Genomic DNA, 102358 nt, shown 5'->3' with positions numbered 1-102358 from the left:
ACCTGACAGATGAAGGGCATCAAGTTATTCGGTATGCCGCTCGGATCTTCGCCGATCAATCCGCTCGCATGGGCGCCAACCGGATTAAAATAACGGAGTGTAGCAGCGTGAAAAGCCGCATCCGCCGCCGTGAGATCGGCAATCAACTGTTCCATAACCAGCTTGGTTCGCCCGTAAGGGTTGGTGACCTGGAGTGGCGCACTCTCTGGAATCGGACAATGCTCCGGCTGGCCATAAACTGTTGCCGAGGAACTAAAGACCAAACGGCCGACATTATGCCGCCGCATCGCTTGCAACAAAGAAATCGTTCCGCTGATATTGTTATCGAAATAATGCAGAGGATTTGTGCAGGATTCTCCAACCGCCTTGAGCGCGGCAAAGTGAATCACCGCATCGATCTGGTGAGAAACAAAGACCTCATCGATCGCCGCCGCATCGCGAACATCAGCGCGGATACAGGGGATTTTTTGGCCAGTGATCGCGAACAGACGGTCGAGGACTTGGGGAGAACTATTGCAGAAATTGTCGAGCAGCAGGACGTTGTAGCCACGGGCCATGAGCTCGACGGCCGTATGGGAGCCGATATAACCAGCACCACCGGTTAAAAGAATCATATCGTCCACCTATTTTTGAAAGACTTGAATAGCAAGTTGTAAACTTTAACTACTGTGTCAGCAACCACTTTTCAAAGACAGGATCTACCACCCGCCAGACCTTGTCATGAAATTCCACCAGATCCAGTTTCATAAGCTTTGCAAGACTTGTCTGCACGCCCCCCTGCGAACCAAGTCGCCAGGATGTCAGGTATGACTGGCTGTAAATATTGGCCGGATGCTGTTTGGCAATGGCTCTGAGTAAACGTTTTTGATGATTTGTTAAGCCGAGAAATAACCCCTCAAAATCGGCCGCTTCCATTTTCACCAGCAAGCTCTTCACCTCAGTAAAGGAGTCGCGATCCCCACCCATTTCAAAATGGAGCATCGCCAATTTTTGCACATAATAGGGATAAGCATCAACGAACTCCACCAGCTCCTTTGCCACCTCCACATCGAGAACTTTTCCGCCCGCATGGTAACGACTCATGAGAAACGCGACAAATTCGTCGGTCGGGATGCGCGGCAATGGAAAAACGTAGGCACTCTTATAAAAGGGACGTTTCCGATCTTCAAACATATCGCGCAGAATGGTTCTTCGACTCCCCATGATCAAAAAAGAGACATGTTCGGCAGACTGCATCCCACCACGCAACAGGGCCTCGATTTTTTTGCTTTCCTTGAGATCACAAATTTCCTGAAACTCATCCAATACAAGACAAACTTTGATTCCTTGCGCTGCACAATAATCATCAAGTGAGGCAATAATGTGCTCTAAGTGAATTTCCGCCGCATCATCCCCAAGGGCAACAGAAAATTCAGGAAATGCGGTCGTCGAACTGATCTCCAGACGCAGTCGTAGCCGTTTAAAAGACCTAAGTATACGTTCTCCCAAAGAAGTTTTATCCGCTGCATTGCAACCCAGCGAAGCAACAATGCCACGGTACATTTTTTCAGCGACGTCCTCGGGCGATGTCACCGAAAACAAATCAATAGAGATACAGGTCATGTCCGTCAGCATTTCACTCACCACAATCGCCAGGCTCGACTTGCCATAACGCCTTGGGGCGTAGATGAGGGTGTGGATGCCGGAGCGCATATTCTGACAAACAAGTTCTTTTTCTGCTGTCCGGTTACAGAAGTCTTCTCCTTTGGCAAGAACGAGTTTAAAGGGATTCTGCACGGTTATGGCCTTTCAATTATCCAAAGTAAATTATCTGAAAGGAGGATACAAAACCTTCAGCAAATATTCAACGTACTTTACGTTCCGACAACGACAACAATGCCACGCCAACTGATCTGGGCCAACTGATCTGGGGACAGTATATAGAACTATCCGTTTACTCGCTTTGGTCCCGGCTTTTGTGGCCGCAGAGATCTTGCCAGCAAGGTCTCGATGTTATCGACAAACGACTCATCCCCAAGGGGTCTGCCTGAGCGCTCATATTTGCGGAAGGTGGTCATTTCGTCTTCCGATGACAACGATAGAAAATCTCTCCAATTCCCAACCATTGAAAGTAACGGCTCAACCTTCGACAGTTTGTCGTCTTGAACCATGAGATGGGCCCGGGCACTGCTCCAAGGATAGTCCTCCGGGGAAGCAACAATGCCGGCTGCAACAGGGTTCATTTCAACATATCGAGCCGCAGCGACCAGATAAACTTCATCCATCGGAAACGATGCAAAGCGTTCCTGCCACAAGTGTCCACGCCACTTCTCACGAAAGTTGATCCTGCGGGTATAGCGACGATGGGCTTCGCCAATGGCGCGAGCTAGACTTCCCTCCGATTCAGGGACGGCAATCAGGTGAACATGATTGGGCATCAGGCACCATGCCCAAATTGCGACACGATACTTGCCACACCATTCAGCCATCAGGTCGATATAGGCCGAATAGTCGTCGTCACAGAAAAAGGTCTGCTGGCGGCGATTGCCACGTTGGGTGATGTGGTGGGGGATTCCGGGGGCGATAACTCGTGCGATACGTGCCATGAATGAAGAATAGCAGATGCAAAATTCTTGTCAATTAAATATACTGTCCCCAGATTTCCGCCCGGGGGCGATAACTCGTGCGATACGTGCCATGAATGGAGAATAGCAGATGCAAAATTCTTGTCAATTAAATATACTGTCCCCAGATTTGCCCAGTTGAGTCAGCCACAATTCGATTCGCCAGTCTGGTTGCTAGCCATTCGGAGAGTTTGTAATACTTCCGAGCCAGTGCCCCCCATTTTCAAACCAAATAATGAGTTTATAAATTTTTCCAATATCCTTTATTCATGCTCAATTGACGTTTTAACCACAATGGCAGTCTTGGCGCCATCTGCCCTAGTTTATAACCAACGAACTTAAATCCAGTACGCAGCACGGCAATCGGTATCAGCCAGGGAGCACGCTTACTTAAATATCGCATTTCCGACATGACAAATTTTTTCCCTTCTCCTTCCGCCTTGCCAAGCAGTTCTAAATACCAAGACTCACGACCATGAAACACACCAATATCAAAATAACGGCGAAACTCCTCTAGCATGCTGTAATTATGAGAATGGTAGCAGATAGCATCAGCGGCATAAGCCACATTCCACCCTGCTTGCAGCATCTTGGTTGCAACGTAGGTATCTTCGCTAAGAATTACGTCGGATGGAAATCCACCGACAGCTATCAAAGCTGTGCGTCGATAAGCAGCAAAAGAGTTTGATATAAATGCCGCTTTGATGCCGAGTCTTGCAATGTCATCTTTGGATTTAATTGAAGATTCTGCGGAGTAGTTAAACAAACGTGCATGGGCAGCAATTGGCGAAGCTTCGACATGGGGTAATTGACGACCGCACACCGCACCAACTTTTTCATCTTCAAAAGGCGCTAATAAATTTTTTATGGCCTCTGTTGAAGCTAAAATAGAATCCTGAGTCATGAAGATAATTATGTCCGATTCAGACCAAAGGTCGAGAGCAAGTTGGCGGGTGGAACCATGGTTAAAAGATGAACGTGGTATAATATAAGCAGAAAATCCAAATTTATTGAAAATTAAGGATGAACCATCAGTTGAATCGGAATCAATTATTTTTACATCGAAATCGCAGTAAACCTGTTTGGTAATAGATTCAAACAAAGAGGACACAGAATTAGCAGCATTCAGAGTTGGAATACATAATATCGTTTTCATGCGGTCGCTCTATTACTTAATGACAAAATATCTTCGTAACATTTAATTAGTTCCGATGCATGCCTATCGAGTGTACAAGGACATGTCCAATATTGACTATAAGCCTTTATGCCCAAATTCCGCGAAAGAGCCTTATCAGAAGATAGTAATAATAATTTTGACGCAAGATCTTCGACATCACCTGAGCGAAATAATAGCCCAGTTTCTCCGTCAAGAATATTCTCCTTAGCAGCACAATTGTCAGAAACTAAAGCTGGTACCCCAAGAGCTGCTGACTCTGAAACAACCAAGCCTTGTGTTTCATGCAAAAGAGATGGAAACACAATTGCCCTGCTGGAACGGATCGCACTAATGACACCGTCGCGATCTTGCCATCCCCGCAGTTCTGCGAAAGGATTAATATCTCGTATTGAAACATCTTCTGAACCAGACCCAACAAAAATCGCCTTAATATTAGCTCTTAACGCAGCAGCAGCAAATAATACAGCTCCTTTTTCAGGGGATAAACGACCTATAAAGGTAAAAACGTTATTTAATGATACATCTGTCGGAAAAGTTTTCTCTATATCAATCGGGTTATAAACTCGGTAAAATTTTTTATTTTTTGGAAGCCACTTTCGCAATATTGATTCTGAATAATCGGATATGGTAATGAAGTTTTCTATTCCACAAGGTATACAACCAAATTTGCGCTGAACAATCTGCCGAGCAACTCTCCACAATTTTTGACTATAATTACGAGAATCGCAGTTTGATGAAATACATAACAATGACAAGGGAAATAGATCGCATTGTTTTCCCTTCTTATAATTATAGAACCCACCATTTGGACAGACCGTAAAATAATCATGAAGGGTACAAACAACTTTAAATTTTTTTTTCACCGCCTCATTCACAATACTCGATGTCAATGATTTTACCCAAGTATGCAAATGAATTACGGTGTTTCTTGGGTCATATTCCTCAAGAATAGCTGCTAATTTCTTCGAACATCGGTGATCCCAAATTCCATGATAAGCTGCGGATAGCTTAGATGGGTTAGTCAGTAAATCAAAATGATCGAAATTATAAAATTTAAAAGGAAAACAATTCTCGATATTTTTTGGAAGAGATATCCCCGAAATGAAAGTTACATCAAAACCTCTGTTTGCAAGAACAGTTGCACTTGACAACGCAATTTGAGATGCACCTCCATTAACTACCCCATAATCATTAATTACTATAATTCTCAACATTATCTCCAAATGTATTTAAGCTAAAAATAGAGCCAACACTAATTCTGTTAACAATTAATATTTAATACTTGAAAAAATTAAGTTTATAATTTGCCCCTAAAACAGAGAGTACAAGAAATAACCCAGGGGAAAAATAACCGTACCCCCTGAAAAAAAACTCAACAATAAATCCAAAAAGAATTGCAGATAAAAGAAGCGTTTTTTTTGATTTGTTTAAGCCATAGCAATATCTATTATTTTTTAAATCTTTCCAATAAAAATAATTTTCAATTATAAATTTTATAATAAATTTCATGTACATAAGTAAAATTAAAATACCTACTATTCCAAATTCAGCAATTATTTTAGAAGCGAGAAACCCTCCGTCAGACAAGTTTGTCTCACTGCCAACATCAATTTTTTCAATTATCTCTGTAAATGGAGTTAGTTGAGTACCAGGAAACCCAAGCATTTGAAAACCTAAACCAAACCCATTGGTCTTTATAAAGTTTTGGTAAGCCAAAGACCACCCCTGTAAAAAGACAAGAGTGGTGAGATTTCTTGTCTCAGAAAAGCTAAGCCTACTTGTAAAATAATCGGAATCAAGAAAAAATTTACTTGTAATTGGCATAGCAAGTAAAGATAATATCATAATAAGTAATATAATTTTTAAAATATTCATTCTTAGGCTTAACAAAATTATACTTAATACTGAGAATAAAAGCATAGTTAGACTTGGGAAAATTATAGAGAAAAAAATTAAATTAAGAATCACGAAAAATGAAGAACTACGTTCCCCTGTAGCGACATATCCGACGCCAAGCAGTCCAACAGATAGAGCATAATGACTCTCTTCTGAAAATGGAAAAACTGATTTACTCACAAAAGCATAAGGACCAATCTTTATGGGCAATAGAATACTTAACCAACCTAAACTAAATAAAAAAATCAAAACAATAAATAATGATTTTGATAAAACATTGAACGTCATTTTCTCAATTTTATGTGAAAATATATATGATGAAATAATTATTAAGATAAATGAAAAAGAACCAAGCGGTTTAATAATATTGAACATATAGTATTGATAAAATGATGGAATTAATAACAATAAAAATATTGCTAAACATAAAATACTTTTTTTAAGTGATAAATCTATAGATAAAATAATTTTAAAATTTATAATTAAAACAAAAATCGCAGAAACAAGCAAACCAACAGATAACGAGGAAAGGTTAAAAACTACAAACATAAAACTTGGAATTAAGAAAATAATCAAGACTAATAAAATAAATAAAACGTCGAAAGATTTTTCTTTTCCGTTATCAATAATCATCAATATGTTATCCATAAATAAATACTATAAAATGAATTAATATAATTTGTTTTAATTAATTAGTAATTTTTTTAGGAAATTAAGAGATTCATCTCTTGAACGAAATAATTTCTCATGTACAGCATCATAGTCAATATTTATATCAAAATCATATAAAGAAGACTTTTCTAAAATTAGTTTATTTTCTAGCCCAACAACATTTAATAAACTTTCAATTCTATTAATATGTTTACCGCTTGATACTGCAACAAAAGGCTTACAAAAATTAATCGCAAAACATGTCCCATGAAATGAATCTGTAATAACAAATTCTGCCTCAGCAAAAAGCTTTAAAAATTCTTCTGGCCCTGCATCTCTAATATGTAAATCGACTTTTGCTCCTGGAGTTAAACCTTGCTCAATTGAAATTACATTTAACCCAAGTTTTTTTGAAAAAAATTCAACTACCTGCTTAATAAGGGGCAATTTAGGGACTGTAAACAAAAGGATATATTTTTGGTTTGGCTTGCTTCCCTCATGTAAATTACCAACACATAACCATTCTTCTTTGCTTAACAACAAAGTTGGGTCAAGCACATGTACGATGTGTTTACCCATCAATTTGTGCAATAGAGTTTGAGTGCTTTTCTCACGGACAGAGATTGCTTCATATTTTTGCAGAAAATTTTTAACTTGTTTTTTTTCCGATTCTGAGTAGTTATAACCTCCTATGCTAGAAGAATATGATATTTTTCTCGAATTTTCAGGAACAAAATCGAGGAAATAAACCGGATCAAGTGTGCAGTTCTTGCTAATGCAGGCAGGATTCCAAATTTGATCACTGCCAGCAATATAGACATCATACTTGGGAAGAAGATTATTTAAAATATCTTTTTGACTATAAACTTTTGTTAGTTTAAAATTTCTATCGATAAATTTTTTAAATTTATTAATAACCCTTTTTCTCGGCAAAATCCTCATAACATCTCTGCCTGCCCACAATAATCCGCGAAAAGACAGATTAAACCTAATCAAATCAAAACTTCTGGATATATGGCGGTTTTTATAGTTTACAATTTCAACGTCACCAAACATTGATAAGACAATCTGTGTTGCGTAAGTTTGAAATATAGCACCGTAATTATTAGCTTCGTGAATTGTTACCAAAGCAATTTTCATTATTAATTACCTCCAATATTATGTAATAATTTTATTTTCTCTATTACAGATAGTAATTCTTTATCAATAAAGATGTTTGGTTCGACAATAAATTCGTTTTCTAAGTAAATTTTATTGTTTAATCTATTTCTTAAAAGAATGGCATAATCAATGATAGTTGATATATCGCTGCCATTATTAATCATAATATTCATACTTTTATTTGACGGTTTATAATTATTAATTTTAATGTGCTTACTAACAAACCAGTTGAAAATTGAATTATTAGGCTTTTTTCTATTTATAAATTTTGCGATAGAATTTTTAAAAATTAATTTCAAAAAATAAAATTTAATAATATTAATTTTGTCGTGAGTTATAAGATTATAATAAAAATCACCCTTACAAGAAAACATACTTCCTAAATTTGGATATACAAATTCTTGATATGAATGGCGAGCTATATGAAATTTTTCTATTTTTTTTTCAATTTCTTTTTTATTGCCAGATTTAAAATTGAAACACGCAGAGAGAATAATAATTTTTTCATTTTTAAATATTGAAGTTCGGTATGAAAATAACCCATCTTTTTTTTCTAATACAAAATAATCACCATTGATATTCAGACAATCTACAGAGATAAGATTGTCTGAAATTGTATAACCATACGCGCCAGCATTCATAAATAAAGCGCCACCGATAGTACCAGGAATACCCTCTAGACCCTCAAACCCTTCAGACCCATGTGTTACAGCCACGCGGACAAAATCCTGTAATGAATATCCACAATCAACATAAACACTTGAATCAGCAACTCTAATAGTTTTTAAGTTTTTTGTAGAAATAACAACTGAATAATTAATTTTATCCAGAAAAACAATATTACTTGTACCGCCAATAATCTTATACTCAATTTTATTCTCTATTAGGTATGAAATTACTAACTTTAAAGTAATTAAATTTTGAGGGCAAACATAAACATATACATATCCACCCATTTGAAAATACGTATCATATTTTAATAAATAATTTGGCCTGTACCAAATATCTTCTGAATCAAGATAATATTTAAAGTTATCAAGCTTATTTAGTAAATTTAAATTTATCATATTGATTAATTTCTATCAGATAAAAAAACTACTTTTTCTGCAAAATAATAATAAATTGACAATAAAATACAATTACTAAATATAGTAGCAATGGCGGCACCTAGCGCCCCATAGATTGGTATTAATAAGATATTGAGAAATATATTAACTCCAGCAACTACTCCCATACATTTAACTTTAATCATCATATGTTCTTGCGTAACCAATGTCGCTCCTACACTGCTTGCAACAAAAATAATAGGCGCAGATACAGACAGTACCATCAATAAATTAGTAGCTTCCTGATAAGTCTCTGAAAACAGGAAAACAACTCCCCAAGGTGCTAACAACCAAATAGAAACCATTGCTATTACTCCCAAAAATAGCATAGCTAAATTTCCTTGTCGGTATACTCTGTAAAAAAATTTTCTATCCTGGTGTGCCCAACGGTGCATTTTTGGCAATAAAAATTTTTGATAAATTACACTCGGGAGCATATAAACAGCAAGCATTACTGTAAACGCAACATTATAAATTCCTGCAATTTCTGCATTTTTCATATACTTCAACAAAATAATATCACTTTGAAAATATATAAGATGAAACAATGCTGCGACACCGAATGGCCAAGATTGCTTAACAACGTTAAATATATTTGGAATAATATATTTAATCTGTTCATCATGAAAAGAATGTATTGAATGCCCTTTTAGTAAAAAAATTCCTTTATACATTCTAAACAATAAAAAACTACTAAAAATAAAAAATAATAATGATACAAATACATAAGAATAAGCAGATAATTTAATAAAATTAAAACTCGTTGAAAAATAGGAAAGCGAAACTATAAAAATTAAACGAATTGCGTGTGGAAGAACCTGAAAAAATGATAAATTCATATAATTTTCTTCAAGTTGAAATTTTACACTTACTAATTCAATTGAAACTTGTCCTAATACATGCATACTTAACATTATTAAAATAATTGCTGTTAATTTATCGTGTGGACCTATCATTGACCATATTATTATAATTAATATAACACTTATTGTACTTAAGAAAATAAATTTAAATGAACCCTGAAGCCAGCGCATTGCACGCCAACCTTCTTGTCCAAAAATCTTTAGCCAATATTGAGCGATACCAAATCCAGCTAATGGAGAAATCAGCATGATCATGCTGAGTGAAGATGCAAAAATCCCATATTTTTCCGGGCCAAGTTTACGTGCAAGAACAATTTGTGTCAGAAATGCGCAACCGGCACCCAAGATAGAGCCCAACCATAAATATGAAACAGCTCTAAATGCAGCCCCACTTCTTTTAACCATCATAAAACCCGTCTCATACAATATAAAAAGGTCACCCTCGGGGTCAGGCTTCAGGTTGAGAAGTTGCTAAGTTAAAACCCAATAAACATCGGCCAGAGTCAGGCAACGCATGACATGGCTGCTATCTATTTGGAGTGAGACGTCAACGCGAAAAACGATCTTCATTTCACCTCACCATGGTCACTCAATTCAGCCTCAATCTGCTCAATGGAAGGCAAGCTCCCTTGCAAATCTTCGGGAATCGATTCTATACGACCTGACGATATGAAACCATGGCAACTGGTCAGCAGCTTGCTGACCAATTTGATGGGCATTCTTCTGCGAATCTGGGGGCAAGAGTGGGTTCGGGCTCCCAGGTTACCAAGTTGGCCAGAGAAACACCCTTCTGTTCTCCTTGACCAGATACACCCCGCCATGATGCGCCTCGGTATCGGTCCGGTGTGACTTAAGATCGACAGCGACGTCATCGAGCCGTGCCGACAAGTTCTTCTCGACGGTGTTGATCTTCAAGACCAGGCTCGATTCAACTCGATCCAACTTCTCCGAAAGCATTTGATGCCCTTCGGCAACCAAAGCTAATTTATGATCAATATTTTCAGCCATTATGCCGATATACTGCTGAAATTGTTCTGTTTGCTTAACAAATAAATCTTCAATAAACTTCTTATCTTTCTCGTCCATTTCGGTCTCCGAATTTACGTCCTACTAACGCCTGAGCCAGGGAAATCCAGGGGGACATTCTAAAAAGTTAACTAACTTTTTCTTGATTCGGACGAAAACCGCTTGAACCCCTTCCACCCTTCAACTCTCTTTCACCAGCCCCCCCATCATCATGCGCCTCAGTATCAGCCGGATGCGCTGTCACTTCAGTGATGATTTTGTCAATCTTTAAGACAAAATGTAACTATTCAGCTCTTTCTTGGTCGAGGGACCTTTACAGTCAAAAAAGCTTGCTCGCGCCGCAAAGAAGGGCAAACCCTTTTTAGAGTAAAGTGGCACAAAGAACCGATTAAGCTGGAGCAAAATAAAAGCTATAGTCTGGAAACCTTCGAGGGGGACAGGCACCTTTTAATAAATCAACAACGCTCTAACTCGACAGTTACTTTTTCATAAATTGTTCCGGCTCAATTCCAGCCTGCTTCAAGATTGCCTTCAGAGTCCCCTCGGGCATATCGCCAGTGTGATTCGGAATAGTTGTGTAACGGTTTGTGGTTGCATTAAACCACACCTCATGGCTGCCTGCGGCCTGACGATCGAATTCGAAACCAAATTGCTTGAGGCGTTTGATGATCTCACGATACCTGAACCCTGCCAGCCGACCCATGTTAATTGCCGATAACAAGTTGAAGATCAAAACGTTTCTTTAGCGGTGGTAACTTCAGAGATTTTTTACGTTCATCCTGTGCTTCCAGAAGTCTACGCGCAACATCCCTTGCTATTTCCATTACTTCTGCAACGGTTCTGCCTTGGGCCACCAACCCCTGGACGTCATCAGAAGTCGCAAGATATAAACCTTCAGGTAGTTTTTCAATGTGGATATTAATGATTCTTTCCATGATGACACCTCTCAAATTCACATACAGGAGAACCATGTCCGGTGGGGACGCTGTTAGCTTCACCGATGATTTCACAGTTTCGAATAACGGCATCGATCGTTTTACGATCCTTTTCCCAAGCGGCAAAGTCCATCCCGGATGGTATAGTCCTCAATGGCATTGATGGCCTCAAGAATGTCCTCAATGCGCACGTACCAGAATCTAGTGGACACGGATGGCCTGCCGAAGGATTTCTTCTTTCAACTGCTTTTTAAGCGCCTTTTCCGTCACAAGATCGACGGGGCAAGACATAAGCTGTTCAAGATAATGTTTCAATTCCAGAAATCCGAACAACCCTGGCGCTTGTTTAAAGGTCACCAGAACGTCCAGATCGCTGTCTGGTCGTGCCCCGCCTCTGGCGACAGAACCAAAGAAGGCCAGAGATTCGACACCAAATCTGTGGCGAATCTCTTCGAAGTGTCGGGAAAGAACTTTCAATGTCTGTTCTTTTTCCATATCGAAACCTCTTCGTGGCACATTTGGCCGCTGCTCAAATCTGATAACGGCTGATTGATCTGAACCATAAGATTGTTGTTTAAAATCAAGCACTTTCAGATCTTATCTGCGTCCTGTTGCTCTTCGGTGGAAAACCTGAGAAAAAAACGGACAGATTTATTTTCCGTATTTTTCCCACGTCACCTCATGCATGATTTTTTTATTGGTCAATTCTGTGCGTGTTTCGCGGATCTCATCGCGAAGGCCGGCATGCCCTTCGAGCAGCAGATCGAATTTGCTGTTCATATCTGCGAGGATGATTTCCAAATGGTCTTTTTGCATGTGACCACTCCTTCGCCAAAGCCATCAGCCATAACATTGCTTTCTAACAAATTTCTAAAATTAACGCTGTATCTGCAAAAAAAAAATCTAAGAAAAGAAATTAGACGCAGATAAATGTGCTAAATATGGATAATGGACATCGCAAGGGGAGCCTCCCTTAAAAGAAAATTGCACCGCCAACAGTCACCAGCCAATCGGTCCGACCGGCACCGTCAACAAAACCTGAATTGTTGATTTTATTTATTCTCCCATCTAAAGACAAGCTCAAAAACCGCCCTACTGTTTTTCCTATTTCAACCACGCCCTGATGATGCTTTTCCTGGATGGGACGATCACTGCCGCGGCGTTCATAATTGTAGCTTAAAACCACTTTAGACTCGCCGGGCAAAAAGCAAACCAATTCGGCAAAATAATCGTTCGTCCCCCCTCCGGCATGGTGGCCGAGTAATTTGCCCTCGTAAGTGTATCCCGACCGGTAGATTCCGTGGCGGTACCACATCGGCGAATTGTCATCGATATGCGACAGGTCCGCATATTCCAGCCGAAGCGACAACCGGCCACTCGGTTCGATGCGCGGAAAATAAAAGCCCGCCAACCTGGCGGAGTTCGCCAACCAACCGCCGGCTTCATCTTCTCCACCGGCTTCACCGTAGAATTCAACCCCCCACATAAACGGGAATTTAAGCCGAAAATCAACCGCTGCGACGGAATTGCTGGTATCTTCACCACCAGAAAGGTTCTTTCCGCTGATAATCGTTAAAAAATCGGCCCCGCCGACACCGGGGCGCCCTTCCCCGCCGAACATAATTCCGCGTGACGCGCCCAACGTGAACCAGTCCACAGGTTGCAACGCCATTCTGACCCCGGAAAAATACGGTTTCGGGACGACCCGCTCCGCCTCCAGCCGACTCCAGAACAGATCCAGTTTGAATCGACCGAGATATTTCAGGAACCAGGGTAAACGGATGGGACTGGGGTTGGTGATCCGCAACATGTCAAGCGGCTGGGCATTATTGCTCAGCACCAGAGCACCGTGCCGCCCCGGCCCCCACCAGAGTGACTGGCGTCCGAGTGAGATTTCAAAAGCGCCCAGTTGAGTGGCAACACGACCGTTACGTAAGGACACGTCAGTTGAAGCTTTTTTGCGACCGTTGTCAACGATGAGCAACTGCGGACGCAGAGACAAAAGGCCGAACGAGCCGAGACGGGTATCCGCTGAGAACGTCAGTTGGGCATTATTGTGTTCACTGTAGGATATCCCGTCGTTATTGACATTCAAAGGGAACTGTGCCGCCACGACACCGGCACCAACAATCGCGACATCACGCCCTTCCTGATAGCGATATTGTGCGCTGAACTCGCGAAGCGGCACGAAATAACTGCTGGCGGGGCGTTCAGGATGCTCCAGTGCACGTAGTTCGGTGCAATAATCCCGTTCGAGTCGGAAGAGCAGCTCCCGACCGATCTGGGGTGAGTCAATGAGGGTCAGGCGAGTCAGCCCTTCGTTGATCTGACGGGCGACTTCATTTCGCGTATAGGGACGAGTTCCCTGGAATGTTGTTTGAATCAGTCCAAGACCGGACAGCTTGTCCAGCGCTGGATAAACCCAGCTGTCAAGGGGGGTTATTGTGGACGGGGGCGCCGCTGACGCACTCTCTACGACGGACAACGGCAAGGCTACAACGAAGAACAACAGCAACAATCGCAACAGAAGCACGCAGACTCTCCTCCAACCCATCAGACATTTCTTAAAGGGGGAAACCTACCAGAAAGAACGCGTGATGACAATCTCTTTTCGCGGTTCCGCCACGTCCGGTTTACTGCTCGAAGGATCAAGATATCAATCTTTTCTCCTTGCACCTAAAAACCCTGGAATTGCCGGGCAGAGGTCTCGGGGTCTCAACAACCGACAAATTTTTTTTTGCCGCTGATAGAGGCGGATAAGGGCGGATAAGGACGGATGACGGCAAAACCTTAAAACCAGCATCAAGACTCGGGGGTTAACCTAAAAAAAGCTGTTCGTTTGCTTTTGTGGCCTTGAGAATCTGCTTTGCTTTGCCGATGGCATTTTTAACAAGAATCTGCAACGCATGCAGCACTCCGTTCTGCTCCAGTCGCGTCAGTTTTTTACCTGCAAGCAGGGAGTCGCGAACTTCATCCAACATCGACGCCTGGGCCTGCGCAATCAGGGAGGTTTCAAAAAATTACTTGTCATCATCGGTCACTATGCACTCTGGAAAAGAGAGAAACCATGTTTCCCCGGCTGACGACCTGGGAGAATATCCCGGCAAGCTACAGCCCCCAATACGCCAGCCCCTCTTTTTCTACCGCTCCCCTGGAAAGCACGCCCTTGACATCCACCACTACGCCGCAGCCATCATTACAGCAAATCTGTTTGAGCGCTGCAGGAGTAAAGCGTTCCCGAAACTGTTCATGGGCCACTGCCCACACGACCGCATCGACCCTGCCGACAGCTTCCACATCGATTAGTTGCAGATCATATTCGTGGCGTGCCTCTGCGGCATCTGCACAAGGATCCGTAACGAGTACCTCGACGCCATAATCCTGCAATTCGCGGATAATGTCGATCACCTTGGAGTTGCGTATGTCCGGGACGTTTTCCTTGAAGGTCAAGCCCAACACCAGCACGCGGGAACCCCGGACAGCTTTCCCGCAATGAATGAGCTTCTTGACGGTATGCTCCGCGACATACTTGCCCATGCTGTCGTTAATGCGCCGACCGGCGAGAATAACCTGCGGGTGATAACCAATCTCTTCGGCTTTAAAGGTGAGGTAGTAGGGATCAACACCGATACAGTGCCCACCGACCAAACCTGGCGTGAAGTTGAGGAAATTCCATTTGGTGCCTGCTGCCGCAAGAACGTCCCGGGTCGAAATACCAAGCTTGCCGAAAATAATCGCCAGTTCGTTCATGAGGGCGATATTGAGATCGCGCTGGGTGTTCTCGATAACCTTGGCGGCCTCGGCCACTTTGATCGACGTTGCACGGTGCACCCCGGCGGTTACCACCAACGCGTAGACACTGGCAATCGTCTCAAGAGCTTCTTCATCTTGCCCGGAAACAACCTTGACGATTTTGTCGACGGTGTGCACTTTATCCCCCGGGTTAATCCGCTCGGGGGAATAGCCAACCTTGAAGTCGACCCCGCATTGCAGACCCGATTCGGTCTCCAGAATTGGCACACAGATCTCCTCGGTCACGCCGGGGTAGACGGTCGACTCAAAGACAACGATAGATCCCGGCATCAGATTGCGGCCAATCGTGCGTGCCGCCGATTCGACGGGACGCAGGTCGGGGCGACGATGCTCATCAATCGGCGTGGGTACGGTGACAATGAAAAAACGGGCTTCCTTTAAACGTGCCGGGTCAAGGGTATAATCGATGCGCGTCGCCGCCAGTTGTTGCGCCGAAAGTTCGCCGGTGGCATCATAACCACGTCTGAGTTCAGCAATTTTCTTGTCATTAATATCGAAGCCCAGCACCTCGACAACCTTGCCGAAGGCCGCTGCCAGCGGCAGACCGACGTAGCCCAGACCGACGAGTGCAATTTTTGCCTGCTTCTTTTTTATTGTTTCGACAGTGACCATTCCTTCTCCGTCTCACTTAATCCCTTGACATCACGATGATAAAAACATTCAACAGCTTTGCGTCGACACAACGATTCAGGATGGATATCCTCCCGGAACTTCCGTACCCCGAAAATTAACCATCAGCTCTCTTTGACCCGATAAACCCCATGATGCGCTTCAGTATCGTCCCGATGGGCCTTGAGATCAGTTGCGACTCCATCGATTTTATCTGACAACCGTATGTCAGTCGCCTTAAGATCGGCAGCAACGGCATCGATCTTCTGATTCAGGGTGTCGATCTTGAAATCAACCAGATCAAAGCGTTCATCGGTCTTGCGGGAAAGGTCGCGAATTTCACTGCGCAGTAATTCATGCCCTTCGAGAACCAGATCGAATTTACTGTTGATATCTTCCAGAACAACCTCAAGATATGCTTTTTTCATTCGATCTCCTTCGTGTCTTTCAGGCTGCCAGGTTAACGCAAAATCAAAAAACACAAAAACTCTTTTTTAGCCGCTGATAAAAGCGGATAAGGGCGGATGACGGCAAAAGCTTAAAACCAGAATCAAGACTCGGGTTAACCTAAAAAAGCTGTTAGTTTGCTTTTGACTTATCAGCGGCTAAAAGGAATAACTCTCCACCCGCTTCAGTTGCACAGTGTTGTAGGTTGACTCCTCCATGAGAAATTCGTAGACCTTGAGGTACTTCCCTGAACGAAGGATTCCGAGCAGCACCGTCTCATCGAAATTCATGTAGTCGTGAATCATGGCATTTCGAAAACCGACTGCCGCCATCAGGCTCTGGTACAGGGCATCGTCCAGCAGTCCGGTTTCAAACATGATGACCAGGGCATCTCGAGCCCGGGACGGTACCAGGGGGCAATTGTAGTGCTTCAGGATGCGGCGCGCTTTGCCAATGGCGTTTTCGATCAGGATCTGCATGGAGGCCCTGGCGGCGCGAATCTCGATTTTGTCGAGCGCACCGCTCTGGATAACCTTTTCCTGCAGTTGGTCGAGCACCTCTTTTTCGGCCTCGGCAGTCTGTCTGGAACTAGCCAAGTAGTCTGCAAAGCTCATCTTCAGTCCCTTTTATGAGAATGTAGCGCTGTTTGATACTCTTTTTAATGGCCTGCGACGCGACCTCCAGATCGACCAGGTCAAAATCGCAGTCGGCCAATCGTAGTGCCTGCCCCAGTTCGACGCGGGCTTTGGCCAGATGTCCCCAATCGGCGGGCGCGCTTTTGTCCAGCAGCACGGCAAAGTCGTAATCGCTTTTGGCACCAGCGGGCACCCTGCCCTGGGCCCGTGATCCAAAAAGGACCGCCAGCTGAATCAAGGGGATGGCGGCGAAGGTTTCCCGCAGTTCACTTGGCGTAAAGTCACGAACCTGGCCGTAAATTCTCTTGTATTCGTTCATCATGCGACGCACGCCCTGTCAGCCGCGAAAATACCCATTTCCCCCTTGTCTGTTGCCAGGAGGCCTGAAGATCTTTTTCTGCCGCGGATTCAATCTGATTCAATCTGATAGTTAAAGCCTCAAACCAAACCCAGATCTTGGGTTTTATCCGCTTTTATCAGACCTTATCTGCGGCTAAAACAAGTCCCGGCCTATTGCTTCTTCCCGGCCCTGCGTAAAGACAATCGACCTTTAATCTCATCCCAGAGCATGCGATCATCAGCTGACATCCGTCCCCCATACTCGCGGATAAAAGCAAAGAGTACCGCCATGAAACCAGCGACAAAGGTCACTGCTAACACCATCAATGCACGTTTCGGCTTGCTCTTGCGATCCGGGGGGACGGCCTGGTCGAGAACCTGTATTGTCGAGGTGTTCTTTGACTCCTCAATCTTGGCCATTTCATACTGCCTGGTCAGCAGCTCGAAAAGGGTTTCCTGAATTTTGAAATCACGCAGCAGACGGGCATACTGCAAGCCGATTTCCGGCACATCGGCGGTGGCAATAAAGACATCACCGGAAACTTTCTTGCCATCCGGCGACTGTTCCAGCCGCCGCAGCTGCTCTTTAAGTGCGGCTATCGATTCACGCAGCGCCTTGACCTCGAAATTCTGCTCGGTCTGAAACGACTGGGCGACCCCCAGCTCAACTTCCTTGCTGGCAATCTCCCCCTTGATCCTGCCGAACGCTTCAATCGTCGCTGTCGCCTGGGCATCGATCTTGATCGCCTTGTTCGCGATCTGGAAATCGCGTAGCGCCTCTTCCGCCTTGACCAGTTCCGCCTTGACCAGCTTCAACCGTTGTTCAAGAAAAACGCGCTGCCGTCCGGCGCTGTTCAGGTTGAGCTGCAAGTTGAGTTTCTGCAGTTCCTCAACAAAGGCATTGGCGATATCTGCGGCGCGCTCGGGCTTTTCGTCCTCGACACTGACAGCGATCATCCCGTCCTTCTTGCCAAGGGAGACATCGACCAATTTGCTCAGTTTCACATACATCTTCACCCGGTAATCCTGCTCATAGACGTTCATCAAGTCAAAGCGGTCGATGATAGCGTCGGAAACCGAGCGGCTCTTGAGCATCGCGACATAGAGATCGCCCGAACCCCCGCCTGCTGAAACGCCGGCCAATGCAGCCAGGTCACTCATCCCGCCGAGCATCGACGCCAGCCCCCCCTTACTCTCACTGGGCGGCATGATACGGGTGGTGGCGGTGTAGATATTCGGCATCAGGAGGGTGACACCGCACGCCAGCACAAAGGTCACCCCACAAACCGCAACAATCGTGCGCCAGTTTTTAGCCAGCACCAGCAGATATTCGAGCAGGTTGATCTCGTCATCTGCGACGTACGAATCCTGAACGGTTGTCTCTTTTTGCTGATTATTATCCATATTATCCATCATGCCTCATCAACCTGCGACTGGAGAACAGACTGCGCAAACTCACGAAAATCACCTAACCGCGTTTCAACAATACTGCGCACCACCGCAAGGTTCAGCTTGCGATAATCATGCACTGCAATATTGCGAAAACCGACCATCGCCTTGAGTCGGTCTTTCAACGACGCATCAACCATGCCTGCCTCGAAAAGAAAATCAAAGGCATCACGGGACTCCTGTGGAATCCCCAGTTTACGCACGCGTACCAGATGCATCGCGAGGTCGATCGAAGCTTCACAGGCACGTTGCAGATTGAGGATGATCGAGTCCTGACGGGTAAAATTACTTTCAAGTTCAGCCTCATGGCCACGGTACTCGGTTTCGACACGGGCCAGACAACGTTCGATGATCGTGACCTTGTTCAACAGAACATCATTATTTGCCATAGACGCTTCCTCGCTGTCGCGCGTCATCAATAATCAGCTGCCGCTCTTCGTTCAGACGGGCATAACTGGAAAAAACATGATCTTCGAAGCGCCCGGCAGCGTCACGATTGGCACAATAAAGACGTTCACCTGTCGCCACCACCTGCATGCGCAAAACGGTTGATGCCTGCCACAGGTCGACCAGATCAACATTTTTTCGCGCCAGATTCGCCAGCTGTTGAGCGATTTCCCAACGCCGCAACGAGTCAAGGGGCGACTCCGGCAACAACGCCAGGTCAATATCACTGTCCAGGCGCTGATCATCCGTTCCAAAGGAACCAAAACGATAAATCGCGATACAGTCGGGAACAGCCAGGCGGAGCGTCTCAACCATGCTGTTTATTAATTGCGCGGGTAGCGGGTCCATAAATGTTCAGGAATCCATTCGATCGTATCAAGATCATTCCATGGTCACGCGGCGTAAATCAGAACGAGGCAATGGCCGCCGCGCCGAGGGCCATTTGATAGAAAATTGTCGAGATATCCTTGACATTGCGCATGACCGCCATTTTTTCGATTTCCTCGGGGACAAAAATGGTGTCACCGGGGTAGAGCACTGTCGTGTAAAACCCGCCAAATTCCCAGCGGAACCGATCGCCATTCCAGCGGACCCCGAGCCCTGCCTGTTTATTGCTTAAAACCGTTCCATCCGCTCGGACGATGAACATCGCCTCTTCGTTGGCCGTTTCTTTTATCCCCCCGACCCGATCAAGATAATAGGCAACGGTCTGCCCTGGTCGACAGATCAGCGAAACCGGGTTGTAAACCTCACCCAAAACCGCGACCGATGCCGGATTTTTCGGGATAACAACCTCATCTCCCGTCATCAGGGGAATATCCATAGTGCTCCCGGCCAGTTCTTCCAGCGGCAGAAAGTTTGCCACGATGCGCCCGGAAACCGGCATATTGCGCAACTTATCGATCATCGTTTTCCGGTTTTCAAGCAGGGCTTTTGCCGAGGCGAGTTCTTCGGCACTGACCGCTCCCGCGGCGATCTCATACGACATCTGGGCCATCACTTTTTCCTGTTCGGCAATCAGTTTTTCGACATTGGCTTTTTGCAAAGCTTTCACTGATTCTCTGGACAGGGTGGCGCCACGCAGATAGGCCTCACCGGTGTACCCTCCGGCCCGCTGCAAGAGATCGCTCAATGTTTCCTGTCTGTTGATCGCGTAAGTTCCGGGAAAGAGGACTTCTCCACCAACAGTGACCGTGAGTCGTTCGTTATAACCGGGGACTGAACGAACGAAAAGATGATCTTCAGCCTGCAACGCAAGATTGTTGTCGGCATCCCCTTGTAACGCCCGGTCCAGATCGATCAGAACACGTTCGGTGCGTGTTTCTTTGCCGACCGGGGTGAAACGGCACAGTTCCGCCTGAGGTAAATAGGCAAAGTTCCTGACATTCCCCGCCTGCATGATCAGATCGCGAACGGTCATGCTCGCGTAGAGCTGATATTCCCCCGGATTATTCACCGCGCCCAAAATATTAACCGTGGCTAACTCCTCCATTTGTTTGCGGGAGAAAATGTGGACTTCATCAAATTCATGCAAACGATGGTTGTTCTCGAGATTCCCGCCTGCCGCCATCTCCGGATTGAAGGTGATTTTTTCAGGGCGATAATAGGGCGGCTGAATGCGCAGGATTTCGGCCATTTCGGTAAAATAACCGGGGAGCAGATTGTCTTTCGTCAGCAGGTCGGCAACCCGCATGCCGGGAACCCATTCAAATCGCCCCGGACGATTGACATATCCGCTGAGCCGGACGTAACGGGTCGCAAAGGCGGGAAGGGCCGCAACCCTGACAAGATCACGATCTGCCAATGGCACGTTGAGACTGTCGGTCGTTGTTTTTGCCTTGAGATCCAGGTTGTAATCGAGGATGACTTTGCCCTGCGCACCATCGACGCGTTCAATCTGGACATGATCGGTGACCGCCATGGCGGTCACTCCGCCCGCCATTTCCAGCAACGTTGTCAGGTTTTCTCCAGCGATCAGTTCATAGATAGCCGGGCGACGAACCTCGCCACTGATCCCCACCTGAGACACCGCAACCGGAACAAAAACCGTATCCCCGGATTGCAGTCTGACATCGTGACTGCGGTCGCCGGTCAGGAAAAAATCATAAAGGTCGACAGCGGAAACGGTTTCACCGGTGCGCATCAGGCGAAGGTTGCGCAAGGTCCCTTTTTTGGTTGGCCCGCCCGCCGCGTGAAGCACATTCAGTACGGTCGACAGGGCATTTACGGTATAGGTTCCGGGCTGATTGACCTCGCCGACAACATAGACCTGAATCGACCGCAGGGCACCGAGACTGACATTCAATTCAAAGCCGGAATAATATTTGGCGATCTGCTTGCGGATCGTTTCACGGATTTGTGCAAAAGACTGCCCCCAAAGCTGAATCGCGCCGATCTTCGGCAAAACGATTTCCCCGTTGCGGGCCACCTCGACACGAAAATTCCCGTTCAAACTCCCCCAGATGTCGATATTCAAACCATCGCCAGGACCAACGATGTAATCAGGGCCAACCAGCCCCGATGCTTCAGAGAGGACTTGTCCGGACCTGGTAAAAAAATCGTAGCCAAATTGCACAAGAGGTTGTTTAGATTTGGTATTACTTAAATCCGCGTCAAACCAGACACCTTTGTCTCCCAGCGATTCAAGGAATGTCTGGCGCTCACGTAGGGGAAGAGTCAGCAAATAACGTCGCTGATCTTCTTTATCAAGTTTTTTGAACAAACGCATTTTCTGTGCGGCAATCACGCCCCCCTCAAGGGATAGCAGTTGGGTCAATGGGTCTTCAATGTCAGAACGATTGATCTCCTTTGTGCGAGATTCACCACCTATAAATTCCCCCAGCGGCAGATGCGGAGTCGAAAAAAATCGCTCGGCGCTAGATTCAGGCACACGTTCAGGTGCCAAAGCAGGTGATTGCTGTTTAATCTCACCCTGTTTTTCAGGGGTGGCCATAACGCCCGATTGCCCTGTCGTCTGGTCACGGTTGAACCCTGTCGTCTGGTCACGGTTGAACCCTGTCATCTGGTCGTCTGACAAAAGTTCAGCACACAATGGCAGACGCGTAAAGGCCATAAAGAGCACTATTAATACTAGAATTTTACGTCGCATTACAAACGGTTCCCCTGTCCGGCAAAGTTATATAAAGCAGTATTGCGATTTTCCACCAAGAGCCTGTCCGAGAATAAGGGCCGCAGCGAAAATCCAAAAGTTTGAGAGCAGATTTTAGCTCATTTGCAGCCTCATAGCCGTAGCTATGGGGCAAAAAGGAGCTGAAATATGAGCCAAGCTGGGTTTGCAGCCGATCATTCATTCTCGGACAGGCTCCTAGTACCCTGTAACCCATAATCTTTCGCATCTTGCTTGTTCTTTGCCGCGTCAGCTACGTTCCGATTTCAGCTGTTTAGCTACGGCTAGGCAACAGAAATCGCGCCTTGCTGACACGTCAAAGCCCTGCGCAATCCCTCGAAATCCTATGGGTTACAGGGTACTAGTCACCAGATACGCGTTATAGTGAAGCTCGCGGCATGATCTGTTCGTTCGACACCTGCAACATAGCCCACATTCTCGATAGAATCGTTTGCGTAGCGGGCGTTAAGTTGCCAGTCAGGCGCGACCATCCAGTCGACAGCCACAAACGGCTGCCGGTGCTTTTCGAAAACAGCTTGATCAAAACCACGTTTTTCCCAATCACACCCCAAAATCATTTGTACACTGTCAGCCAGCCACCAATCAAGTGCAATATACCAGTCTTTGGCCCCGCCACCGACGTGATGGCCAAGGATCTTTCCATTATAGGTATATCCCGACCGGTAAAGGGAGTGGCGATACCAGACCGGGCTTGAAAGGTCAGCATACTCCAGTCGCAATGAAACAGCTTCACTCGGTTCAATCACCGGCAGGTAAAGCCCGCCAATATAGGCATTTTTGGCGATCCAGTGCCCCGCTTCATCTTCACCGCCGACTTCACCGTACAACACCGTGTTCCAGAGAAAGGGCAGATAAAGACTAAAATCAACAGCGGCCAGCGAGTTGCTGGTGTCTTCACCACCGTGCAGATTTTTCCCCCCTAAAATGGTGACAAACTCACTGGTATCAACATCCGGTCGCCCTTTGCCGCCAAAGATGACACAGCGCGACAAACCCAGCTCGAACCAGGGAAACGGCTTGACATCGATGCGCATTCCGGCAAAGTAGGGCTCGGCAACCGTGCGCGCTTCTTCCAGACGACTCCAGAAAAGGTCCAAACGCAGCGGCCCTAAAAAACGCAAAAACCCCGGCAATATGAGCGGTGACGGATTGGTTATCCGCAGCAGGTCCAGCGGCTTTGCATTGTTGCTCAGAACCAGCGAACCGTGCCTGCCACGTCCCCACCAGAGTGATTGTCGACCAACTGAGAGTTCAAATGCAAAAAGTTGCAGCGCCAGTTTACTGTGACGCGTCTCGAAGTGACTCTCCGCCTGGGTGTAATTATTTTCCAGATAGCTCAGCGACGGCTGCCAACTGACCAGCAGCCAGTCAGAAAAACGCAGCTTTGATGTCCAGCCCAGCTCAACGTTATGGCTTTCTGAATAATCCCTGCCCTGATTGTTATAATCGAGTGCAAACTGTCGCGCATTGGTTCGCGGAATTGTCGTCGGTTGTCCGTCACGATAATCATAACCCAGGGTAACGCGGGTGATGGGCTGAATATAGCTCTTTGCGGCAGAGGAAGAAGTGGCCGGAATATCACTGGCAAACTCATTTTTCAAGCGCCTGAGAAGTTTCCGGTTGAGGGGTGAAGCACCCCGCTCGGAGAGCAGGTTCTGCTCTGCCTCGACAACCAGACGCGCCGCCTCGGAGCGGGTGTACGGCGTATTTCCGGACAATGCTGATTGCACCACTCCGGACGCAGCCAACCGGTCGAGGGCGGAATAAACCCAGCTGCCCAAGGGCAGCGACGAAGAAACTTCTGCTGCATGCGCGCTCACGCAAAACACACACCAAAAGACTGAGGCGAACAGAAACTGACGCAAAAAATCGGACCTCCCAAGAATGGTATTGAACAAGGGGCGAAAAATAACAGAAAAACACTTTTAATTCAAAATAAAAATATGCACTCCGACGATGAGCTATGGCTGTCGTTTTAAGTATCGTCGCAACAAGAGAAGAGAAATCGCGCAACAAAGGTAAGGCAAAGCAAACCCGAACTGCCGGTAAAGTGTCGACCCGGCGCCGGGGGAAATCCCGGCGGTCAGCGTTGCCTCCATGAACAACCCGCTTTGCGCAATAATTTCCCCGGACGGCGCAATAAACGCGCTCACCCCGGTATTGGCCGCGCGAGCCACCCAGACGCGGTTTTCAATCGCGCGCATCCGCGTCATCGCCAGATGCTGCCAGGGCGCGGAGGTGTTGCCGAACCAGGCGTCATTGGTGATATTGACCAGCAGATCGGCCCCGCGCCGCACATACTCCGCCGCCAGTTCGGGGAAGATTCCCTCAAAACAGACCAACACGCCGGCCTTTTTTCCGTCAAAGTCGAGAGGAGTCATTTCACCGGGGGAAAACTCGCCGATTCCGACGACCAGTTTATCAACAAACGTAAGTATATTTTTCAGCGGAACATATTCACCGAAGGGCACCAGATGGATCTTGTCGCTGCGCCCCGATATTTCACCGCTCGGGGTCAGCATGAAGGCACTGTTAAAATAACGTAAATCCTCTCCGTTCGCTTCGTAGGCCGGACTGCCGAAAAGCAAATAAACCGACTGGTCGCGGGCGACGTCACGCACCTGGCGGGACAACGGATTGCTCTCCTGAAAATAGAAGGGCGTCGCGCTTTCCGGCCAGATAATCAACTCCGGTTTGACCATCGCCGGGCGGAGCGAAAGGTGCCGGTAGGTATCGAGGGTAACTTGCTGGTAGGCGGGGTCCCACTTCAGTGACTGAGCAATATTGCCCTGCACCAGGGTCACCCGGGTACGCTCATCCGTCGTGCCAGTGTGTGGATTATCGAGCCGAAACCAGCCATAACCGATAATACAGAGGATGAGCAACACGGTCCCCGCCAGCACCGGTCTCAGTTCAATCCGGCGCACACGCTCAGCCAGAAGCCACTCGGCAATCACGGCATTGACCAGCATGATGATAAAACCGATGCCGTAAACCCCGAACATGTCGGCGAACTGGGCAACGATCAGGTTGTCGCTCTGCGAATATCCGAGCAACCCCCAGGGGAATCCGCTGAACAGCTTCGCCCGTACAAACTCCAGAGCAATCCATAACGCCGGCAATGACAGGTAATAGGGGAGATGAATTTTTTGACGCAGGGCAACCGCAAAAAAGACGGCAAAAGCAAAATAAAGGGCAAGATAACCGCTCAATAACAGATAGGCCATCAGGGAGAAAAACCAGTTCAATCCCCCGAAGGTGGTCATAACGACGTTCACCCAGTAAAGAACAAGGGCAAAGAAGATCACACCGACGATGAAACCGTTTCGCCACGGGCGCTGTCGTGCGGCAATCAGCACCGGGACAAAGGCGAACCAGGCACAAAGATAGAGGCCGGGACGGGGATAGGCGAGCGCCAGCAAGATCCCGCTGGCAAGACTGGCCATCAATGCTGAATCAATCGGCAGACGACGCATGATCAGGCAACGGGAAGAGTATCGGAAGGATCAAGCGGGGTGACACGCACTTTACGAATTGAACGCGCATCACTCTCGACAACACTCATGCGCAGCCCCTGATCAACAACTTCCTCTCCCGATTTGGGAAGGTAACCAAAAATCTGGCACAGATACCCGCCGACTGAATCGATCTTGTCCCGCAATATTTCCACCTTGAAATAGTTTTCAAACTCCTCCAGACTCATGCGGGCATCGACCAGCACGTTACCATCCGACTCGACAATCAGCAGATCTTCTTCCCGATCAAACTCGTCCTGAATATCCCCGACGATCTCTTCCAGCAGGTCTTCAATCGTAATCAGCCCGGAAGTTCCGCCATATTCATCGACGGCGATCGCCAGATGAACGCGTTTGACTTTAAATTCCTGAAGGAGTTCCTCAATATTCTTGGTTTCAGGGACAAAATAAGGCTCGCGCATGACCTTGCCGAGATTAATCTCAGCATTGTCAACCCCCCAGTAATTGAGCAAGTCCTTGGCGTAAACGACACCGACGATCCGGTCGACACTCCCCGCATAGAGCGGAATACGGGAATGCCCGGCATCGATAATTGACTTGAGAACCTCGCTAACGCCAGCTTCGACCGCACAACAAACCATGTCGGTTCGCGGTACCATGATTTCACGTACAATCGTCTCGCCAAGGGTAAAGATCGAGTGAAGCATCTCCCCTTCATCTTCGTTGATAACGCCTTCGGCCTCGGATTTCTCAATAATTTCCTGGAGTTCTTTTTCCGTTAAGGCGGGACGCGGCCCACCAGAAAGCAACAGAAAAAAACGTTTCCAGAGCGGGAATAAGTGCTTTTCTTCTTTACCCACAAGAGCCCCTTTAAGATCGATACACTGATTGATAGATTGGCAGCGAGTCTTCCCCGGTCAAAACCTGCTCAGGCATGATCTGTGGCAGTCAACATTTCGGTTTCAATCAAGCGAAAGATTTCCTGTTCTTTTGCTTCCATGATCCGGGCTTCACATTCATCGCCGCGCTCATGATCATATCCCAGCAGGTGCAGTATACCGTGCAGCAGAAGGAAAATCAGTTCACGCAGCGGATCGATTCCGGCTTCGAGGGCGTCACGCGTTGCCGTATCGACCGAGATGGCAACATCTCCGAGCAAGGTGGGGTGCACCCCGACGCCGTCACCTTCCTGCATCGGAAATGAGATGACATTCGTCGGCCGATCACGCTGCAGATAGGCTTTGTTCAAAGCGTGGATTGCGTCGTCGCTGACAATAATGATTGACAGTTCCGCGTCAGGACATGCCAAGGCGTTTAAGATCTTCCTTGCGGCCCGCTTCAGCAGTAACGTTGGTATCTTGTGTTTCTTTTGTCGGTTCTCGAGGTGAATCGTCGCCATTTTTCTTTCTCGTTGCGTCTTTGTCGCGCTCTTTAAAGGCCGGTTCGGGGTAGTCAATCCGCTGATGAAAAATCCCGCCCAGAATCTGATTGAAACTCTTGGCGATATTATGCAGGTCTTTCAGGGTCAGTTCACATTCATTGAGCTGTCCGTCGTTAAAGATATTATTGATAATTTTCTGCACCAACCCCTGAATGCGTGCCGGGGTCGGATCGGCCAGGGTCCGGCTGGCGGCCTCAACGGCGTCGGCGAGCATGATCAGCGCCGCCTCCCGGGTTTGCGGTTTCGGCCCGGGATAACGATAATCCTGTTCATTAATCGCCGGCATGTCTGTCCCGGACTGGGTCTTGGCCTTTTCGTAGAAAAATTTGATCAGACCCGTCCCATGGTGCTGACGGATGATATCGACCAGAGCTTCTCCCAGCTTGATCTCACGCGCCATTTCGGCGCCATCCTTGACATGTGAAATCAGAATCAAGGCACTCATCGAAGGGGCGAGACGGTCATGCCGGTTTTCTCCCCCCCTGATGTTTTCAACAAAATACAGTGGTTTTTTGATCTTGCCGATGTCGTGGTAATAAGCAGCCACCCTGGCCAGCAAAGGATTCGCGTTAATCTTTTCAGCCGCCGCCTCGACCAGATTGCCGACAATAATTGAATGGTGATAGGTGCCGGGCGCCTGAATCATCAATTCGCGCAAAATCGGCGTGTTCATGTTCGCCAACTCAAGCAACTTGACATCAGTGGTGTATTTAAACAGGTATTCAACCAGCGGGACCGTGCCATTGACAATCACCGCACACACCAGCCCGTTGCCAAGCGCAAAACCGAGTTTATACAGCAGTTGCACCTCAAATCCACGCCCGCTCAACAGGTGTAAACCGAGAACCAGAGAAACGTTCGCAAGGGACAGAATCAATCCGGCCCGATAAAGGGTCGTGCGTTGTTTACACTGGCGCACCCCGTGTGCGCCAACCAGACTGCCCAGAAACACATAAAGGGTAATAAACAGGCTGTTGCCAAAGAGAACCCCGGCAAGAAGAGCGACTGACAGCGTGAAAAACAGGGCAATTTCAGAGTTGAGTACAATCCGCACCAGCATTGCCCCGGCAGCAAAGGGGATCACGTAATAATAACTGGCACCATCGATCGCAGGGAGCGTCCCTTCGAGGGCGGTCGAAACAAAGATCGAGACTTTGATAAGGACAAAAAGTCCGGCCAGGACAACGGTCAGAAAGAGGATATCGCGGTTACCGGGATTATATTTACGAATATTGCGTCCGGCAAAACGATGCATGATAAAAAACAACAGGTTGATACAGATAAACATTCCGACCGCTGTGCGTTGATTCCCCGGCTCATTCCCCAATTCGCTGAGGGCACGCAATTCCTGAATCTGCTCAGCAGTCACCCGCTCCCCCTCGCGGACGATCATTTCTCCTTTTTTCACCTGAAACAAAACCGGGGCAACGGCTTCCAGCGCCTGTTGTTTGCGTGACTCGGTTTCATTTTTATTGAAAGTCAGATTGGGACGCAAAATCCGTTGACAGACTGCAATCAGCTTCTGCTTCTGCGCCCGGCTCAGACCGTCGATCTGCGTCAAGCGCTCTTGCAGCAACGTCTGGGCAGAGGCCAGGTCAAGGATTCCTTCCCCACCCTTGACCACGTCCTCCTGCTGCGATTGAAGATTGCGCAGCACGACACCACGTTCGACGTCGGCGCTGAAAAGTCGGCGATTGGTAACAATCTTGCTTCGTAGCACCGCATTGATCGCCGTGCGCACCGCCTCAATAAATTCAGGCGTCTTCGGCAAGCCGTCAAGCCAGCGAATTTCTTCAATACTCAAGGAGTCACCGAGCAGCACGGTAACCTGCTGCGCCAACGCTTCAAAATTCTTCTCTCCAGGGGCACTTTCAGCCGCCACCAGGCGAAGGATCTGAATCAATTTCTTTTCAAGCTCTGTCCCGGCGCGCGCATCGTAATCGTATAACGGACGAACCGCGTCAGCCGCCTCCTGGCGTTTCTTGGCGGTCAACCCTTCATCAGGAATCAACATTTCTAGCGGAGCCTTGACGTCGCGTGACGCAACATCTCCCGGCGCATAATGGACCGGCGCAAAGCCTCCTTTGGGAAGGATGACCCAGGTCAGAAAAAAGGTGAGCAGAAACAACAGAAAATACCGCTGAGAGCGACTTTCTGGCCCCGCCTTCTCACGCCAGAAGCCAGCCCACCAGATCTTCAACGGGCTTTCTTTTTCCGCTTTACGCTCGTTTTTTGTCATCATCATGAAAAAGCATCACTTTTTTTTCGAATGCTACGTTGATCGCGTTCATACGCCTGCACAATCGATTGTACGATCGGATGGCGCACAACATCCTGATCCGTAAAGTAATTAAAGCTGATTCCGTCAACCCCTTGCAAGATGCGTCGGGCTTCGACCAGACCGGAGCCCTTTCCGGTCGGCAAATCGATCTGGGTAATATCCCCGGTAATTACCGCGCGACTGCCAAGCCCGATCCGGGTGAGAAACATTTTCATCTGTTCAGCCGTGGTATTCTGGGCCTCATCGAGGATAACAAAGGCATCATTCAAGGTTCGCCCGCGCATAAACGCCAACGGCGCGACCTCCACAACCCCTTTTTCAATCAGCTCCTGCCCTTGCTCCAGCCCCAGCATATCAAATAACGCATCATAGAGCGGCCGCAGATAAGGATTGACCTTCTCGGCAATGTCCCCCGGCAAAAAACCAAGCCGTTCCCCCGCTTCAACGGCCGGTCGTGCCAGCAGTATCCGGCTCACTTCTTTCTTTTTTAAATAGGCGACTGCCGTGGCCATGGCCAGGTAGGTTTTCCCGGTACCGGCCGGCCCGACGCCAAAGACCACATCGAATGAACGCATGGCGTCAAGATAACTTTTTTGCGCCAGACTTTTGGGAGCAATGATCTTGTTGCGTGCCGAGACAAAAACGGTGTCGAGGAAAATTTCTTTGAGTCGGGCACTGGAATCCTGACAGAGAACGCGCACGGCATAATCGATATCGGCCGGATAGAGCGGATACCCGGCAACCAGAAGTGACTGTAGTTCTTCGAGTAATCGTCGGGCAATTTTGGCCTGTGCAGCATCGCCCGTAATCGAGACATCAAGACCGTTCGAACTGATGCGCACGTCCAGCAGACGTTCAATCTTCTTCAGATGCTGATTTTGCTGTCCGAAGAGAAGACCTGCCAGTGCCGGATCGGTACTGGCAAACTTCTCATTATTATTGTTCCCCAAACGTTGTCCTTCCTCTGCCAATAGTGCCAACACATACTGATATCACTCCGCACCTCTAAAATCAATTCTTTTTGCTTTGACGTAAAACCAGAAAAAACTTTCAATTTCCGCCGATTATGGTATAAAACCGCGTGTGACATACGGTTGCGCTGACATTAACCCAAGCAGGGAGAATAAGACGCGATGAGTGAAATCATTGACATTTATGCCCGAGAAATTCTTGATTCCCGTGGCAACCCGACGGTAGAAGTTGAAGTTTACCTCGAAAGCGGCGTGATGGGACGGGCCGCCATTCCCAGTGGTGCCTCGACCGGCGAACGTGAGGCGATCGAACTGCGTGACGGTGACAAAAGCCGCTATCTTGGCAAGGGTGTCGAAAAAGCGGTTGCCAATGTCAATGAGGTTATCTGTGAGGCGCTGATCGGCTGGGACTGTAGCGATCAGGCGGGGATCGACCGTCGTCTGCGCGAACTTGACGGCACCGATTTCAAAAGCAACCTGGGAGCCAACGCACTGCTGGGTGTGTCCCTGGCCTGCGCCAAGGCAGCCGCAGAGGATGCCGGGCTGCCGCTCTATCAGTACATTGGCGGTCCGAATGCCAAAGAAATGCCGCTGCCAATGATGAATATTATTAATGGCGGCGAGCACGCTGACAACAATGTCGATATTCAGGAATTCATGATCATGCCCGCCGGAGCGACCTCATTCAAGGAGGCGTTGCGGATGGGGGCGGAAATTTTTCATGCGTTAAAGAAGGTTCTGAAGGACAAAGGGTACAATACTGCGGTCGGTGACGAAGGCGGATTTGCCCCCGACTTAAAGAGTAATGAAGAGGCGCTGGAAGTCATCATGCTGGCCATCAAAGCGGCTGGATTCAAGCCCGGAACCGATGTCTTGCTGGCCCTCGACGTCGCTTCATCAGAGCTTTACAAGGACGGCAAGTATGTTCTGGCCAATGAAAAAGTCCCGGTTAAAAGTGCGGCAGAAATGGTTGAATTTTATACCGACCTGGTTGCACGCTACCCGATCATCTCGATTGAGGACGGCATGGCGGAAAATGACTGGGACGGCTGGAAGCTGCTCACCGACAAGCTCGGAGATCGGGTGCAAATTGTCGGCGACGACCTTTTTGTCACCAACAGCAAAATCCTCAGAGAAGGGATTGACAAGGGGATCGCCAACTCGATCCTCATCAAGGTCAACCAGATTGGCACCCTGACTGAAACCCTCGAAGCGATTGAGATGGCGAAACGGGCCGGTTACACCTGTGTGATTTCTCACCGCAGCGGGGAAACCGAAGACACCACCATTGCCGATCTGGCCGTTGCAGTCAACGCCGGCCAGATCAAAACCGGGTCACTCTGCCGAACTGACCGAATTTGCAAATACAATCAATTACTGCGGATTGAAGATGAGCTGGACGACGTTGCAATCTTTGCCGGAGCCGATGTTTTTTACAATCTGCGTTAAGTTCTGTGGCGTTATTGTGCTACCGCTGCCCGCTGCGCAAGCAGCGGGTTTTTTTGTGACAACTTAATTCACTGTAATTAACCGCAATAACCTGCTATATTTACGGAGTTTACTTCGATTTCATGGGGCGGTGTATCGGCTCTCGAATATATATTTGCAATCCACTCTTTACGCCAACCGGGCAACTCTCTGGATTGTACCAAAACGATTGAATATTCTTGAGGAATATTCGGAAGGACTTGCATGAGCAGGAAAATGCTGGTGAATGCCACCCATCCCGAGGAAAATCGGGTGGCCATTGTCGAGGACGGCGTTCTGTCCGTTCTGGACATTGAAGTTGCGGGGCACGAACAGACCAAGGGGAATATTTACAAGGCGATTGTCGTCCGGGTTGAATCCGGCCTGCAGGCCGCTTTCGTCGATTATGGTGCGACACGCCTCGGGTTTCTTCAGATTGACGACGTCCATGGTTCATTTTTTCAGGCTGCGGAAGAAAAAAGCGAGGGCAAAAGTCGACCACGCATCAACGATCTACTTCAGCGCGGACAGGAAATCATTGTCCAGGTTGTCAAGGAAGAACGCGGCACCAAAGGTGCGGCACTGACCACCTATCTGTCCCTGGCAGGTCGCTATATGGTTTTGATGCCTGACAGCCGAACCAAAACCCTGTCGCGAAAAATTGAGGCCAGTTCCAAACGGAAAAAGCTCAAGGAGGATATGGACTCGTTCGATTTACCCGATGACATGGGTTATATCGTGCGTACCGCTGCCCTTGACCAGACCAGCACCGAGCTCAAACGTGACTGCACCTATCTGATGCGCATTTACGAACAAATTCTGCTGTCAGCCAAAAAACTCAAGGCCCCGGCCTTGATCTACCGTGAATCAAACTTGGTATTGAGATCGATTCGCGAACACTTCACCCTCGAAACAGACGAAGTTCTGGTTGATGACCCCAAGGTTTTTCAGGAAGCCAAAGACTTTTTTCAGGAAATCATGCCGGAGTACGCGCAACTGGTTAAGCTGCATCAGGAGCGTCGCCCCATTTTTTCACGCTACCAGATTGAAGCACAGATCGAAGCGATCAGCACTAACCGGGTGCCCCTTCCCTCCGGCGGGTCGCTGGTCATAGACCAGACCGAGGCGCTGGTTGCCATTGATGTCAACTCCGGCAAAATGGTCGGTGAACATGGCGTTGAAGCGACCGCCCTCAGAACCAACCTTGAAGCAGCACAGGAAGCTGCCCGGCAGTTGCGCCTGCGCGATCTGGGCGGGTTGATCGTTATCGACTTTATCGATATGCGTGAAAACAAAAATAATCGCGCCGTTGAAAAAGAACTGAAACAAGGGCTCAAAACAGACAAAGCCAAGATTACTGTCGGCAAAATCAGTCAATTCGGCCTGCTCGAAATGAGTCGGCAGCGGATGAAACAAACCCTTATCGAAGCCACCCTGCTGACCTGCCCGCACTGTAACGGCAGCGGCTCGGTCAAAAGCGTCGAAACCCGAGGGGTTGGTTTACTTAGACAAATCCATGCCGGGATCGCCAAAGGGCAGATTGGTCGCGTTGTTGTCGAAGCACCGATCGATGTTGTCTCTTACCTGCTCAATGCCAAGCGCGGCGAATTGACCGAACTCGAGAATAAGCATGAGGTCGAGATCCAGATCCTCGGTCGAACGGATTACTTTGAAGGGCAAAACGACATTCAATTCCTCAAGCGCCAGAAGGAAGAGAATGCCGTTACCCCCCCGGAAGTAGACTCCCCGGTTGATAACATGGTTGAAACACCGCCGGTCGCGACCGCAGTTCCTGGTGGCGAAGACGTCGTAAAGGCAAAGCGCCCCCGGCGGCGACGCGGCGGGAAAGGGGCAAAAACAGCGGCGAGGGAACCTCTTGCAGCACCCCACGAGTCAGTTATCGCACCGGAATCGACGATACCGGAAACAGACACCCCCGTCACGCCAACTGAGGAGGCAGAACAAACCACTCCTCCCCCCGCCAAGAGACGCCGCTCACGGCGGCGAAAATCCTCTGCGCAGAAAGCAGCCGAGACACTGACAGCCTCATCCGCTACCGATCAAGAAGATAAAGACCAGACAACTACAGAGCAGACGGAACCGGCAAGAGAACCTGCCACCGCCGAGGAGATAAAGAAACCACGCCGCCGCACGACAAAAAAATCGACCCCATCGGTCGACCACGTCTCCCCGCTCGACGGTTCTGGCGGAATAACCAGCGCACAGCACCAGCCAGATAGCGGGGAAAAAATTTCTTCCCCGACGGAGGCCGCGAGCAACATTCAAGTGCCACCGGCAAAACGCAAGACAGTCAGGAAATCATCGGCATCGCAAAAAGAAACGGCTGAAGTCACCGCACCACAGGGAACGCCGCCGCAAGAAAAACGGGTGAATGACGTCAAGCCTGCCACTGAAGAAAAAACCCCGGCAAAACGCAGCAGCACCAGGCCCGCTGGCGCGGCACAATTGTCGGTGTCCGATGACCTGCCACAACCGGCCGCCAAAGTGAAACGGACACGGCGCAAAAACGCGTCAACGTCGGCTCCCGAAGAGAACAGGACGCACGACGAGACTGCCGTCAAGGATGCCGTAACAGACACTGCACCGGTTCAAAAGCGACGCGGACGACCTAAAAAAAAGCCGGACGTCGAGACTGCCCCGGACTGACATCTTGATGGCGTCGCAAAAAGTCCGCCCTACTGCGTTACGCCGGTTTTTCAGGACCTCGACCTGCCTGATGCAGGTCTTCGCCCCTGAAAAACCACCAGGCCTTGTCGGACAAAATTTTTGCTTAGCCATCTAATTTTTTTTGCGAGCACATCACATCTGATGGCGTCGCAAAAAGTCCGCCCTACTGCGTTACGCCGGTTTTTCAGGACCTCGACCTGCCTGATGTCGGTCTTCGCCCCTGAAAAACCACCAGGCCTTGTCGGACAAAATTTTTGCTTAGCGACTCACGCCCCGTGGGGCGAATTTTCATAGAGTAACTTCAATTTTCTAAAGAATGTGATTTCAGATAGTTACCTTGAAGTTACTCAGAAGCCATCTATTTTTTTTGCGAGCACATCACATCTTAGTAAACAAAAAGGCCGCTCAAATGAGCGGCCTTTTTGTTTTACATTTTAAAACGAATTACTTGGCAGCTTTGGCTGCATCTTCGAGCATCGCGGTCGTCAGCGACTTGGGACGCTCAATGCCGTAGCCCAGAGCGCGGTCCCAGGTGATGTTCGCCAGGCAACCAAGGGCACGACCAATACCGAAGAGCACGGTGTAGAACTCGTACTGGGTCAAGCCATAATACCACTGAATGACACCAGACTGCGCATCGACATTCGGCCACGGGTTCTTGGCCTTACCATGTTCGGTGAGAACGCCCGGAGCAACTTCGAAAATCATTTTGATCAACTGGAACAGCGGGTAATCCTTGAGACCCGGGGTCTTCATGCAGAATTCGCGCTGCGAAGTGTAACGCGGGTCGGTCTTGCGCAGTACGGCGTGGCCGTAACCGGGGATAACCTGACCACTGTTGAGGGTATCCCACAGCGCCTTCTTGAGGCCTTCTTCGGTCGGCACTTCACCGCCGAGTTTGGCCATGAAGTTCTGGGTCCAGCGGAGAACTTCTTCGTTGGCCAGGCCATGGAGCGGACCAGCCAAGCCGTTGATCCCGGCACTGTAGGAGTAGTAAGCGTCGGACAGGGCCGAAGCAACCAGGTGCGTCGTGTGAGCGGAAACGTTGCCGGACTCATGGTCAGAGTGCAGGATGAAGTACATCCGGGCAACATCGTCATAAGGAGCCGGGATCCCCATCATACGAGCAAAATTGCCGCCCATGTCAAGCTTGGGATCAGCTTCGATATGGGTATCACCCATGTACTTCATGCGATAGATGTACGCCCCGATCGGCCCCAGTTTGGCCATCAGGTTGGTACAATCTTCGTACATGTCTTCCCAGCAGGTCATTTTGTTGAACTTGCCGGCGGCATAGTTACTGGCAAAGATCGAATCGCGCTGCATGGCAAGAATGGCCGAGGAGAACATCGCCATCGGATGGGAGTCACGCGGCAGGGCGCGCAATACGTCGATAACATACTGCGGAATCTGCGAACGCGTCTTCCACTCTTCGCAAACTTCCTGAGCCTGCTTCAGCGTCGGCACATCACCGGTCAGGAGCAGATACCAGAAACCTTCAACATAAGGATAATCGCTACCCGGAACCTTCGGCAGCGCCGCAAAAGTCTCCGGAATGGTCATGCCGCGGAAACGAATGCCTTCCATCGGATCCAGATAGGAAATATCAGTAACCAGACAGCGGACGCCGCGGGCCCCACCGATCGCCTGGGAAATGGTCACATCACCCAGTTTCACATCGCCGAATTCCTTAACCAGTTTGGTGGTCCGGGGACGGTGTGCATCGATCTTCTTGCGCAGGACTTCTTTCAATGTCGACATAATCTCTCTCCTTTAATGGAAAATGTGACGGACAAAAGGGTCCGTCCAAGCGAAATTAAACGTTGCTTATATTAACGGATTGTTAAACCGTCGTCAACCCTCAATATTCAGCAACGACACGTCAATTTAAAATGGCCTTATACATGACAATTCGAAAGATGACAGTCAGTGCATTACGGTGTCAGCAGACAAGGCGACCGGGCAGGTATAAGTTCGACGTATACTGTCTGGTCAGATTTTCCAAATATTGTTCTAACAACTCACTTTCTAATTGTCAAGAGGATTATTGTATACAGTATCCATCACCAGAGTTGCTGCAATCTCCCCCGGAAAATAACCGTAATTTCCCCCAATTTTTCTCTTGCATCGACTGACACGCATACGTAAAATGCCTAAAAATTATGCACAAAATTATGCCACTGACAATCGGCAGCCTGAAACTGACGAACAATATTATCTCTGCCCCCCTTGCCGGTATCACCGACTCTCCCTACCGTCGACTGCTGAAACATTTCGGGGCGGGGCTGGTCTTCACTGAAATGGTCAGCGCCAACGGACTGATTCGCGATGGCAAGGGGTCTCTTGTGCTCTTACAGTCGGATCCGGCTGAGTCCCCGCTGGGCATTCAGCTGTTCGGTGATGATCCGGCTGTCCTGGCCGAAGCAACGCGACGCAGTGCCGCTTACGGAGCACTGATTGACATCAACATGGGTTGTCCGGTTAAAAAAGTCATTCGTTCCGGGGCGGGGAGCGCCCTGTTGAAAAACCCGCGACTGATTGGCCGCATTATTGCGGCGGTGCGCACGGCCACGGACAAACCGTTGACGATCAAGATTCGCTCGGGGTGGGATGTGCAGCATATCAATTTTCTGGAAGTTGCCCGGATTGCGCAGGACGAAGGGGTTGATGCCATTACCCTGCACCCGCGCACCCGCACACAGGGGTTCTGTGGTCGCGCCGACTGGCAACAGCTCGCGGAGTTGAAAGGTGCAGTCAGCGTTCCGGTCATCGGCAGCGGCGATGTCATGACCGCCGCCGACGCTGTGGAGATGTTACATGTCTCCAAATGCGACGCTGTCATGATCGGTCGCGGTGGACTCGGTCGCCCCTGGTTGATTCGCGAAATTCTGTCCCGACTGGGCGGGGATGACCCAACCCCGGTAACCATGGCTGAACGTTGCGATATTGCGCTACGCCATCTTGACTGGCAGCGTGACCTGTGCGGTGAGCACAAAGCTGTTCTCGATCTGCGCAAACATCTCTCCTGGTATTCGCGCGGGATAAGCGGTGCCGCGCCCTTTCGGGCGCAACTGAGCTCAATCAACGACTTCAATACCTTACGCCGGGCTGTCACCACCTTTTTCGAAGTTGCCCTGGCGGCAGAAAACCTCAACCTGTGAATCATCGTACAGAGCGGCAAAGAGACCCGCAACTTTACATTCGGGTACTCGAAAACCTTGATCGCGCGGTCATTGCAATTGATGCACAGGGGGTCATCCAACTCTTCAACCCCGCCGCGGAGCTCAATACCGGCTACTCCGAACGCCAGATCCTCGGTCGGCGTTACGACGATATCTTCACTTTTGACAACGAATTTACTTACCTGATCCAGGCCGCACTGGAAAATGGTCGATCAATTTCGACTCAGGAACATGTCATGCTGCGCCGTCCGATCGGCAAGCCGCTGCCGGTGACAATCTCGGTTGCGCCCATTTTCGTCGAGCAGGGGAAAATTGACGGTGCAGTGCTGATTATCCGCGATATGTCCCCGGTGGTGAAGCTGGAAGAGGCGGTTCGTCGTGCCGACCGCATGACGATGCTCGGCACCATGTCTGCCGGACTGGCTCACGAAATCAGGAACCCGCTCGGAGGGATCAAGGGGGCGGCACAGTTGATGGCGATGGAGTTGCCCGAGGACAGCCCGCTGAACGAGTATATTGAGGTCATGATCCGTGAGGTCGATCGCGTAGACGGGATTATTGAAGAGTTAATGAATCTCAGTCGACCGCGTAGTGCAGAAAACTCCGCAGTCAATTTGAGTAAAGTGCTCAACGATATCGTTCTTCTGCAAAAAGAAGCTCATCGTGACAAGAACATTCAATTTATCCTCAACCTCGACCCGAGTATCCCGGAGTTGATCGGTGACGAACGACTGTTGACGCGGCTGTTTCTGAATCTGATCAAAAATGCCGCGGAAGCAATCGAGGACACGGGTGCAGTCACCATCAGCACCCGCATGACCAGCGAATACCAGACGCGCAGCGAAGCCGATCGCCCGGCATCGCTGATTCACATCGAGATCAAGGACAATGGCACGGGGATTCCGCCGGAAACGATGAAACGTCTTTTCACCCCCTTCTTTACCACCCGCAAAAGCGGTAACGGTCTGGGGCTGGTCATGTGTCAGAAGATTATCACCGAGCACGACGGCTTTATCAAGGTTGACAGTGACCCGGCTGGCGGGACAAGTTTTTCCGTCTATCTTCCACTCCGCCGTTAAACCGATGCAGCACGAAAGGAACACGTAATCATGGCGATTAAACGCATCCTCATTGCCGATGACGAAGAGAGCATTCGCTGGGTTCTGTCAAAAGCACTGACCAAACAGGGGTTCACCGTCGATCTTGCTGCCGACGGTACCGAGGCGTTGGCATTATTTCGCAAACAACGCTACGACATGGCCTTCATTGATATCCGCATGCCGGGTTTAAGTGGTCTGGAATTACTCGAAAAGTTTCACGAAAAATCGACGGAAATGCTCACCGTCGTGATGACGGCGGAATCAACGATGAAAAACGCCGTGACAGCGATGAAGATGGGCGCTTACGACTACATCATCAAACCCTTCGATTTAAGTGTCATTGATGCGATTATCGTCAAGGTTGAGAAGGCGTCACAAGCGAGTGAAGATATGGGGCGGCTCAAGGATGAGCTGAAGGAACGCTATCAGCTTAAGTGCGCCATCATCGGTCACAGCCAGCCGATGCAAGATATCTATAAAGTTCTGGGGCGCATCGCCCCTGCTGACGTGACCGTACTGATCACCGGAGAGTCCGGTACCGGCAAGGAACTGATTGCCCGCGCCCTGCACTATAACAGCCCGCGCCTCGGCAAACCTTTTTTGGCAATCAACTGTGCAGCGATCCCGCGCGAGCTGCTGGAAAGTGAACTGTTCGGTTTCGAAAAAGGCGCATTTACCGGTGCCACTGAACGCAGAGCCGGTAAATTCGAGCAGGCCAACGGCGGCACCATCTTCCTGGATGAAATCGGCGACATGCCGGTTGAGTTGCAAGCAAAACTGTTACGGGTCTTGCAGGAAAAAGAAATCACCCGGACGGGCGGCACAACCCAGAAGGTTAACGTGCGCATTGTCGCAGCAACCAACCAGAATCTGCCGGAACAAGTCCGCAACAAAGAGTTCCGCGAAGACCTTTTCTACCGGCTCAACGTCGTGCCGATCACTCTGCCACCACTGCGCGAACGTCGCGAAGATATCCCGACGCTGGTTGATCACTTTATTCGCGAATGTCGGGAAGAATTCGGCACCACCACTCAGGGCTGTTCCAAAGAGGCACTCCGGCTGCTCAGCAGCTACGACTGGCCGGGAAACATCCGCGAACTGGAAAACATCATCCAGCGCGCGGCACTGCTGTCGCCCGACCCGATCCTGACTCCGACCGATTTTTCAATGCTCGTCAGTGCCGACACCACTAGCGAAGATTCCCTGGAAGCATTGATTGACCGCAAGTTGCGCAATTCACTGATGCACATGAATGTTCAGGAGCTCGACAATCTGTATGAGATGGTTCTCTACCAGATGGAGCGCCCGCTGATTAATATCGTGCTTGAAAAGACACGGGGCAATCAGGTGCGCACCGCCGAGATTCTGGGGATCAACCGCAATACCCTGCGCAAAAAAATCCAGACCCTTATGATCGATGTCAAAAAATGACCAGAGCACAGCATGACCACAGCGTTGATCCTCGCGCCCTGCTCGACAAATATTACCCGCCCGGCGATCCGGCGCGACAAACCCTGCTGGAGCACAGCCGCCAGGTCGCAGATAAAGCCGTAGCGATTGCAACGCGACTGGCCCGGACAACTTCGATCGATGTCGCGTTTGTTGAAGAGGCCGCACTCCTCCACGACATCGGCATCCGTTTCACCAATGCCCGAACACTCGGTTGTCACGGTGAGTTCCCCTACCTCGCCCACACCTGGAAGGGACGCGAACTGCTCGAATCCGAGGGGCTGCCCCGCCATGCTCTGGTCTGTGAACGTCATATCGGGGTCGGTCTCTCGGCGGAAGATATTCGCCGTCAATCGTTGCCACTGCCGAAACGTGATATGCTTCCACTCACCCTCGAAGAGCGGGTTATTGCCTATGCAGATCTGTTTTTTTCAAAAACCCCGGGAGTTGTGGAGCGCAGTGTCGATGAAGTTCGGGCCTCATTGAAAAAATTTGGTGCCAGCAAGGTGGCCCGTTTTGACGACTGGCACGCACAATTTTGTGACGTGGCTGATCGGACCTGATAAAATAGCAACTGTCCCGCCAGCAACGGAGTGCGCGCATGGCAGAGTGGTTACAGCAACTTTTTTCCTTGTTACCGGAAAGTGGCCTCTATGTTCTGCTGATCGGCCTGATTGCTTTTTGCGAATCGCTGGTTGGTATCGGCCTGATCGTCCCCGGCAGCACCTTGACTGTTTTCGCCGGGTTCCTCGCCCTGCACGGTAAAGGTGATATCGGGTCGATTATGTGCGTCGCGGCGCTGGGATCATTCTGCGGAGATGTTGTCAGCTACTGGCTCGGCGCGCGCTTCGGCCCGTATCTTGTCACCTCGCGCTTACTGCGTAGCCGTACCACCCTCTACCGGAAAACCGAGCTTTTTTTCCTCGAACATGGCGGTAAAAGTATCTTTTTCGGGCGCTTTATTGGCCCGATCCGCGGATTTACCCCGTTTGTCGCTGGCGGCGCCCGCATGCGTCCGGGCAGCTTTCTCGCCTGGACCGCAGTCAGCGTCGTGCTTTGGGGGTTAGCCTACCCCGGTCTCGGTTATGCTGCGGGTGCCAGTTGGAAAAATGTACAGGACTGGACGGGACGACTGACAATCTTCATCGGGATGGCAGTCGTGATAACGGTTCTGTGGATATGGGGGCGACGCAAGATTCGCTAATATTATCCAGGCGCGCCCAGGTTGCCGACCAAAAGCAGAGAAAACGAAAAGCTATTCCCACTCAATCGTCGCGGGCGGCTTGCTTGAGATGTCGTAGGTAACACGGTTCACTCCGCGCACTTCGTTGATAATCCGGTTACTGATCCGCGCCAGATCGGCGTACGGCATCGGGTACCACCCCGCAGTCATAAAATCCCTGGTTTCAACTGCCCGCAGGGCAATGACATATTCGTAGGTGCGACCATCCCCCATAACCCCGACACTTTTAACCGGCAGAAAGACGGCAAAAGCCTGGCTGATCTTGTCGTAATGCCCGGAGTTGTAAAGTTCTTCGATGTAAATTGCATCGGCCTGACGCAGAATATCACAAAACTCTTTTCTGACCTCGCCAAGAATGCGCACGCCAAGTCCCGGACCAGGGAACGGGTGCCGCCAGACCATGCGATGCGGCAAGCCAAGCTCTTCCCCGATCGCCCGGACCTCATCTTTGAACAGTTCGCGCAACGGCTCCAGCAATTGCAACTTCATATAGTCGGGCAATCCGCCAACATTATGATGACTTTTGATATTGTGCGCCTTGCCGGTTTTCGCTCCGGCAGACTCGATCACATCGGGATAGATCGTCCCCTGTGCCAGCCACTGTGCATTGGCTAACTTCGCGGATTCTTCCTCAAATATCTCGACAAACAGATTGCCGATAATCTTGCGTTTTTTCTCCGGATCGGTTTCTCCTTCCAACCCCTTCAGAAAGCGCTCTTCGGCATCGACCCGGAGCACTTTAACCCCGAGACTTTCGGCAAAGGTCGCCATCACCTGGTCGCCTTCGCTGAGGCGCAGCAAACCATTGTCGACAAAGACGCAAATCAGTTGATCACCGATTGCGCGATGGATCAAGGCGGCCGCAACGGACGAATCGACCCCGCCGGACAAGCCGAGAATCACTTGTTCCGCCCCGACCTGTTCTCGAATGCGTTGAATCGCATCATCAATAATACGTCCCGGAGTCCATTTTCCGCTACATTTGCAGACAGAACGCACAAAATTGTTCAGCAGTTGCTCACCGTGCGGGGTGTGGTTGACCTCAGGGTGAAACTGGACGCCGTACAGGTGACGCTGGACATTCTGAATCGCACACACCGGGGCATTGTCAGTAATCGCCACAACGTCAAAAGCAGGCGGAACCACTGCGACATGATCGCCGTGACTCATCCATACCGGGCTGTGTCCCTCGGTAAAAAAACCGTCAAACAGTGGACCGGGGACCCCTTGGGAGTGCACGTCGGCATGACCGAATTCACGTTTTCCGGCAGCAACCACCGCGCCGCCGAAATGACGACTGAGGAGTTGCATGCCGTAACAGATAGCAAACACCGGCACACCCAGATCGAACAGTTCCTCGGCAACCTGCGGGGCACCTTCTTCATAGACCGACTTGGGTCCTCCGGAAAGGATAATCCCTTGCGGTCGAAACGCTCTGATCGCATCGATATGCATGTCGAAGGGGTGCAACTCGCAGTAGACGTGCGCTTCACGGACCCGGCGGGCAATCAGCTGGGAATACTGCGAACCGAAATCGAGGATCAGAATCTTCTCGTCATGGATGTTTGACATGCGACTTAATCCCTTCGCTCGACCCGGTAGTTCGGCGCTTCGTGAGTAATGGCAACATCATGCACATGCGACTCACGCAAACCAGCGTTGGTAATGCGTATAAAACAGGCCTTTTGCTGCAACTCCTTGATGTTCCGACAACCGGTGTAACCCATCCCGGCGCGCAGTCCGCCAATCAGTTGATGAATATTGGTTGACAGTGAGCCGCGAAACGGCACCCGCCCCTCAATCCCCTCGGGAACCAGTTTCACCTCCGACTCGACGTCGGACTGAAAGTAACGATCTTTGCTCCCCTGCTTCATCGCCCCGAGACTCCCCATGCCGCGATAAGACTTGTAGGTGCGCCCCTGATAAAGAATCGTTTCGCCAGGAGATTCCTCGGTCCCGGCAAAGAGTGAACCGATCATGATGATGTCCGCCCCGGCGGCAATCGCTTTCGGCAACTCACCGGAATATTTAATGCCGCCGTCTGCGATCAGCGGAATTCCGGCGCGATGACAAACGGAGGCAACATCGGCAATGGCGGTAATTTGCGGCACGCCAACCCCGGCGACAACACGGGTCGTGCAGATCGATCCGGGACCGATACCCACCTTGACCGCGTTAACCCCGGCTTTGATCAGTACCTTGGCAGCGTCCGCCGTGGCAATATTCCCGGCCATCAGCTGCAGATCAGGATATTGTCTGCGGATATCGATAATGGCATCAATGACCCCCTGAGAATGGCCGTGCGCGGTATCGATCACCACGATATCAACCCCGGCACGAATCAGTGCTTCCAGCCGCTCTTCACGATCAACGCCGACGCCGATAGCGGCACCGACGCGCAACCGACCGAGATCGTCTTTGCAGGCATGCGGATATTTTTTGACTTTTTCGATATCCTTGATCGTGATCAGCCCTTGCAACGTACCCTTGGCATCAACCACCAGCAACTTCTCAATGCGATGTTTGTGCAAGTGAAACTTCGCTTCTTCAAGGGTTGTTCCCGGAGGCACGGTGACCAGATTCTCCTTGGTCATCACATTGGCAATCGGCTGCTCGAAGTTGGTTTCAAAACGCAGGTCACGATTGGTCAAAATGCCGACCAGTTTTTTGTTTTTGGTAATCGGAATCCCCGAAATCCGGTATTTCTCCATCATCTGTAGCGCTTCGAATATTTTCTGATCAGGTTCCATGGTCATCGGATCAACAATCATCCCGCTCTCCGATTTTTTAACCTGGTCAACCTCCAGCCCCTGCTCTTCAGGCGTTTTGTTTTTGTGAACAACCCCCATCCCCCCCTCGCGGGCCATGCAGATCGCCGTTCGTGACTCGGTCACGGTGTCCATCGCCGCAGACAGCAGCGGAATATTCAGCCTGATTGTGTCGGTCAACTGGGTGTTGAGATCGACTTCTTTCGGCAAAACTTGAGAGTGTGCGGGGACCAGCAATACATCGTCAAACGTGAGACCTTCACGAATCTTGGTATCGATCATGGGGGGGGAACTCCTGTGGTTGATATTCGCTGTAGAGGTTTGGCTGAATATAACTTGTGAATCTATTAAAGCCTCCCCCCGCACGTCAAGGGAAAAGCCGTTGCTGCCAAATTATTTTTCTCTTTTGGCGGCATTTTCCTTGCTGATAAGCAAAAAGGGCGTGCCACAGTACACCCCTTCTGTTGATCAAATGTTCAATTTCATCATTTCTTCACTGTTTCTTTTTTTCCATTTTTTTGCGCTCATTGGCATCAAGATAGCGCTTGCGCAGCCGGATCGATTTCGGCGTGACTTCAACCAGTTCATCATCGCCGATAAATTCGAGCGCCTGTTCGAGGCTGAGAATTCGCGGCGGGATAATCCGCACCGCCTCATCGGTGCCGGAAGAACGCACGTTGGTCAGCTTTTTCCCGCGGCTGCAGTTGACGACCAGATCGTTCTCCTTGGCATGCTGACCGATAATCATACCATCATAGAATTTGACCCCGGGGCCGACAAAAAGAATCCCGCGATCCTGTAGATTAAACAGCGAATAAGCCACTGTTTCACCGGAATCCATCGCAATCAGCACACCGTTCTTGCGTCCCTCGATCTCCCCCTTGTAGGGAGCATACTCATGAAAAACATGATTGAGGACTCCGGTACCACGGGTGTCGGTCATAAATTCAGTGCGGTACCCGATCAACCCGCGCGACGGAATGACAAATTCAAGTCGGTTGACTCCATCCATGGAGGACATCGACACCATTTCCGCCTTGCGTGTGCCAAGTTTTTCGATAACTGTCCCCTGATACTCCTCCGGGACATCAATGGTCAGATATTCCATCGGTTCGCAACGCACTCCATCGATTTCACGAAAAATAACCTGCGGCTTGGAAACCGCCAGCTCAAACCCCTCGCGACGCATATTCTCGATCAGAATCGAGAGATGGAGCTCACCACGCCCGCTGACCTTGAAGGTGTCGGTATTGTCGGTATCCTCAACTCTTAGCGCCACGTTGGTGCGCAGTTCCTTCATCAACCGGTCGCGAATATTGCGTGAGGTAACAAACTTCCCCTCAGTCCCGGCAAAGGGGGAGCTGTTGACAATAAAATTCATTGACAGGGTCGGCTCATCGATGGCGACATAAGGGAGCGCCACCGGCGCATCAGCGCAGGCCAGAGTTTCACCGATCCCCAGCTCTTCAAAACCGGCAATCGTAACAATATCGCCTGCCTCAGCCGAGGCAATTTCAATCTGCTGCAACCCCTGGTAGCCGAGCAACTTGCTGATGCGGCCGTTTTTGATGATTCCGTTGCAATCAATGTGCGCCACCGTCTCGCCCGCCTTGACCGTCCCGTTAACAATTTTCCCGGTCGCGGTGCGACCGATAAATTTATTGTAATCGATATTACTGACCAGCAGCTGAAAGGGTGCGGCTGGATCGCCGGTCGGCGGATCGACCCGGTCGCGAATAACATCAAACAACGGTTCGAGATTGTCCGAATCATCAGACATTTCCACCTTGGCAAAACCAAGCTTGGCGCTGGCATATACAATCGGAAAATCAAGCTGTTGTTCGTCGGCATTCAATTCACAAAAAAGATCGAAAACCATATTGACGACCGGCTCGGGGCGCGCGCCAGGGCGGTCGATCTTGTTAATAACAACAATCGGTTTGAGTCCGAGCTCAAGCGATTTCTTCAACACGAAACGGGTCTGCGGCATCGGCCCGTCAAAAGCATCGACCAGCAACAATACCGAATCGACCATCTTCAGCACACGCTCGACCTCGCCACCAAAATCGGCATGACCGGGGGTATCAACAATGTTGATTTTCAGACCACCGTGCTGGACCGAAAGATTCTTGGCCAGAATAGTAATTCCCCGCTCTTTTTCCAGATCGTTGCTATCCATCACCCGCTCGGTGATTTGTTGGTTCTCACGAAAAACCCCCGACTGCACCAGCATGGCATCCACCAGCGTGGTCTTGCCGTGGTCAACGTGGGCAATAATGGCAATGTTACGAATTTGTTCAGACATACGTACACTATCTCCAATGACTCTGTGGCCTTTTAGTCGATCAGGCAAAGCCCCGACCAACTTCTATTACGGTGTTCTTGGTAAACGGAGAATAATAAACAACATTCGACTGAAATACCAGCTAAAAATAATCGCCGGAGCAAAATCCGCCGCGCATACTTGCCGCACTCGCAACAATGAGATGGCCAGGCAAAAATTTCGTCCTGCAAGGTTTGGAGGTTTTTCAGGGGCCAGGCCTAGATCAGGCAGGTCGATGTCCTGAAAAACCAGCGTAACGCAGTAGGGCGGACTTTTTGCGACGCCATCCTGCTTGCCGCCGACCACAAAGCAGGCTACTATGTCGACAAACAAGGACATCAACCAATGCATTTAGCCATTCGTTTCCATCACATCGTCAGTCTCCTGCTCATCATGACCCTGCTTGTCAGTTGCGCCACCAATCCGGTCACCGGACGACAAGAGTTGTCTCTGGTCAAAGTTTCCACCGAACAGGAAGTTGAACTCGGCCGAAAAACCTTTCCCGTTGCGATGCAGCAATCGGGAGGCCGCTATCCGGATGAAGCCTTGCAGGACTACGTTCATGCCGTCGGCAAACGTCTGGCGCAAGGGTGCGAACGCCCCGATCTGCCTTTTCAGTTCGCCGTCGTCAACGCTTCGACTCCTAACGCCTTTGCCCTCCCCGGCGGGCAGATCGCCATCACCCGCGGCTTGCTGGCCAACCTGACCAATGAAGAACAACTCGCGGCGGTACTAGGCCACGAGATTGGGCACGTTACCGCCCGGCATGCGCTGCAGGGGATCAATCGGGGCGTGCTCTTTGACCTGGGAATGACCGTCCTGGCGAATGCCAGCGCTGACGGTGATTACGCTGCGCTCTCCTTGCAAGCGGGGCAGCTGACGGCCACTCTGCTCGACCGAACCTACTCGCGCACGCAGGAAGCGGACGCGGATCGTCTCGGCATCAACTCTATGGTTATCGCCGGCTACGATCCACAGGGCGCCGTTGAGTTGCAGGAATTCTTCTATCGCGAGGTCGAAGGCGGGCGCAGTGGCAATCAACTCGAAAAACTGTTTCGCACCCACCCCTTCTCGAACGATCGACTCAGACAAAACCGCGCCTATCTGGCGTCATTGCCGTCAGCCACCATCACCGACAAGGCTCACCGCACAACAAATTTCCGCCGCGCGACAACACGCCTCAGAGACACCCGTGAAGCCTATGTCCGGCACGACAAAGCTGTCGCTCTGGAACGCCAGGGGCATCCCCGTGACGCCATAGTCCTCTACCTGCAGGCAGCCACCACAGCGCCGGAGGAAGCCCTGTTGAGACATGCCCTCGGCATGGCCCAACTGCGTGCCGGGGACCGGATCGCGGCAAAACGCCAGCTGCGGCAGGCCGTCCTGCTTGACGAGAACTACTATCAATCGCGCCTGGGGCTCGGTTATCTCTATCAACTTGAGGCCAATTATCCGCGCGCCCTGCTCCACCTGCGTGCTGCTCAAAAGCTGCTACCGACCACCAGAGGAACCTACCTGCTTGCCGAGACTTTTGAGAAATCGGGGCAAACCGCTGAAGCACTCAGATATTATCATCAGGTCGCCGCACAGGAACCACAAACCACCCTCGGTCAGGCTGCTGCGGCACGCATTGCACAATTGACCGAAAGCCATGGCGCCAAACAATGAACTGGCATGAGTATCTTCTGGCGGGAGAAACTTTGCACTGGGAAGGCTGCCCCATGCCCCGCTGTTACGTATTCAAACGGTGGAAACCGGCACTGTTCGGAATCCCCATCCTGGCACTTTCCGGCCACTGGTTTTTTCAGGGGATGCGCCTTGCGGCCAGCGGCTACCCCTTCTGGCTGCCCCTGCTCCCCCTCCCCTTCATTTTCGCTGGATACTCCCTGAGCATTGGCCAGCTGTTCAGCGCGAGGCGGCGCTGGGAAAAACTTTTTTATGCCATCAGCGACTTGCGGGTCCTCCGCTTTGATAACCATTGCGTCACTGCCCTTGAGCTGTGCAACATCAGTTACTTCAAACTGAACTTCCACGGCAACCAGCTGGGATCACTCGAAATTTTCGCCGGATCGACAGAACACCGACTGATGCTTGAATGTATCGAGTATCCGACCAAAGCAACCGCCCTCCTGGAAGCGGCCATGAGCCGCTCCGGGCAGCGGCTCGCTGCGCCTGAATGCGCCTCGAAAGCTGTTGACTTTTAATCACTGCTTTGCGAACATCGGCGCCTGTCCACTCCGCCTGAAAGATAAGCCATGAATAAAACTTTTTTTCTCGAAACGTTCGGCTGCCAGATGAATGTGGTCGATTCCGAACGCATCTGTCACTTGCTGGCCGAAATTGGTTATTATCGCACCGAACACGTCGACAACGCCAACCTCATTCTGCTCAACACCTGTTCGGTACGGGACAAGGCGGAGCGCAAGGTCTACGGCCATCTGGGCAGCTTCAAACCACTCAAAAGTGCCAATCCCGAACTGATTATCGGCGTCGGCGGCTGCGTCGCACAGCAAGAAGGCGAACAGCTGCTCACCAATATCCCCTTTCTCGATCTTGTTTTCGGTACGCATAACATCCACAAACTCCCCGCCATGGTTACCGCCGTCGAACAGGACCGGGTGCGTTGTCACGAAACCGGCTTCCTTGATCGTGAAACCCGCTTGCAGCTGTGGCCGAATCGCGCCAACATTAGCGGCGGCGTCACCCGTTTTGTCACCATCATGCAAGGCTGCGACAACTTCTGTTCGTTCTGCATTGTCCCTCACGTCCGCGGGCGGGAAATCAGTCGCCCGAGCACGGAAATCATGCGCGAAATTGAAGGGCTGGCCGCCCAGGGGGTGAAAGAAGTCACCCTGATTGGCCAGAACGTCAACTCCTACGGGGGCAAGGATGAAACCGAAATATCCTTTGCCATGCTACTGCGCAAGGTCGCTCTCATTAAAGGCATTGAACGATTGCGATTTACCACCTCGCATCCGAAGGATCTTTCCGACGATTTGATCGCAACGTTCGGCGAAATTGATACCTTGTGCAATCATCTGCACCTGCCGGTACAGTGCGGGTCGTCGCCCATCCTGAAACGGATGAATCGGGGATACACCCGCGAGGAATACCTGAAAAAAGTTGCCAAGCTGCGCCAGGCGCGTCCCGATATCCGCCTGACCTCCGATATCATCGTCGGCTTTCCCGGTGAGACCGAGGAGGACGCGGCGGCAACCTTGTCCCTGATTGAGCAGGTACGTTACGCCGACCTGTACCTCTTTCAGTATTCACCACGCCCCGGAACCGCTGCGGCGGCGCTGGTCGATGACATTCCCAAGGCGGTCAAGCAGGAACGTTTTGACCGTATGCTGGCCATGCAGTGCACCATCAGCCAGGAAGTCTGGCACGAAGATGTCGGCAAAACCCTGCCGGTTCTGGTGGAGGGACGCGGGCGTCAGAAAAGTGGTCAACTGTTCGGGCGCACAACCTGGAACAGAATCGCTCATTTCGCCGGAGACGATTCCCTGATCGGTTCTGTTCAGCCGGTACGGATCATCAAATCTTTGAAAAACTCGCAACTGGGAGAGCTCTCATGATCGACTTGCATACCCATACCCTCTTCAGCGACGGCGAGCTGATCCCCGCCGAACTGGCCCGTCGAGCTTCCGTTCTTGGCTATCGCGCACTGGCGATGACCGACCACGGCGACATGTCGAATTTTGATCTGATCATCCCGCGTATTGCCGCAGTCGCTGAAGATCTCGGGGCCGCGTGGGGGATTACCATCATTCCGGGGATTGAACTGACCCACATTGCCCCCCCCGACATTGCCGCCGCGACCCGCCATGCACGTGAACTTGGAGCAAAAATTATCGTTTGCCACGGCGAGACGATCGTCGAGCCGGTCGCGCCGGGGACCAACCGGGCGGCCATCAAGGCGGGGGTCAACATCCTTTCTCATCCCGGACTGATCTCCCTTGAAGACGTTAAGCTCGCCGCTGAACTGGGGGTCTGCCTGGAAATAACAACGCGCAAAGGCCACGCTTATTGCAACGGCCATGTGGCAAAACTGGCGTTGCAGGTCGGGGCCAGACTGGTCGTCAACAGCGATGCCCACGCGCCAGGCGATCTGTCCCCGAAAGAATTCGCCCGAAAAGTTGCCAACGGTGCCGGCTTAAGCAACGATCAATTTGACACCTGTTTGCAGAATTCTGCTGCGCTCGTCGCAGCGGCCCTCAGTTAGGTCAATGACAATGCACGAGCACGATTTTAAACTGCTTAAAGAACTGGTCGAAGCCCCCAGTCCCTCCGGCTACGAGCAACCGGCGCAACGAATCATCCGCCGTGAGCTGGAACCGCTGGTCGATCTGCTGGAAACCGATGTCATGGGTAACGTTATTGCGCGGATTCGTGCTGACCGCGACGATGCACCACGGGTGATGCTCGCCGGACATTGCGATGAAGTTGGTTTCATGGTGAAATATATTGACGAACAAGGGTTCATCTATTTTGCCCCGATCGGCGGCATTGATGCCCACCTGGTCCCTGGACAGAGAGTTCATATCCACACCGCGCGCCAGCCACTTTTGGGGGTGATCGGCAAAAAACCGATACATATGATCGAGCCCAAAGATCGTGACACGGTCCTCAAGCTCAAGCAGCTTTTTATCGATATCGGTAGCAGCAGTCGTGCCGCAACCGAAGATTTGGTCGCGGTTGGTGACCCCATCACCTTTGCCGTCGGTCTGGAACGTTTGGGTGGCGACCGCGTCACCTCCCGGGCCCTTGATGACAAAATGGGAGCCTACATTATCACCCGCGTGCTGCGCAATATCCATGCGCAAGGTGCTTCCCCCGTTGAACTGATCGGCGTGTCAACCGTTCAGGAAGAAGTGGGGCTACGCGGCGGGGCGACCAGTGTTTACGGGATCAAGCCGGATGTCGGGATTGCCGTTGAAGTCGGTTTCGCCACCGATTATCCGGAAATGGACAAAAAAGATATCGGACATATCAAAGTCGGCGGCGGCCCGATTATTGGCCGTGGTCCGAATATCAATCCGGTTCTTTTTCGTCTCTTGCTTGAAACGGCGCGCGCTGAAGGGATTCCCTGCCAGGTCATGGCTGCTCCTCGCGCCACCGGAACCGATGCCAATGTCATACAGCTGTCGCGTGGCGGCGTCGCGACCGCGCTGGTCAGTGTTCCGCTGCGCTACATGCATACGCCTGTCGAACTTTTATCGTTGACCGATCTGGAACATACCGTTCAGCTGTTGACAGCGGTACTCAACAAAATTGATAACAAAGCGATGTTTATTCCCGATTAAGTCAACTCTGGAAAGATTTCACTGCCCTTTATGTGTGCCACATTGCAGCGGCAGACCATCAGCCAATGAGGCCTATCAGGAGTCATGATGAACCAACAGCTTAACGTTGAGGAACAAAAGATTCTTTTAAAAATTGCGCGTGATGCCATCACTGCACAGGTCTGCAACGGGGTGGTTTACGTTGAACCACGCGAGGAAATGGCACTGAACAGCCGTAGCGGCTGTTTTGTAACCATCAAGAAGGGGCGCAAGCTGCGTGGCTGCATCGGAAACTTTCAGTCGGAAAAACCGCTCTTCAAGGAAGTTGCCGAAATGGCAATTGTCTCGGCAACCCAAGACCCCCGTTTTACTCCCATGACGACAGCCGATCTAAACGACTTTTTCCTCGAAATTTCTGTCCTTGGCCCTTTGGAAAAAATTGAATCGATCGATGAGATCAGTATCGGTCGTGACGGCATCTATCTGGAAAAGAATTACCATCGCGGGGTGCTGTTGCCCCAGGTTGCAACGGAAAACGGTTGGGACCGGGAAACATTTTTACGTCAAACCTGCGTTAAAGCGGGGCTTCCAGTAAACGCCTGGCAGGACGATAATGCAGATATCTATATTTTTAATGCGCAAATATTCAACGACGATCTATTCCCTCCCCGCTGATCCACTTCATCTTGTGACGCTCCTCCCTCCATGCCCGAAATAACAATGGCCTCCCGTTGGGGAGGCCGTGCTGTCTCTTCTTCGATATAAACTCTCATTCAGCAAAATCAGTCCGTCTGATCTTTCTTGTTTTTCCCGATCATAAATGGATGGGCCTGACGACTGACGATATAATCCGCAAATATCTTGATCCATAAAGTTGAGCCGGCCAAAGTGCTCCAGACTTTATAGGGGAAAAGCGCCAGCACCACACCGACGATAATGAAAACCGCCATGCTCCCGGCCGCCAGATTGACGATCCCGGTGGCGGGCGCCCAACGTTTTGGGTTGGGCGGTGCTTCGCCGCGCTTGAGCGCAACCTCTGAATAATCGTGTTTAAAAAATATCCGCCACGCTCGCCGCAGCCAGATGAACGCCATCGGAAACAACGACAAGAAAAGCAGCCAGGTAATCACGATGCTGACATCAAAAACCATCTATTACTCCCGTCTATCGATTCACACCAGGTAGAAACAATCCGCGCTATCTATTACCTGATGATTGCTTGTCAGGCAATAAAATAATTTAAAAAAACCCCGCCGGCGCACCGGCGGGGTGATTGATCGGACAAGAAGCTCAGATCAGCATCTGCACTGAAAATCAGTGTGCGTGGGATCCATCAACAGCCTTGGCACCACGCGGGGTACGTACATTCTCGACCATATGCTGAATATGCTCGGGACATGCCGGAGTCACTTTGCTGACAATATAGGCAACGATAAAGTTAACAATCGCTCCGATACCACCGAAAGCGTTCGGCTCAATCCCCATGAAGAAGTTCGCTTTACCACCGAACATACCGAGGAACTCCGTCCCTTTGATAAAGAAGATCCCTTTATGCGCAAAGACGTAGAACATGGTCACGCCGATACCGGCGACCATTCCGGCCATGGCGCCTTCCTTGTTCATCTTCTTGTTGAAAATCCCCATCATCAGGGCCGGGAAGATCGAGCTGGCAGCCAGACCGAAGGCAATCGCCACGGTCCCGGCAGCGAAGCCCGGAGGATTCAGGCCGAGCCAACCGGCCACCAGGATCGAGCATGCCATGGTGATTTTACCGGCCATCAGCTCACCCTTCTCGGTCAAGCCAGGCATCAGGATGTTCTTGAACAAGTCGTGAGAAATCGCTGAAGAGATCGCCAAGAGCAGACCGGCTGCGGTCGACAGAGCAGCGGCAAGACCACCGGCGGCAACCAGAGCAATAACCCAGTCCGGCAACATGGCGATTTCAGGATTGGCGAGAACCATGATATCGGCGTTGACCTTCAGTTCGCTCCCTTTCCAGCCAGCAGCAGCCGCTTTGGCATTGAACGCCTCATTCTTCGACTTGTCATTGTAGTACTGGATACGACCGTCGCCATTCTTGTCTTCAAACTTGAGCAGACCGGTAATTTCCCAACGCTTCATCCAGTCCGGGCGATCTTCATAGACAAGAGCGCTTTCGGTGGCATAGATATCACCGCCAGATTTGACTGCGGAGTTAATCGTAGCATGCAGATTCAACCGCGCCATGGCGGCAACGGCCGGAGCGGTGGTGTACAGGATCGCAATGAAGACCAGCGCCCAACCGGCGGAAGAGCGGGCAGCCTTGACCGTCGGAACGGTGAAGAAGCGCATGATAACGTGCGGCAGACCGGCGGTACCGATCATCAGCGACGCGGTGTAAACAAACATGTTCAGTGTGCTGTAACGTGTCGTCTCGGTATACTTGCCGAAACCGAGGTCGGTAACGACCTGATCGAGCTTGCCGAGCAGAGTCATGTCGGTGCCGACAAAGTCACCACCGAGGCCGAACTGCGGAATCGGGTTACCGGTCAGCTGCAGGGAGATGAAGATCGCGGGGATCGTATAAGCGAGAATCAACACGCAGTACTGGGCAACCTGGGTGTAGGTAATCCCTTTCATGCCGCCGAACACCGCGTACATGAAAACAATCGCCATCCCGATGAAAATCCCGGTATGGTTGGAAACCCCGAGGAAGCGAGAGAACGCAACCCCGACACCGGTCATCTGACCGATGATGTAGGTCAACGAAGCCATCAGCAGGCAGAGAACGCCAACCATACTGGCCGCTTGGGAATAATAACGATCACCGAAAAACTGCGGCACGGTAAACTTGCCGAATTTCCGCAAGTAAGGGGCCAGCAACATCGCCAACAGGACGTAACCGCCGGTCCATCCCATCAGGAAGAGCCCACCGCCATAACCCATGTTGGAAATCAGACCGGCCATGGAGATAAACGACGCCGCCGACATCCAGTCAGCACCGGTCGCCATCCCGTTCAGAACCGGGTGTACCGCGCCGCCAGCAGCGTAGAATTCACTGGTACTGCCTGCACGCGCCCAGACGGCAATGCCGACATACAGGGAGAACGTGAGGCCAACAACAATATACGTTAAGGTTTGAAGATCCATAGTTTATTGTCCTCCTCATTCTTCGTGAACGTCAAATTTTTCGTCAATTTTCCCCATCAATTTGGCATAGACGAAGATCTGAATGACGAAAATATACATCGAACCCTGCTGGGCAAACCAGAACCCCAGCGGATAACCACCCAAGCGGATATTGTTGAGTTCCGGCGCAAACAGGATGCCGGCCCCATACGAGACCACAAACCAAACTGCCAGCACTTGCGCGATAAGCGTCAGCACTGCCTTCCAATAAGCTTTTCCAGATTTATCCATAGTGTTTAACCTCCTCTCAAAAAACAGTGAGTTTCCGTGAAACCCTAACGTGAAATACGTGGTTCGTCGCAATCGCCGAACCGCTTAACTTTCAATCGTACGCAGGCTTCTCTCCTTTCTGACATTAAACAGGTTATCGTTTTTAAATCTGCGGCCCGTCATAGGTCGAGACATCCAAGAAAACATTTCGAAGATTAATTTGACCCGCTGCCCCGAACCGAACCTTCGCGCGCGGCGCACAAAACTAATTTATCACTCACCATGACAGCCCACCCCCCTGACTGCCGGAATCTTTCAAATACCGTTTTACGAAATTTAACCGCAAAAAACAAAACAGTCAATAAAAAAATATAACCACGTTTTATGTCTTTCCGAAAAGGGTGCAATTTATATACGCAAGCTACTAATTTATCGACAAAATCCTTTATTTTCAGAAACTTGAAAAAAATTGTAAACAAACATTTTTTTAGCAGAGAATTCATACCACAAAAAAACGACTGTGCAAAAGATGAAACATCGAAACAAACAACCATCCACAATACGCCTAAAACAAAAGTCTGGATCCATACTAACCGATCAGGAGACAAATTCAAGCCCCCGGATAACATTAATGGTATTTTTTTATCAGCGTAGCAGCGCTCGTGCCGTTGTCATCCCTATCAACACAATCCACCCACATCAATTAAGCTGTTGCGTCATGTCACGTCCAAGGTAATGACCAAGATACCCCAGCTTGGAAGAGATGGTTTCGCCGGACCGCCGCAACGCCGGGAGCAGAACGCTTTCGACCTGCGCGGTATCCGCCCTGAATTCGGGCCATACCAACGCCAGGGAACCGACGACAACACCTTTTTCCGAAAACAATGGAACGGCGGCGCATGCTACACTTTCATCGATCCCGGTCGCCCCCACACAAAAACCTGCCGCGCGAATATTTTTCAGGCTATCTGCAACAGATCGGGACGCGGACAAATGGGCAGACGGAAGCGCTTCATACGCCAGAAATATCTGCCCGACAGGAGATGACTCAAGTTGAACACGATGCCCCACCAACGAAAACACCTTGACCTGTTGTGAGGTTTCCACGACATCAAAAAACAGCGCTTCCCGGCCGCGACGCACCACCAGGTACGCAGCCTCGTTGCATTCACGGACCAATTGTTCCATAACCGGATGCGCCTGACGGAGCAGTGTCATGCGTGACAACAGCCGCTGCCCGACCTCAAAAGCCGCTAGGCTCAAACGATACTTGCCGCTCCCGGCACAGTGCTCAACGTAGCCGCGCCCTTCGAATGTTGCAAGCAAGCGAAAGACGCTGGCCTTGTTCATCCCCAGACGCTCACTCAGTCGCGTAAGACTGACATCCTCTTCTTCAGCGCACAGCGCCTCCAGGACATCAAGCGCATTTTCAACCGACTGAATACTGTATGATTTTTTTCCCCTGACCGGCATAATGAAGTTCTCCACGTCGTCGGCACCACCAACCCGCAACAACATCCAGCACAACGAAATTAATACGATGTTTTATTTTTGTCAAGTCGATTTTACTGCCATGGCTGTTGCTCTCATGCAACGCTTCCGGACGATAGCAGTGTGATTAAGTAACTATATGATATAATGCTAATTTTTCCACTATATACACCCATAATCGTCATTTTATTAATTTCAATCATTTTAAAAATAATGTTTTACAATCCATTACATAAAAAAGAGTCGACAAAACATAGGGCGACATAGAAAAGCAGCTGGCAGCGGGGCGGGAGGGGCGTCGCCGGTAGTTTTTGGAGTCAGCTGACAAAACCGGGAAGTTTGCCTCAGCAAATGATTTGACTTGGATGGGGCATTACGGTAAAAACGCTCTTTCGTAAACTTAAATGGAGACGCCGCCAGTCGTTTCAATTCAACCTGGCAGCTCCGCAACCAGTTTTTATTGATCCTGCATGAGCCGGGTGGTAAAGAGAGACAGAACCAACGTGTTTTTGATCTCAGAGAAAGAAACTACATGGGAAAAAAACTACTGATTATCGGTGCTGGCGGCGTAAGCCAGGTGACCACCTGGAAATGCGCCATGCTGCCAGAAGTTTTTACAGAGATCACCCTGGCCAGTCGCACCAAATCAAAGTGTGATCAGATTGCCGCGCTGTTACCGCGCCCGATCAATACTGCGCAGGTCGACGCCGACAACCTTGCCGAGACGGTCGCGCTGATCAACCAGGTCAAGCCCGACCTGGTGATCAATCTGGCGCTCCCCTACCAGGATCTGAATCTGATGGAGGCCTGCCTTGCAACGGGGGTTGATTACCTCGACACGGCGAATTACGAACCGCCCGAAACAGCAAAATTCGAATACAGCTGGCAGTGGAATTATCAGGAACGTTTTTGCGACAAGGGGATTATGGCGCTGCTCGGCAGCGGCTTCGACCCGGGCGTCACCAGTGTCATGACCATGTATGCACTCAAGCACTATTTTGATGAAATTCATCATCTCGATATCATCGATTGCAACGCCGGCAATCACGGTATGCCGTTCGCCACCAACTTCAACCCGGAAATCAACATCCGTGAAGTAACGGCCAAAGGGCGTTACTGGGAAAAGGGGGAATGGGTGGAAACCGCTCCGCTGTCGGTCAAACAGGCCTACACAATGCCGGAGAACCTCGGCTCACTCGACATCTATCTGATGTACCACGAGGAGCTCGAATCTCTCGCCCGGTTTGTTCCCGGTTTAAAACGCGCGCGTTTCTGGATGAGCTTTTCCGATAATTATCTCAAACACCTCGAAGTGTTGCAGAACGTCGGCATGACCGGGATTGAACCGGTCGCGTTTCAGGGACAGCAGATTGTGCCCTTGCAATTTCTCAAGGCACTTCTTCCCGATCCCGCCTCCCTCGGGCCGAAAACTACGGGGCACACCTGTATCGGGGTTGAGGTTGAAGGGGTTAAAGACGGCAAGTTCCGCAAATATTTTATCTACAACATTTGCGATCATCAGAGCTGTTATGCCAAAGTTAAATCACAGGCAATTTCTTATACCGCGGGGGTTCCGGCAATGATCGGTGCCAAGCAGATGGTGACCGGAAAGTGGCAGGGACAGGGAGTCTTCAACGTTGAACAATTGGATCCTGATCCATTCATGGAAGATCTCAACCGCCATGGCTTGCCGTGGACAGAGGTCTTCGTCGCAGGCTTTTGAGATATACCCTGTGTCACCCCCTGGGGCATCGGTGAGTAACGATGGATAAGATCTGCGCCGCAAAAACTGACCTGAGTAAAATACAGACTCCGGCTTTCGTCGTTTACGAGGAAGCGTTAGAGCATAATCTGGCGATTCTGCAACAGGTGATGGATGGCTGCGGTGCGCGGATCCTGCTGGCGCTGAAGGGCTTCGCCATGCATCACTGCTTTCCGCTGCTGAGCAAAACACTCCACGGCACCTGCGCCAGTGGCCTGCATGAAGCCATGCTCGGTCGCGAACTCTTTCCAGGCGAAGTTCACGTTTTCGCCAGCGCTTTCAGCGCCGCCGATATGCGCGCCGTGGCCCCTTACGCCAACCATCTGGTGTTCAACTCAATCTCCCAGTGGCAAAGGCTCGGTCCGGTGGCCAGACAGCTTAACCCGGAGATCGACTGCGGCTTGCGCTGTAACCCGGAACATCGCGAAACTGAAGTTGATATCTACAACCCCTGCGCCCCCGGTTCCCGTTTGGGGATCATTGCCGACGAATTCGATCCCTTGGCCCTTGAAGGGATCAGCGGCCTGCACTTTCACACCCTGTGCCAGGATGATGCTGACGCTCTGGAGCGGACCCTGGCCGCGTTTGAAGAGAAATTCGGGGCCTGTCTGGCACCATTGCGCTGGGTCAACTTCGGTGGCGGTCATCATATCACCCGACCGGGATACGACGTCGCAAGGTTGATTCGCGTTATCCGCGCATTTCGTCAGCGTCACCCCCATTTAACCGTCTATCTCGAACCGGGGGAAGCGGTTGCCCTGAACGCCGGGATTCTGGTTGCCAGTGTCCTCGACCTCACCCGCAATCACGCCACCGAAAACGCCATCCTCGATACATCGGCTTCCTGTCACATGCCCGATGTCCTGGAGATGCCTTATCGTCCCGAAATCATCGGTGCGGGCAAGCCGGGCGAGAAAGCCCATACCTACCGCCTGGGCGGGTTATCGTGTCTCGCTGGCGATATCATCGGTGATTATTCCTTCGACCACCCTCTCGCCATCGATGACCGTCTGGTTTTTCTCGATATGGCAATCTATTCGATGGTCAAAACCAACACCTTTAACGGCGTTAAACTGCCAGCAATCTATTACGGCAGAAAAGACGGTTCTCTGGAATTAGTGAAAAGCTTCGGTTACGAGGATTTCAAAGGCCGGTTGTCCTGAATTTGCAGCATCGTTCACTTGCGTCGCCAGGCATGGAATTTCTCCACCCAGGCCAACAATTTTTCCGGGACATGTGCCTTCTTCCATTCCCCGGCCGCCATCTTGTTGGCCTCGGCCAGGGTCGGATAGGGGTGGATGGTGCCGAGAATTTTATTCAGGCCGAGACCATGCTTCATCGCCAGAATATATTCGGCGAGCAGGTCGCCAGCGTGAGTGCCAACGATGGTGACACCAAGGATTTTATCCTTGCCGGGCGGGGTAATGATCTTGAGCCAGCCATGGTCTTCACTTTCGGCAATGGCGCGATCCAGTTCGGCCAGTTCGAACACGGTGACCTCGTGAGCGATATTCTGCTGCCTGGCCTCCGTTTCATTCAGGCCGACCCGGGCGACCTCCGGATCAGTGAAGGTGACCCAGGGGATGACCCGATAGTCAACCGGGAACTTTTTGAAATCGCCGAACAGGGCATTGACGCTGGCGTACCAGGCCTGATGCCCGGCGGTATGGGTGAACTGGTACGGCCCGGCGACATCTCCGGCGCAGAAGATGTTGGGGATGTTGGTGCGCAGAAAGCCGTCGGTCTCGACTGTGCCACGGTCACTTAATCGCACCCCCAGTTCTTCCAGACCAAAGTCTTTGACGTTCGGTCGTCGACCAACCGCGACCAGAATCCGGTCAAATGGGACACGTACCTGCTCACCCTGGTGTGCGCAGACGAGGATGTGTTCCCCGTCTTCGGTAAGGACCTGTTTGGCCGCATGGCCGGTCAGCACATTCACCCCTTCGGTCTCGAAACGCTGACGGACAAATGTGGCAACATCCGGATCTTCCCGCCCCATGATCTGCTCACCCATTTCAACCTGCGTCACCTGTGCGCCGAAGCGGGCGAACGCCTGAGTCATCTCGCAACCGATCGGCCCACCGCCCAGCACCACCAGACGCTGCGGCAACTCCCGCAGTTGCCAGAGGTTGTCAGAGGTCAGATAATCGACCTGCTCAAGTCCGGGGATCGGCGGCACAAATGGCGAGGCACCTGTGGCAACAATGATGCTGCGCGTCGTCAGGGTACGGCCATCCACCTCGACCGTGTAGGGCGAGGTGATACGCGCATCACCTTGTATGCAGGCAACCCCCAGTCCGGTATAACGCTCCACCGAATCGTGCGGCTCGACCTTGCCCACCACCCGCTGCACCCGCTCCATCACTTCGCCGAACTCGAATTCGGTTTCAGTCTTGCGGAAACCGAACTCGGTGGCGCGGCGACCGTAGGCGAGCATCTTTGCAGAGCGAATCAGCGCCTTGCTCGGGACGCAACCGGTATTGAGGCAGTCGCCCCCCATCTTGTGCTTCTCGATGAGCGCAACTTTGGCCTTGACCGCCGCAGCGATGTAACTCGAAACCAGCCCGGCGGAACCGGCGCCGAAGACGATAACGTTATATGCAAATTTTTTCGGCTGAGGAAAATTCTTGAGCGTCTGACGTTTCTTCATGATCTCGACCCCCTTGCGGGCAATGAGCGGAAAAACACCAAGCAGGACAAAGGAAAACAGCAGGCCGGGAGAAAGAATCCCGCCCAGGCTGTTGATCTGACCGAGCTGGGTGCCGGCGTTGACATACACGGCGGTCCCCGCGAGCATACCGACCTGACTGACCCAGTAAAAGGTCAACGTGCGCATCGGGGTCAGCCCCATCACCAGGTTGATGATGAAAAACGGAAAGATCGGCACCAGCCGCAGGGTGAACAGGTAGAACGCCCCCTCTTTTTCAACCCCCCGGTTGATCGCCGCCAGCCGATCGTGGAAGCGATTTTGCACCCAGTCGCGCAACAGAAAGCGGCTGACCAGAAAGGCCAGGGTTGCGCCGATGCTGCTGGCGAAGGAGACCACCACCAGCGCAGGCAAGAAACTGAACAGTGCGCCACCGGCCAGGGTCATGACCGCCGCCCCTGGCAGCGACAAGGCGGTTACCAGGACATAAAGAACAAAATAAAGCCCCAAAGTCAGCAGTCGATGAGCCGCATAGAAGTCCTGGAACTCCGCCTGACGGGTCTTCAGTTCGGCGAGAGTCAGGTAGCGCTGCAGATCGAAAACAAAGAACGTCACGACCAGTACGGCAATGGCCATGATAACCAGGGTTTTTTTCCAGCGATTCGACATGATGAACCCCTTTATTCGTTTTCCGAACAGCTGGCACCACAGGCGAAACAGGAATAACAGCGGTGATGACCGAGCATGACCCGCCTGTCCATGGCGGCCTTCAGCGTTGGTCCCAGATCGTACCCCTGGACGTCATCCACCAGGGTACAGGCATATACGCCACACTGCCCGTTTTTACGCACAATCATCTTGCTGAAATGACACATGAAGGCGGCACGCTGCTCGGCGCTCAAATAATGGCTCATACAGGTTTCGGTGATCTCCGGGACCTGATGGGAAGAGCCGGACAGATGAAATTCCGGAAACTTGATGATGGTGATATCGTCGGGAACACCGACACTGCGGAAAAAGGGAACATAGCTGCGATCCACGACGGCGCTGTCCTCGTCCGGAAGCATCAGACGGGCGATAGAGACACCAAAACCGGCCCGATGGAGCCGTCCCAGCGTGTCGAGCGCTTTGTTGAAATTCCCCGTGCCGCGTGCCGCGTCGTGTCTGGCCGGGTCGGGATGATCCAGGCTGACCCGGAACTTGAGCGGATTCGGCTTATTGGCCAGCCCAACCACCTTGGCCATGCGGTTCATCAGCGGCTCGGTGGCGTTGGTCAACACCAGGCAGGGACGATGCTCCAAAGCGGTCTCTAAAATGGTAACAAACTGCGGGTTGACAAACGGCTCACCGCCGGTGAAGGAAAACTTTTTGACCCCGAGTTCCAGCGCTTCGTCGATAAAGCACCGGGCATCTGCCAGGGTCAGAAACTCGATGCGGTTGTCCCCCGGCCTTGCGCCTTCAAAACAGAACGGGCAGCGCAGGTTGCAGTTGGTTCCGGTGTGAAACCAAAGCTCGTCAAGCAGCCGGGGCTGAATATAACCACGTGGCTCATTTTGGCTGGTGGTGAACCAGGTGTCGTCAGTGCTGTTCATCTTCATAAAAGCTCTCCGGTAGTTTCCTGATCTTCTTTGTGTGCGTGTCAAGATTTGAGTTCGAGCAGAACCCGCAATGAGTCAAGTGCCCGCTTGAGCGGGGCTCCCTCTTTTTTCAGCCGGGATTGCATGATCCCGCCTTCAATCGTTTCCACCACGAGTTCGGCCAGCTGGTCGGCGGGCAGATCCTGACGGAGCTCGCCGCTCGCCTGGGCGGCTCGAATCGTTTCTTCCAGTTTGCCGATCCATTCGGCAAAAACCTCGCTGACCAGTGCCGCAAAAGGTGGCGCATTGTCGCAGGTTTCGAGCGCCGTGTTGCCGAACAGGCAACCGCCGACAAATCCTTTGCTGCGATTTCGCTCCAGGGCATGACGGAAAAAATTATCCAGCCTCGCTCCGGGGGTGTCCCCGTGCAGGGCGTCGTCCAGAAATAGCCGGAAGGCAGCTTGCGCCTGCCGCAAAACTTCGAGACCGACCTCTTCCTTGCTGGCAAAGTGAAAATAGAGATTTCCTTTGGTTATGCCGGTTGCATCCAGCAGATCGTTAATAGTCGTGGTCAAGAATCCTTTGCGCTGAAAAACTTGCGCGGCTTCATCAAGAATTTTTGTCCGCGTGATTTCACCCTTGGTTGCCATAATTCGACCTCCGAAAAAACAGACCATCCTGTTTTTTTATTAATACCAGCTGACTCCAGGATGTCAAGAAACTTTACGCAGCACCTCACCGTAGCGCCATGCCGGAACGTCGCTGACAACGATGAGACAACACAACGAACAAAGCTCGCGAAAAAAAGTTTAAAGCACATAAAAAAGTGGTTATTGTATACTGTATACAAAATAAATCATCTGCCATCATGTCTGTTAATAATGCAAATAAATCGCCACAAAATACTGGATTTAAATAGTTTTTAATCGTTTCGAAACTGCGTCGACCTGATCGCGACAGCACTAATTTAGAATTAAATGAGTTGAAATATAGCACTATTTGTCGATTGTTCGTATATTTCAACATCGATTGTCCCTTGACAGTACAGTTGTTCAGATATTATAGTCCACGGCGTATACAACTTTCATAAACCATTGCAATTAAAAGATTATTTAGCGTTAGTAAAAATTTCAATTATGCTGATTTTGTTTAAAACTTTGATAGAATCAAAAATCTGTTTCAGCAACCACTTTTGGAGAACCATTCAATGACAGTAAAGAAATTCAAGAAAGTCATGGCAGCTAACCGCGGCGAAATTGCGATCCGGATTTTTCGCGCCTGCACCGAACTGGGAATGAACACGGTAGCGATCTATTCGGAGGGAGACAAGCTGTCACTGCATCGTTACAAAGCTGACGAGGCCTACCAGATCGGCAAAGGCAAGGGGCCGGTCGACGTCTATCTGAGTATCGACGAAATCATCGACCTGGCACGCCGCAAAGATGTCGACGCGATTCACCCTGGCTACGGTTTTTTATCGGAAAATGCCGATTTTGCCGAAGCATGTGAGCGTGCGGGGATTGCATTCATTGGCCCCACCCCCGAGATTCAGCGTCTTCTCGGTGACAAGGTTTCCGGGCGCAAGGTTGCAACCGAGGCCGGAGTCCCGGTGGTACCGGGCACGAAAGATCCGGTCACCAGCGAAGAGGAGGCCCTGATCTTCGCCAAATCGTGTGGCTATCCGATCATTGTCAAGGCTTCGGCCGGAGGCGGTGGCCGTGGTATGCGGGTGGCCCAGAATCAGAAGGAACTGCTCGAAGGACTTAAGTCAGCCGCCTCGGAGGCACAGGCGGCGTTCGGCAATGCCACCATTTTTCTCGAAAAATATATCGAAAAGCCGAAACATGTCGAGGTTCAGATCCTCGGCGACAAGCACGGCAACCTGGTCCATTTTTACGAACGCGACTGTTCGATCCAGCGCCGCCATCAAAAAGTCATTGAAATCGCTCCGTCACTCTACCTGACTAAAAAGAAACGTGAGCAGCTGTGCGCCTATGCGCTGAAAATCGCCGGAGCGGTCAACTATGTCAATGCCGGTACAATTGAATTTCTGATGGACAAGAACGGCGATTTTTACTTTATCGAAGTCAATCCCCGCATCCAGGTTGAGCATACCGTAACCGAACTGGTGACGATGCGCAACCTGGTGCAGGCCCAGATTCGCATTGCCCAGGGGCACAAGCTCTCTGACCCGGAGATCGGCATCAAAAGTCAGAAGGACATTGAACTGCGGGGCTTTGCGATCCAGGCACGCATTACGACCGAAGATCCGAACAATAATTTCGCCCCGGATTTTGGAATTATCAAAGCCTATCGCACCGCCGCCGGGTTCGGGGTACGTCTTGACGCCGCCGCCGGTTACGCCGGAGCAATCATCACCCCGCACTACGACTCCTTGCTGGTCAAGATCTCAACCTGGGGATTAACTTTTCGCGATGCCTCGCGCACCATGGATCGCGCGCTGCAGGAATTCCGTATTCGCGGAGTCAAGACCAATATCGGCTTTCTGGAGCGCGTCATCACGCATCCGCTCTTTCTCGCCGGGGAATGTGACACGTCATTCCTTGATGAACACCCGGAAGTGTTTAAATTGCCGGTCAAGCAAGATCGCGCCAACAAGCTGCTCAGTTTCATCGGCAACATTTCGGTCAACGGCTACCCCGGCATCAAACAGGGGAACGCACTGCGCTTCAAAGATTTGCGCGAACCGGAAGTACCGGAGATTCCATACAACCAACAACACCCGCGCGGCACCCGCGACATCCTGCTCGCCAAAGGTCCGCAGGGACTGGCAGAGTGGGCACTTGCCAACAAACAGCTCCTGGTTACCGACACCACCTGGCGTGATGCCCACCAGTCGCTGATGGCAACCCGCATCCGAACCTATGACCTTGAGCGGATTGCTGAAGCGACCGCCCATCTCGGTGGTGGACTGTTCTCACTTGAAATGTGGGGGGGAGCAACCTACGACGTCTCGATGCGCTTTTTGCGCGAAGACCCCTGGAAACGGCTGGAACGGTTGCGCAAGAAAGTACCGAACATTCTCTTTCAGATGTTGCTGCGCGGCTCCAACGCGGTGGGATACACCAATTATGCGGACAACGTGGTCCAGGAGTTCGTCATCAAGGCGGAGAACAGCGGCATCGACATCTTCCGGATTTTTGATTCGCTGAACTGGGTCAAGGGGATGCAGGTGGCCATGGACGCCGTGCGTGAACAAACCAACGCCGTGTGCGAAGCATCAATCTGCTATACCGGCGACATCCTCGATCCAAAACGTGACAAATACCCCCTCTCCTATTATGTGTCGATGGCGAAAGAGCTGGAGAATATGGGCGCACATATTCTGGCGATCAAGGATATGGCCGGGTTGCTCAAACCGTTCGCCGCTGAAAAGCTGGTCAAGGCACTCAAACAGGAGATCGGGATTCCGATTCACCTCCACACCCACGACACCTCAAGCAACGGTGGTGCGATGCTGATGATGGCCGCCCAGGCGGGATGCGATATCGTCGACGCGGCCCTCTCCTCGATCTCCGGCCTGACTGCGCAACCGAATCTCAACGCGATGCTGGCAACGTTTGAAGGCACCATCTGGGATCCAAAACTCGATCAAAAAAACATGCAACTCCTCGCCAACTACTGGGAGACGGTTCGCACCTATTACGCACCCTTCGAATCCGAGCTGCGCAGCGGCACGGCACAGGTGTACCATCACGAGATTCCCGGTGGGCAATATTCAAACTACAAGCCGCAGGTCGAAGGACTCGGGCTCGGTCACCGCTGGGAAGAATGCAAGGAGATGTATCGTAAAGTGAACGATATGTTTGGCGATCTGGTCAAGGTAACCCCCTCTTCAAAAATCGTCGGCGATATGGCGATGTTCATGGTGCAGAACAATTTGGAGCCCAAAGACGTGTTCGAGCGTGGTGCCGACCTGGCCTTTCCGCAAGGGGTGGTCGATTTCTTCAAAGGGATGATTGGTCAGCCCTACGGCGGGTTCCCTCCAGAGTTGCAGAAGATTATTCTCAAAGGGGAAGAACCACTCACCTGCCGTCCCGGCGAACTGTTGGAACCGGTGGACTTTGCGGCCAAAAAGCAGGAACTGGAAAGCCGGATTGGTCACCCGGCCAACGCTGGAGATGTTCTGTCAGCGGTTCTCTATCCGGGGGTCTTTGAGGAATTTGATCGGCATCGTCAGGAATTCAGCGACACATCGGTCCTCCCGACCCCCGTCTTTTTCTACGGGCTGGAACCTGGGGACGAGGTTTCCATCGACATCCAGCCGGGCAAAACCCTGATTATCAAGCTCAACGCCATCGGGCGAATTCAGGACGACGCCACACGCAACATTTACTTTGAACTCAACGGTGAACCACGCCAGATCGTGGTCAAGGATCTGTCTGTCGAATCGAGCGAAGTAACGCATGACAAAGCCGATTCGGGGGATGACAAGCAGATCGGCGCGCCAATGCCGGGCAAAATTTTCAAACTGCTGGTGACTGTCGGAGAAACGGTCACAGCGGGAGAAACCGTGCTGACGACCGAAGCAATGAAGATGGAGACCAATGTCAAAGCCAAAACTGATGGCGTCGTTGCGGAGGTCCGCTTTAAAGAAGGAGATCAGATCGATCAGGGTGATTTACTGATTGTCCTTGAGTAAAGCACTATGCACTGAAAGTGCATCGGTTTCTTAGTGACTGAAAGTCCCCTAGTTTAGTTTGGAATTCATGTCGTTGAGAGTGTCAAACTTCGGCAGCCAATGGGATCAAATCTTTGTCGATACGTTGATGACCGTGGCCGTGATCGACCGGCTTATTCATCATGCCAGCATTATTGAAATCGAAGGAGAGAGCTATCGGAAGAAGTAACACCTAAGAAAATAACGAAAATCAACCGGCCCTCTTAATTGTCGTCAAACCGGACAAGATAGTTTACGCGAGACACCATAATCAAGCGATTGCATCTGCATCGTCGGGGCATAGGGAAACAGGACCTCATGACACGGTTTGGTGAGGATGGGCAGGTATCCCCTGCCTCTTACTCTATCCTATGGAGAATGCGACAAGATCAGCGACGAGTGGCTGGAAGTCGTCAAAATTGACTACCGCTCGGTGACGGTAAAAGACGAATATGTTGACACATTCGTTCACCTGTCGGTCGGCGGCGGGGTGGGGTTTTGAACCTTAAATGTTTTCGTGAATGATGGGCAAACAAGGCCAGATGTAATGTCCGGCCCTTACAGTGTGTCCACTATTGGAAGCCAACCTCAGAAATTTTTCAGCATATAATAAAAGGCAAGGTCACACGGACCCTGCCTTTTTTATGCGTTATAAAGTGAATCTCAAGCGTCTTTTTGCTCGTCTTTTTGCTCGTCTTCCGTAACATCATCGGTCGCAGGCTCAACAGTCTCCGCAGCAACCTCTTCGACGCTGGAAATTTCCTCAACTGCCTCTGCACCAGGCTCAGCAACACCCGATTCGGCAACAACGGGCTTGGCTTTTTTCGGTTTCGGGGTGAAGTTCTCTTCCACAAGCTCAATAATCGATGTTGAAGCATTATCTCCAGAACGCGAACCGAGCTTGACAATCCGGGTATAACCGCCAGGACGATCTGCATAACGCGGGGCTATCCGTTCAAAAAGTTTGGCGACAATGGTCTTGTCGAAAACAACTTCCAGAGCTTGACGACGGGCATGCAGATCACCGCGTTTGCCAAGGGTAATGAGCTTGTCTGCCAACTTCCGCAGTTCTTTGGCACGCGCATCAGTGGTGGTAATTTTCTCGTGCTCAAACAGGGATGTTACCATGTTGCGCAGCATCGACTTGCGGTGGCTGGAGTTACGACCGAGCCGTCTGCCTGTATTATTGTGACGCATCGTTTAACGATTCCTTTCCTAAATATCACCGGGCTGAAAATCACTCTTCTTCTTCAGCCTTCTGCATCATCTTCATATAATCCGGATCGGGGAAATTGTCGACCTGCATCCCGAGAGTGAGCCCCATTTCAGCCATAGTATCCTTAATTTCATTCAAGGATTTGCGACCAAAATTCTGCGTTTTAAGCATCTCGGCTTCAGTTTTCTGAACCAGTTCACCGATCAAATGAATATCTGCATTTTTCAGGCAGTTCGCACTGCGCACCGACAGCTCAAGTTCCTCAACACTCCGATAGAGGTTTTCATTGATCTTGCGCGATTCATCTTCACGCTCGTCTGGCGCAGGCTCGATATTCTCATCAAAGTTGATAAAAATTTGCAGCTGCTCTTTCAAAATTTTTGCTGCGTAAGCAACAGCATCATCAGGACGGATACTGGCATCGGTCCAAACTTCGAGGGTCAACTTGTCATAATCGGTAATCTGACCGACCCGAGCATTGGTTACCGCAAAATTGACTTTTTTGATCGGAGAAAAAATCGAATCAATCGGAATCGTCCCGACCGGAAATTTTTCGTCCCGATTACGGTCAGCAGGCACGTAACCTTTGCCCAACGCTACGGTCATATCCATCTCGACATCTGCTTCTTTACCGCAAGTGGCAATATGGTGATCGGGGTTGAGAATCTCTACGTTGTTGTCAGTGACAATATCACCGGCAACAATCGGACCTGCCCCTTTTTTTACGATACGGATATTACGCATATCGTGACCATGGAGGCGCAGCAGAACCCCTTTCAGATTCAGAATAATATCGGTCATATCCTCGGTCACACCGGGAATCGTCGAGAATTCGTGCAATACACCTTTGACGCGCACCGACGTAATTGCTGCTCCCTGCAAGGATGACAAGAGTACCCGCCGCAGCGAGTTGCCAAGGGTCGTCCCGAAGCCACGCTCAAACGGCTCAGCCTCAAACTTGCCATAAGCTCCGGTCAGCGTATCGGAATCAATCTGGAGGCGCTTTGGTCTGATCAGGTCTCTCCAGTTTTTATACATCCATATCCTCCATCTAAATGCTGTTCTTTCAGCAGTAATTACTTGGAGTACAATTCGACAATCAATTGCTCCTGGAATACCGGGGTGGTCATCTCGTCACGAACCGGCAAGGTTTTCATCTTGCCGGAAAAGTTCGCCCGATCGATTTCGACCCAGGACGGAATTCCACGCCGCATAACACCGTCAAGAGACTCATTGATCCGCGCAACGGTACGGCTCTTTTCACGAAGTTCCAAAACGTCAGCGGGGCGCACCTGATACGAAGGGATATTCACTCTTCGCCCATTGACTTTGAAGTGTCCCTGCCGGACAAGACTGCGAGCTTCATTGCGAGAGCTGGCAAAACCAAGACGATAAACGATACAATCAAGGCGACGTTCAAGAAGTACCAGCAAGTTCTCGCCGGTCACACCCTTCATCCGGTCAGCTTCGGTAAAATAAGCTCGGAATTGTTTTTCAAGCAGACCATAGGTACGTTTGACACGTTGTTTTTCACGCAATTGCGTACCGTAATCAGAAACCTTGACCCGCCCCTGACCGTGCTGCCCCGGAGCATAATTACGTCGCTCAACGGCACACTTGTCGGTGTGGCAACGGTCACCTTTCAAAAACAACTTCATATTTTCCCTTCTGCACTGACGGCAGACGGGTCCGGTATATCTAGCCAACGTTTGTCCTCCTTGTGTTATACTCTTCTGCGTTTCGGCGGACGGCACCCGTTATGTGGAATCGGGGTAACATCCTTGATTAAAGTAATCGCCAGACCCGCCGTCTGCAGCGCACGCAATGCTGATTCACGACCGGAACCCGGTCCCTTTACGAAAACCTCAACCGTCCGCAAACCGTGTTCCATTGCTTTTTTGGCGGCTTCTTCAGCTGCCATCTGAGCCGCAAAAGGAGTACTCTTGCGAGACCCCTTGAAACCCATCCCGCCGGCAGTCGCCCAAGAAATCGCATTACCGCTGACATCAGCAATCGTAACGATGGTGTTATTGAAAGTTGCCTGGATGTGCGCCACTCCTTTGGCAATATTCTTCTTCTCTTTTTTTTGTTTTGTTGCTTTTTTGCCAGGCTTAGCCATGGTTCCTCCAGATTATTTCTTCTTACCGGCGACAGTCTTGCGCGGACCTTTACGGGTCCGAGCATTGGTCTTGGTTTTTTGACCACGAACGGGGAGTCCCCGACGATGACGAAGACCACGATAGCAACCCAGATCCATCAGCCGCTTGATGTTCATGGTAACATCCCGCCGCAAGTCACCTTCGACCTTGAACCCACCGTCGATAACTTCACGAATTTTTGCGACTTCGGCCTCATTCAGATCGTCGGAACGCGTATCATACTCAACGCCCGCCGCCGTCAGAATCTTCTGCGCCGACGAACGACCAATGCCGAAAATATAAGTGAGTGCCACTTCGATGCGCTTATTGCGCGGTAAATCTATCCCAGCTATGCGTGCCAATGTATGCTCCTCCTACGTCTTTACCCCTGACGTTGCTTATGTTTGGGGTTCTCGCAGATGATCCTGACTACGCCTTTGCGCTTGATCACCTTACATTTGTCGCAGATCTTCTTTACTGAACTTCTAACTTTCATTTTTCAGTTCCTCAGCGGGGTTATCTTGCGCCGTCACAAAACAGTCAGAATTTCCGGACCATCCTCTGTAACAGCGACCGTATGTTCAAAATGTGCCGATGGTCGGCTGTCTTGCGTGACCGCCGTCCAGCCATCACTCAGTATCCTGATTTCGGGGCATCCGGCATTAATCATCGGTTCAATCGCCAATGTCATGCCAGCTTTCAGACGTGGCCCCTGCCCAGGCAAGCCAAAATTCGGGACTTGCGGAGCTTCATGCAGGCGTTTGCCAATACCATGACCGACGAATTCCCGAACGACACTGTACCCTTCATATTCAACCGTACTTTGCACCGCGTGAGAAATATCTGATATTCTGTTTCCCACGACCGCTTTTTCGATCGCCGCACGTAAAGAGCACTCGGTGACATCCATCAGGTGCTGCTTTTCCGCTGACACCTTGCCGACCGGTATGGTCAGCGCAGCATCACCATAATAGCCGTTATAGATGACGCCGAAATCTATACTGATAAAATCACCATCGTCCAGAGGGGAAGAATTCGGAAACCCATGAACAACCTTTTCGTTCGGTGATGCGCAGATGCAATAGGGAAACCCGCCATAGCCTTTAAAGGCCGGACGGGCCCTGTATTTTTTACACTCCGCCTCCGCCAGACTGTCGAGTTCCAGCGAAGTGATCCCAGGGGCGACACACTCTTTCAATAGAGCAAGTATTTCAGCGACAATTTTCCCCGCGCTTCGCATTTTTTTAATCTCGGCGCGAGATTTAAGCGTAATCACCACTTAAGCCTGAAGCAGGTGCTGAATTTCCTGTTCAACATCAGCGATCGAACGTAAACCATCCAGCGAACTGAGAATCCCGGCCCTCTCATAAAAAGAGATCAACGGCGCGGTTTGTTGCAGGTAGACATCAAGTCGCTTACGAATCGTCTCTTCATTGTCGTCATCGCGCTGAAAAAGTTCCCCCCCGCAGAGATTGCAGACACCATCTTTTTGCGGCGGGTCAAAGCTTATATGATACCCTGCACCACACTCGCGACAGGTTCTGCGACCGGTCAGGCGCTCAACAAGTGCCTTCGGATCAACCTCAAGCGAAATCACCTTATCCAGATCACGCCCCATGCGGGACAATGTTGCTGCAAGAGCTTCAGCCTGAGGAACCGTCCGCGGGAAACCATCAAGAATAAACCCCGCTGTACAGTCCGGATCGAGCAAACGGTCACTGACAATGCCAACCACGACCTCGTCAGGAACCAGCGCGCCGGAATCCATAAACTCCTTCGCCTTGATCCCCATTGCGGTTTTGTTCTTGACCGCAGCACGCAAAATATCACCCGTCGATATTTGCGGAATATTATAACGATCAGTCAATATTTTTGCTTGTGTGCCTTTACCGGCCCCCGGAGGACCGAGAAGAATCAATTTCATGACTAGCTATCCTATCGTCCAGCGCGACTTTTCAGCGTCACACCTTTCATGAACCCTTCATACGACCGCGAAATCAGATGCGCTTCGATTTGTGATGCGGTATCCATCCCAACCCCGACAACAATCAACAACGACGTTCCACCAAAGTAAAACGGCAAGTTGAACTGCCCATAAAGGATCGTCGGAAGCACACAGACCGCCGAAACGTAGATGGCCCCGACAAACGTCAGTCGGCTCAGCACGGTGTCAAGATACTCGGCAGTCGCCTTGCCTGGACGAATCCCCGGCACATAACCACCCTGCCGCTTGATGTTGTCAGCAACATCAACGGGGTTGAACGTTACAGCCGTGTAGAAATAACAGAAGAAGACGATAAAGGCAACGAAAAAGACATTGTAAAGCCAATTCCCCGGATTCATCATATTGGCGATAGTTTGAACCCAGGGCACATCAACAACCTGGGCCACGGTCACCGGAAACATAATGATCGAGCTGGCAAAGATTGGTGGAATAACACCGCTCATATTGATCTTAAGAGGAAGATGGCTCGTCTGCCCTGTAGCCCCGGCACCGGCAACGCGTTTCGCATAATGAATCGGTACCCGGCGTTGAGCGCGCTCCATAAATATAATCGCCCAAATGACACCGAACATCACACCAAAAATGACAATCAGCACAAAAATTGACAACGCACCGGTCTTGACAAGACGTATCGTATTCACTATTGCCGACGGAATATTCGCCACGATGCCGGCGAAAATGATCAGCGAGATACCATTCCCAATGCCCCGCTCGGTAATCTGCTCCCCCAGCCACATAATAAATGCGGTCCCGGCAGTCAACGTAACGATAGTCAATAAAATAAATCCGACACCTTGGTCAGGAACCACGAATTCTCCCGCTGGCCCGCGCATCGTCTGCAGACCGATGGCGATCCCGGCACCCTGAATCACAGAGAGAACGATCGTACCATAGCGTGTCCACTTGGTGATCGTACGCCGCCCCTGCTCACCTTCTTTCGCCAGTTTCTCAACCGGTTCAAAAACAACCGTGAGCAATTGCAAAATAATCGAGGCACTGATGTAAGGCATGATCCCCAGAGCAAAAACGGTCATGCGCTCAAGCGCACCACCAGTAAATGCACTGACCAAACCGAGAAGTGTCCCTTCAGTCCCCGCAAAAAACTTGGCGAGAACCGATCCGTCAACTCCTGGCGTCGGAACATGACATCCAACCCGATAAACAGCCAGCATGACCAAGGTAAAAATAACCCGGCGCCGTAATTCGGGGATGCTGAAAATATTCTGAAGACTCCGAATCAATTTACAGGACCTCTATCGTTCCGCCTGCAGCTTCAATTTTGGTCACCGCAGCCTTACTGAATTTATGGGCTTTGATCGTGAGTGCCTTGGTCAACTCTCCGTCAGCAAGAATCTTGACACCGTCATTAATTTGACCGAACAACCCAGCCTGGCTCATCGCTTCCAGATCGACCACGCTTCCGGCTGTAAATTCATTCAGATCGCGCAAATTAACGAGCGCGTAAACCTTGCGGCTAAGCGGACAAAAACCCCGTTTCGGCAAACGGCGCTGAAGCGGCATCTGACCCCCTTCAAACCCGGGTTTGACTCCTCCGCCAGAACGCGCATTCTGCCCCTTGTGACCTTTGCCGGAAGTTTTGCCCATTCCTGAGCCCGCTCCACGACCAATACGTTTTCTGTTTTTTGTCGAACCGATTGCCGGTTGCAGATTACTTAAATCCATCGCTATTTCCTAGTCCTCTACCGCTACCATGTGCTCAACTTTGCGAATCATACCCCGGATTTCAGGAGTATCCGGCAAAGTCACCGTTTTCTGCAGTTTCGTCAATTGCAGTCCTTTGAGCACCTTGGCAAAATATTCTTTGCGCCCGATCGGACTACGCTTCAGCGTTACTTTAATTTTACCAACCATGACCATCTCCCTGGCGTCGAGATTATTCCGCCGCCGCTGCGGACAGGCCGCGTCGTTGCATGATTTCTTCTGGACTTTTCAGTCGGCTCAAAGCATTCAGGGTTGCCTTGACAACATTATGCGGATTGTTCGACCCCAGGCACTTCGAAAGAATATCTGCGACTCCGGCTGCCTCAAGAACAGCGCGTGCCGCCCCTCCTGCGATCACACCGGTACCAGCCGAGGCGGGTTTCAACAACACCTTTCCCGCACCGTACTTGCCGATCACATCAAAAGGAATCGATTTGCCTTGCAACGGAACTCTAATCATGTTGCGTTTTGCAGCTTCAACTCCTTTACGGATGGCTTCAGGCACCTCGCGGGCCTTGCCGAGTCCATATCCCACACAACCCTGGCCGTCACCGACAACAACAAGCGCGGAAAAGCTGAAACGCCGACCACCCTTCACAACTTTTGCGCAACGATTAATATGAACTACGCGGTCGGTCAGGTCCAATTCGTTCGGATCGATACGATGCAAGAGATCCTCCTTTAAAACGTCAAACCGGCTTCACGTGCAGCCTCAGCCAGTGCTTTAACACGGCCGTGGTACAGAAACCCGTTACGGTCAAATACAACTTTCCTGATATCCCTGGCGAGCGCCAACTCGGCAATCGCCTTGCCAACCGCTTTCGCCGCAGCAACATTTCCGGTAGATTTTAAATCGCCGTAAACCGCAGCAGAAGTAGTGGAGACTGACGCCAGCGTGCTACCGGTCGAATCTTCGATAATCTGAGCGTAAATATGTTTGGCACTGCGAAACACACAAAGCCGGGGTCTCTCGGTGGTGCCTGTCACCTTCTGCCGAACCCGCACTTGGCGCTTCATTCTGCCCAAACGTCTTGTTTTTGCAACGTTCACAGTTGTTCTCCTTAAACTTAAACTGTAGACTTATTTTTTACCAGTCTTGCCGGCCTTACGAACAATCCGCTCATCAGCGTACTTAATCCCTTTGCCTTTATACGGCTCAGGCTCACGAAAAGAACGTATCTTCGCGGCTGTCGCCCCGACCAATTCCTTATCAGTCCCGCGAATCGTGATTTTTGTTTGTTTCTCAACTTCAGCTTCAATCCCGGCAGGCAAGGGATACTCTATCGGATGAGAATAGCCCAAAGCCAGGTTTAACACGGTTCCTTTAAGATCGGCCCGGTAACCCACACCGCTGATTTCAAGCACCTTGCTGAAGCCGGTCACGACACCGTCAACCATATTCGCCAACAGAGTACGAGCCAAACCAAGCATCGCCGTATTTGTTTGCGTGGCATCAGCCAGAGACACGGTAATCAAATCTGCACCGACATCAACTTTGACGCCCGGTGGCACAACCTTGCTCAGTTTACCTTTTGTACCCTGAACGCTCAACGTACCACCATCAAGCGCAACCCTCACGCCTGAAGGTATAATAATGGGTTTTTTCCCGATTCTTGACATGCTAGGAACTCCTTAAACGGTTGTTACCAGACGGTAAACAACACCTCACCACCAACCTGAGCCTCACGAGCTGCCACATCGTGCATGACCCCCTTCGAGGTCGACAGAATCGAACAACCCAGGCCGTTTTTCACTTGCGGAATTTCACTGCACCCGACAAACGAGCGACGACCGGGCTTTGAAACGCGCTGGATCTCGTGAATAATGTGCTGATTGTTATCGTCATACTTTAAATAAATACGCAACACGCCCTGTTTATCGTCACTTGTGGTCTTGAAGTTCTTGATGTACCCCTGCTCCTTAAGAACAGTTGCAATCGCAACCTTCAAATTAGAAGATGGCATATCAATTTTCTGATGCTTCGCCACTCCGGCGTTCCTGATGCGTGTCAACAAATCCGCAATCGGGTCTGTCATTCCCATCGATAGTACTCCTTGTTCACCAGCTCGATTTGATCACGCCGGGGATTTTGCCTTCAGACGCCAGTTTTCGCAGACAGATCCGGCACATATTGAATTTACGATAATAGGCCCGCGGACGTCCGCAGAGCGGACAGCGGTTATTTTGTCTTACTTTGAACTTCGGCGTCCGCTGTGCCTTGAGTATCATTGATTTTTTCGCCACTATTTCCTCCGCTACTCTTCTTATTTACGGAAGGGCATGCCAAGACTGGAGAGTAACGCACGGCCACCCTCATCATTCCCAGCCGATGTGACGACGGTCACATTAAGCCCTTTAACCTTATCAATTTTTTCCAGATCAATTTCCGGAAAAATGATCTGTTCCTGGATCCCCATGGTGTAGTTGCCACGCCCATCAAACCCCTTGGGCGAAACCCCCTTGAAGTCACGGACGCGCGGCAGGGCGACATTGATCAAACGATCCAGGAACTCATAAGCACGTTCGCGACGCAGGGTCACCATGCAACCGATCGGCATCCCCTCTCGCAACTTGAATTGAGCGATCGAACGTTTAGCGCGGGTAATCACAGCTTTTTGCCCGGTAATCAAGCCGAGTTCTTCAACCGCAGACTCCAGCACCTTGATATTCTGAATGGCCTCCCCGAGCCCCATATTGACAACAACTTTGTCAATTCTGGGAACCTGCATCACGTTCTTCAGTTGCAGGCCACCCATCAATTTGGGTGCCAGTTCAGTCCGATATTTTTCCATTAATCTGGCCATGAAGCTACTCCGTTACTTATCGACGATTTCATTGCACTTCTTGCAGAAGCGTACCTTGCCGCCATCGTCAAGAATGCGGACTCCGGTGCGAGTCGGTTTATTACACGCCGGACACACCAATTGAACATTGGATACGGCCATCGGTGCTTCCTTCTCAATAATACCGCCCTCATTATTCGACTGTGTCGGACGGGTGTGACGCTTGACCACGTTCAGGTTTTCCACCATAACGCGTTCTTTTTCAGGAATCACCTTCAGTACGCGCCCGGTTTTCCCTTTATCTTTACCCGCTATAATCATCACCATGTCATCTTTTTTGACATGAAGCTTGATTGCCGCCATTGTAATCCGTCTCCCAACTTGTATTAAAGAACTTCCGGTGCCAGTGAAACGATCTTCATAAAACGCCGGGCTCGCAATTCACGAGCAACCGGACCGAAAATACGCGTACCGACCGGTTCCCCTGCGGCGTTAACAACGACCGCAGAGTTTTTGTCAAAACGTATGTAGGAGCCATCAGGGCGACCAACTTCTTTCGCCGTTCTTACGATGACTGCCCGCACAACATCACCCTTTTTTACTTTTGAATTGGGCATTGCTTCCTTGACGGAGCAGACAATTATATCCCCAATGCCTGCATACTTGCGTTTCGACCCGCCAAGTACTTTGATACAGCAGAGTTTCCGAGCACCGGAATTATCCGCCACATCAAGCATGGACTGCATCTGAATCATGGCTGATATCTCCTAAACAATGACGTTCTTTTCAAGAATTTCGCGCACCCGCCAACGTTTGTCACGTGACAACGGACGGCATTCAACAATCAGAACCTTGTCACCGATTCCGCAGTTATTCAATTCGTCGTGCGCTTTATACTTGGTTCGCCGTTTGATATATTTCTTGTAAATCGGGTGTTTGGCCAGTTGATCGACGTTAACAACCACGGTCTTGTCCATTTTGTCACTTACGACAATCCCGACTTGGGTCTTCCGATTGCCTCGCTCTTGTGCCATCTTCATCCTCACGCTTCCGCTTCACCCTGCTTCTTGCGAAGCACGGTTTTAACCCGAGCAATATCTCGTCTCACCTGAGAAATCCGGGCGGTGTTTTCCAAATGTCCGGTATGGAGCTGAAAGCGGAGATTGAACATCTCCTGGTGCAGCTCCTGCTCCTTCTTATTCAACTCGGAGGTACTGAGTTCATTCATTTCATTAACCTTCATGACCTAGCTCCTCCCTGGCCACAAACTTGGTCCTGACCGGAAGTTTATGTGCCGCAAGACGCAACGCCTCGCGTGCGATTTCCTCCGTAACACCCTGCATTTCATAAAGTATGACCCCGGGCCGGATCACAGCAACCCAACTGTCAGGAGATCCTTTACCTTTCCCCATCCGTGTTTCGGCGGGCTTGCTGGTCAATGGTTTATCGGGAAACACGCGAATCCAAATCTTACCCCCCCGTTTTATATAACGGGTCATGGCACGACGAGCTGCTTCAATCTGGCGGGAAGACAGCCAACCACAGGTCAACGCCTGCAGACCATAGTCGCCGAAAGTCAATTCGACACCGCCGGGAGCAGCTCCGGTCATGCGCCCCTTGAACTGCTTTCTATGTTTAACCTTTTTAGGCATTAGCATGACAGAAAACTCCTATCCAATCTTACTGCTGCTCACGCTGCAGAACTTCACCTTTGAAAATCAGAACCTTGACCCCAATAATTCCATAGGTGGTTTTTGCTTCAGCAAATCCGTAATCAATATCCGCGCGGAGGGTGTGCAAGGGCACCCGGCCCTCACGATACCATTCAGTGCGACTCATTTCTGCACCACCAAGGCGACCGGCACAATTGATCTTGATCCCTTGAGCTCCGAATTTAAGCGCCTGTGTCACACTCTTTTTCATCGCCCGACGGAACGCCACCCGCCGCTCCAGTTGCAACGCTACGTTCTCCGCAACCAGTTGAGCATTAACTTCAGGTTTACGAACTTCCTGAATATTGATGAAGACCTCTTTATCGGTAATTTTGGCCAGGTCGCGCTTCAGCGCTTCAACCTCAGCACCTTTTTTGCCGATAATAATTCCTGGTCGGGCCGCAAAAATATTCAATTTTGCCTTATTTGCAGCGCGTTCAATTTCTATCTTGGCAATTCCGGCGTGAAAAAGTCGCTTCTTCAGATAATCGCGAAGCTTGATATCCTCATGCAACAACGCAGCGTAATCTTTTTCAGCGTACCAGCGCGAGTCCCAGGTACGAATGACCCCCAGACGGAAGCCTATTGGGTGAACTTTCTGGCCCAAACCTACACCTCCTCAACTATCTCTCATCCAGAACCACAAAAATGTGGCTGGTTGGTTTACGGATACGGGTTGCTCGACCTTGAGCACGCGGCATAAAACGCTTGAGTGCTGGGCCCTGATCCACAGTGATTGTTTTCAGGTAAAGACGGTCAACATCAGAGACCCCGCTCTGTTCCGCGTTCGCAACTGCAGAATTAACCAACTTTGTCAAAACCGGCGCCGCTTTTTGCGGTGAAAACCGGAGAATATTTAACGCCTCCTGGACCTGTTTGCCACGTACCATGTCGGCAACCAGCCGCGTTTTCTGCGCGGACATCCGGACGTATCTCAATTTTGCTTTCGCTTCCATGAAATCGGCTCCTTACGGACTTACTTGCGCTTGCTTTTCTTGTCCGCCCCGTGACCGTAATAGGTCCGTGTCGGTGCAAATTCACCTAATTTGTGACCAACCATGTTTTCCGTCACAAAGACCGGAATAAACTTGCGTCCATTGTGGACGGCAAAGGTCAGCCCGACAAACTCGGGGAGAATGGTCGATCGCCGCGACCAGGTCTTGATCACTTTATGGGATCCGGCACTGGTTGCATCAACCTTCCGCGCCAGACTTTCTTCAACGTAAGGACCTTTTTTGATAGATCTCGACACTGTTGTCTCCTTACTCTACCGCTTTATTTTGTTCTTTTACGTACAATGAACCGATCCGTACGCTTGCTAGAACGTGTCTTATAACCTTTAGTCGGCACACCCCAGGGAGTGACCGGATGACGTCCACCAGAACTTTTACCCTCACCACCGCCGTGCGGGTGATCGACCGGGTTCATCGCAACACCGCGCGATTGAGGACGCTTCCCGAGCCAACGATTACGACCGGCCTTACCAATCTTGACATTCTCATGATCAGTATTGCCAACCTGGCCAATCGTTACCCGGCATTCCTGCATCACCAGACGAACCTCGCCAGAGGGCAGGCGAAGCTGAGCATATTTCCCCTCTTTAGCTGCAATCATCGCATAAGTTCCGGCACTGCGCGCCAACTGCCCTCCCTTGCCCGGCTTAAGCTCGATGTTATGAACCCAGGTGCCCAGCGGAATCGAGCGAATCGACATGGCATTGCCAGGCTTGATATCAGCCTGTTCGCTGGTGATCACGGTAGTCCCGACATCCAGGCCAACCGGAGCAAGAATGTAGCCTTTTTCTCCATCTGCATAAACCAGAAGAGCAATACGTGCACTGCGGTTCGGGTCATACTCAATCGAAGCAACTTTGGCCGGGACATCAGCTTTGTCGCGACAAAAATCGATAATCCGATATTTGCGTTTGTGACCGCCGCCGGTGTGCCGCTTGGTAATCCGGCCATAGTTATTACGCCCGCCAGTTTTGCTCAGCGGTGCCAACAACGACTTTTCAGGCGTGGTCTTGGTAATTTCCTCAAAAGTCGAGCTCGTCATGTTGCGACGGCCCGGCGAGGTCGGTTTATACTTTTTGATCGCCATTATAGAAACTCCGTATCACTTAAAATAGAGTTCGTCTCTTACACGCCGAAGAAATCGATATCGCCGTCTGCCAAAGTGACGTATGCTTTCTTCCAGTTCGAACGCTTACCAAAATTGCGCCCGACACGCTTTCTTTTGCCAGCCACCAGAACGGTATTCACGTTCTTGACCTTGACATCAAAGGCCTTTTCAACGGCTTGTTTGATCTCGATTTTGTTGGCATCAAGCGCAACCTCAAAGGCTACCACTTGTCCAATTTCTTTTTGCTCATTGGTTTTCTCGGTAATGAGAGGTTTTTTGAGTATCTGATGTAGCTGCTTCATGATCCCAATGATCCTTCCAAACGCTCAATGGCCGCTTCAGTAATAACCAAATTGCCATATTTGAGCACGTCATAAACATTCACCCCATCCGCGCGCAGAACCTTCACATGAGGAAGGTTGCGGGCGGAAAGCTCAATCTTCACATCCGCTTCATCGATCACAATCAAAGCGTTTTGAAGTTCAAAGCGTTTCAATACCTCGGCAAACGCCTTGGTGCTGATCGTTTCAAGTTCAATTGTGTTTAACACCGTGAGCTTCTCACCCTTGACCCGCGCGGAAAGGGCACTGCACAGTGCCGACTTTTTCACCTTGCGGTTCAATTTAAACCTGTAGTCACGCGGTTTGGGGCCAAAAGCAACGCCCCCGCCGACAAAGTGAGGGGCACGAATAGTCCCCTGGCGGGCGTTACCGGTGCCTTTTTGTTTATAAGGCTTCTTGCCGCCACCACGCACCTCACCACGACTCTTGGTCGATGAGGTCCCCTGACGACGTGCGGCCAGTTGATAGCGGACCATGTCATGAATCAGATAACCCTTGACGTCGGCGCCGAAGACAGCATCGGCCAGCTCACGCTCAGAGACCTGATTGCGTTGAATATCGTAAACTGCTACTTTTGCCATGATTATCTCCTGAACGTCGTGTCGCGCTTACTTGACGCTCTTGCTACTTTTACGAATCATCACTATGCCATTTTTTGACCCAGGGACAGCACCCTTAATCAATACCAGATTTTGCTCAGCACGAACTTCAACGACCTGAAGGTTTTGTGTCGTCACCCGTACGTTGCCCATCTGGCCAGGCATCTTTTTCCCTTTGAACACGCGACTTGGCCAGGCACTACAACCAATTGAACCGGGTGCACGATGAAAATGTGAACCGTGCGAACCGCGTCCGCCGGAGAACCCCCAGCGTTTGATGACCCCCTGGAACCCCTTCCCCTTACTGGTTCCAGTCACATCAACCTGTTCACCAACACTTAAAAACTCACCGCAGGTAATCTCGTCGCCAACCCGGTAATTATCAGCTTCATCGACAGGAACTTCACGAAGAAACTTAAATGCCCCCTTACCGGCCAACTGGAAATGCCCAGCTTCCGGCTTGCTGACGCGCTGCTGGAGTTTCGTTTGAAATCCAAGCTGGAGAGCATTATAACCGTCACGTTCCACTGTCTTTTTCTGTACAATGACACAGGGTCCGGTTTCAACAACCGTCACCGGAACACGCTTGCCATCAGCAGTGAAAACCTGAGTCATACCAAGTTTTTTTCCCAGAATTCCATTTACCATTGTCTGTACCTTTATGCTCTATCGTCAACAGATGTCGCTAGAGTTTAATTTCGACGTCCACACCAGCAGAAAGATCGAGTTTCATCAACGCATCAACCGTCTGCTGAGTCGGTTCAAGGATATCGAGCAGACGCTTGTGAGTCCGCATCTCAAACTGCTCACGACTCTTTTTGTCCACATGAGGCCCGCGCAGCACACAATACTTATTGATGATTGTGGGGAGCGGAATCGGACCAGCAACCCGTGCACCGGTGCGCTTTGCTGTATCCACAATTTCACTTACCGACACATCAAGAAGCTTATGATCATAAGCCTTCAAGCGAATTCTAATTTTCTGATTCGACATAATTCTTCCTCATATTACTCAATAATCTTGGCAACAACGCCGGCGCCGACGGTACGGCCACCTTCGCGAATCGCAAAGCGCAGCCCTTCGTCCATTGCGATCGGGGTGATCAGGTCGACCGTCATGGCGACATTATCGCCCGGCATGACCATCTCGATTCCTTCAGGCAGCTCGCAAATCCCGGTCACATCGGTGGTCCGGAAGTAAAACTGCGGACGATAGCCCTTGAAGAACGGGGTGTGACGGCCACCTTCTTCTTTGGTCAGAATATAGGCCTCGGCACCGAACTTGGTGTGCGGGGTGATGCTGCCGGGCTTGGCCAGAACCTGACCACGCTCGATGTCTTCGCGCTTGACGCCGCGCAACAGAATCCCGCAGTTGTCTCCCGCCTGCCCTTGATCAAGCAGCTTGCGGAACATCTCGACGCCGGTGACAACCGATTTGGCGGTCGCCTTCATCCCGACGATTTCGACTTCATCCTGAACCTTGATGACGCCGCGCTCGACCCGACCGGTGGCAACCGTACCACGCCCGGAGATCGAGAAGACGTCTTCAACCGGCATCAAAAACGGACGGTCAATGGCGCGCTCCGGCTCGGGAATGTAGCTGTCAACGGCGGCCATCAATTCGAGAACCTTGTCTTTGCCGATGGCATCATCGCGCCCTTCAAGAGCGGCCAGGGCAGATCCGGCAATGATCGGAATATCGTCGCCGGGAAAATCGTAGGACGACAGCAGTTCGCGGACTTCCAGCTCGACCAGCTCCAGCAGCTCTTCGTCGTCAACCATGTCGGCTTTGTTCAAAAAGACCACCATGGCCGGGACACCGACCTGACGAGCCAGCAGGATATGCTCACGGGTCTGGGGCATCGGACCGTCGGCGGCGGAACAGACCAGAATCGCGCCGTCCATCTGCGCGGCACCGGTGATCATGTTCTTGACATAGTCGGCGTGGCCGGGGCAGTCAACGTGTGCGTAGTGACGATTTAAAGTTTCGTACTCGACGTGGGCGGTGGCGATAGTAATCCCGCGCTCACGCTCTTCCGGGGCGTTGTCGATGGCGTCAAAGGCTTTGAATTCACCTTTGCCGGTCAGCTCCATCAAAACCTTGGTGATGGCGGCGGTCAGTGTCGTCTTGCCATGGTCAACGTGACCGATCGTCCCAATATTGACGTGGGGCTTTGTTCTCTCAAATTTTGCTTTGGCCATGCCTGAACCTCTTTCCGACTATTTATTACTCTCGGGAAATGTAGTTAACCCTTGATTTTTGCGATAACTTCTTCAGCAATTGCCTTCGGTACCTGCTCGTAGTGCTCAAATGTCATCGTATAGGTCGCGCGCCCCTGGGTGGCGCTGCGCACATCGGTCGCATATCCGAACATATTGGACAGCGGCACCTGCGCCTTGATGACCTGGGCATTACCGCGTGATTCCATTCCCATGATACGCCCGCGACGACTGTTCAGATCGCCAATCACGTCACCCATATACTCTTCAGGAACGACGACCTCGACGGCCATGATCGGTTCCAGCAAAACCGGACCGGCTTTCTTGGCCCCTTCCTTGAAACCCATCGAACCAGCAATCTTGAATGCCATCTCCGAAGAGTCAACATCATGATAGGAACCGTCAAAGCAGGTAACCTTGACGTCGGCAATCGGAAACCCTGCCAGGACACCATTCTCAGAGGCCTCACGCGCCCCCGCACCGACGGCAGGAATATATTCACGCGGAATAACCCCGCCTTTAATGGCGTCGATAAACTCAAATCCGGCACCGGGCTCCTGCGGCTCGATACGCAACCAGCAGTCGCCGTATTGCCCACGGCCACCTGACTGACGCACAAACTTGCCCTGCACTTCAACCGACTTGGTAATCGTCTCGCGATAAGCCACTTGCGGCTGACCGATATTCGCTTCGACCTTAAACTCACGCTTCATCCGGTCAATGATGATCTCAAGATGCAGCTCACCCATCCCCGAGAGGATCGTCTGTCCGGTTTCTTCATCAGTAAAGATAGTCAGGGATGGATCTTCCTGTACCAGCTTAGCGATCGCAGCACCCATCTTCTCCTGATCACTCTTGGTCTTCGGTTCAACCGCAATACTGATAACCGGTACCGGGAAGTCCATCGACTCCAGAAGACAGGGTTGCTTGATATCACACAGGGTATCACCGGTCGTCGAGTACTTGAGGCCGACCGCTGCGGCGATATCACCAGCGTAAACCTGTTTGATTTCTTCACGCTTGTTGGCATGCATCTTCAGCAGGCGACCGAAACGCTCTTTTTTATCTTTATTGGCATTCAGCACATGCGCGCCAGACTCAGCAACACCGGAATAGACGCGGAAGAAAGTCAACTGCCCGACAAACGGGTCAGACATGACCTTGAATGCCAGCGCGGCAAACGGTTCTTCATCTGACGCGGGGCGCGTTAACTCCTGCGTTCCATCCGTCGTCGTTCCAGGAATTGCGGGAACATCGAGCGGAGAAGGCATGTAGTCGATAACCGCATCCAACAACGGCTGTACGCCCTTGTTCTTGAATGCCGAACCACAGAGCACCGGATTGATTTCAAGATTGATTGTTGCGCGACGAATCCCGGCTTTAACCTCAGCGATGCTCAACTCCTCGCCACCGAGATATTTCTCCATCAACGTTTCATCGTTAGAGGAAATTTCTTCGAGTATGACTTCACGAGCAGCAGCAACTTCGTCGGCCATATCGGCAGGGATTTCAGCAATTTCGAACTCGGCACCCATCGATGCATCGTCATAGATAATTGCTTTCATCTCGACCAGATCGACAATCCCGGTGAAATAATCTTCTTTGCCGATAGGCAGCTGAATGGGAACGGGGTTGGCACCAAGACGGTCTTTCATCATCTGCACGCCATGCATAAAATCGGCACCGATGCGATCCATCTTGTTGACAAAGGCAATACGGGGGACATGATACTTGTCAGCCTGACGCCAGACGGTCTCAGACTGGGGCTCAACGCCGCCGACGGAACAGAAAACCGCTACGGCACCATCAAGCACTTTAAGGGAGCGCTCTACTTCGATAGTGAAGTCAACGTGTCCGGGGGTATCAATAATATTGATGCGATGGTCTTTCCAGAAACAGGTTGTTGCAGCAGAGGTGATGGTAATCCCACGCTCCTGCTCCTGCTCCATCCAATCCATGGTCGCCGCACCATCATGGACTTCGCCAATCTTGTGCGAGACACCGGTATAATAAAGCACCCGTTCTGTCGTGGTGGTTTTACCGGCATCAATATGGGCCATGATGCCTATATTACGCGTTTTATTTAATGCAACTTGACGTGCCACGGTATTCTAATCTCCCGCTAAAAGCGTTCGCTTTATTGATTACCAGCGATAATGAGCAAACGCCTTATTGGCCTCAGCCATGCGATGCGTGTCATCTTTTTTCTTCACCGATGCGCCACGATTGTTAGACGCATCAAGGAATTCTCCAGCCAGTCGTTCGCGCATCGATTTCTCACCACGCTTGCGTGCGAAGGTGATGATCCAACGCGTTGCCAAAGCATCACGGCGGCTGTAACGCACCTCAACGGGAACCTGATAGGTAGCACCACCGACACGGCGGGAACGAACCTCAAGCACCGGACGAACATTTGCGAGTGCCTTCTTGAAAACCTCAAGAGCATCCTCACCCGTCCGTTCTTCAACCAGACTCAAAGCTCCGTAAACGATCTGCTCGGCGACACTCTTCTTGCCGTCCAGCATCAGGTTGTTCATAAATTTAGCGATCAATCGATCGTTGTATTTCGGATCAGGAAGAATCTCCCGCTTTGCAACCACTCTTCTTCTTGGCATAACGTCCTCTCAGCCCGTCTTGTTACTTCGGCCGCTTGGCTCCGTACTTGGAGCGGCTCTTCATACGATTTTTTACACCGGCAAGGTCAAGAGCCCCCCGCACAATAGTGTAGCGCACGCCCGGCAAGTCCTTTACCCGGCCACCACGAATCAACACCACCGAGTGCTCCTGAAGATTGTGCCCGACACCCGGAATATATGAAGTTACAACCATTCCGTTGGTCAAACGAACCCGGGCAACTTTACGCAAAGCTGAGTTCGGTTTCTTCGGAGTCGTCGTATAAACCCGCGTACATACTCCGCGCTTCTGAGGATTACCCTTTAGCGCAGGCGTGGTCGATTTCTTTTCTTTTTTCTGGCGTCCATTACGGATCAACTGATTTATTGTCGGCATTAAACTACTCCCGAATCACTTTGTCTTCACTTATCAAAAGAGCGTTTGTTCCCCAGAGGAAAACTCGCCGAATCTATCAACCCGGCGGGTCGTTGTCAAGCGCTTTTTTTTATTTATGCGCTTTTTCTTCCCGGGTGGCACTACTCCTCAGAAACCACACCCTGATCCGCCTCTACGGCATCCAGATCAAGGTCAACATCCTCTTCTTCAACCAACGGATCATCCAGATCATCCAAGATATCAAGCCCTTCGATCCGCACGACCTCCTCCGCGCGTTCTTCCGGCTCCTCAATCAGCAGGGTTGCACTTCGATACTTGGCGACCCCGGTTCCCGCCGGGATCAGACGACCCATAATGACATTCTCCTTGAGCCCCCGCAGATAGTCAACCTTGCCGGCAATCGCCGCCTGCGTGAGAACCTTGGTCGTTTCCTGAAACGATGCTGCCGAGATAAAGGACTCAGTCGACAGAGATGCCTTCGTGATTCCCAACATCAACGGCTCACCGACTGCCGGTTGACCATCATCGTTCATTACGCGCTGGTTCTCCAGTTCAAACTCAATCCGGTCAACCTGGTCATCGAGCAAGAATTTGGTATCACCAACCTGCTTGATACTCACCCGGCGCAGCATCTGACGAACGATCGTCTCAATGTGCTTATCGTTGATTTTGACCCCTTGCAGGCGGTAAACCTCCTGAACTTCGTCAACCAGGTATTTCGCCAGCTCCTTTTCACCAAGAACACGCAGAATATCGTGAGGGTTACTTGAACCATCCATCAGCGCCTCACCGGCCTTGACATAGTCGCCTTCATGAACGCTGATATGCTTGCCCTTCGGAATCAGATATTCCTTGCTCTCGCCAAGATCAGGGGTAACGACGACTTTCCGTTTGCCTTTCGAATCTTTGCCAAAAGACACGACCCCGTCAATTTCGGAGATAACCGCGAACTCTTTCGGCTTGCGTGCCTCAAAAAGCTCGGCGACGCGCGGCAGACCACCAGTAATATCCTTGGTCTTGGTCGTTTCCCGCGGAATTTTCGCCAGGATATCCCCGGCGCTGACCAGATCACCCTCGGAGACTGAAATATTGGCGCCAACCGGGAGCATATAACGCGCGGGAGCGCCATTACCCAGTTTTGCTGTCTTGCCGTCCTCCCCCTTCAGGGTCAGTCGAGGCCGTTTGTCAGCATCTTTGTACTCGACAATAACCTTGCGTGACAGCCCGGTAACCTCGTCAACCTGCTCCTCCATGGTGGCGCCTTCGAGGATATCGCCAAAACGGACAAGCCCCGGAATCTCGGTCAGAATCGGAATGGTGTACGGGTCCCACTCCGCCAGCAAAGCAGCGGGTTTCACCGGACCGTTTTCAGCGATCCGCAACACGGCACCGTAAACCACCGCGTAACGTTCGCGCTCGCGACCGGTTTCGTCAACCACCGCTATTTCGGCGTTACGGTTCATGACAACATGGAGACCATGGCTGTTGACGACCGTACTGAGGTTGATGTATTTGAGTGTCCCCTCAAAACGTGCTTCGAGTGATGTTTGCTCGGCCTTTCGTGACGCCGTCCCGCCAATATGGAAGGTCCGCATCGTCAACTGGGTTCCAGGCTCACCAATCGACTGGGCAGCAATGACTCCGACCGCCTCGCCGAGGTTAACCAGGTGACCACGAGCCAGATCACGCCCGTAACAGGAGGCACAAATACCACGACGGCTTTGACATGTCAGCACCGAACGGATGGACAGTTTTTCCAGACCTGCTGTCTCAATCTTCTTGACCAGATCTTCGTCGATTTGCTGATTGGCTTCGACCAGAACCTCGCCGGTCACCGGATCAAGAACATCGTCCAGTGTGGTTCGACCAAGGATGCGATCGCCCAACGGCTCGATAACTTCGCCCCCTTCAGTAAGCGACGAAACGGTAATACCGTCGATTGTCCCGCAATCTTGTTCAGTAATAATAGCATCCTGGGCGACATCAACCAGTCGACGCGTCAGATAACCGGAGTTAGCCGTCTTGAGCGCGGTGTCAGCCAGACCTTTACGTGCGCCGTGTGTCGAAATGAAGTACTGCAGAACGGTCAGACCTTCACGGAAGTTCGCGGTAATCGGTGTCTCGATAATTTCACCGGAAGGCTTGGCCATCAATCCCCGCATCCCTGCGAGCTGACGAATCTGCTGGGCGCTACCACGAGCTCCAGAATCAGCCATCATGTGGATAGCATTAAACGACGGGATCTTGATCGTGGTCTTGCCATCCGGCGACACCATTTCATCGACCGACAAGTCGCCAAGCATCGTTCCGGCAATATCTTCCGTACACTTGGCCCAGATATCGATAACCTTGTTATAACGCTCACCGTCGGTGATCAGACCTTCAGTGTACTGCTGCTGAATTTCTTTAACCTCACCGACTGCGGCAGCGATAAATGCCCCCTTACTCTCCGGAATAACCATGTCATCAAGACAGATCGAGATACCGGCGATCGTCGAATAGCGGAAACCGGTTTCCTTGAGGCGGTCGGCCAGGATAACGGTCGCCTTGTTGCCCGCCAGGCGGAAACACACGTCAATCAATTCGGCGACATGTTTCTTGGTCATGACCTTATTGACCCATTCAAACGGAATCTCCGCCGGAATGACTTCGCGCAACAACACCCGCCCGACCGTCGTTTCAATGCGCTCAACCGGCGTTCCTTGCGCGGCGGGCATTCTCACGATAATTTTGGCCTGCAGATCGGCTTCCCCCGCATCGAACGCGATCCGGACCTCTTCCGGTGAAGAAAAAATCTTCCCTTCGCCGGCAACGAAAGCCCGATCGCGGGTCATGTAATAGATGCCGAGAACCATGTCCTGTGAAGGGACGATGATCGGCTTACCGTTCGCCGGCGACAGAATATTATTCGTCGACATCATCAGAACCCGCGCTTCAATCTGACTTTCGATTGACAACGGCAGGTGAACCGCCATCTGGTCACCGTCAAAATCGGCATTGAATGCGGTACAAACCAGCGGATGAAGTTGTATCGCCTTCCCCTCGATCAATACCGGCTCGAACGCCTGGAATCCAAGGCGGTGCAAGGTCGGCGCGCGGTTGAGCATCACCGGGTGCTCCTTGATAACCTCCTCCAGCACGTCCCATACTTCGGTTTTTTCCTTTTCCACCATCTTTTTGGCACTTTTGATCGTGGTACAAAAGCCTTTTTCTTCCAGCTTGTTGTAGATAAACGGCTTAAAAAGTTCGAGTGCCATCTTTTTGGGCAGCCCGCACTGGTGGAGTTTCAATTCCGGTCCGACGACGATAACTGAACGCCCGGAATAATCGACCCGTTTACCCAGCAGGTTCTGCCGGAAACGCCCGCCTTTCCCCTTGAGCATATCGGAGAGCGACTTCAGCGGGCGCTTGTTCGGACCGGTGATCGCCCGACCACGACGGCCATTATCAAACAGGGCATCAACCGATTCCTGCAACATGCGCTTTTCATTGCGGATAATGACTTCGGGAGCGCGCAGCTCCATCAGGCGTTTAAGGCGGTTATTACGGTTGATCACCCGCCGATAAAGATCGTTCAGATCGGACGTCGCAAACCGACCGCCATCGAGCGGAACCAGTGGTCGCAACTCAGGCGGCAGGACCGGGAGCGTTTCGAGGATGATCCATTCGGGGCGATTGCCACTTTCGCGAAACGCTTCAACGACCTTGAGCCGCTTTGACAACTTTTTACGGCGCGCCTCGCTGGTCGCCTCTTTCATCTCCTCGCGCAAAGCTGCACCCAACGTCTCAACATCGATCGCACTGAGTAGCTCGCGAATCGCTTCCGCCCCCATTCCGGCACTGAACTGACCGGCATATTCATCCATCAGCTCGCGATACTTGTCTTCACTGAGAATCTGACCGTCAAGCAGCGGCGTATCACCCTTATCAAGAACCACGTAAGCTTCAAAATAAAGAATCTTTTCCAGCTCCTTGAGCGTCATGTCAAGGAGCGTACCAATCCGTGACGGCAATGACTTCAGGAACCAGATATGGGCAACGGGACAAGCCAGGTCAATATGACCAAGACGCTCGCGGCGCACCTTGCTCGGGATAACTTCAACCCCGCACTTCTCGCAGACAATCCCGCGGTGTTTCATCCGCTTGTACTTGCCGCAATTACACTCGTAATCCTTGGTCGGACCGAAGATCTTCGCGCAGAACAGTCCATCACGTTCCGGCTTAAAGGTACGATAGTTAATCGTTTCCGGTTTTTTTACTTCACCGAAAGAACGTTCCCGAATCTTTTCCGGCGAAGAAATCGACAGCCGGATTGCATTGAAATTCAAAGCATCATTCGGTCGATCAAAGAGGCTGAAAATATCTTCCACAGCGCATCCTCCTTATAGGATGGTGGTTATTCTTCTTCCAGAAGTTCGACATCAAGACAGAGCGACTGAAGCTCTTTTATCAAGACGTTAAACGACTCCGGCAATCCCGCTTCAAGAGTATGCTTGCCCTTGACGATGGCTTCATAAATTCGTGTCCGCCCGGCAACATCATCCGACTTGACGGTCAGGAACTCCTGCAAAGCGTGCGCGGCACCATAAGCCTCCATCGCCCAGACCTCCATCTCACCCAGGCGCTGGCCGCCGAACTGTGCCTTGCCGCCCAGCGGCTGTTGCGTCACCAGACTGTAAGGGCCAATCGACCGGGCATGAATCTTGTCGTCAACCAGGTGATGGAGTTTGAGAACATACATGATACCGACCGTGATCTGTTCCTTAAACGCGATTCCGGTCTTGCCGTTGTAGAGCGTCATCTGCCCTGAACTTTTAAAACCGGCCTTGACCATCTCGCCCTTCATCTGTTCTTCACTGACCCCTTCAAAAACCGGCGAGGCCATCGGCACGCCGTTCGCCAAGCGCTTTGTCAGTGCACGAATCTCATCATCATCAAGCCCGTCGATAAACTTGTTGAGACTCTTGTCATCATAAATCTCCTTGACTTTCGTCTTGAGCTTTTTGACGTTGAATTCTGCATCAAGCATCGCCTGAATCTGTTTTCCCAGCCCCCAGGCCCCCAGACCGAGGTGGGTTTCCAGAATCTGTCCGACGTTCATCCGTGAAGGGACCCCGAGCGGGTTGAGGACGATCTCAACCGGTGTGCCATCTTCCATGTAAGGCATATCCTCCACCGGCAAAACACGCGACAGGACACCTTTGTTACCGTGGCGCCCGGCCATTTTGTCACCCACCTGGAGTTTGCGTTTAATGGCGATATACACCTTGACCATCTTAATAACACCCGGCGGCAGGTCGTCACCACGCTTGAGCTTTTCAATTTTGTCGGCAAAGACGCTTTTAATGACTTCTTCCCGCTCGGCAAGACGCAGAAACAGGTTTGCCACCCGATCTTCAGTCTCTTCATCATCCTCCAGCGAAATTTCCTGCCAGCGGCGGAACGGCACTTTTTCAAGCAGTTCCGCGGTCAGTTTCTTGCCTTTTGGCAACAGTGTTGCCCCTGACTCATCAGTAATGACAACGGCTGACTTGCACCCGAGCAGCATGTTGAGTAATTTGCTCTTGGCTGAATCGCGGATGATGTTGATTTCGTCACGCTGATCCTTGATCAGTTTTTCGATATCGGCATTTTCGATCAACTCGGTACGACTGTCTTTGTCCGCACCTTTGCGCGAAAAGACCTGCGCGCCGATAACCACCCCCTCGACCCCGGGTGGCACGCGCAACGACGTATCACGAACATCACCGGCCTTTTCTCCGAAGATGGCCCGCAACAGTTTCTCCTCCGGAGAAAGTTGCGTCTCCCCTTTCGGAGTGATTTTGCCAACCAGAATATCGCCGGGCTTGACCTCGGCACCGATACGAATGATCCCGCTCTCGTCCAGATCTTTCAGCGCATCTTCCCCCAGATTGGGAATATCGTCAGTAATTTCTTCCTTGCCGAGCTTGGTATCGCGTGCGACCCCCTCAAACTCCTCAATGTGAATCGACGTATAACGATCCTCCTTGACCAGCTTTTCGGAAATCAGGATCGAGTCTTCAAAGTTATACCCTTCCCACGGCATGAATGCGACCAGCACATTCTGGCCCAGGGCCAGTTCACCCCAATGGGTTGAAGGACCGTCAGCAATCATCTCGCCGCGCTTGACCTGGTCGCCAACCTTGACGATCGGTTTCTGGTTCAAACAGGTATTCTGATTGGAGCGAATAAACTTGGTCAGGTTGTAGATATCAACCCCGGTACCGGTCTCATCGTCTTCTTTTTCGTCAATCTTGACCACGATCCGGCTCGCATCGACTTTCTCAACGATCCCGCTGTGACGTGCAACCACTGCCGCGCCAGAGTCGTGAGCAACAATCCGCTCCATCCCGGTTCCTACCAGGGGGGCATCGGCGCGCAGCAGGGGAACCGCCTGACGCTGCATGTTCGAACCCATCAGCGCCCGGTTGGCATCATCATTTTCCAGAAAAGGGATCAACGACGCTGCAACTGACACCAATTGCTTCGGCGAAACGTCCATCAGGCTGATATCCTCACGGTTCATCAACATGAATTCGCCGTCTTTACGCGCATTAACCAGTTCATTAACAAAGTTTCCCTTGGCATCAAGGGGGGCATTCGCCTGCGCGATCGCGTGACGTTCTTCCTGCAGCGCGGAAAAATACTTGATCTCAGTTGTCGCCTGCCCCTCCTTGACGATGCGGTAAGGCGTTTCGACAAAGCCATATTCGTTGATCCGGGCGTACGTCGAAAGTGATGCAATCAAACCGATATTCGGGCCTTCCGGCGTTTCGATCGGGCACATCCGGCCATAGTGGGTCGGGTGTACGTCACGCACCTCAAAGCCGGCCCGTTCACGCGTCAGACCACCAGGTCCAAGGGCGGAAAGGCGTCGTTTATGCGTAATTTCAGAGAGTGGATTGGTCTGATCCATAAATTGTGACAGTTGCGACGAACCGAAAAACTCCTTAACCACCGCTGAAACTGGCTTGGAATTGATCAGGTCATGCGGCATCAGGCTGTCGATCTCTTGCAAACTCATCCGCTCCTTGATCGCCCGTTCCATCCGCACCAGGCCGACCCGATACTGATTTTCCAGCAATTCACCAACGGCCCGCACCCGGCGGTTACCGAGGTGATCGATATCATCAATCGACCCGTTACCGTTACGCAGATTGATCAGGTAACGAACCACTTCGAGGATATCTTCCTTGGTGAGGGTGGCGTGCTCAAGGGGGGTATCAAGGCCCAGCTTGAAATTTATTTTAAGGCGACCGACAGCTGACAGATCATAACGCTCGGCATTGAAAAAGAGGCTTTCAAAGAGTGCGGTCGCGCTGCGAATGGTCGGCGGATCACCGGGGCGCAGCCGCCGGTAAATCTCGATCATCGCGTCTTCAGGGGTCTGGACCTTGTCGATCAGCAACGTTTCACGCAGGTACGGGCCGACATACATATGATCGATAAACAGGACCTTGATCGAGTTAATCCCCCGCTCTTTAAGCTGAAGCAGCTTATCGGCGGTCAATTCCTCATTGCATTCAATGACGACTTCACCGGTCGATTCATCAACAATATCCGTCGAAGTGATACGCCCGAAGAGGTCCTCCTCCAGACACGGGACAAATTCGACACTGCGCTCAACAAGTTTGCGCACCGCTGCTTTGGTGATCTTGCGGTTCGCTTTAACAATGACTTCGCCGTCATCATCGACAATATCGACGGTGGCACGCTGACCGGTCAACAACTCCGGGTTGGAGCGTTTCATATAATTATCGCCGTCGAAAACAATCTCCTCAACCTGATAGTAAATATTGAGAAGTTCTTCGGCTGAATATCCCAGCGCTTTGAGCAGGACAGTAGCCGGAAGCTTGCGACGGCGGTCTATACGTACATAAAGAATATCTTTGTGGTCAAAATCAAAGTCCAGCCAGGAGCCGCGATAAGGAATCACCCGGGCGTTATAAAGAATCTTGCCACTGGAATGGGTTTTGCCCTTGTCATGGTCATAGAATACACCGGGGGAACGGTGCAACTGACTGACGATAACCCGCTCGGTGCCGTTAATGATAAAAGTGCCATTCTCGGTCATCAGCGGAATTTCGCCAAAATAGACTTCCTGCTCCTTGATGTCACGAATCGACTGCCCGCCGGATTCTTTGTCAACATCCCAGGAAAGCAGGCGCACCCGCACCTTCATCGGTGCGGCAAACGTCATGCCGCGTTGATGGCACTCCTCAACGTCATATTTCGGCGTCCCCAGCGAGTACGAGACATATTCCAAGGAGCTGGTTTCACTAAAATCACGAATCGGAAAGACTGAACGGAAAACGGCCTCCAGACCGATATTCTGGCGCGCTGACGAGGGCAGCTCGGCCTGCAAAAAACGTCGGTAGGAATTCTTCTGGATATCGATCAGGTTCGGAATATCAATAATTTTCTTGATATCATCGAAGTGCTTCCGCAGCATCTGGTTATTCGCAATCGAATAAGCCATGTTGTCTCCTTTGAGTATCGAAAGTAGAATAGCCAAGGCCGCTAAGAGCGACCTTGGCTAGAGATGATGCTATAGGGAAAATGTTACTTGAGCTCAACGCTTGCGCCGGCTTCCTCAAGCTGCTTCTTGAGTTCTGCGGCTTCGTCCTTCGACACCCCTTCTTTAACCGTTTGCGGGGCGCCATCAACCAGATCCTTGGCTTCCTTGAGCCCCAGACCGGTCACTGTACGTACCACCTTGATGACATTGATTTTTTTGTCGCCAGCAGCGGTCAAAACAACGTCAAACTCGTCTTTTTCTTCCGCAGCGGCTTCGCCACCGGCGGCAGGAGCGGCGACAACGGCAACTGGCGCAGCGGCAGAAACGCCAAACTTTTCTTCGAGTTCCTTGACCAGTCCAGCCAGCTCCAGAACGCTCATGTTTTCGATAAATGCAATCACTTGCTCTTTGGTAATGTCAGCCATGATGAATCCTCCGTATTTTTTGATCTATTCGTATCGAGATAAAGTTAATAAGCGATGCTGCCTCAAGCAGCTTTTTGTTCCTGAATGGCACCGAGAACCTGTACCAGAGAACGCGGTATAGCGGCCAGCACGCCGACGAAATTCGACACCGGCGCATTGAGCGAGCCGAGCATGTTTGCCAGCAGTTGGTCGCGGCTCGGCAGGTCTGCCAAAGCTTTGATGTCATCAACCGAGAGCAGTGTCCCGTTCAGAACACCCACCTTTAATTCAAAAGCAGTGTTAGCTTTGGCGAAGTCGGACAACACCTTGGCCGGTGCTACCGGATCATCCAGCACAATCGTCAATGATGTCGGACCGGCAAGGTACTCGTCGAGGCACTCCATGTCGGTCCCGCGTGAAGCCAGTCGCAACAGCGTGTTTTTAACAACACTGTACTCAACTCCGGTCGCACGCAACTTGCCACGCAAATCATCTGCCTGCTCAACCGTCAACCCGCGATAGTTCGTCAAGAAAGCGGCTTGCGCTTTTTTGAGCTTTTCGGAGAATTCAGCGACAACCTGTTCTTTCGTTGTTCTGTTCAATGTCTCTCCTCCTTTCTTGGAAATTTACAGGATCTTGCGAATCCCGTCCCAGTCAGAGGAGCCTGACTATCAATCGTCATCAGTCCTCCAGCCTCGGCAGGCAAATTTAAATGCTCCGGGAGCACACCTGCTGTCTTTGACCGGGTTACAACAGTCACCATGACTGTTTGATCAATGGTTAATTATTTCAGCAGTGCCTGAACGGTGGGGATGTCAATAGCGACACCAGGGCCCATCGTACTGGAAACGCTGATTTTTCGCAGATAAGTACCTTTGGCCGTCGACGGTTTCGCCTTGATCAAGGCATCAACCAGAGACAACAGGTTTTCCTGCAGCTTGTCAGCGTCAAACGAAACCTTTCCGACCGGCGCGTGAACGATACCCGCTTTTTCAACGCGATACTCGATCTTGCCCGACTTAGCTTCATTTACCGCGCGAGCAACTTCAAAAGTCACGGTGCCGACCTTGGGATTCGGCATCAGGCCACGCGGACCAAGAACACGTCCAATCTTGCCGACGGTTCCCATCATATCCGGTGTGGCAATGGCGGTATCAAATTCGAACCAGCCTTCTTTAATCTTCTCGACCAGATCATCCCCGCCAACGAAATCAGCGCCCGCTTCCTGCGCTTCGAGGGCTTTTTCCCCCTTGGCAAAAACCAGTACGCGAATCGTTTTACCGAGACCATTGGGGAGCACGACTGCACCACGAACCATTTGATCGGCTTTGCGGGGATCAACCCCAAGACGCACACAAACGTCCACCGTTTCATCAAATTTAGCAAAAGACACATCTTTAACCAGACTGATTGCTTCAGCGACGTTGTACGCCACCGCCCGATCAACTTTTGCCTTTGCTGCGCTGTGTTGTTTTCCTACCTTAGACATTTATCCAACTCCGATCCTACAGAGATTTAAACGACTTCAAGGCCCATACTGCGTGCAGTACCCTCAATGGTCTTCATGGCCCCTTCGAGATTATACGCGTTCAGGTCAGGCATTTTAAGCTTGGCAATTTCAGCAATCTGATCTTTGGTGATTTTGCCCACCTTGTCCTTGTTCGGCACACCGGACCCTTTGGGGATCTTTGCGGCCTTCATCAGCAGCACCGCCGCCGGCGGTGTTTTGGTGATGAACGAAAATGAACGGTCTGCATAAACTGTAATGACGACCGGAGTAATCATCCCGTCCTCACCCTGGGTTTTGGCATTGAATGCCTTGCAGAATTCCATGATGTTGACTCCGTGCTGACCGAGCGCGGGGCCGACCGGGGGCGAAGGGTTCGCCTTGCCTGCGGGGATCTGCAACTTTATTAATCCAATAACCTTTTTGGCCATGAGCTACTCCTTATTTTATCTGCTACCAGATCAACTGGTTTTTTCAACTTGTATAAATTCAAGCTCAACCGGCGTCACACGACCAAAGATACTGACCATAACTTTCAGCTTGGCTTTATCCGGTTTCACATCCTCGACCACTCCGGTGAAGTTAAGAAACGGCCCGTCAACGACACGCACGGTCTCCCCAACTTCGAATTCAACTTTCGGCTTCGGATGTTCAATCCCCTCCTCCATCCGACTGGTAATCTTGGCAACCTCGGCATCAGGAATCGAGGGGGGAGTGTTGCCACCACCGACAAAACCGGTCACCTTGGCCGTCCCCTTGACGACATGCCAGGTCTCGTCATTAAGCTCCATCTGCACCAGGATATATCCGGGGAAGAACTTGCGCGTTGATGTGCGCCGCTCACCGTTCTTTAGCTCGACGACCGTTTCGGACGGAATCAGCACTGCACCGAACATGTCCTCGACCCCCAAAGAGCGAATCCGCTCCTCAAGACTGAGTTTAACCTTGCTTTCAAATCCGGAGTAAGTATGCACTCCGTACCACTTCATCGTCATTGATCTACGCTTCCTTGCCGAATCAGCTCAGCAGATAACGAACAATCCGCGACAACGCGGAATCAACGAGCCAGAGAAATACAGCTACGGCCATTACCAGCGCAATAACCACCAGCGTTGAGCCGTAAGTATCGTTGCGCGTCGGCCATGTCACCTTCTTCAGCTCACCTTTAACGTTGGTGAGAAAATCGGTGGTCTTGTCAGTCACTATATCAATCCTCCATGAAGGATTTACTCGCATATTTAAATTGGCAGGCCAGGAGGGATTCGAACCCCCAACACCCGGTGTTGGAGACCGGTGCTCTAGCCGTTAGAGCTACTGGCCTGCACGAGAAAAACTTGCCGTACAGCCGCTACTTGGTTTCCTTGTGCGGCGTGTGCTTACGGCAGAACCGGCAATACTTGCTGAACTCAAGCTTGTCCGGAGTGTTCCGCTTGTTCTTGGTTGTCGTGTAGTTTCGCTGCTTGCACTCAGTACAGGCAAGGGTAACAATGTCCCGCATAATATGTTCCTAATCAGGCCCTCTTCGCCGCAACGAAGAGGGCGTGCCTTTCAAGCCAGTTACTCAATAATTTTGGCAACAACGCCGGCGCCGACGGTACGGCCACCTTCGCGAATCGCAAAGCGCAGCCCTTCGTCCATTGCGATCGGGGTGATCAGGTCGACCGTCATGGCGACATTATCGCCCGGCATGACCATCTCGATTCCTTCAGGCAGCTCGCAAATCCCGGTCACATCGGTGGTCCGGAAGTAAAACTGCGGACGATAGCCCTTGAAGAACGGGGTGTGACGGCCACCTTCTTCTTTGGTCAGAATATAGGCCTCGGCACCGAACTTGGTGTGCGGGGTGATGCTGCCGGGCTTGGCCAGAACCTGACCACGCTCGATGTCTTCGCGCTTGACGCCGCGCAACAGAATCCCGCAGTTGTCTCCCGCCTGCCCTTGATCAAGCAGCTTGCGGAACATCTCGACGCCGGTGACAACCGATTTGGCGGTCGCCTTCATCCCGACGATTTCGACTTCATCCTGAACCTTGATGACGCCGCGCTCGACCCGACCGGTGGCAACCGTACCACGCCCGGAGATCGAGAAGACGTCTTCAACCGGCATCAAAAACGGACGGTCAATGGCGCGCTCCGGCTCGGGAATGTAGCTGTCAACGGCGGCCATCAATTCGAGAACCTTGTCTTTGCCGATGGCATCATCGCGCCCTTCAAGAGCGGCCAGGGCAGATCCGGCAATGATCGGAATATCGTCGCCGGGAAAATCGTAGGACGACAGCAGTTCGCGGACTTCCAGCTCGACCAGCTCCAGCAGCTCTTCGTCGTCAACCATGTCGGCTTTGTTCAAAAAGACCACCATGGCCGGGACACCGACCTGACGAGCCAGCAGGATATGCTCACGGGTCTGGGGCATCGGACCGTCGGCGGCGGAACAGACCAGAATCGCGCCGTCCATCTGCGCGGCACCGGTGATCATGTTCTTGACATAGTCGGCGTGGCCGGGGCAGTCAACGTGTGCGTAGTGACGATTTAAAGTTTCGTACTCGACGTGGGCGGTGGCGATAGTAATCCCGCGCTCACGCTCTTCCGGGGCGTTGTCGATGGCGTCAAAGGCTTTGAATTCACCTTTGCCGGTCAGCTCCATCAAAACCTTGGTGATGGCGGCGGTCAGTGTCGTCTTGCCATGGTCAACGTGACCGATCGTCCCAATATTGACGTGGGGCTTTGTTCTCTCAAATTTTGCTTTGGCCATGCCTGAACCTCCCTTTTTAATTACCCTTTTAGCAATTTTTTATTCCGGCCCGCAGCGCGAACCAATCAACGATAAGGAGCAACAATATAGACTTTTTTTCGTGATGTAACTCCCCGCACCGACAAACAGATGGAGCCCACAACCAGAGTCGAACTGGTGACCTCATCCTTACCAAGGATGCGCTCTACCAACTGAGCTATGTGGGCAACTCATCTATCTGTTCAACGAAGGATTGACGCATTTAAAATGGAGCGGGAAACGGGACTCGAACCCGCGACCCTCAGCTTGGAAGGCTGACGCTCTAGCCAACTGAGCTACTCCCGCTCAAAAACTATCTGTAGCGCTATGGACGCTCCAGAGATCGACGACCAGTACTGACGACCGACACAACAGGTCTCCTGGGGTAATCGCATCCGCTGGTTTGTCCGGCGTGTTAATAAAAATGGTGGAGGGGGGAGGATTCGAACCTCCGAAGTCTACGACGGCAGATTTACAGTCTGATCCCTTTGGCCACTCGGGAACCCCTCCAGGGGACGCGTTCTCGTTTTTATTCAGTTTTTTTATTTCATGGACGTTGCCGCCCGTCAGCTCAATGGAGCTGGCGACAGGAATTGAACCCGCAACCTGCTGATTACAAGTCAGCTGCTCTACCTATTGAGCTACGCCAGCACAGAGGGCGTTATATACACCAGCAATCAGTCGATTGCAAGGAAAATATTCGCCTTTTTGCCGCGCGGACACCGTATATATACCGGCAGATATTCGCTTGTCAATATTTTTCCGGAAGAATATACAGCGGACCGTAACGACAGACTCAGTTGGTGCGTTTGACCCGCCGACCATCGAGAACCCACTGCTGCAGACCACCCCTGACCATGACGACATCTGTGTAGCCTTGTCCGGTCAGATATTTCACGGCGGTGGCAGAGCGTTTTCCTTTCAGACAGATCACCACAATCTTCTTGTCCCTGGGGATTTCTGCGAGGCGGGAATTCAGCTCATCAAGAGGGATGTGTACCCGTTTTGCATTATCGATATAGAACTTGTGGGCATCTTCATTGAGATTAATATCAACCAGAGTGATGTCGTCGTTAGCCAGCATGCTTGCCAGCTCACCGGTCGAGATCTTTTTGACCGCAACATCGGGCAGCGGTTTGACCGTGACCATTGGATAACCGGCTGCCTGCCAGGCCGGAATGCCTTCTCGGAAGGCATAGACATTCTTATACCCCAGTTCGACAGCTTTTTCCGCAGCACGCCAGGAAGCAACACACGTGGTTCCCAGACAGTAGAAAACCAGCTTTCTGTTTTTATCCGCAGGCAGATCAGTCGCCAGCTTATCCATAACGATATTTACAGACCCCTTGATGTGCTTGTTATCGAATTCGATAGGACTCAGCGGGAACACCACCAGAGCCCCCTCCTTCTCCATTAAGGCTTTGGTCTCTGCCGCATCGATCTCCTGGTATCCCCCTGCGGCAAGTGCAGTGGTTGAAGTTAACAGGACTGAAAGAAATCCGACCAACACCATCAACAGCAGTTTACGCATTTTTTGACCTCCATACAGAGTTACATTTTAATTATTGGCGAAAGTTAATTTTGCATAATGTGAGCCTCCTGTAAAGGTATATTCGAAAAGCCAAAGGGTAACAGTTTAGTCCCCTTTGCATGTGCCGACGCAAGCATGCCACGAGATTGCCGGGGCGTGCTCGCTCCGGATCCGCACTGCTCAAATCTGAAACCATTTACTGCCGTGGAGTTTTCTTCTGCCGA

At 51.1% G+C, this 102358-nt stretch carries 105 protein-coding genes and 5 tRNA genes; 18 read left to right on the top strand and 92 right to left on the bottom strand.

Annotated features, from left to right (window positions below):
• From K0A93_06665 to K0A93_06520, 30 genes are all read right to left on the bottom strand, one after another.
• Positions 1 to 614: SDR family NAD(P)-dependent oxidoreductase (locus K0A93_06665; GenBank protein MBW6511786.1), on the bottom strand; the 614-nt coding region annotated here is incomplete at its 3' end.
• Positions 615 to 663: 49 nt separating this feature from the next.
• A complete protein-coding gene (locus K0A93_06660) occupies positions 664 to 1776 on the bottom strand; it encodes a hypothetical protein (protein MBW6511785.1) in 1113 nt (370 codons plus the stop codon).
• Positions 1777 to 1925: 149 nt separating this feature from the next.
• Positions 1926 to 2585, bottom strand: a complete 660-nt coding sequence (locus K0A93_06655; protein MBW6511784.1) for a transposase — start codon at positions 2583 to 2585, stop codon at positions 1926 to 1928.
• A 259-nt stretch (positions 2586 to 2844) separates the two neighbouring features.
• A complete protein-coding gene (locus K0A93_06650) occupies positions 2845 to 3759 on the bottom strand; it encodes a glycosyltransferase (protein ID MBW6511783.1) in 915 nt (304 codons plus the stop codon).
• Complete coding sequence (locus tag K0A93_06645; GenBank protein MBW6511782.1) at positions 3756 to 4994, bottom strand: glycosyltransferase family 4 protein; 1239 nt, start codon at positions 4992 to 4994, stop codon at positions 3756 to 3758. The genes K0A93_06650 and K0A93_06645 overlap by 4 nt, the downstream gene beginning before the upstream one ends.
• Positions 4995 to 5055: 61 nt before the next feature.
• Positions 5056 to 6309, bottom strand: coding sequence for a hypothetical protein (locus K0A93_06640; GenBank protein ID MBW6511781.1), 1254 nt, complete (start codon positions 6307 to 6309; stop codon positions 5056 to 5058).
• Positions 6310 to 6360: 51 nt separating this feature from the next.
• On the bottom strand, positions 6361 to 7467 hold the full coding sequence (locus K0A93_06635; GenBank protein ID MBW6511780.1) for a polysaccharide pyruvyl transferase family protein: 1107 nt from the start codon (positions 7465 to 7467) through the stop codon (positions 6361 to 6363).
• A gap of 2 nt (positions 7468 to 7469) precedes the next feature.
• A complete protein-coding gene (locus K0A93_06630) occupies positions 7470 to 8555 on the bottom strand; it encodes an FAD-binding protein (GenBank protein ID MBW6511779.1) in 1086 nt (361 codons plus the stop codon).
• 5 nt (positions 8556 to 8560) lie between these two features.
• A complete protein-coding gene (locus K0A93_06625; protein MBW6511778.1) occupies positions 8561 to 9862 on the bottom strand; it encodes an oligosaccharide flippase family protein in 1302 nt (433 codons plus the stop codon).
• Between the two features lie 357 nt (positions 9863 to 10219).
• Positions 10220 to 10519: a hypothetical protein gene (locus tag K0A93_06620; GenBank protein ID MBW6511777.1), complete on the bottom strand. Its 300-nt coding sequence runs from the start codon at positions 10517 to 10519 to the stop codon at positions 10220 to 10222.
• Between the two features lie 442 nt (positions 10520 to 10961).
• Positions 10962 to 11186, bottom strand: a complete 225-nt coding sequence (locus K0A93_06615) for a type II toxin-antitoxin system HicA family toxin (GenBank protein MBW6511776.1) — start codon at positions 11184 to 11186, stop codon at positions 10962 to 10964.
• Between the two features lies 1 nt (position 11187).
• Positions 11188 to 11418, bottom strand: a complete 231-nt coding sequence (locus K0A93_06610) for a DUF1902 domain-containing protein (protein ID MBW6511775.1) — start codon at positions 11416 to 11418, stop codon at positions 11188 to 11190.
• Between the two features lie 201 nt (positions 11419 to 11619).
• Positions 11620 to 11913 carry a nucleotidyltransferase family protein gene (locus K0A93_06605; protein MBW6511774.1) on the bottom strand — a complete coding sequence of 98 codons (294 nt, stop codon included), beginning with the start codon at positions 11911 to 11913 and terminating at the stop codon, positions 11620 to 11622.
• A 156-nt stretch (positions 11914 to 12069) separates the two neighbouring features.
• A complete protein-coding gene (locus K0A93_06600; GenBank protein MBW6511773.1) occupies positions 12070 to 12234 on the bottom strand; it encodes a hypothetical protein in 165 nt (54 codons plus the stop codon).
• Between the two features lie 157 nt (positions 12235 to 12391).
• Positions 12392 to 13951: a capsule assembly Wzi family protein gene (locus tag K0A93_06595; GenBank protein ID MBW6511772.1), complete on the bottom strand. Its 1560-nt coding sequence runs from the start codon at positions 13949 to 13951 to the stop codon at positions 12392 to 12394.
• A 283-nt stretch (positions 13952 to 14234) separates the two neighbouring features.
• Positions 14235 to 14399 carry a hypothetical protein gene (locus K0A93_06590; protein MBW6511771.1) on the bottom strand — a complete coding sequence of 55 codons (165 nt, stop codon included), beginning with the start codon at positions 14397 to 14399 and terminating at the stop codon, positions 14235 to 14237.
• A gap of 127 nt (positions 14400 to 14526) precedes the next feature.
• Positions 14527 to 15843 carry a nucleotide sugar dehydrogenase gene (locus K0A93_06585; GenBank protein MBW6511770.1) on the bottom strand — a complete coding sequence of 439 codons (1317 nt, stop codon included), beginning with the start codon at positions 15841 to 15843 and terminating at the stop codon, positions 14527 to 14529.
• Positions 15844 to 15965: 122 nt separating this feature from the next.
• Complete coding sequence (locus K0A93_06580; GenBank protein ID MBW6511769.1) at positions 15966 to 16268, bottom strand: hypothetical protein; 303 nt, start codon at positions 16266 to 16268, stop codon at positions 15966 to 15968.
• 177 nt (positions 16269 to 16445) lie between these two features.
• Positions 16446 to 16883, bottom strand: coding sequence for a DUF86 domain-containing protein (locus K0A93_06575; protein MBW6511768.1), 438 nt, complete (start codon positions 16881 to 16883; stop codon positions 16446 to 16448).
• Positions 16876 to 17244: a nucleotidyltransferase domain-containing protein gene (locus K0A93_06570; GenBank protein ID MBW6511767.1), complete on the bottom strand. Its 369-nt coding sequence runs from the start codon at positions 17242 to 17244 to the stop codon at positions 16876 to 16878. Before K0A93_06570 ends, K0A93_06575 begins: the two co-directional genes overlap by 8 nt.
• Before the next feature lie 188 nt (positions 17245 to 17432).
• Complete coding sequence (locus K0A93_06565; protein ID MBW6511766.1) at positions 17433 to 18677, bottom strand: lipopolysaccharide biosynthesis protein; 1245 nt, start codon at positions 18675 to 18677, stop codon at positions 17433 to 17435.
• On the bottom strand, positions 18674 to 19099 hold the full coding sequence (locus K0A93_06560; protein MBW6511765.1) for a DUF86 domain-containing protein: 426 nt from the start codon (positions 19097 to 19099) through the stop codon (positions 18674 to 18676). Before K0A93_06560 ends, K0A93_06565 begins: the two co-directional genes overlap by 4 nt.
• The gene (locus tag K0A93_06555; protein ID MBW6511764.1) at positions 19089 to 19505 is read right to left on the bottom strand and encodes a nucleotidyltransferase domain-containing protein; all 417 of its coding nucleotides are present in this window, start codon (positions 19503 to 19505) and stop codon (positions 19089 to 19091) included. The genes K0A93_06560 and K0A93_06555 overlap by 11 nt, the downstream gene beginning before the upstream one ends.
• A gap of 58 nt (positions 19506 to 19563) precedes the next feature.
• Entirely contained in the window at positions 19564 to 22230 is a 2667-nt protein-coding gene (locus K0A93_06550) for an SLBB domain-containing protein (GenBank protein ID MBW6511763.1), read from the bottom strand.
• Between the two features lie 419 nt (positions 22231 to 22649).
• A complete protein-coding gene (locus K0A93_06545; protein ID MBW6511762.1) occupies positions 22650 to 24125 on the bottom strand; it encodes a capsule assembly Wzi family protein in 1476 nt (491 codons plus the stop codon).
• Positions 24126 to 24266: 141 nt separating this feature from the next.
• Positions 24267 to 25781 carry an apolipoprotein N-acyltransferase gene (lnt, locus tag K0A93_06540; GenBank protein ID MBW6511761.1) on the bottom strand — a complete coding sequence of 505 codons (1515 nt, stop codon included), beginning with the start codon at positions 25779 to 25781 and terminating at the stop codon, positions 24267 to 24269.
• A gap of 2 nt (positions 25782 to 25783) precedes the next feature.
• Positions 25784 to 26662 (bottom strand): hemolysin family protein, encoded by an 879-nt coding sequence (locus K0A93_06535; GenBank protein MBW6511760.1) that lies wholly within the window; start codon positions 26660 to 26662, stop codon positions 25784 to 25786.
• 47 nt (positions 26663 to 26709) lie between these two features.
• Positions 26710 to 27180, bottom strand: a complete 471-nt coding sequence (gene ybeY, locus K0A93_06530) for an rRNA maturation RNase YbeY (protein MBW6511759.1) — start codon at positions 27178 to 27180, stop codon at positions 26710 to 26712.
• Positions 27077 to 29464, bottom strand: a complete 2388-nt coding sequence (locus K0A93_06525; GenBank protein ID MBW6511758.1) for an HDIG domain-containing protein — start codon at positions 29462 to 29464, stop codon at positions 27077 to 27079. Before K0A93_06525 ends, ybeY begins: the two co-directional genes overlap by 104 nt.
• The gene (locus tag K0A93_06520) at positions 29464 to 30453 is read right to left on the bottom strand and encodes a PhoH family protein (protein ID MBW6511757.1); all 990 of its coding nucleotides are present in this window, start codon (positions 30451 to 30453) and stop codon (positions 29464 to 29466) included. The genes K0A93_06525 and K0A93_06520 overlap by 1 nt, the downstream gene beginning before the upstream one ends.
• 183 nt (positions 30454 to 30636) lie before the next feature.
• On the opposite strand from K0A93_06520, the gene eno reads away from it, so the two are divergent.
• Together eno and K0A93_06510 are read left to right on the top strand one after the other, a co-directional pair.
• Positions 30637 to 31923, top strand: a complete 1287-nt coding sequence (eno, locus tag K0A93_06515) for a phosphopyruvate hydratase (GenBank protein MBW6511756.1) — start codon at positions 30637 to 30639, stop codon at positions 31921 to 31923.
• Between the two features lie 243 nt (positions 31924 to 32166).
• A complete protein-coding gene (locus K0A93_06510) occupies positions 32167 to 34608 on the top strand; it encodes an Rne/Rng family ribonuclease (protein MBW6511755.1) in 2442 nt (813 codons plus the stop codon).
• 465 nt (positions 34609 to 35073) lie between these two features.
• On the opposite strand, the gene K0A93_06505 is transcribed toward K0A93_06510, so the two are convergent.
• Complete coding sequence (locus K0A93_06505) at positions 35074 to 36390, bottom strand: citrate (Si)-synthase (protein ID MBW6511754.1); 1317 nt, start codon at positions 36388 to 36390, stop codon at positions 35074 to 35076.
• A gap of 401 nt (positions 36391 to 36791) precedes the next feature.
• Between K0A93_06505 and dusB the strand changes: the two genes are divergently transcribed.
• Genes dusB through K0A93_06480 form a run of 5 tightly spaced genes read left to right on the top strand, consistent with a single transcriptional unit; the run spans position 36792 to position 41564 of the window.
• On the top strand, positions 36792 to 37790 hold the full coding sequence (gene dusB, locus K0A93_06500) for a tRNA dihydrouridine synthase DusB (protein MBW6511753.1): 999 nt from the start codon (positions 36792 to 36794) through the stop codon (positions 37788 to 37790).
• Positions 37787 to 38890 (top strand): PAS domain S-box protein, encoded by a 1104-nt coding sequence (locus K0A93_06495; protein MBW6511752.1) that lies wholly within the window; start codon positions 37787 to 37789, stop codon positions 38888 to 38890. Before dusB ends, K0A93_06495 begins: the two co-directional genes overlap by 4 nt.
• 30 nt (positions 38891 to 38920) lie before the next feature.
• Positions 38921 to 40342, top strand: a complete 1422-nt coding sequence (locus K0A93_06490) for a sigma-54 dependent transcriptional regulator (protein ID MBW6511751.1) — start codon at positions 38921 to 38923, stop codon at positions 40340 to 40342.
• Positions 40339 to 40923, top strand: coding sequence for an HD domain-containing protein (locus tag K0A93_06485; GenBank protein ID MBW6511750.1), 585 nt, complete (start codon positions 40339 to 40341; stop codon positions 40921 to 40923). Before K0A93_06490 ends, K0A93_06485 begins: the two co-directional genes overlap by 4 nt.
• A gap of 38 nt (positions 40924 to 40961) precedes the next feature.
• On the top strand, positions 40962 to 41564 hold the full coding sequence (locus tag K0A93_06480; GenBank protein MBW6511749.1) for a DedA family protein: 603 nt from the start codon (positions 40962 to 40964) through the stop codon (positions 41562 to 41564).
• Positions 41565 to 41615: 51 nt separating this feature from the next.
• Here K0A93_06480 and guaA read toward each other — a convergent pair whose 3' ends face one another.
• From guaA to K0A93_06460, 4 genes are all read right to left on the bottom strand, one after another.
• The gene (gene guaA, locus K0A93_06475; GenBank protein MBW6511748.1) at positions 41616 to 43175 is read right to left on the bottom strand and encodes a glutamine-hydrolyzing GMP synthase; all 1560 of its coding nucleotides are present in this window, start codon (positions 43173 to 43175) and stop codon (positions 41616 to 41618) included.
• 5 nt (positions 43176 to 43180) lie between these two features.
• Positions 43181 to 44653 carry an IMP dehydrogenase gene (gene guaB / locus K0A93_06470; protein MBW6511747.1) on the bottom strand — a complete coding sequence of 491 codons (1473 nt, stop codon included), beginning with the start codon at positions 44651 to 44653 and terminating at the stop codon, positions 43181 to 43183.
• A 211-nt stretch (positions 44654 to 44864) separates the two neighbouring features.
• Positions 44865 to 46676, bottom strand: a complete 1812-nt coding sequence (gene typA / locus K0A93_06465) for a translational GTPase TypA (protein MBW6511746.1) — start codon at positions 46674 to 46676, stop codon at positions 44865 to 44867.
• Positions 46677 to 46742: 66 nt separating this feature from the next.
• Positions 46743 to 47045, bottom strand: a complete 303-nt coding sequence (locus tag K0A93_06460) for a hypothetical protein (protein MBW6511745.1) — start codon at positions 47043 to 47045, stop codon at positions 46743 to 46745.
• Here K0A93_06460 and K0A93_06455 point away from each other — a divergent pair.
• From K0A93_06455 to amrA, 6 genes are all read left to right on the top strand, one after another.
• Entirely contained in the window at positions 47040 to 48362 is a 1323-nt protein-coding gene (locus tag K0A93_06455; GenBank protein MBW6511744.1) for a M48 family metalloprotease, read from the top strand. The two genes, K0A93_06460 and K0A93_06455, sit on opposite strands and share 6 nt — an antisense overlap.
• Positions 48359 to 48898: a hypothetical protein gene (locus tag K0A93_06450; protein ID MBW6511743.1), complete on the top strand. Its 540-nt coding sequence runs from the start codon at positions 48359 to 48361 to the stop codon at positions 48896 to 48898. Before K0A93_06455 ends, K0A93_06450 begins: the two co-directional genes overlap by 4 nt.
• Before the next feature lie 51 nt (positions 48899 to 48949).
• Positions 48950 to 50272 (top strand): tRNA (N6-isopentenyl adenosine(37)-C2)-methylthiotransferase MiaB, encoded by a 1323-nt coding sequence (gene miaB, locus K0A93_06445; protein ID MBW6511742.1) that lies wholly within the window; start codon positions 48950 to 48952, stop codon positions 50270 to 50272.
• Positions 50269 to 50919 carry a histidinol phosphate phosphatase domain-containing protein gene (locus K0A93_06440; protein MBW6511741.1) on the top strand — a complete coding sequence of 217 codons (651 nt, stop codon included), beginning with the start codon at positions 50269 to 50271 and terminating at the stop codon, positions 50917 to 50919. Before miaB ends, K0A93_06440 begins: the two co-directional genes overlap by 4 nt.
• Before the next feature lie 10 nt (positions 50920 to 50929).
• Positions 50930 to 52000 carry a M42 family metallopeptidase gene (locus K0A93_06435; protein ID MBW6511740.1) on the top strand — a complete coding sequence of 357 codons (1071 nt, stop codon included), beginning with the start codon at positions 50930 to 50932 and terminating at the stop codon, positions 51998 to 52000.
• Positions 52001 to 52087: 87 nt separating this feature from the next.
• The gene (gene amrA / locus K0A93_06430) at positions 52088 to 52654 is read left to right on the top strand and encodes an AmmeMemoRadiSam system protein A (protein ID MBW6511739.1); all 567 of its coding nucleotides are present in this window, start codon (positions 52088 to 52090) and stop codon (positions 52652 to 52654) included.
• 107 nt (positions 52655 to 52761) lie between these two features.
• Here amrA and K0A93_06425 read toward each other — a convergent pair whose 3' ends face one another.
• The 4 genes from K0A93_06425 to K0A93_06410 all read right to left on the bottom strand — a co-directional run bounded on the left by K0A93_06425 (position 52762) and on the right by K0A93_06410 (position 56875).
• Positions 52762 to 53130 carry a hypothetical protein gene (locus K0A93_06425; protein MBW6511738.1) on the bottom strand — a complete coding sequence of 123 codons (369 nt, stop codon included), beginning with the start codon at positions 53128 to 53130 and terminating at the stop codon, positions 52762 to 52764.
• 163 nt (positions 53131 to 53293) lie between these two features.
• Positions 53294 to 55108, bottom strand: a complete 1815-nt coding sequence (locus K0A93_06420) for a cation acetate symporter (protein MBW6511737.1) — start codon at positions 55106 to 55108, stop codon at positions 53294 to 53296.
• A 15-nt stretch (positions 55109 to 55123) separates the two neighbouring features.
• The gene (locus K0A93_06415) at positions 55124 to 55378 is read right to left on the bottom strand and encodes a DUF4212 domain-containing protein (protein MBW6511736.1); all 255 of its coding nucleotides are present in this window, start codon (positions 55376 to 55378) and stop codon (positions 55124 to 55126) included.
• A 678-nt stretch (positions 55379 to 56056) separates the two neighbouring features.
• Positions 56057 to 56875: an IclR family transcriptional regulator gene (locus K0A93_06410; GenBank protein ID MBW6511735.1), complete on the bottom strand. Its 819-nt coding sequence runs from the start codon at positions 56873 to 56875 to the stop codon at positions 56057 to 56059.
• Between the two features lie 505 nt (positions 56876 to 57380).
• Between K0A93_06410 and K0A93_06405 the strand changes: the two genes are divergently transcribed.
• Together K0A93_06405 and nspC are read left to right on the top strand one after the other, a co-directional pair.
• Positions 57381 to 58571, top strand: coding sequence for a saccharopine dehydrogenase family protein (locus K0A93_06405; GenBank protein MBW6511734.1), 1191 nt, complete (start codon positions 57381 to 57383; stop codon positions 58569 to 58571).
• Between the two features lie 41 nt (positions 58572 to 58612).
• On the top strand, positions 58613 to 59773 hold the full coding sequence (nspC, locus tag K0A93_06400) for a carboxynorspermidine decarboxylase (GenBank protein ID MBW6511733.1): 1161 nt from the start codon (positions 58613 to 58615) through the stop codon (positions 59771 to 59773).
• A 14-nt stretch (positions 59774 to 59787) separates the two neighbouring features.
• Here nspC and K0A93_06395 read toward each other — a convergent pair whose 3' ends face one another.
• From K0A93_06395 to K0A93_06385, 3 genes are read right to left on the bottom strand one after another with little or no spacing between them, the layout of a single operon-like run.
• Positions 59788 to 61929 carry an FAD-dependent oxidoreductase gene (locus tag K0A93_06395; protein MBW6511732.1) on the bottom strand — a complete coding sequence of 714 codons (2142 nt, stop codon included), beginning with the start codon at positions 61927 to 61929 and terminating at the stop codon, positions 59788 to 59790.
• Positions 61930 to 61940: 11 nt separating this feature from the next.
• A complete protein-coding gene (locus tag K0A93_06390; protein ID MBW6511731.1) occupies positions 61941 to 62852 on the bottom strand; it encodes a radical SAM protein in 912 nt (303 codons plus the stop codon).
• A 47-nt stretch (positions 62853 to 62899) separates the two neighbouring features.
• Positions 62900 to 63487, bottom strand: a complete 588-nt coding sequence (locus K0A93_06385) for a TetR family transcriptional regulator C-terminal domain-containing protein (protein ID MBW6511730.1) — start codon at positions 63485 to 63487, stop codon at positions 62900 to 62902.
• Positions 63488 to 64044: 557 nt separating this feature from the next.
• Between K0A93_06385 and K0A93_06380 the strand changes: the two genes are divergently transcribed.
• From K0A93_06380 to K0A93_06370, 3 genes are all read left to right on the top strand, one after another.
• Complete coding sequence (locus K0A93_06380) at positions 64045 to 67500, top strand: pyruvate carboxylase (protein ID MBW6511729.1); 3456 nt, start codon at positions 64045 to 64047, stop codon at positions 67498 to 67500.
• Positions 67501 to 67567: 67 nt separating this feature from the next.
• Positions 67568 to 67708, top strand: a complete 141-nt coding sequence (locus K0A93_06375) for an ATP-binding protein (GenBank protein MBW6511728.1) — start codon at positions 67568 to 67570, stop codon at positions 67706 to 67708.
• A gap of 147 nt (positions 67709 to 67855) precedes the next feature.
• Positions 67856 to 68020, top strand: coding sequence for a hypothetical protein (locus K0A93_06370; GenBank protein ID MBW6511727.1), 165 nt, complete (start codon positions 67856 to 67858; stop codon positions 68018 to 68020).
• A gap of 161 nt (positions 68021 to 68181) precedes the next feature.
• Here K0A93_06370 and rplQ read toward each other — a convergent pair whose 3' ends face one another.
• The 50 genes from rplQ to K0A93_06120 form a co-directional block, all read right to left on the bottom strand.
• Complete coding sequence (gene rplQ / locus K0A93_06365; GenBank protein ID MBW6511726.1) at positions 68182 to 68715, bottom strand: 50S ribosomal protein L17; 534 nt, start codon at positions 68713 to 68715, stop codon at positions 68182 to 68184.
• Between the two features lie 40 nt (positions 68716 to 68755).
• The gene (locus K0A93_06360; protein ID MBW6511725.1) at positions 68756 to 69772 is read right to left on the bottom strand and encodes a DNA-directed RNA polymerase subunit alpha; all 1017 of its coding nucleotides are present in this window, start codon (positions 69770 to 69772) and stop codon (positions 68756 to 68758) included.
• A gap of 38 nt (positions 69773 to 69810) precedes the next feature.
• Positions 69811 to 70440: a 30S ribosomal protein S4 gene (gene rpsD, locus K0A93_06355; protein ID MBW6511724.1), complete on the bottom strand. Its 630-nt coding sequence runs from the start codon at positions 70438 to 70440 to the stop codon at positions 69811 to 69813.
• Positions 70441 to 70457: 17 nt separating this feature from the next.
• Positions 70458 to 70853 carry a 30S ribosomal protein S11 gene (gene rpsK, locus K0A93_06350; GenBank protein MBW6511723.1) on the bottom strand — a complete coding sequence of 132 codons (396 nt, stop codon included), beginning with the start codon at positions 70851 to 70853 and terminating at the stop codon, positions 70458 to 70460.
• A 12-nt stretch (positions 70854 to 70865) separates the two neighbouring features.
• A complete protein-coding gene (gene rpsM / locus K0A93_06345; protein MBW6511722.1) occupies positions 70866 to 71234 on the bottom strand; it encodes a 30S ribosomal protein S13 in 369 nt (122 codons plus the stop codon).
• A 20-nt stretch (positions 71235 to 71254) separates the two neighbouring features.
• Positions 71255 to 71368 (bottom strand): 50S ribosomal protein L36, encoded by a 114-nt coding sequence (rpmJ, locus tag K0A93_06340; protein MBW6511721.1) that lies wholly within the window; start codon positions 71366 to 71368, stop codon positions 71255 to 71257.
• Between the two features lie 33 nt (positions 71369 to 71401).
• Positions 71402 to 72148 (bottom strand): type I methionyl aminopeptidase, encoded by a 747-nt coding sequence (gene map, locus K0A93_06335; protein MBW6511720.1) that lies wholly within the window; start codon positions 72146 to 72148, stop codon positions 71402 to 71404.
• A gap of 3 nt (positions 72149 to 72151) precedes the next feature.
• Positions 72152 to 72796: an adenylate kinase gene (locus K0A93_06330; GenBank protein ID MBW6511719.1), complete on the bottom strand. Its 645-nt coding sequence runs from the start codon at positions 72794 to 72796 to the stop codon at positions 72152 to 72154.
• A gap of 11 nt (positions 72797 to 72807) precedes the next feature.
• Positions 72808 to 74118 (bottom strand): preprotein translocase subunit SecY, encoded by a 1311-nt coding sequence (secY, locus tag K0A93_06325; GenBank protein ID MBW6511718.1) that lies wholly within the window; start codon positions 74116 to 74118, stop codon positions 72808 to 72810.
• A gap of 1 nt (position 74119) precedes the next feature.
• Complete coding sequence (rplO, locus tag K0A93_06320) at positions 74120 to 74560, bottom strand: 50S ribosomal protein L15 (protein MBW6511717.1); 441 nt, start codon at positions 74558 to 74560, stop codon at positions 74120 to 74122.
• 9 nt (positions 74561 to 74569) lie between these two features.
• Positions 74570 to 74749 (bottom strand): 50S ribosomal protein L30, encoded by a 180-nt coding sequence (gene rpmD / locus K0A93_06315; GenBank protein ID MBW6511716.1) that lies wholly within the window; start codon positions 74747 to 74749, stop codon positions 74570 to 74572.
• Positions 74750 to 74771: 22 nt separating this feature from the next.
• Positions 74772 to 75269, bottom strand: coding sequence for a 30S ribosomal protein S5 (gene rpsE, locus K0A93_06310; protein ID MBW6511715.1), 498 nt, complete (start codon positions 75267 to 75269; stop codon positions 74772 to 74774).
• 11 nt (positions 75270 to 75280) lie between these two features.
• On the bottom strand, positions 75281 to 75649 hold the full coding sequence (rplR, locus tag K0A93_06305; GenBank protein MBW6511714.1) for a 50S ribosomal protein L18: 369 nt from the start codon (positions 75647 to 75649) through the stop codon (positions 75281 to 75283).
• A gap of 30 nt (positions 75650 to 75679) precedes the next feature.
• Entirely contained in the window at positions 75680 to 76219 is a 540-nt protein-coding gene (gene rplF / locus K0A93_06300) for a 50S ribosomal protein L6 (GenBank protein MBW6511713.1), read from the bottom strand.
• 23 nt (positions 76220 to 76242) lie between these two features.
• Complete coding sequence (rpsH, locus tag K0A93_06295; protein ID MBW6511712.1) at positions 76243 to 76641, bottom strand: 30S ribosomal protein S8; 399 nt, start codon at positions 76639 to 76641, stop codon at positions 76243 to 76245.
• 16 nt (positions 76642 to 76657) lie between these two features.
• Positions 76658 to 76843, bottom strand: a complete 186-nt coding sequence (locus K0A93_06290) for a type Z 30S ribosomal protein S14 (protein MBW6511711.1) — start codon at positions 76841 to 76843, stop codon at positions 76658 to 76660.
• Between the two features lie 20 nt (positions 76844 to 76863).
• Entirely contained in the window at positions 76864 to 77403 is a 540-nt protein-coding gene (rplE, locus tag K0A93_06285; GenBank protein ID MBW6511710.1) for a 50S ribosomal protein L5, read from the bottom strand.
• Positions 77404 to 77415: 12 nt separating this feature from the next.
• Positions 77416 to 77745 (bottom strand): 50S ribosomal protein L24, encoded by a 330-nt coding sequence (gene rplX, locus K0A93_06280; protein ID MBW6511709.1) that lies wholly within the window; start codon positions 77743 to 77745, stop codon positions 77416 to 77418.
• 23 nt (positions 77746 to 77768) lie between these two features.
• Entirely contained in the window at positions 77769 to 78137 is a 369-nt protein-coding gene (rplN, locus tag K0A93_06275) for a 50S ribosomal protein L14 (GenBank protein MBW6511708.1), read from the bottom strand.
• Between the two features lie 12 nt (positions 78138 to 78149).
• Complete coding sequence (rpsQ, locus tag K0A93_06270; GenBank protein MBW6511707.1) at positions 78150 to 78416, bottom strand: 30S ribosomal protein S17; 267 nt, start codon at positions 78414 to 78416, stop codon at positions 78150 to 78152.
• A gap of 8 nt (positions 78417 to 78424) precedes the next feature.
• Positions 78425 to 78625, bottom strand: coding sequence for a 50S ribosomal protein L29 (gene rpmC, locus K0A93_06265; protein MBW6511706.1), 201 nt, complete (start codon positions 78623 to 78625; stop codon positions 78425 to 78427).
• A complete protein-coding gene (gene rplP, locus K0A93_06260) occupies positions 78615 to 79040 on the bottom strand; it encodes a 50S ribosomal protein L16 (GenBank protein MBW6511705.1) in 426 nt (141 codons plus the stop codon). Before rplP ends, rpmC begins: the two co-directional genes overlap by 11 nt.
• A gap of 22 nt (positions 79041 to 79062) precedes the next feature.
• On the bottom strand, positions 79063 to 79701 hold the full coding sequence (rpsC, locus tag K0A93_06255; GenBank protein MBW6511704.1) for a 30S ribosomal protein S3: 639 nt from the start codon (positions 79699 to 79701) through the stop codon (positions 79063 to 79065).
• Between the two features lie 16 nt (positions 79702 to 79717).
• Entirely contained in the window at positions 79718 to 80050 is a 333-nt protein-coding gene (rplV, locus tag K0A93_06250) for a 50S ribosomal protein L22 (GenBank protein MBW6511703.1), read from the bottom strand.
• A gap of 20 nt (positions 80051 to 80070) precedes the next feature.
• The gene (gene rpsS, locus K0A93_06245) at positions 80071 to 80346 is read right to left on the bottom strand and encodes a 30S ribosomal protein S19 (GenBank protein MBW6511702.1); all 276 of its coding nucleotides are present in this window, start codon (positions 80344 to 80346) and stop codon (positions 80071 to 80073) included.
• A gap of 23 nt (positions 80347 to 80369) precedes the next feature.
• Positions 80370 to 81194, bottom strand: a complete 825-nt coding sequence (gene rplB, locus K0A93_06240) for a 50S ribosomal protein L2 (GenBank protein MBW6511701.1) — start codon at positions 81192 to 81194, stop codon at positions 80370 to 80372.
• A 38-nt stretch (positions 81195 to 81232) separates the two neighbouring features.
• Complete coding sequence (locus K0A93_06235; GenBank protein ID MBW6511700.1) at positions 81233 to 81517, bottom strand: 50S ribosomal protein L23; 285 nt, start codon at positions 81515 to 81517, stop codon at positions 81233 to 81235.
• The gene (gene rplD / locus K0A93_06230; GenBank protein MBW6511699.1) at positions 81514 to 82137 is read right to left on the bottom strand and encodes a 50S ribosomal protein L4; all 624 of its coding nucleotides are present in this window, start codon (positions 82135 to 82137) and stop codon (positions 81514 to 81516) included. Before rplD ends, K0A93_06235 begins: the two co-directional genes overlap by 4 nt.
• A gap of 27 nt (positions 82138 to 82164) precedes the next feature.
• A complete protein-coding gene (gene rplC / locus K0A93_06225; protein MBW6511698.1) occupies positions 82165 to 82803 on the bottom strand; it encodes a 50S ribosomal protein L3 in 639 nt (212 codons plus the stop codon).
• A 37-nt stretch (positions 82804 to 82840) separates the two neighbouring features.
• Positions 82841 to 83149, bottom strand: a complete 309-nt coding sequence (rpsJ, locus tag K0A93_06220) for a 30S ribosomal protein S10 (GenBank protein ID MBW6511697.1) — start codon at positions 83147 to 83149, stop codon at positions 82841 to 82843.
• A 14-nt stretch (positions 83150 to 83163) separates the two neighbouring features.
• Positions 83164 to 84357 (bottom strand): elongation factor Tu, encoded by a 1194-nt coding sequence (tuf, locus tag K0A93_06215; protein ID MBW6511696.1) that lies wholly within the window; start codon positions 84355 to 84357, stop codon positions 83164 to 83166.
• A 44-nt stretch (positions 84358 to 84401) separates the two neighbouring features.
• The gene (fusA, locus tag K0A93_06210) at positions 84402 to 86480 is read right to left on the bottom strand and encodes an elongation factor G (protein ID MBW6511695.1); all 2079 of its coding nucleotides are present in this window, start codon (positions 86478 to 86480) and stop codon (positions 84402 to 84404) included.
• Between the two features lie 39 nt (positions 86481 to 86519).
• Complete coding sequence (gene rpsG, locus K0A93_06205) at positions 86520 to 86990, bottom strand: 30S ribosomal protein S7 (GenBank protein MBW6511694.1); 471 nt, start codon at positions 86988 to 86990, stop codon at positions 86520 to 86522.
• Positions 86991 to 87012: 22 nt separating this feature from the next.
• Complete coding sequence (rpsL, locus tag K0A93_06200; GenBank protein ID MBW6511693.1) at positions 87013 to 87384, bottom strand: 30S ribosomal protein S12; 372 nt, start codon at positions 87382 to 87384, stop codon at positions 87013 to 87015.
• Between the two features lie 140 nt (positions 87385 to 87524).
• Positions 87525 to 91754: a DNA-directed RNA polymerase subunit beta' gene (gene rpoC / locus K0A93_06195; protein MBW6511692.1), complete on the bottom strand. Its 4230-nt coding sequence runs from the start codon at positions 91752 to 91754 to the stop codon at positions 87525 to 87527.
• Positions 91755 to 91780: 26 nt separating this feature from the next.
• Positions 91781 to 95884, bottom strand: a complete 4104-nt coding sequence (rpoB, locus tag K0A93_06190) for a DNA-directed RNA polymerase subunit beta (protein ID MBW6511691.1) — start codon at positions 95882 to 95884, stop codon at positions 91781 to 91783.
• A gap of 83 nt (positions 95885 to 95967) precedes the next feature.
• Positions 95968 to 96348, bottom strand: coding sequence for a 50S ribosomal protein L7/L12 (gene rplL, locus K0A93_06185; protein ID MBW6511690.1), 381 nt, complete (start codon positions 96346 to 96348; stop codon positions 95968 to 95970).
• Positions 96349 to 96410: 62 nt separating this feature from the next.
• The gene (rplJ, locus tag K0A93_06180; GenBank protein ID MBW6511689.1) at positions 96411 to 96929 is read right to left on the bottom strand and encodes a 50S ribosomal protein L10; all 519 of its coding nucleotides are present in this window, start codon (positions 96927 to 96929) and stop codon (positions 96411 to 96413) included.
• Positions 96930 to 97111: 182 nt separating this feature from the next.
• Positions 97112 to 97816: a 50S ribosomal protein L1 gene (rplA, locus tag K0A93_06175; GenBank protein ID MBW6511688.1), complete on the bottom strand. Its 705-nt coding sequence runs from the start codon at positions 97814 to 97816 to the stop codon at positions 97112 to 97114.
• Between the two features lie 26 nt (positions 97817 to 97842).
• Positions 97843 to 98265: a 50S ribosomal protein L11 gene (gene rplK, locus K0A93_06170; GenBank protein MBW6511687.1), complete on the bottom strand. Its 423-nt coding sequence runs from the start codon at positions 98263 to 98265 to the stop codon at positions 97843 to 97845.
• 30 nt (positions 98266 to 98295) lie between these two features.
• Entirely contained in the window at positions 98296 to 98829 is a 534-nt protein-coding gene (gene nusG, locus K0A93_06165; protein MBW6511686.1) for a transcription termination/antitermination protein NusG, read from the bottom strand.
• Between the two features lie 22 nt (positions 98830 to 98851).
• Entirely contained in the window at positions 98852 to 99070 is a 219-nt protein-coding gene (gene secE, locus K0A93_06160) for a preprotein translocase subunit SecE (GenBank protein MBW6511685.1), read from the bottom strand.
• A gap of 8 nt (positions 99071 to 99078) precedes the next feature.
• Positions 99079 to 99155, bottom strand: a tRNA-Trp gene (locus K0A93_06155).
• A 27-nt stretch (positions 99156 to 99182) separates the two neighbouring features.
• The gene (rpmG, locus tag K0A93_06150; protein MBW6511684.1) at positions 99183 to 99332 is read right to left on the bottom strand and encodes a 50S ribosomal protein L33; all 150 of its coding nucleotides are present in this window, start codon (positions 99330 to 99332) and stop codon (positions 99183 to 99185) included.
• A 59-nt stretch (positions 99333 to 99391) separates the two neighbouring features.
• On the bottom strand, positions 99392 to 100585 hold the full coding sequence (gene tuf / locus K0A93_06145; protein ID MBW6511683.1) for an elongation factor Tu: 1194 nt from the start codon (positions 100583 to 100585) through the stop codon (positions 99392 to 99394).
• A gap of 130 nt (positions 100586 to 100715) precedes the next feature.
• Positions 100716 to 100791, bottom strand: a tRNA-Thr gene (locus K0A93_06140).
• Positions 100792 to 100832: 41 nt separating this feature from the next.
• Positions 100833 to 100909: transfer RNA gene (locus K0A93_06135), tRNA-Gly, on the bottom strand.
• A 119-nt stretch (positions 100910 to 101028) separates the two neighbouring features.
• Positions 101029 to 101113, bottom strand: a tRNA-Tyr gene (locus K0A93_06130).
• A 65-nt stretch (positions 101114 to 101178) separates the two neighbouring features.
• A tRNA-Thr gene (locus tag K0A93_06125) sits at positions 101179 to 101254 on the bottom strand.
• A 145-nt stretch (positions 101255 to 101399) separates the two neighbouring features.
• Entirely contained in the window at positions 101400 to 102134 is a 735-nt protein-coding gene (locus K0A93_06120) for a rhodanese-like domain-containing protein (GenBank protein ID MBW6511682.1), read from the bottom strand.
• Between the last annotated feature and the right edge of the window lie 224 nt (positions 102135 to 102358).

The sequence above is a fragment of the Desulfuromonadaceae bacterium genome (assembly GCA_019429445.1).
Lineage (GTDB): Bacteria > Desulfobacterota > Desulfuromonadia > Desulfuromonadales > JAHYIW01 > JAHYIW01.
This window is presented reverse-complemented; position numbering and strand designations above follow the sequence as displayed.

Coding starts and splice junctions, on each gene's coding strand:
- rplD (MBW6511699.1), bottom strand. CDS start 82,137: ATGGCAAAAGTAGCAGTTTACGATATTCAACGCAATCAGGTCTCTGAG.
- K0A93_06235 (MBW6511700.1), bottom strand. CDS start 81,517: ATGAAGCAGCTACATCAGATACTCAAAAAACCTCTCATTACCGAGAAA.
- K0A93_06555 (MBW6511764.1), bottom strand. CDS start 19,505: ATGGACCCGCTACCCGCGCAATTAATAAACAGCATGGTTGAGACGCTC.
- rplA (MBW6511688.1), bottom strand. CDS start 97,816: ATGTCTAAGGTAGGAAAACAACACAGCGCAGCAAAGGCAAAAGTTGAT.
- rplP (MBW6511705.1), bottom strand. CDS start 79,040: ATGCTAATGCCTAAAAAGGTTAAACATAGAAAGCAGTTCAAGGGGCGC.
- guaA (MBW6511748.1), bottom strand. CDS start 43,175: ATGTCAAACATCCATGACGAGAAGATTCTGATCCTCGATTTCGGTTCG.
- K0A93_06360 (MBW6511725.1), bottom strand. CDS start 69,772: ATGTATAAAAACTGGAGAGACCTGATCAGACCAAAGCGCCTCCAGATT.
- rpsH (MBW6511712.1), bottom strand. CDS start 76,641: ATGGGAATGACAGACCCGATTGCGGATTTGTTGACACGCATCAGGAAC.
- rplV (MBW6511703.1), bottom strand. CDS start 80,050: ATGGAAGCGAAAGCAAAATTGAGATACGTCCGGATGTCCGCGCAGAAA.
- K0A93_06120 (MBW6511682.1), bottom strand. CDS start 102,134: ATGCGTAAACTGCTGTTGATGGTGTTGGTCGGATTTCTTTCAGTCCTG.
- K0A93_06435 (MBW6511740.1), top strand. CDS start 50,930: ATGCACGAGCACGATTTTAAACTGCTTAAAGAACTGGTCGAAGCCCCC.
- K0A93_06560 (MBW6511765.1), bottom strand. CDS start 19,099: ATGGCAAATAATGATGTTCTGTTGAACAAGGTCACGATCATCGAACGT.
- K0A93_06370 (MBW6511727.1), top strand. CDS start 67,856: ATGGGCAGGTATCCCCTGCCTCTTACTCTATCCTATGGAGAATGCGAC.
- K0A93_06605 (MBW6511774.1), bottom strand. CDS start 11,913: ATGGAAAAAGAACAGACATTGAAAGTTCTTTCCCGACACTTCGAAGAG.
- K0A93_06490 (MBW6511751.1), top strand. CDS start 38,921: ATGGCGATTAAACGCATCCTCATTGCCGATGACGAAGAGAGCATTCGC.
- rplC (MBW6511698.1), bottom strand. CDS start 82,803: ATGGTAAATGGAATTCTGGGAAAAAAACTTGGTATGACTCAGGTTTTC.
- K0A93_06570 (MBW6511767.1), bottom strand. CDS start 17,244: ATGATGAACGAATACAAGAGAATTTACGGCCAGGTTCGTGACTTTACG.
- K0A93_06525 (MBW6511758.1), bottom strand. CDS start 29,464: ATGATGACAAAAAACGAGCGTAAAGCGGAAAAAGAAAGCCCGTTGAAG.
- miaB (MBW6511742.1), top strand. CDS start 48,950: ATGAATAAAACTTTTTTTCTCGAAACGTTCGGCTGCCAGATGAATGTG.
- K0A93_06330 (MBW6511719.1), bottom strand. CDS start 72,796: ATGAAATTGATTCTTCTCGGTCCTCCGGGGGCCGGTAAAGGCACACAA.
- rpmJ (MBW6511721.1), bottom strand. CDS start 71,368: ATGAAAGTTAGAAGTTCAGTAAAGAAGATCTGCGACAAATGTAAGGTG.
- K0A93_06510 (MBW6511755.1), top strand. CDS start 32,167: ATGAGCAGGAAAATGCTGGTGAATGCCACCCATCCCGAGGAAAATCGG.
- rpmD (MBW6511716.1), bottom strand. CDS start 74,749: ATGGTTGGTAAAATTAAAGTAACGCTGAAGCGTAGTCCGATCGGGCGC.
- K0A93_06505 (MBW6511754.1), bottom strand. CDS start 36,390: ATGTCGACATTGAAAGAAGTCCTGCGCAAGAAGATCGATGCACACCGT.
- K0A93_06625 (MBW6511778.1), bottom strand. CDS start 9,862: ATGGTTAAAAGAAGTGGGGCTGCATTTAGAGCTGTTTCATATTTATGG.
- rplQ (MBW6511726.1), bottom strand. CDS start 68,715: ATGCGTCACAATAATACAGGCAGACGGCTCGGTCGTAACTCCAGCCAC.
- K0A93_06390 (MBW6511731.1), bottom strand. CDS start 62,852: ATGAACAGCACTGACGACACCTGGTTCACCACCAGCCAAAATGAGCCA.
- secE (MBW6511685.1), bottom strand. CDS start 99,070: ATGCGAGTAAATCCTTCATGGAGGATTGATATAGTGACTGACAAGACC.
- guaB (MBW6511747.1), bottom strand. CDS start 44,653: ATGATCGATACCAAGATTCGTGAAGGTCTCACGTTTGACGATGTATTG.
- K0A93_06460 (MBW6511745.1), bottom strand. CDS start 47,045: ATGCATTGGTTGATGTCCTTGTTTGTCGACATAGTAGCCTGCTTTGTG.
- K0A93_06485 (MBW6511750.1), top strand. CDS start 40,339: ATGACCAGAGCACAGCATGACCACAGCGTTGATCCTCGCGCCCTGCTC.
- nspC (MBW6511733.1), top strand. CDS start 58,613: ATGGATAAGATCTGCGCCGCAAAAACTGACCTGAGTAAAATACAGACT.
- nusG (MBW6511686.1), bottom strand. CDS start 98,829: ATGACGATGAAGTGGTACGGAGTGCATACTTACTCCGGATTTGAAAGC.
- lnt (MBW6511761.1), bottom strand. CDS start 25,781: ATGCGTCGTCTGCCGATTGATTCAGCATTGATGGCCAGTCTTGCCAGC.
- rpmG (MBW6511684.1), bottom strand. CDS start 99,332: ATGCGGGACATTGTTACCCTTGCCTGTACTGAGTGCAAGCAGCGAAAC.
- K0A93_06385 (MBW6511730.1), bottom strand. CDS start 63,487: ATGGCAACCAAGGGTGAAATCACGCGGACAAAAATTCTTGATGAAGCC.
- rplL (MBW6511690.1), bottom strand. CDS start 96,348: ATGGCTGACATTACCAAAGAGCAAGTGATTGCATTTATCGAAAACATG.
- eno (MBW6511756.1), top strand. CDS start 30,637: ATGAGTGAAATCATTGACATTTATGCCCGAGAAATTCTTGATTCCCGT.
- rplB (MBW6511701.1), bottom strand. CDS start 81,194: ATGGCGATCAAAAAGTATAAACCGACCTCGCCGGGCCGTCGCAACATG.
- rpsG (MBW6511694.1), bottom strand. CDS start 86,990: ATGCCAAGAAGAAGAGTGGTTGCAAAGCGGGAGATTCTTCCTGATCCG.
- K0A93_06580 (MBW6511769.1), bottom strand. CDS start 16,268: ATGAAAAAAGCATATCTTGAGGTTGTTCTGGAAGATATCAACAGTAAA.
- K0A93_06590 (MBW6511771.1), bottom strand. CDS start 14,399: ATGTTGGATGAAGTTCGCGACTCCCTGCTTGCAGGTAAAAAACTGACG.
- rpsK (MBW6511723.1), bottom strand. CDS start 70,853: ATGGCTAAGCCTGGCAAAAAAGCAACAAAACAAAAAAAAGAGAAGAAG.
- rplF (MBW6511713.1), bottom strand. CDS start 76,219: ATGTCAAGAATCGGGAAAAAACCCATTATTATACCTTCAGGCGTGAGG.
- K0A93_06425 (MBW6511738.1), bottom strand. CDS start 53,130: ATGGTTTTTGATGTCAGCATCGTGATTACCTGGCTGCTTTTCTTGTCG.
- rplE (MBW6511710.1), bottom strand. CDS start 77,403: ATGGCCAGATTAATGGAAAAATATCGGACTGAACTGGCACCCAAATTG.
- K0A93_06565 (MBW6511766.1), bottom strand. CDS start 18,677: ATGATGGATAATATGGATAATAATCAGCAAAAAGAGACAACCGTTCAG.
- rplN (MBW6511708.1), bottom strand. CDS start 78,137: ATGATTCAGATGCAGTCCATGCTTGATGTGGCGGATAATTCCGGTGCT.
- K0A93_06405 (MBW6511734.1), top strand. CDS start 57,381: ATGGGAAAAAAACTACTGATTATCGGTGCTGGCGGCGTAAGCCAGGTG.
- K0A93_06415 (MBW6511736.1), bottom strand. CDS start 55,378: ATGGATAAATCTGGAAAAGCTTATTGGAAGGCAGTGCTGACGCTTATC.
- rpmC (MBW6511706.1), bottom strand. CDS start 78,625: ATGAAGGTTAATGAAATGAATGAACTCAGTACCTCCGAGTTGAATAAG.
- K0A93_06450 (MBW6511743.1), top strand. CDS start 48,359: ATGAACTGGCATGAGTATCTTCTGGCGGGAGAAACTTTGCACTGGGAA.
- K0A93_06640 (MBW6511781.1), bottom strand. CDS start 6,309: ATGATTATTGATAACGGAAAAGAAAAATCTTTCGACGTTTTATTTATT.
- K0A93_06635 (MBW6511780.1), bottom strand. CDS start 7,467: ATGAAAATTGCTTTGGTAACAATTCACGAAGCTAATAATTACGGTGCT.
- typA (MBW6511746.1), bottom strand. CDS start 46,676: ATGTCTGAACAAATTCGTAACATTGCCATTATTGCCCACGTTGACCAC.
- rpoB (MBW6511691.1), bottom strand. CDS start 95,884: ATGGCTTATTCGATTGCGAATAACCAGATGCTGCGGAAGCACTTCGAT.
- ybeY (MBW6511759.1), bottom strand. CDS start 27,180: ATGGCGACGATTCACCTCGAGAACCGACAAAAGAAACACAAGATACCA.
- rplO (MBW6511717.1), bottom strand. CDS start 74,560: ATGGATTTAAGTAATCTGCAACCGGCAATCGGTTCGACAAAAAACAGA.
- K0A93_06550 (MBW6511763.1), bottom strand. CDS start 22,230: ATGGCCTTTACGCGTCTGCCATTGTGTGCTGAACTTTTGTCAGACGAC.
- rpsQ (MBW6511707.1), bottom strand. CDS start 78,416: ATGGCACAAGAGCGAGGCAATCGGAAGACCCAAGTCGGGATTGTCGTA.
- K0A93_06650 (MBW6511783.1), bottom strand. CDS start 3,759: ATGAAAACGATATTATGTATTCCAACTCTGAATGCTGCTAATTCTGTG.
- K0A93_06645 (MBW6511782.1), bottom strand. CDS start 4,994: ATGTTGAGAATTATAGTAATTAATGATTATGGGGTAGTTAATGGAGGT.
- K0A93_06380 (MBW6511729.1), top strand. CDS start 64,045: ATGACAGTAAAGAAATTCAAGAAAGTCATGGCAGCTAACCGCGGCGAA.
- K0A93_06395 (MBW6511732.1), bottom strand. CDS start 61,929: ATGTCGAATCGCTGGAAAAAAACCCTGGTTATCATGGCCATTGCCGTA.
- K0A93_06600 (MBW6511773.1), bottom strand. CDS start 12,234: ATGCAAAAAGACCATTTGGAAATCATCCTCGCAGATATGAACAGCAAA.
- K0A93_06615 (MBW6511776.1), bottom strand. CDS start 11,186: ATGGGTCGGCTGGCAGGGTTCAGGTATCGTGAGATCATCAAACGCCTC.
- K0A93_06610 (MBW6511775.1), bottom strand. CDS start 11,418: ATGGAAAGAATCATTAATATCCACATTGAAAAACTACCTGAAGGTTTA.
- tuf (MBW6511696.1), bottom strand. CDS start 84,357: ATGGCCAAAGCAAAATTTGAGAGAACAAAGCCCCACGTCAATATTGGG.
- K0A93_06375 (MBW6511728.1), top strand. CDS start 67,568: ATGTCGTTGAGAGTGTCAAACTTCGGCAGCCAATGGGATCAAATCTTT.
- amrA (MBW6511739.1), top strand. CDS start 52,088: ATGAACCAACAGCTTAACGTTGAGGAACAAAAGATTCTTTTAAAAATT.
- K0A93_06420 (MBW6511737.1), bottom strand. CDS start 55,108: ATGGATCTTCAAACCTTAACGTATATTGTTGTTGGCCTCACGTTCTCC.
- rpsL (MBW6511693.1), bottom strand. CDS start 87,384: ATGCCGACAATAAATCAGTTGATCCGTAATGGACGCCAGAAAAAAGAA.
- K0A93_06410 (MBW6511735.1), bottom strand. CDS start 56,875: ATGTTGTTGCGGGTTGGTGGTGCCGACGACGTGGAGAACTTCATTATG.
- K0A93_06455 (MBW6511744.1), top strand. CDS start 47,040: ATGCATTTAGCCATTCGTTTCCATCACATCGTCAGTCTCCTGCTCATC.
- K0A93_06630 (MBW6511779.1), bottom strand. CDS start 8,555: ATGATAAATTTAAATTTACTAAATAAGCTTGATAACTTTAAATATTAT.
- tuf (MBW6511683.1), bottom strand. CDS start 100,585: ATGGCCAAAGCAAAATTTGAGAGAACAAAGCCCCACGTCAATATTGGG.
- K0A93_06585 (MBW6511770.1), bottom strand. CDS start 15,843: ATGGTCACTGTCGAAACAATAAAAAAGAAGCAGGCAAAAATTGCACTC.
- dusB (MBW6511753.1), top strand. CDS start 36,792: ATGCACAAAATTATGCCACTGACAATCGGCAGCCTGAAACTGACGAAC.
- rplX (MBW6511709.1), bottom strand. CDS start 77,745: ATGGCGGCAATCAAGCTTCATGTCAAAAAAGATGACATGGTGATGATT.
- rpsJ (MBW6511697.1), bottom strand. CDS start 83,149: ATGTCGAATCAGAAAATTAGAATTCGCTTGAAGGCTTATGATCATAAG.
- rplK (MBW6511687.1), bottom strand. CDS start 98,265: ATGGCCAAAAAGGTTATTGGATTAATAAAGTTGCAGATCCCCGCAGGC.
- K0A93_06480 (MBW6511749.1), top strand. CDS start 40,962: ATGGCAGAGTGGTTACAGCAACTTTTTTCCTTGTTACCGGAAAGTGGC.
- K0A93_06655 (MBW6511784.1), bottom strand. CDS start 2,585: ATGGCACGTATCGCACGAGTTATCGCCCCCGGAATCCCCCACCACATC.
- K0A93_06440 (MBW6511741.1), top strand. CDS start 50,269: ATGATCGACTTGCATACCCATACCCTCTTCAGCGACGGCGAGCTGATC.